The organism is Marinibium conchae (assembly GCF_015595035.1).
Taxonomy (GTDB): Bacteria; Pseudomonadota; Gammaproteobacteria; order Enterobacterales; family Alteromonadaceae; genus Glaciecola.
Map to the genome: position 1 here is coordinate 980418 of NZ_JADNRN010000001.1, position 115343 is coordinate 1095760.

Here is a 115343-nt window from a genome sequence, read left to right on the forward strand (position 1 = left end):
GCAGCAATGCCTTTGGAGTGGTCAAAAGTCACTATTACGCTTGCTGATGAGCGCTGGGTAGATAGCGCCGACTCAGCAAGTAACGAGAAACTTGTTAGAGAAAACTTGTTAACCGGCCATGCCGCTAGTGCGAATTTCATTCCACTTAAGACGCACCATAGTGATGCAAATGAAGCGCTTGAACAACTAAGTGCTACCTTCACTAACCTAGGCTTACCATTTGATATTGTTATTCTTGGCATGGGGGAAGATGGGCACACGGCCTCGCTATTCCCCTGTAGTGAGCAAATTGAAGCAGGGCTGGATGTAAACTCACCAGCGATGTTAATTGCCACTCAACCAACCACAGCGCCACATCAGCGTATGTCGTTTACTCTCAGAGCCCTCGTCAGTGCTACCCATGTATTTCTTCACCTTACTGGTGACAAGAAACGTGCGGTGTTAATGGATGCGCTTGAAAACGCAACTGATATCGAAAAGCCGATCAAGGCTGTGTGCGATAAAAGCTCTGTAGAACTAATGTGGGCGCCATAGGAGAATACAATGAATCCAATTATCCAAGAAGTTACTCAAAGAATTATTGAACGCAGCGCAAAAACTCGCGCTGCCTATCTAGCGAAAATAGAAAAAGCGAGAAAACAAGGGCCACTGCGTGGAGAATTATCCTGTGGTAATTTAGCTCACGGTTTTGCGGCCTGTGGTAAGGAAGACAAAGCTGATCTAAGAAGTATGACGAAGGCAAATATCGCTATAGTTTCGTCTTATAATGACATGCTTTCAGCGCATCAGCCATATGAGAGTTACCCTCAACAAATTAAAGATGCGGTACGTTCTGTCGGCAGCGTCGCTCAGTTCGCCGGTGGTGTGCCAGCCATGTGTGACGGTGTCACTCAAGGCAACGCTGGAATGGAATTGAGCTTGATGAGTAGAGACAATATTGCGATGGGAGCGGCCATTGGCTTGTCGCACAATATGTTTGATGCGACCGTGATGCTTGGTATTTGCGATAAAATCGTACCCGGTTTGTTATTGGGTGGTTTGAGTTTTGGTCATCTACCTACAGTATTCGTACCTGCTGGCCCAATGCCATCGGGTTTGCCAAACAAAGAAAAAGCAAGAGTGCGTCAAGCATACGCTGAAGGCAAAGTGGGTAGGGATGAGCTTTTGGAGGCGGAGTCGCAGTCATATCACTCTGCCGGTACCTGTACTTTCTATGGCACTGCGAATAGTAATCAACTTGTGGTTGAAGTGATGGGCTTGCATTTACCTGGTGCATCCTTTGTTAACCCAGGAACACCGCTACGTGATGCGCTAACAAAAGCGGCAGCGGTTCAAGCGACTCGTTTAACCGACTTAGGCGAGAACTACATGCCAATTGGTCATATCGTCGATGCCAAATCGATGGTCAACGGTATTGTTGCGTTACTTGCTACCGGTGGTTCTACCAACCATACCATGCATCTCGTTGCTGTTGCGCGCGCTGCTGGCTTGATAGTTACTTGGGACGATTTTTCTGATCTCTCTAAAGCGACGCCGCTGCTAACCCGTATTTATCCGAATGGATCAGCCGATATTAATCACTTTACCGCTGCCGGTGGCATGAGCTTATTGTTCAAGCAATTGCTTGACGCGGGATTGTTGCACAACGACGTAAACACTATATGTGGACGTGGTTTAGAACAATATACCAAAGAGCCTGTTATTCGCGATGGTGAACTCATTTGGCAAGATGGACCAACAGCGTCACTTGACCTTGAAGTGTTGGCAACAGTTGAAAAACCATTTAAACCAGATGGCGGCTTAAGCGTCTTGCAGGGCAACATAGGCCGTGCCGTTATTAAAACATCTGCATTGCGTGATCCAGAGTGTCACATAAAAGCGCCAGCAGTGGTATTTGAAGATCAATATGCTTTGGACGAAGCGTTTAATAATGGTGATTTGGATAAAGACTGTATTGTCGTTGTGCGCTTCCAAGGACCGGCTGCCATTGGTATGCCAGAGCTTCATCGTCTCACACCGCCGCTTGGCGTCTTGCAAGATAAAGGCTACAAAGTTGCCTTGGTAACTGATGGTCGAATGTCTGGTGCGTCGGGTAAAGTGCCTGCTGCTATTCACCTTACCCCAGAGGCTTACAAAGGCGGCTTGATTGCAAAAGTGCGAGAAGGCGATCTATTGGAGCTTAACACAGCAACTGGCGAACTTACGCTCCATGTTGATGACGCAGAACTAAGCGCAAGAGAAGCTAAAACCGCTGATCTTAGCGAGAGTCACATAGGCATGGGCCGTGAATTGTTTGCTGGTATGCGAGCTTCTTTATCTGGTGCTGAAGAAGGTGCCTGTTCGTTGTTTTTTGAGCAAGAGTAAGAGTATGACTAATATGTTCGTTGCAGATGTAGGTGGCACAAATATTCGTTTAGCCTTCGTTAAGAATGGGCAAATAGACACCATTAAAAAATATTTGTGCACAGACTTTGAGACCATTTATGACGCAATTGTTGAATTTGGTAATGAAGTAGGGCAAAGCCGGTTTAGTGCAGGATGCATTGCTATCGCTTGCCCGGTAAATAAGGATCAGGTAACAATGACCAACCACTCTTGGTCATTTTCAAAAAGTGCACTTAAAGAACAGTTAGGTCTTGATGACTTATTTGTGATTAATGACTTTTCGGCGGTTGCCTATTCTCTTCCTACTCTGTCTAGCGAGCAACTTATTCAGGTGGGCTCTGGCGAAGCAGATAAAAGAGGCAATATCGTGGTGTTTGGCCCTGGCACAGGCTTGGGTGTCGAACACCTTACTCTTACCAATGAGGGATGGCAAACTCTTGATGGTGAGGGCGGTCATGTTGATTTCGCTCCAAACGATGATAAAGACATCATTATTTGGCGTTATTTAAAAGAAAAACTTGGTCGTGTATCTGGTGAAGAAGTCATGTCTGGTAGAGGTATCGTGAATATTTATACGGCCTTGGCACTGCATGAAAACGCAGAAGTTGCCTATGATGACCCTGCAGATATTACGCGCAGAGCGCTCGATAATAGCGACAGTTTGTGCGTAGAGAGCGTGTCGCAATTTTGTCGAATAATGGGCAGTTTTGCAGGGAATTTGGCATTAAATTTGTGCACCACTGGCGGCGTTTTTATTGGCGGCGGCATAGCTTCTCGTTTGGGTAACTTCTTTGTACACAGCGACTTTAGAAAATGTTTCGAAGCAAAAGGGAATTTTTCTTCTTATGTTTCGCCTATTCCAACTTACTTAATTAATGAGCCCGATCATGGATTGCTTGGCGCATTAGCTTATTTACTACAACAAACTAAAAGAGACTAACGAATGATGAATAACTGGACCTTTTCCTCAGAAGAAATCTTTAAACAAGGACCGGTGGTACCCGTTCTCGTAATTGAAAATGTGGAAGACGCAGTGCCAATTGCTAAAGCGCTAATGGCCGGCGGTATTAACGTTTTAGAAGTTACCTTGAGAACCGAGGCAGCAATGGACGTTATTCGTACGATTGCGAAAGAATTGCCCGATGCTTATATCGGTGCTGGCACTGTTACCAATCGCGAACAACTTAAAGCGGTGACCGAGGCTGGTGCAAAGTTTGCAATTAGTCCGGGCTTAACAGCAGACCTATTAAAAGCGGGTAAAGAAGGCAGTATTCCGCTTATTCCAGGTGTTTCGAATATTTCTGACCTCATGAAAGCAAAAGATGCGGGCTATGATCACCTCAAATTCTTCCCAGCTGAGGCTGCAGGTGGCGTTAAAGCTTTGAAGTCAATTGGTGGTCCATTCCCTGATATTACTTTTTGTCCAACAGGCGGCATTAGCCCTAGTAACTACAAAGAGTATTTGGCATTACCAAATGTGAAATGTTGTGGAGGTTCATGGCTAGCACCTAGCGACGCTATCGAAAATAAACAATGGCACATTATTACTGAGTTAGCTCAGCAAGCCGTCAAATAAACTAAAGTACGCTTTATTTTTTGTTAATACAAAAGGGAACAATGGCTTCCCTTTTGCTTGACTTAGCCTTACTGCTTTTTTGTGCTTCAACTCAAAAAGTACTTGCGCGCTAGCTATTAGCTAATTGTTTGTATCAACTCATGTTTTTCGCCGTAATTCAGCGTTATTGGATTTACAACAGCTGCTTCTACACACAACATTGATTTATACCCATCATGTTGCATATCAGCCATCCCCGACGACTTATCTATCCATGGGTTCCAAACTACTAAGGCGTCATGCCCTTGCTGCTTTAGGGTGGTAGTTTTAGCGTCGTTTACCGACACTGTATGTAACGGTGCGCTCTGCGTCGACATGTGAATACGATCTACTTCTTGATCAAAAATATAAGGGGAGGGTGTTGTTGTGATGCTATCATTCGCGAGTTTATCAATATAATCGGCCTCCACACCCACTAGCTCACATTTGTTAATATCACTCACGGCGAGGTAGCTATGGAGTGCCATGGTAATTGCTAGAGGTGCCTGCGCGCTCGCTACTTTTGCTTGGACATCTTCGTTTTTATCGTATGTCGTGATGAGCTTTACTGTTAACTCGGCTCCAAAAGTGACTTCCAAGCAAACTCTTAGCGAGGCGGAAAAAGCATAAAGACCAAGCTTTTTGGGTTGTAAAACAAGCCTCGTGCTACTGTCATTCTCAGTAGCATCTACCAAAAGCCAATCTTGCGTTCTAACAAAACCATGCGCAGGAAGTTGTTCATTAGGTGTTTGAACGCTTGGGAAGATATTCGCAAACCAAGGCCAACATATCGGAATACCGCCCCTTATAGGCTTTGATTTATCGGTAATAGCAGTATCGCTAAGCCATAATCTCTCGCGTTGGTCGTGTTTAGGCTTGAAACTTAGAATGTGGCCGCCAAAAAGGCTTATAGTGCCAGAGCAAGAGGCGTTATTAATTTCCAACACAGGCAATTCACCGAATTGGCTTTCACTTACTGAATTGAGTCGTGTTAAATCCAAAATCATTATCATTCCATCCACAATTTGCTTTGCACAATAGGGCGCCGAGTTTGTTGTAAAACTAGAGTAGGCTAGCGAGTCTTTTACAACAGATAAAAAAAAGACGACTCATTGTCGTCTTTTATCGGCTTAAAGTCATCAAAAGCCATAGTTGAATGTTGGCTATTTGCTGATATGAGCAACCAAATCAAGCACGCGATTAGAGTAGCCTACTTCGTTATCATACCAAGACACAACTTTAACGAAATTGTCGGTCAGAGAAATACCAGCGTCTGCATCAAAAATACTAGACTGCGTATCACCAATGAAGTCTTGAGAAACGACTGCGTCTTCGGTGTAGCCTAAAATTCCCTTCAAAGGGCCTTCGGCAGCCGTTTTCATTGCTTTACAAATAGTCTCATAACTCGCCGCTGATTTAAGGTTTACTGTTAGGTCAACCACAGAAACGTTAGCCGTTGGTACTCTAAATGCCATGCCGGTTAATTTACCATTTAGCTCAGGGATCACCTTGCCTACCGCTTTTGCTGCACCAGTGGAAGATGGGATGATATTTTGAGAAGCACCGCGGCCACCACGCCAATCTTTGGCAGAAGGTCCATCAACTGTCTTTTGAGTAGCTGTAGTAGCATGAACAGTAGTCATGAGACCATCAACAATACCAAACTCGTCATGCAGTACTTTTGCTAGAGGCGCTAAGCAGTTTGTAGTGCATGAAGCATTCGAAACAATGCTTTGGCCATTGTACTTATCATGGTTAACACCCATTACGAACATCGGTGTATGGTCCTTCGACGGGGCAGACATAACAACTTTCTTAGCTCCAGCAGTAATGTGTTTAGCTGCTGTCTCTTCAGTTAGGAAGAGGCCAGTCGATTCTACTACGACGTCGACATTGACAGCATCCCATGCAAGGTCTTCGGGCTTGCGCTCGGCGCTAACGCGTATTTCTTGACCATCTACAACAAGTTTGTCGCCAACAACTTCAACGCTACCATCGAAGCGGCCATGAGTAGAATCGTATTTGAACATGTATGCAATGTAATCTAAGTCGAGCAAATCGTTAATTGCTACAACATTAATATCGTCTCTTTTGGCAGCTGCACGTAATACTAAACGCCCAATTCTGCCAAACCCGTTAATTCCTACATTAATTGCCATGGAAGTGACCTCTTTGACTGATAAACTAATCATTTGAAATAAAATTACAAAAATTATTGATCAAAAGGACCAGTATTGCAAAGATATATTAACAATTGTTGTTTAATTACAAATTTTCATAACTAAAATACTAATGCAAACGTATTCAATACCCAAGTTCGCTGTTCTGATGAATAATGTCGCGTTAAAATTATGTTGCAAAAACGCTAATGAAAGTTCGCCACGCATCAAATTGTTGAGGTGGGAACAACTAGGATGATAAATATGAATCATATTGTCGAAGATTTAGTCTCCTCACGAGGAATTGAGTCTACTTTTATTGACGCATGGGGAAAACCAGCGGTAGTTAAAGACTGCACTAAATCTAAGCTTCTTAAAGCTATGGGCTATTCAGTTGATGATGAAAGCATTCTAGAGCAGCAAGTCGACGAGCAGCTAAGTAATCAGTGGCTAAACATGCTGAACCCCGTTCAGGTAATCAAGCATGACGAAGTGTTTACTTTTCCACTTAGAGTTGGAATTGAATTTGCTGCAGAAGAGTTTACAGCACAACTTAGCCTCGAGAGTGGCGAAGTAATAAGTCAGTCTTTCGAGCCGGTGGAGCATACTTTGCTAAATGTTGCTCAGCTTGATGATGAGGAGATACAAGAATATGCTATTTCTTTCGAACACGATTTACCCATGGGCTACCATTCACTTTCTATCGAACACAAGCAAGCTGAATTAGCTGTTTCCAAAATAATCAAAACCCCTCAGCGTTGCTATATTCCCAAAGAAATCGAGAAGGGCAGGAAAATATGGGGCTTAAGCGTTCAGTTATATTGTGTACGAAGCCGACGCAACTGGGGTATTGGGGATTTCACTGATTTATCGACTCTGGTCAAACATGCTGCCGATCAAGGTGCTGATTTTGTTGGCTTAAACCCAATTCACGAACTTTACCCATCGAATCCGGACGCTTGTAGTCCTTATGGTCCTAGCTCAAGAAGATGGTTAAATTATCTATATATCGACGTTGAGGCGATTGATCAATTCTCCTCAAAAGGCGTCCAGAAGTGGATGCAAGAAGAAAATGTCGAAGCAACACTTAACGCTCTTAGAGCAGTTGAATATGTTGATTACGAAGGCGTTGCCAGTATAAAGCTCGAAGCATTAAACAGAGTTTTCGAGGCCTATAAGTCTACATATCTCTCCAAAAATACGAAACAAAACAAAGCTTTTAAGGCCTTTGTTGAGAGCGGCGCAGAAAGTTTGCAAACCCTCGCTGTGTTTGAAGCCCTACAAGAGCACCTCAAAAAACAAGGACAAGAATTCTGGGGCTGGCCGGTATTCCCCGACGAATACAAAGCTTACGATATGCCAGCGGTTGCCGAATTTGCAAAAGCGAATAAGGAGCGCGTGAGTTTTTATCTATTTTTACAATGGCAGGCAGCACTTCAATTTGAACAAGCTAGCGAGGTTGCCAATAACGAAGGTATGCTAATCGGCCTTTATCGTGACCTGGCTGTGGGTGTGAGTGAAGGAAGTGCTGAAATATGGGGTAACAAATCGCTCTATTGCACAGACGCTTCAGTGGGTGCTCCTCCTGACATTCTTGGGCCATTAGGGCAAAATTGGGGGCTTCCTCCAATGGATCCGATTAAACTCTATGAACAAGCATATCAGCCTATTATAGAGCTTTTTTCGTCTAACATGCATGCTTCAGGTGCGTTGAGGATTGATCACGTAATGGCTCTGCTACGTCTTTGGTGGGTGTATAAAGGCGATGATGCTTGTGACGGCGGCTACGTGGCTTATCCTGTCGATGATCTGCTAGCTATTTTGGCACTTGAAAGCCAACGAAATAAAAGCTTAGTGATTGGTGAAGATTTAGGAACGGTACCCGAGGAAATTCGCTCAAAGCTTGCCGATAATGGCATGTATTCATACCGAGTATTCTTTTTTGAACAGGCCAAAGATGGTGGATTTTACTCGCCATCCCATTATCCATGTCAGTCTATGGCGACGCTAACAACTCACGATATGCCCACGCTCAGCGGCTACTGGCATTGCGATGATTTAGCGCTAGGGAAGGAAGTTGGCTTGTATCCTGATGATGAGATTCTGGCAACGCTCTATGATAGCCGTCATGAAAACAAGCAGCATATTTTAGATTCATTGCATGGCCATCATTCTGTTTCCAGCAATATCAGTCATGATGTGAATCATGTAGGTATGAATACAGAGCTGAATTACGCTTTGCAAACCCATATGGCAACTGGCACAAGTGCGTTGTTAAGTTTGCAATTAGAAGATTGGCTTGAAATGGACAAACCAGTCAATATTCCTGGCACATTTAAGGAGTATCCGAATTGGAAACGCAAATTATCTCGTAATTTGGAAGACATCTTTACTGATGAAAAAATTACTGCGCTAGCAAAAAACTTGAGCAACAGAAGAAAGGTAGCGAGTAGCGACTAGTATTGCAATAATCGGCACTTAGAGCGCTCTGCGTTTCAGAATTTGCGAGTTAACAATTCATGAGGCTTACATTGTATTGTGTAAGCCTCTGTTGTATAAGCTAATCATCTTGGTGATCAAAGTGGCTAGCTGATAAAGGATAAAAAAATGAATACGGCAAACAATTTGGTGCACGGTAAATGCAGTAGGCCTTTTGAACTTTTGGGGTTGACAGTTGCCCCTGAGGTGAAAGTCAAGACTAAAAAGTCCCTTGCTCAAGCGTTCTACCGAGCTTGGTTGCCTGATGCGGTATCAGCAACGCTAATTGACGCAGCAGATAATCGCGTGCTGTGCGAGTTAACTAAAGACAAGGATTACCAAGGTTATTTTGTTGGGAAGCTTTCGTTAGCGAAGACCAAAAACACCGTATTTAAAATAAAGGCCAATTTTGGTGCAGATAGTCATGAATTTATTGATCCCTACCAATTTAAAGATACCGCGTATCACGCCGAACATTTTGTTGACCACCAACCAGAGAATTTATATCGCCAAATAGGCGCACAATTGTGTGAAGTAGAGGGAGTATCAGGGGTACGTTTTGCAGTATTTGCGCCTAATGCAAGCGCCGTTTCGCTAATTGGTGAGTTTAATTTGTGGAATGATCGCTCTTTTCCTATGCAAAAAACTAATTTCGGTTATTGGGTGCTCTTTATTCCCGGTTTACAGGTTGGCGATACTTATAAATATGCTATTAAAGATGCCAGCGGTCATCGTTTGCCAGACAAAGCCGACCCCCTTGGTTTTCATCATCAACAGTATCCATCACATTGCTCTGTTGTATACGATCAACACGCGTATCAGTGGCGAGACGACAAATGGATGCAACGTGAAAACATCGACCACTACCATAGTGCCATGAGTGTTTATGAAGTGCATTTAGGCTCCTGGAAGAAGCCAGGTGATCCCGAAAGGCGTTATTTAAATTACCGCGAACTTGCGCAAGACTTAGTTACCTATACGAAAAGCATGGGATATACTCACATAGAAGTATTGCCGGTATCAGAGTTTCCCTTTGATGGCTCTTGGGGATATCAACCAGTTGGTTTGTTTGCACCCACGAGTCGTTTTGGTGACCCTGATGACTTCAAGTATTTTGTCGACGTTTGCCATCAAAACTGTATTGGCGTGATTATCGATTGGGTTCCCGCGCACTTTCCGGAAGACGGGCATGGCTTGGCTCGGTTCGATGGCACGCACCTATACGAGTATGAAGATCCGAGAAAAGGCTGGCATCCGGATTGGAACTCTTGCATCTATGACTTTGGTAAAGATACTGTTCGCCAGTTCTTGGTAGCTAACGCTCTGTTTTGGTTCGACAAGTATCACGTTGACGCGATTAGAGTCGATGCAGTCGCGTCTATGCTTTACTTAGACTACTCTCGTAACGAGGGCGAGTGGATCCCTAATATCGATGGTGGCAACCATAACTACGAAGCAATTAGTCTCTTAAAATGGATGAACACCGAGGTGTATGCGAAACATCCGAATGCAATGACAATTGCCGAGGAGTCGACGTCGTTTGCAGGCGTATCAAAGCCTGTCGATATGGGCGGTCTCGGCTTTGGCTTTAAATGGAATATGGGGTGGATGCACGATTCATTGCACTATATTTCAAAAGATCCAGCCTATCGACGCTTTCATCACGGTGAACTCACATTCAGTATGGTGTATGCTTTTGATGAAAACTTTGTATTGCCCATATCTCACGATGAGGTAGTGCATGGAAAGGGCGCAATGCTGCAAAAAATGCCAGGTGACGAATGGCAACAAGCTGCAAACCTTCGTGCCTACTACGGCTTTATGTTTGCTCACCCGGGCAAAAAGCTGCAATTTATGGGCAATGAATTTGCCCAAAACCGTGAATGGAATCACGATATTTCCTTGGATTGGCATTTGCTGGAAGAGGCCAAGCACCAAGGAATCAGTGAGTTATACAAGTCTCTTAATACACTTTATACCTCTCAATCGGCATTATACGAACTTGATCATGACCCCGCAGGATTCCGATGGTTAGACCATAATAATGCAGAGCAGTCTGTGGTATCACTGCTTCGAAGAAACAAGGAAAATGATGAAAATATCGTCGTAGTAGCTAATTTCACCCCAATTCCTCGAGATAATTTTAAGGTGGGTGTTGAAAAAGCTGGCAAATATAATGTGCTGCTTGATACCGACCACCCTAAGTTTGGCGGCAGCGGCTACGCAAGTGACCTCGACTCAATGCCAACATTACAGTCGCAAGCTATCGCTTGGAATGATTGTGAACACTCAATCGAATTGCAATTACCACCATTAAGTGTGATATTCCTTCGCTGGACTAAGTAGCAAAGAACGAGTAATGACAGCGTTAAATAATGCAAATGCCCTCGATGAAGGCCAAACTTTGAATAATGCAGGTTTCGATATCTGTGAAGGATCAGTGGCACCTTTTGGTGCGACCTTGAATGAAAGCGGTTGCAATTTCTCCATCTACTGCCCCGATGCAGAGCAAGTTTTTTTATGTCTGTTCAGCGAGGACGACCAAGAACTCGCTAGATTCAAACTGCATCAGCGTATTCAATCTAAATGGTTCTGTTGTATTAAGGGTGTTAAGGAAGGGCAAAAGTATGCCTATCGTGTTAGACCTAAAGTGCATCGCAGAGTCAATGATGAAATGGATGAGGGTAGACTGCTCATCGATCCATACGCAACACAGATAAGCAAAGCACTTCATTGGGACCGAGAGGCTTATAACGGGAGTGATGCGCTAATCAACAGTAATACGGTGAAGGATAATTCAGCCTTTGTTCCTAAGTCTATTGTTCGTCAAAAAACAGCAACAACAAACTCGATAACTAACTACGCAAAGCGTGTGTTGCAAGCAAGCGATCGCATCATTTACGAAGCTCACGTGAAGGGCATATCTCAATTGCACCCGAGTGTGCCTAGTGAGCAGCGCGGAACTTACTTAGGTGCATCGCATCCGGATATCATCGAACATTTGGTTTCCCTAGGCGTGACCACCGTGCAATTCATGCCAATTTTTGCGTTTATGCCTGAACCTTACATTAGCGAAAAAGGGCTAACGAATTATTGGGGATACAACCCAATTAATTTTTTCAGCCCAGAAGTTCGCTACGCACAAACTGATGCCGTAAATGAGTGTAAGCAGATGATAGAGCGCTATCACGCTGCAGGCTTAGAAGTTGTGCTTGATGTTGTTTATAATCACACTTGTGAGAGTGGTGAGCCCGGCTGTATTCTGTCTTTTAAGGGGCTTTGTCATCAACACGCTTATTTACAAGTAAGCAATGATGAGCTCAGTCATCCTAGCTATTTAAATTACTCGGGCTGTGGCAATACGATCAATACTGCCGACACTTTCATGCAGACTATGATCATCGACTCACTACGCTATTGGGTTGTTGAGATGGGGGTGGATGGCTTTCGTTTTGATTTGGCAGCGTCTCTCGGCAGAGAGCCCGTCGATTTTCACGCTAATGCGGCCTTCTTTAAAATTCTGCGTCAAGATCCTGTTCTCAAAGATGCCATTATGATAGCTGAACCCTGGGATATTGGACCTGGTGGCTATCAATTAGGTCATTTCCCTGATTATTGGTTAGAAGTGAACGACAGGTTTAGAGATGATGTGAGAGGTTTTTGGCGCTCAGACAAGGGTCTTAAAGCTGATTTTGCTACCCGCTTTATGGGCTCGAAGGACTTTTTCCCCAAGGGCGTTAGGCCTATGCAAGCAAGTATCAATAACGTCACCTACCATGACGGTTTTACGTTACATGATTTGGTAAGTTATGCACACAAGCATAACTTTGCAAATTTAGAAGACAACCGAGACGGTCATAATCATAATCTAAGTGCGAATTACGGTGTTGAAGGGGAAACTGACGACATTAAAGTTATTGCGTTGCGAGAACAGCAAAAGCGTAACTTATTTGCCACTCTAGTGTTGTCGCAAGGCACACCTCATATCTTGGGGGGGGACGAGCTCAGTCGCAGTCAAAAAGGTAACAATAATGCCTATTGCCAAGATAATGAGCTAAATTGGTTCAATTGGGAACTCACATCAACGCAACGTCAGTTTTTGGCGTTTACCCGTCACGTGCTAGCGCTGAGAAAACAACACAAAATTCTCAGCCGAATGATGTTTGCTGATGACAAGTTTACCAGTGAAGTCAACATCGCTTCCACTCAATGGTATCGCGTAGACGGCTCACACAAGCGGGATCAAGATTGGACTAACGACAATCATCATTGCTTCGCGCTACACCTTGTTGCGATAGCTAATCAAAGCACAGACGAAACGGAAGACGGGCAAGAGTGGCTTTATTGCGTTAACGGCTCAGCAGATGACGTTGAGTTTAATCTTCCCCTCTTGTTGAATGATGTGGAATGGGAATGCATGCTGCATACGGCGTGTGAGAGAATAGATGATTATCAATCCTTACCTATTAGTCCGCTTTTTAAAATGCCAGCGAGATGTTTGTCGTTATTCAGAAAAAGATAACTTGGTTTATGTTTTTTGGTATTTAGCTATTTATCATCTACTTAGATGAGTGCTATGATCGCGCCACTTCACTATTGACGAGTAAATAATATGAGTGTGCCAACCTCCCCAAGTAGCATCGACAACGCAGAACAATGTGATATCGGCTTTATTGGCTTGGGAGTCATGGGTAAGAACTTAGTACTTAACCTTGCTGATAATGGCTACAAGGTGGCATGTTTCGACCTAGATCAGACGAAAATTGACGCCATACTTGCGCAGGACGAAGAGGAACGCATGGTCGACAAACCGCGGGTGGTAGCTTGTCGGTCATATACTGAGCTTTTAGCCAATCTCAAAGCGCCACATACGATCATTCTTTCGGTGCCTGCTGGTAAGCCTGTCGACCATGTCTGTCATCATTTAATAGATGCTGGCGTGCAAGCTGACGATATCGTTGTCGATACAGGAAATAGCCTTTGGACGGACTCTGTTGCACGCGAGAAAAAATATAGAGGAAAATTCGTGTTCTTCTCGACGGCTGTTTCAGGTGGCGAAGTAGGGGCTCGATTTGGTCCTTCCTTAATGCCCTCTGGAGATCCTTACGCTTGGACTCGCATCGAATCAATATGGCAGGCAATTGCGGCAAAAGTTGACCCTGAGACAGGAAAGCCTATTGAATCTTATGAGCCAGGCAAGCCAGTGACTGAAGGGGAACCTTGCACAACCTACATAGGCCCCGTTGGCGCTGGGCATTACGTGAAGATGGTACATAACGGCATTGAGTATGCGGATATGCAACTCATCTGCGAGGCTTATCACATTATGCGTGTTGGTCTGAAAATGACGCCAGCCGAGATTGCTGCTACCTACAGAGAATGGAATCAGGGTATTTTAAACAGCTATTTGATAGAGATAAGCGCGGAAGTGCTTGACCAACATGATCCCGAGTCTGGTGCAGCCCTCGTTGATGTAATTATGGACAAAGCGGGTCAGAAAGGAACCGGCTTGTGGACAGCAGTGAGCGCACTTGAAGTAGGCAGCCCTGCACAAACTATCACCCAAGCTGTTTTTGCCAGAAGCTTATCGTCGTTTAAAGACGAGCGTGTGATGGCAAGCCAGCATTTATCTGGGCCAGCTATCAATATGACACAATCAGACAGCAAAGAAGATGTCATCAAGCAACTTCATGATGCTCTGTATTGTTCGAAAATATGCGCATATGCCCAAGGCTTCCAATTGATGAGCATTGCCGCGAAAGAGCACGGATGGACTTTGGACTTTGCAGAGATTGCAAAAATTTGGCGAGCAGGCTGTATTATTCGCGCAGTGTTTTTACAATCCATCACAAAAGCCTATGAAAACAATGAGCATCTTGCGAATTTGCTTCTTGACCCTTTCTTCATAGAACAAATCAATCACTATCAGGCTAATTGGAGACGTGCGATTGCGTCAGCGACGATCGCGGGTATCCCGTGCCCGGCAATGTCTAGCGCGTTAAGCTATTATGACTCATATCGTTGCGCAGTATTGCCGGCAAACCTCTTGCAAGGGCAACGAGATTTCTTTGGTGCGCATACTTTTTCACGCACAGATAAACCAGAAGGCAAAAAATTCCATATAGAATGGAACAAGCCTGAACGTCCGCAGGTACAAATTAAGAAATAACTGCTGCGTTTTCTACTGGAGTAAGTAATGAGTGATAAATACAAAGAGCAACTTAGCGAAGAGGAATATCGCGTAACGCGCCTTGCCGGAACGGAACAGCCTTACACAGGCGAATACTTGAATAATAAAGCTACAGGCAATTATTTATGTAAATGCTGTTCGGCACCTCTATTTCACTCTGGCGCCAAATATGATTCAGGTTGTGGCTGGCCCTCTTTTTATGAGCAAAGTGACGAAGCCAATGTGGTCTATCGCGAAGACAACAGCCTTGGCATGAAAAGAGTAGAAATTTTGTGTAAGCACTGCGATGCACATTTGGGCCATGTATTTAATGATGGTCCTCAACCTACTGGCCAGCGTTATTGCGTAAATTCGGTTTCTTTGACGTTTGAGGAAAACGAATAGTAAACGATACCTACATTTTTGAGTAAAACACCAAAATCTGACTGAATACGCAGATAAATTAAACAAATATCAATTTTTTTGATGAAATTAAGTTACAAATGGAAGAACTATGAAAAATGCATCGTATTCTTTGCAAGCTTTTTTAACCTAGGCCACTTCCAAAAATAAGCTAATACAAATCATTGTCTTAGCTTAGTTCCACTCTGCCAGCTGAACATCCATAGCATATCTAAGCGCTATCGAAAATCTTTCTTTCACAGTATTTTTCAGGCTCAGTCTTGAGCCTAGTGCTTGTTTGTTGAAAAATTACACACAAAATCAAAGCCTTTTTAGCTTTAGCCAAAAAAGTGAAAATTATCAACAATTTGGCATCAACTCTCGGATTGCATAGAATGCGCGCGACTTAACATTCACTCACTAGGTTTAGAAGGCACTTTGCATGAATCAACAGTTCGAACAGGAATTACTAAGTAGTTGGCAAGAGCGACAAGAATACGCTGAAAAAATGCTACCACTTATCGGAAGTTTGTATCGTAACCACTGCGTGGAAATAACCGTATATGGACGTACACTTTTAAATGCTACTGCGATTGAAGTGATTAAAGCACATCGCACTGTGCGACGTCATGAAGGCCAAAAACTCCGTCTTCGCGAAAGCTGGCCAATATTGGAAGCTATTAATAATATGCAACTTGCGCCTGTGGAAGTTGATATAGGTAAATTGGCTTTCGATTTCCATTATGGCGCTGGCAAAGATCAGGACGACCTACAAGCCTATTTAAACGACGCGTTGAAAGAAGTGCATGGCGCTGCCGATGAACACAAAGCGACCGACGTTGTATTGTATGGCTTCGGTAGAATTGGACGTTTATTAGCGCGTCTTCTAATTGAGCGACAAGGCAAGAATAACAAATTACGCCTTCGTGCAATTGTGGTGCGTGGTGGTAGAGAAGGAGACTTGGAAAAACGAGCAAGCCTTTTGCGTCGAGATTCGGTCCATGGGCCATTTAATGGCAGCATTACGATCGACGAAGAGCGTAAAGCAATAAAAGCAAACGGCTCGTACATCCAAGTAATTTATGCAAATAGTCCAGATGAAATTGATTACACTCAGTACGGTATTAATGATGCCGTGATTATTGACAACACTGGTATGTGGCGTGACGAAGAAGGGCTTGGATTGCATCTAAAAGCCAAAGGCTCTAAAAAAGTCTTACTTACCGCACCAGGCAAAGGCAATATTAAGAATATTGTTCATGGTGTTAATCACTGTGATATTCTTGACACTGATACAATATTGTCTGCTGCAAGTTGCACAACTAATGCAATTACCCCAGTACTCAAAGCATTGGACGAAGAGTATGGTATTGAGAACGGTCATGTCGAGACAGTGCATTCATTTACTAACGATCAAAACCTAATTGACAACTACCATAAGGCTGACCGCCGCGGTAGAAGTGCTTCACTCAACATGGTCATCACCGAAACCGGTGCGGCACAAGCTGTTGCCAAAGCCTACCCGCAGTTGGCTGGAAAGCTAACAGGCAATGCGATTCGAGTGCCTACACCAAACGTATCAATGGCGATCCTTAGTCTCAACTTGAAATCGTCAACCGATAAAGATGGTATTAATAACTATTTGCAAACGGCGAGTCTGTTCTCCGATTTACAGCACCAGTTGGATTTTACCGCCTCAAAAGAAATTGTTTCCACTGACTTAGTGGGCACAAGAGCTGCCAGTGTGGTTGATTCTCAAGCCACGATTGTTGCGGACAATCGTGCAACACTATATGTGTGGTACGACAATGAATTTGGCTACAGCTGCCAAGTGATGCGTGTTGTGCGCGATATGGCCGGTTTGCACTATCCTGTAGTGCCAAAGCCTAAAGCACTTTAAATCGAGGAACATAAGCCTTTCAAGCGTGTTCGCTTCTTACATGCTAGTCAAAAGCCGCCAAAACACAACGAGTTGAGGCGGTTTTTTTGTGAAAGTATTTTGTGTTTAGCTGGTCTATTATGGCATGCGTTGTGACATTACTGGCGCGTTGTTAATAGCACAGTTAATAGCACAGTTGAAATGTCGGTGTTTTCTTTAACTAGAACACAAGCGTTAGCGCAGCAAAGCGACTAGTGCGACAGTTATTGGAATGAAAACTGAATAGGGTGAAGTGGAATGGCTGAACAACAAGTTCAAACAAAAAAGAGCATCGCAATCTACATACGTAACTTCATTCGTAAGTCTTCTTGGCCTCGTGATATTGTGCTAGGCCTCATTATCGTGTTTGCTGTTATGGCGTGGCAAAACAGAAATCTGCTGGATAGCGATGGTTCAATTCAAATTAACTCGCAAAGCCTTATCAGCTTGAAAGGCGAAATTTATAAATTAGCACCTAGTAATAAAAAAACACTCATCTACTTTTTTGCACCGTGGTGTACTGTGTGTAAACTGAGCATTGGTAACTTAGATGCGGTTGACACTCAGGAATTTAATGTTATTCGCGTGGCTTTGGATTACCAGTCAGTAGAAGAAATTGATTCCTTTGCTGACGATGCTGGAGTATCAGGAACCATACTTCTTGGTGCAGACAAACATAAAGAACGCTTTAACATCAGTGGCTACCCAACCTATTACATTTTGGACGAAAACCTTCGAGTAATAAGGAGTGATATGGGTTATAGCACCTACGTAGGATTAAAATTGCGTACGGCATCATAATTTGCTGTTAGTACGGTGTTAATCTTGTCTGGCGCTTATGTTACAGTACGCAAAAAATGACATAAGGTAAGCGCATGATCATCACCAGTGAATTCGATAGCGGTAACATCAAGGTTCTAGAAGCGACAGATCCACAGAACATTCACTTACGCATTGAAAAAGACAATCAGTCTGACTTCTTTCAATGGTTTCATTTTAAACTTCAAACAACGAAGTTTGTAGAGCATAAGCTGGTGATAGGCGACTTAAAAAACTCAGCCTATCCTGCAGGATGGCCGGGCTATCAAGCCGTAGCGTCCTACGATCGCGAAGAGTGGTTCAGGGTCGATACCGACTTTGATGGCGATAATCTCACCATCGATTTTGTGCCAGAGTATGATTCTGTTTATTTTGCATATTTTACGCCTTACAGTTACGAGCGCCATCAAGATTTTATTTCTTCTGCTCAGATGTCTTTCGACTGTGAATTACGGCACTTAGGCTTCACCCTCGATAAACGAGACTTGTCTTTGCTAGTAATAGGCGAAGAAAACGAAAATAAAAAGAAAATATGGATTACCGCTCGACAGCATCCAGGTGAATCTATGGCCGAATGGCTGGTTGAAGGTTTGGTTCGTCGATTGTTAGATGAAGATGATGGTGTAGCAAAGTCATTGCTTGCGGACAATGTGTTTTATATCATCCCTAATATGAATCCTGATGGCTCTGCTCGTGGACATCTTCGCACAAACGCGGTAGGAACGAACCTAAACCGTGAGTGGCAAACGCCATCCTTAGAGAAGAGCCCTGAGGTTTATTATACCCTTGAAGCCATGGATAAATATGGCGTGGATATGTTTTTAGACATACATGGCGACGAAGCATTACCTTACAACTTTGTTGCTGGGTGTGAAGGCAACCCCGGTTATAACACCAAGCTTGAAGAATTAGAAAATGCTTTTAAAAATGCACTACTCACGGCTACGCCAGAGTTTCAAGATGTGTTTGGCTACGACAAAGATGAAGCTGGCAAAGCCAACTTAACCATTGGTGCCAATGCGGTAGGGCAACGATATCATTGTTTGTCTTATACTCTCGAAATGCCGTTTAAAGACAATCAAAATTTACCAGACCCAGCCTATGGTTGGTCTGCACCCCGCTGCCAACAGTTGGGCGAAGACCTCCTTATCGCTATTCGAGCGGTTGCGCCAAATTTACGTTAGCGCTTTGTTGTCGCATTTTATCATCAGTTTTTTCGTGGATCTTTGGCAAGAAAACGCGACAAGACACCCGATAGAGTGCTACAGTAACGAGTCAATTTAACAAATAATAATAAAAACAAAGAGGACGTTATTTTGGAAGGTGTATTAAACTTTTTTAATTTGCTTGATAGTTTTTTGGGAAGCGCTGATTGGTTCCCGTATGCGCTATTAGGCGTCGGTGCTTTTTTCACGATCTACCTTAAATTTCCGCAAATTCGATTTTTTAAACACGCTTGGTTAGTGGTTACTGGTAAGTATGATAAAGGCGACGAACCCGGCGATACTACTCACTTCAGAGCGTTAACAACCGCGCTCTCTGGCACTGTTGGTACCGGTAACATTAGCGGTGTTGCTTTTGCTATTTTCTTGGGCGGTCCTGCGGCTTTGTTCTGGATGTGGGCGACCGCATTTTTAGGGATGACCACTAAATTTGTTGAAGTCACCCTTTCGCATAAATACAGAGTGAAAACCGAAGACGGCACCATGGCTGGCGGCCCGATGTATTACATGGACAAACGCCTGAATATGAAGTGGTTAGCTGTCGCCTTTGCTATTGCCACAGTAATAAGCTCTTTCGGTACTGGAAATTTACCGCAAAGTAATGGCATCGCGACAAGTATTGAATCTACTTTCGGTTTCTCGCCGATGATCGTAGGTGGTGTATTATCCGTGATCTTGGGCTTGGTTATACTCGGCGGTATAAAGCGAATCGCAGCGGTAACCTCTAAAATTGTGCCCTTTATGGCAGTTATCTATATTATCGGCGCTTTTGCCGTTATTTTTGCCAATGCTGAGAACATCGGTCCAGCTTTTGCGTCGGTAATTTCTGACGCATTCACAGGCTCGGCTGCAGCTGGTGGCTTCCTAGGTGCTACGCTAGCTTATGCGTTCAACCGTGGTGTAAACCGTGGCTTGTTCAGTAATGAAGCTGGTCAAGGTTCGGCGCCTATTGCACATGCTGCCGCTAAGACTAAAGAGCCGGTATCAGAAGGTATGGTGTCGATACTAGAGCCTTTTATTGATACGATCATAATTTGTACGATTACCGGTTTGGTGATTCTTTCTTCAGGTGTGTGGAAGGAAAAGCATCATAATATATTTGACCGCTCCGACATGATGTTTGTTGCTGGAGAATATCAAGAAAGCAATAGCGAAGATATTAACAAGCTGTTCTCTTACTTAAACAAAATAGACGGTGCAAGCTTAGAGAATTTCACTGGTGAGATACAAGTGGTTAATGGGGTTGCCGTTACTGGCGGTTACACCTTACTTAACAGTCGTTCTTTCGCCGAGGACGTTACCTTCAGTGTTGGTTCAACGGAAGATCCTTTCACAGGCAGACTCGCAGTTGAAGATGGTGCCTTGGTGAAACAAAGTATTATTGTTGAAGGAAAATCCTTAGTGCATTCAGCGAACTTAACGGCGATTGCATTTACGCGAGGATTTTTCGGAGAATACGGGAAATACATTGTTTCAATTGGCTTGCTGTTATTCGCCTTCTCGACTGCTATTGCTTGGTCATATTACGGCGACAGAGCAATGACCTATTTATTGGGTCCACGCTCGGTAATGCCCTATAGGGTTATCTACTGTGCAGGCTTCTTTTGGGCCGCGGTATCTGACACCACGTTAGTGTGGGCATTGTCTGCTGTAGCAATAGTCGTTATGACACTTCCTAACTTGTTCGGTATCATGATGCTACGCAAAGAGATGAAAGAGTCAGTAAACGAGTACTGGGAAAAACACAAAAAGTAGCTTTACGTAAATAGAAAAACAAAGGTTAGTCGAGTGGTCGATTAACCTTTTTTTGCGTAAAAAGACTTAAGAAAATTTTTTGGGAGTGATATATGGCAATTACGGCATGCCCATCGTGCAAAAAGCCAATTTCGGATAAAAGCAAAGTATGTAGCCATTGTGGCTTTGATATCGGTAATGCGACTGCCGAAGACCTTGAAAGAAAAGCAAACTTTGCTCGATTTCAAAAAATGCATAACCTACAAAATCAATCACTTATCGCTATTTTTATTTTCTTAGCGGGTATTGGTTTTCTCTATTGGGGTGGTTCTGATCCGGGTGACACACCCTATAATTTATCAATCGCAGCAGCTGTGGTTGGCTTTGCATGGTATGCCATTAATCGCGTTAGAATAGTGTTAGCGAAGAGGAACTAAGTATGAATGTAGATCAGCTAGTGCAAGCGATGACACCTGAGATTTTTGAAAATTTAAGAACCGCCGTTGAAACAGGTAAGTGGCCAGATGGGGCGGTGTTAAGTCCTGAGCAAAAAGAAAACTCTTTGCAAGCCGTATTGCTTTATCAAGCAAGAGTTGAGCAATCTGAAGAGCACATGACAGTGGGTAAAAATGGCGAAGTTGTACAGAAAAGTCGACAAGAGCTTAAGCAAGAGATGCAACAGCAATCAACTAATCAAAGTCCTATAGCGCGGTTTAAACAAGATGATATTTAAGCGACTTTTTCAGGCTAAACACCTCAGTAAAGATCCTGCTGTTCGTCTGACTGCGATTGAGCATTTGTCGGTAAGCAAAGTCAGCGATAAACAAGCGCTTCATGAGCTTGCCTTTAACGACAACGACGTGAGTGTTAGTCTGGCTGCGCTCGATAAGTTAAATTCATTTGCACTGTGGTTAAAAGCGTCAGAAACTGCAGATAATAAAAGAATTAAAAAGCATGCTCATGAATGGGTCGTAGCTGAAATAAACAAAGCGGATTCTGCGCTTATCTCAAATGACGAGTTTGAGCGTTTCATTGCCGAATCTAAGAACACCTCCTTGTTAGAAGAAATATTGTTTTCGAATCGACGTTTACAAACAAATGATGCGCTCGCTCTGGCCACGTTATTAAAAATAAATAAGGTTAATACCGCGCGTTTGTACTTTCGCGAACATGCTAATAACGCCCAGCAATTGGTGCTTGTGTCACGTACAAATGATGCAGCTGAATTATCCAAGCTAGCAAAGTATGCTAGTCATCAATCGGTATCAGATGCTATTGAGTCTAAACTTGCCCTGCTTCATGAAGCATCTCAAAAGCCGACCAAAATACATCAGCTTGCTACACTTAATATTTCCAAGTTACTTGCCTTAAAAGAGCACGGTGACTATGAGTATATTTTTGAAAACAAGCAAAGCTTAAACCAAGAATTTAATGAACTAAAAGCAGAGTTTTCATATTTGGATGCTGAGTCTGCGGCTTTACTGGCGGAAAAGTACCTGCGCACAAATGAGGCGGTTGAAAAGCGCTTGGCTGCGCTGAAGTCCGAATGGCTCAGTGCCAATGAATTAAAGCAAACAACCAACGCATTAAGTGAAATAGAGAGCCGCTTTGCTGATATTCGATTACAAATTAACGCGATATTAGCCTCTATAGATGATCCGAGTTTATTGGCTCAGTCTAAGTTGTTGGCGAATGCACTTAACGATATTCTGGCAGATGTGGAAGACGCACGAGCACGCCCACAAACCATCGCTCATAAGCGAACTATCAAAGCACTCGATAGTGACCTAAAACGTTATCAGGGCTTTTTGAACGATCTTCCTGCTGCAAGAGAAAGTGTGGCTAAAGCTAAAGAAGCAATAGCTGCAATGCTAAAGTTGGATGCTTCACTTAGTCCAAACGACTTACAAGAACAGCTGAAAAGCCTTGAATCAGACTGGAAGCAGTTGAATTCAGACACACAGTTGCCCTTACCAAAAGGCCTTGTTGACGAGTGGAATGTAGCAGTAAAAAAGCATCGAACGGCACTAAGTGAGCATTTTAGCGCCATCAAACAACAAGAAAAAAAGTTACAATCAAAGCTTAAAATGGTGCAACGAATGATAAATCAAGGCAGTTATAAACCTGCCATAGCTACCTTTAAACACTGTGAAGCATTATTTGAAGGGCTAGCTGAAAAGTCACAGCGTAGTCAGCGTAAGCTCTTTGAAGAATTGGCCGAAAAAGTAGCTGAGTTACAAGCATTACAGGCTTTCATAGCTGCGCCGAGGAAACCGGCTCTTCTCGACCAAGTAAAAACTATGCTCGACGGTGGTGATGCGATTGATATACCAGAGCGCGCTGCAGCAGTAAAAAGATTAAGAAAAGAATGGAATGATTTGGGTCGCTTAGGCACCGAAGAAGACGACAAACTTAATGAAGCGTTCGATGAAGCATTGGAAAAAGCTTTCGCTCCTTGCAGAGCGCACTATGCAGAGCAAGACAAGATAAGGGCGGATAATGCAGAGATTGCACGCACGATTATTACAGATTTAGAGCCGCTTGCCTTAGATGATGAGCTTGCGACCTTAGGGCGACGCGTAAATGCTATTGGAAAGCGCTGGCGTGAGCTTGGTATTTTAGAGCACAATGATAAAAAGGCCTTAAATAAACAATACTTTGCAGCTCTGAAACCTATTCAAGCGAAGTTAGAGGCGTTTTATGCAGACAATGCCAGTCAAAAGCAGAGCTTGATTAATAAAGTTATCAAGCTCGCTGCGCTTGAAGATAATGCAGTAGCATCATCACAAGCTAAGAATCTTCAGCAAGAATGGAAGGCTATTGGTTTTGCTGGAAAGCCGCATGACGATAAGCTTTGGAAACAGTTTCGAGAAGCCAATGATGCTGTTTTTGCAAAAGTAAACGAAGAGCGCGACGCTCAGGCAAATGAAATCGCCGACCTCAAAAAACAAATAGCTGAGCTTACAGGCACTTTAGCGAAGGAAATAGAAAGTGCTACCCAAAGTGCTGAGCTGACGTTAATTAGCGATAAGATTGACGAGGCTCGAGCGCTACTAACGCAAATGCCGCCGCGCGAAGGTAAGGCTGTGAGTCGCCAAATCGACGTGTTACAAACGACTCTCGATACGCGCGAAAAAGTGTTAGCTGACCTGCGTGTCTCAGCGCAATGGGATGCTCTTTTTGAGGTCCTGAGTATTTGGCGAAGTGATGAGTTACCTAATGAAGTGGCTGATCTTCCGTCACGTTTTCAAAGTTTCTTCAAAGCCAAAGATGAAACAGAATTGGATCGAAAGTCGCTGACCATTCAATTAGAAATATTAAGTGATGTCGAGAGTAATAAAGCCGATGAAAAACGTCGCAAAGAGCTGCAATTGGCGATGATGGCTGCAAAACTTGAAGGCAACGATGTGCTGACTGCTGAGGCTGTACTGCAAAGTTGGATAGCAAAAGGGTGTTTGGAAAAGCAAGATAGTGCTTTATTGAAAAGGCTTAAAAAAGCGATGGCGATTCACGTAGGTGCTCTTGGTGCGTAAACATATCTACGTTGCATACACTGGCGGTACTATCGGTATGAAACCCTCTGAAAACGGTTTTGTACCAGCGGCCGGATATCTTTCTGAAACACTTGCAAAAATGCCAGAATTTCATCGCTCAGAAATGCCTGCATTCACCATTCATGAATATGACGTCTTGCTAGACTCCAGTGACATGTCTCCATCCGATTGGCAATTGATCGCCGATGATATCGATAAGCACTACGACGACTATGATGGATTCATTATATTGCATGGTACCGATACCATGGCATATACCGCGTCGGCTTTATCTTTTATGTTAGAAAATTTGGCAAAGCCGGTGATTGTCACTGGCTCACAGATCCCCCTTGCGGAACTGCGCTCCGATGGTCAAACAAATCTATTAAACTCCTTATATATTGCGGCGAACTTTCCTATTCCAGAAGTCAGTTTGTTTTTTAATAATAAACTTATTCGTGGTAATCGAAGTCGAAAAGTCGACGCCGATGGTTTTGATGCTTTTGATTCTCCCAACTTTCCAAGTTTGATCAAAGCGGGTATTAACATCGAAGTGAACCATGATGTGGTTAATACCACATCGCTCGAGGGAAAAAAGCGCTTGCAGGTGAGTGCAGTAAGCTCCCAGCCCATTGGTTTAGTCAGTTTGTACCCAGGCATATCAGCCGACGTGGTAAAAAATATTATTCAACAACCGGTAAATGCCCTTATTCTACTTAGTTATGGAGTAGGTAACGCGCCACAAAACAGTGCTTTGTTACTGGAGCTTAAACGTGCACAAGAGCAGGGTATTATTGTGGTCAATTGCACTCAGTGCTTTAGAGGCAAGGTTAATATGGCTGGTTATGCCAATGGTCATTTATTGCAAGACATCGGCCTTGTATCGGGCCAAGATATGACGCCAGAAGCTGCACTTGCAAAACTACATTACTTATTGAGTAAGCCCGAACTCTCCACTGTTGAACGCAAACAGCTCATGACAGTAAGCCTACGTGGCGAGCTGAGTGTTAAGTAAGCTATTGCGACAGCGTAGTATTACCTCCCTGTAAGCATATAATTACATTAGTGCCAAGTTTCGCTGAGACTTCTGCTTGATTTGAATCAACTTTGTATTATACTTTCAGAAAATATTGAAACTTCAGAAGGTTTATTGTGGAATCAACGTTCAAAATGACACCAATGATCGAATCCTTTGTGATGCATTTCGGCGAAATGGGCAGCAGATGGGGCTTTAACAGAACTGTTGGGCAGATATACGCCTTGCTTGTGATGAGTGAAGCCGCACTTTGTGCGAATCAAATTGCAGATACGCTAAGCATATCGCGAGGAAACGTGAGCATGGGGCTTAAGGAACTCAGTTCATGGCAATTGGTTGCTACCACACACAAACCTGGTGATAGAAAAGAATACTATCAAAGCAAAGGCAGTATATGGGACATGGCGAATCGTGTCTTTGAAGAGCGCCGTAAACGAGAAATGGACCCAACTTTGAGTTTGCTTAGAGATATTTTACTTGATGAGCCAGCAAATCGCTCAGAGGAATATGCTCAAGCACAAATAGCTGAAATTCATGACTTGCTAGAAAATATTACTCATTGGACACAAAGCTTACAGGCTTTGAGCCCGGACAAACTGAATACCCTGATGAAACTTGGTTCCGGGGTGGGTAAAGTTCTTGATATGAAAGATAAGCTCATGATGAAAAAAGCAGAATAATAGTTAGCTAACAGAGCAGCATCAACGCACAAATTTTTAGAGGAGTAAGTAAGCGACAAGTAAAACCATAGGTACCCGAATAACTATTTTCCTAGCCAACAAGCATTAAGAGGCTCACATGTTTGACGTACTACTTTTATCGCGTATTCAATTCGCTGCCAATATTAGTTTTCATATTCTTTTTCCAACTATTACCATTGCGTTGGGCTGGTTACTCTTTTACTTCAAACTAAGGTATCAATTTTCAAAACACCCCGTTTGGATGCGTGCATATCGTTTTTGGGTAAAAGTATTTGCACTGAGCTTTGCGATGGGCGTGGTTAGCGGTATAACCATGTCATTTCAGTTTGGTACAAACTGGCCTGGTTTCATGGAGACAATAGGCAATATTGCAGGCCCACTGCTCGCCTATGAGGTGCTTACAGCCTTTTTCTTAGAAGCTACCATGCTCGGCATTATGCTGTTCGGTTTTCATCGAGTACCGGCGTGGGTTCACACGGGAGCAACCTTTCTTGTGGCCTTTGGTACGACGATGTCGGCCTTTTGGATATTGGTGCTTAACTCTTGGATGCAAACCCCCGCGGGCTTTGAAATGATTGACGGTGTGGCGCATGCCAGCGATTGGATGGCGATAATATTCAATCCCTCATTTCCTTATCGTTTCTCACATATGTTGTTAGCATCATCCTTAACGGTGTGTTTCTTAGTCGCGGGCTTGTCGGCCTATAGAATTTATCGTGGCGACAACAAAAAAGCACCGCGGGTAGCGCTTAAAACGGCGATCTTTAGCGCCATGTTAATAGCGCCACTTCAGGCTTTCGTCGGCGATCTTCATGGCCTTAATACACTCGAACATCAGCCTCAAAAGATCGCAGCGATGGAGGGAATATGGGAAACACAAGAGGGCGCCCCCTTAGTGCTATTCGCTGTTCCGGATGAAGAGAGTAAAACAAACAAATATGCTATCGAAATACCTAAATTAGCCAGCTTAATCTTAACTCATTCGCTCGATGGCGAGTTGCAAGGTCTCAATGAATTTGAGGGAGCTCATCCTCCCGTCGCGCCAGTGTTCTATAGCTTCAGAGTCATGGTAGGTATCGGCATGCTGATGATAGCCGTTGCATGGTGGTGCGGCATCACTTTACTTCGCAAAAAGCAACTTAATAAATATCAAATTTGGACATTAATGAGTCTTTCTTTTGCAGGTTGGGTAGCTACCTTAGCTGGTTGGTATGTTACTGAAATAGGTAGGCAACCATATTTGGTCAGCGGAGTGTTAAGAACAGCAGACGCTGTTACCGATATTGCATCTGGTAATGTTCTCCTAACGTTTATCTTATACATGAGTATGTATGTTGTCTTATTAGTAGTTTATGTTCGCACGCTATTTTTAATGGCTAAACGCGCTGTCGACATCGAAGAGTATGATTTGTCGCCTCCTGGATTACCAGAAGGCCCTCGCGTCAAGCAAGCGAGAAATAACTCAACTATAGGGGCCTGATATGGATATATTATTTTCTGATACTGCACTACCCATAGTATTTGCCATGTTAACTGCGCTGTCATTGCTGCTGTATGCGATTCTCGATGGCTTTGACCTGGGGGTTGGTATTTTGTTACCTATGAGCGATGAAGGGCAGAGAGACACCGCAATTGCCTCCATTGGTCCGTTTTGGGATGCCAATGAAACTTGGTTGGTGCTGGCGGTTGGCTTATTGTTAGTTGCTTTTCCAGCCGCACATAGTGCTATTTTAAAAGCTTTTTACTTACCCGCTACGATAATGCTCTTAGCATTGATACTCCGAGGTGTTGCCTTTGATTTTAGAGCTAAGGTAAAACCACGACGTAAACGGATTTGGGATTACACCTTCAAAATTGGCTCCATGCTAACGGCATTCACGCAGGGCTTCATGCTTGGCCTTTATGTGATGGGGCTAGAGTACACCTTAGCTTCTGTTGTCTTTTCTATCTTCAGTGGTTTTTGTGTGCTTGCAGCCTATAGTTTGATAGGCGCAGCATGGTTAGTAATGAAAACAAGTGGAGAATTGCAGCTAAGCGCGATCTCTTGGTCAAAGAAATGCGGCGTACTAACGGCCTTTGGTATTCTGGTTGTTTGTTTGGTAAATCCATACGTGAATGCATCAGTACTTCGAATTTGGACCGAATTGCCCTGGGCTTATTTCTATGCAGCAATACCGCTATTGTGTGCCTTTATGTTTATATTGGGGTTTCTTGTTCTCAAGCGCTTGCCGCTTGCTGACGATGCTGGAGCATCGCTTCCCTTCTATATGGTCGTTATTATATTTGTGTGTTGCTTCTTAGGCTTGAGTTTTAGTTTTTATCCGTATGTGGTGCCTGGGCAACTGACCTTAAACGAAGCCGCCAGTTCACCCGCTTCGCTGAAGATAATACTGATTGGTAGTGTGTTCGTGTTACCGTTTATCGGCGCTTATACTGTATTCTCATACTACACGTTTAGAGGAAAGGCTGAACAGCTAAGATATTATTAAATGATTATTTTTGTCGGTAGTGATAAAGCCATTGTGGAGTAACGGCAATAAAAATCAGTAATAAAAAGGGTAACAAAACTGATGATAAGGTAGTGAATAGGGCATAGTTCATTACGTAGCCTGACTGAGGGTGCTCATCATCATAAGCCACAGTAAGTGTATCTCCCATGTTTATGATGCCAAAAGCTGAATATACGTGGGAGTTTACAGTTAGCCAATAGGTTGAGCCGTCAACGCGGTATTCAACCAGTATTTCATGCAACTTGGGAGGGCGTTGCGTATTATCAATCATGACCTCCTGCGATTTAGTGACGGTATAATCAACTACCGTCGCTTGAGTACTTGTTCCAAATAAATAAGCAGGAAGTGCATGCCGACCAGCTACTAAAAAAACAAGTAACAAGAAAAGTCCAATCAGCATACTGATACTCGCTTCTTTGAACTTATTTCTTTTTTTCATTTTGGCTGCCCTATTATGTCTTTGCTACACTGCCTACTATGTCTTTGGTTAACTGATAGTGCGCTGCTATTGATTTATTTAACTTCAACACCCGCAGCTTGCTTGTCGGCATGGTAGCTCGAGCGTACCATTGGTCCACACGCCGCGTGGGTAAAGCCAATCTTTTTGGCGTAATCACCCAAAGCATCAAACTCTACTGGTGGTACATAGCGTTTCACCGGGAAATGGTGCTTGCTGGGTTGCAAGTACTGTCCAAGAGTGAGCATGTCTACATTGTGGGCGCGTAAATCATCGAGTACTTTTTGCATTTCGTCTGCTTCTTCACCCATGCCCATCATTAAGCCAGATTTGGTTGGTATTTCTGGGTGCTGCTCTTTAAATTTCTTTAGTAGGTCGAGTGACCACTGGTAATTAGCCCCTGGGCGACACTCTCTGTATAGCCTTGGTATAGTTTCAAGATTGTGGTTAAACACGTCAGGAACGCCCTTTTTGAATATCTCCAGAGCGCGATCCATACGACCACGAAAATCAGGCACAAGTACTTCAATTTTGGTTGTAGGGCTATGCTCTCTAATGGCATTAATACAATCAACAAAGTGCTGAGCGCCACCATCACGAAGGTCATCGCGATCAACCGAGGTGATTACCACATAGCTTAGCCCCATTTCGGCAATTGTTTTAGCCAGTTTCTCTGGCTCTTCGGCACTTGGGGGTAAGGGTTTACCATGTGCAACGTCGCAAAATGGGCAACGACGCGTACAAATATCCCCTAAAATCATGAATGTTGCGGTGCCATGATTAAAGCACTCAGCTAGGTTAGGGCAGCTAGCTTCTTCACATACTGAATGCAATTTGTTTTTACGTAAGGTAGCTTTGATGTGATCGATGCGGTCAGTTGTGCGTGGTAGCTTAATTTTTATCCACTCAGGTTTGCGCAGCATCTGTTCTTTTTCAGTGGGTACAATTGTGATGGGGATGTGCTTTACTTTTTCGTCATCTCTTAATTTTACACCAGCTTGTGGACGTGTATTACTCATCAAATTTTTCTCTTAGTTCTTTGTCGTTGATACCTAATAACTTACAAAAGTGATCAACTAATTTTGGACCAGCTTCTTGTAAAGACTCTGGGCCACCTAATACCGCACTGTTTACCATTTCCATCCCAGCATATCCACATGGGTTAATGCGCTGAAAAGGACTTAGGTCCATATTGACGTTCAACGCCAGACCATGGAAAGAACAGCCTTTTCTGATTCGAAGACCAACAGAACATAATTTTTTATCATCTACGTACACACCCGGAGCATCTTTTTTAGCATAGGCAACAAGGCCATAGTCTTTCACCAAATTAACAATGCTATTTTCCAATGCGCTAACCAAATCACGAACGCCCAACTTACTACGGCGAACATCAATAAGAGTATACATCATTTGTTGACCCGGGCCGTGATAAGTCACTTGGCCGCCTCTATCAACTTGCACAACTGGAATATCACCTGCTGCCAGAATATGCTCAGCTTTACCAGCTTGTCCTTGGGTGAATACTGGTGGATGTTCAATCAACCATATTTCATCTGGCGTTTCGCTGGTACGCGAGTCGGTGAAGCTTTGCATTTTTTGCCAAGTAGGGGTGTACTCTTGCTTTCCTAGTTGTCTAACAATGGTAGGTATAGTCAAGCTTACAGCACCACTTTTACGAGCTCTAGGCTCGATAGTTCAGTGTAGATACTTTCCATGTGCTGCTTGCTAGTCACCTTTACTTTTAATGACAAAGCGTGATAATTACCTTTACTCGAAGGTTTCACTTTCGGGCTGTAGTCGCCTGGCGCTAAACTTTGTAATTTGGTAATCACAACATCTGGTAAACGTGGATCGGCTAAGCCCATCACTTTAAAAGTCTGAAAGCATGGAAACTCAAGTAGTTCGTCAAAGTGTGTATCTAAAGCCATGTTAGTCCTCAAAGCCTAATTTAAGAGATACCCAATCCATGGCTTGATCAAAGAATCCACCTTCTTGTACTTCATGCAGAGTGACCAGAGGGTAGGTAGCGATATCTTCGCCATCAAGTTGTAAATAGAGTTTTCCCACCACTTGGCCCTTTTCAATTGGCGCTTCAAGACTTTCGCTTAATTCGAAATGTGCTTTTAGTTTGTCGGTTTGACCTCGAGGAATAGTGATCGGTGTAGACTGATTCAAGCCTAAGTCTACTGTCTCACGATCGCCCATGTAAATACGATGTGCTACAAAGCTGTCGCCAGCCTGATATGGTGTTACTGATTCGTAGAAGCGAAAGCCATAACGCAACAGTTTTTTATTTTCTACTTTACGAGCTCGTTCACTTTCTGTACCCATAACCACGGAAATCAACCGCATATCGCCTTGTGTCGCTGATGTAATAAGGCTGTATCCTGCATCAGATGTGTGACCAGTTTTGATGCCATCAACATTCATGCTTTTGTCCCACAATAGGCTGTTTCGATTGAACTGCTTAATTCCGTTGTAGGTGAACTCTTTGATTTGGTAGAGGCTATAGGCTTCAGGAAGCTCCTTAATCAAGGCTGAAGATAAGATTGCCATATCGCGTGGAGACGTATAGTGTTCTGCATCATGTAATCCATGACTATTGACAAAATTACTTGCGGTCATACCCAAACTTTGCGCATGTGCATTCATCATGCTTGCAAAAGCCTCTTCACTGCCAGCAATATGCTCAGCCATTGCCACGCAGGCATCATTTCCAGATTGTACAACAATGCCTTTCAGTAAATCTCTGACCGACACTTTAGTTCCTACTTCAATGAACATTTTTGACGAATCGGGGAAATTTTTGGCCCATGCGTTTTCAGAGATGGTAACCATGTCATCAAGACTGATATTACCAGCTTTGATTTCTTTACCAATCACATAAAGGGTCATTATTTTAGTTAGGCTCGCTGGTGCCAAACGCATATCGATGTTTTGTTCGGCAATAATATGACCTGTGTTGTGGTCCATTAACATGAAACCGCCAGCTGCAACACTTGGCGGTGGCGGAATCACAACAGCTGCACTTGCTACGAAACAGCTAGCGGCGAGTAGTAGGGTGGAAATAATTTTTAAGCGCATTTAATTAACCATTTTTTGAGGTTTTATTTTTAATAGAGTTGACGTTACTGTGGACCATCTTAAGGCCCTTAGTTCCAGTCTATTTTTATGTTGACACTGACTTTGGAAACTAGCATTCACGTCACTTTTCGTGTGAAACGGATTTTATAACATTCTACCTAGATTCTACCAGCTTTACGGGCTTTTTTTACTATTCAGCAGGCACAATTAACCGAAAAGCAGAATTGAAACCGAGTTCTTTCAGCTCTTCGATTAGTTTTTCTGCTTTTTGTTCATTTTTTAAAGGTCCTAATCGTAATCTGTATATGTCATCAATAAGCGGAGCTTCGGTGGGCACCTGGTAAAGTCGACCCAGGCCGTCCGATAATTCTAACATGGCCTCCTTGTTTGAAAATGCTGCTACTTGCACGAAAACTTTGTCTTCGGCGTCTGAAAACGGTGTGCGCATTTCAATTGTAGGAGTATCAGCGTTATAAACGTCAAGTTCTTTTGAGTGATTTTTAGGTTCATAATTATCGTCGTTTGTTCTCGCAAACTGAGACTCATCAGCTAAGGCTGCTGGTACATCAGGTTGAACGGGGTCGCCGGTACCTACAGTCATGATGCCATCATTATCAATATGAATGACCTCAATCTTAACATTCGCAACACCGGTAGAGATAACGTCGAGTTTTTTTGCTGCCGCGTAAGACAAATCAATTATGCGGCCTGGGTGAAAGGGTCCTCGGTCGTTTACTCTTACCACGGCAGTCTTTTGATTGTCGAGGTTTGTTACCTTCACAAACGAAGGTAAAGGTAAGGTCTTATGTGCCGCTGTCATCCGGAACATATCGTAGACCTCTCCGTTAGATGTTCTGTGCCCATGGAACTTTTGACCATACCACGACGCTTGTCCGCTCTCAGCGAAGCCTTTTCCCGTCAATATAGGTGTATAATATTGTCCAAACACCTCGTAAGGACGCATATTTAAAGGCGCGTAGGGCTCGTAACGAGGGATGGCGTCTTGAAGGTTAATCTCACCATATTCGAACTGAGGTGCGGTGTCTTGTTTAAGCTTGTAACGGCTCTTAGGTTGGTTAGTACACGATATTAGTACTAAACAAATAAGGCTAATGGCAAATACTGTTCTTATTGTGTTCATTCCGTTGTCACTTATTGTTATATATTTTATGAAACTACTTACAGCAACTATATTTATAATCGTAAATGAAGAAAATTCTTAAGCTATCGTGACATGAGACGTTTTTGTGTACTAATTGACATTAATATCCCGAAACCCGCCAGCAAAGTAACCATTGACGTGCCACCATAACTCACCAAGGGCAGTGGTACGCCAACCACCGGTAATAGACCTGATACCATTCCCATGTTTACGAAGACATAAACAAAAAAGGTCAGGGTAATACTGCCTGCTAGTAACTTACTGAAAGCGTCTTGCGCTAAATTGGCGATCATCATACCGCGAACAATAATACACATATATATGAAAAGTAGACCAACCACTCCAATTAAACCGAATTCTTCACTAAACACAGCAAAAATAAAGTCGGTGTGCCGCTCTGGTAAAAATTCTAATTGTGATTGTGTTCCCTGTAACCAACCTTTGCCACTCACACCGCCAGATCCAATTGCTATTTTGGATTGAATGATATGATAGCCTGAGCCAAGCGGGTCGCTTTCCGGATTCAAGAAGGTCAGCACCCGTTGTTTTTGATAAGCCTTCATCAAAAAGAACCACATTATCGGGGTAAATGCGCCAGCCATCCCAGTGATGACAAAAATAAGCCGCCAAGTCATACCCGATAGAAAGAGTGCGAATATGCCAGAACTGGCTACCAGTAAACTCGTGCCTAAATCAGGTTGTTTAGCGATTAAAATAGTTGGAATAAATACCAGTACAAAACCAATAGCAATATTGCGTGTTCGTGGCGGCAAATTAAACTGACTAATGTACCAAGCTATCATTAACGGCACGGCAAGCTTCATCACTTCTGAAGGCTGAAAGCGTATAAAACCTAAGTCTAGCCAGCGCTGAGCGCCTTTACCTATAACGCCAAAAAATAATACAGCGAGCAGCAACAGAAGACCAAACCCGTAGAAATATATCGCGAGCCGGCGATACGCCATAGGTGGAATCTGAGCTAAAACGACCATGACTAAGAGTGCTATACCTAAACGGGTTAGCTGCCGGTTTACTAAGTCCCAGTCCTGGCCTCCGGAGCTATATATCGTGACCAAACCAACACCCATAAGGCAGACGAGTGCGAACAATAGAAAGCCGTCTATGTGCAGGCGCTCTAAAAATGTTGTTTTGGCGGTGTTGAATTTAGTTGCCACTACTTACCTCATTTTCCATCGTAACTGGATTTACAAAGCGTTTAGTATCGGCGTTATTAGCATCATTGTTATTAACATTAGGAGCGGCTGCAATACCTTTTGGTTTTACTTCAGTAAAGTAATAATCCATCACTTCTCTAGCAGCAGGTGCTGCATTTGAACTACCGCCACCCGCATTTTCAATCACCACCGAAATGCTGATTTCAGGAGAATTATAGGGGGCATAACCGACGTACATCGCATTATCACGAAGGCGTTTTTCAACATTTTCTTCATCATACTCTTCGTCTTGAGCAACTGAAAAAAGTTGAGCTGTGCCAGTTTTCCCTGCCGACACATAATCTGTGCCTTTAAACGCAGTATGTGCAGTGCCGTGCGGTCTATTTACCGTGCCATACAGTGAATCAAGTATAACATCCCAGTTTCGCTCATTAACCATAGGGATTGGGCTTAACATTTCGATAGGTAGCATATCTACATTACCTTCTACCATATAACCCCTGATTAAACGAGGTACGTGACGCTTTCCTTTATTCAATAAGAAGTTAAGCGATTGGGCAATCTGTAGAGGTGTTGCATTCCAGAAACTTTGTCCGATACCTACTGGTATCGTATCACCGATATACCATGGCTCGTTAAACCTTGCTCGTTTCCAGCCACGGCTTGGCATATTTGCACCTGACTCTTCATAGAGATCAATACCAGTGCGCTTTCCAAAACCAAAGGCTTGCATACTGTCGCTGATCCTATCAATACCCAGCTTGAAGGCAAGGTCGTAGTAAAAAATATCGCAGGACACTTCGACAGAACGAGTGACATCTACATCGCCATGTCCCCATTTTTTCCAGTCTCGCCAAACATGATTTACATTAGGGAGACGATAGGTACCACGGTCTTTTATCGTCGTATCTTCGTCTATTTCACCTACTTCTAAACCCAACAACGCCAGATGAGGTTTGATAGTCGAGGCAGGTGGATAACGTCCTTGAGTAGCACGATTAAGAAGTGGACTATCTTTTGAATCCAAGAGTTTAGAATATTCTTTCTGACTAATGCCATGTACGAACAAATTTGGATCGTAGCTGGGGCTACTATACAAGGCTAGTACTCCTCCGGTGCTTGGTTCAGTAATTACCACTGAACCACGCCTATCAGCTAACACTTCTTGAGCTTTTTTTTGTAGATTAATATCAATATTTAAAACGATATCTTTACCGGGTATGGGTGGGTCGAAACTTAATACCCTTATGATTCGGCCTTGGTTATTCACCTCAACTTGCTGATAACCCACTTCCCCATGTAAGGTCTCTTCATGAAAGCGCTCGACCCCTTGCTTGCCTATGTCGTGAGTTGCAGCATAATTAGCAAGCTGACCATTTCGCTCTAGCTTTTCGAGATCTTTTTTATTTATTCGAGCAACATAGCCCAGCATATGGGTAAGTGCACTCTTGAAAGGGTAATAGCGCGATAATCTAGCTTCTATGCTAACGCCGGGGAACTGATGTTGCTTAGCTGAAAATAGCGCGACATCATCGTGCGATAATTGTTCACGCAATGAAATCGGTTTAAAACGACGCTGGCGCTTTCTCGCTTTTTGAAACTCAGCAATTTCGTTTTCAGTTAAGTTCATTAGATCTGTTAAGTTTTCTAAAGTCTGATCAAGATCATCGACATCTTCGGGAGTCAGTTCTAAGCTAAATACAGGTCTATTCTCAGCTAAAATAATGCCGTTTCTATCGTAAATAAGCCCTCGATTTGGAGCAACGGGAAGGACTTTAATTCTATTGCCATTGGAGCGGGTTTGATAGTCTTCGTATTGACTGACTTGGAGAGTGTAAAGGTTAGCAATTATCACCAACATTAAAGCCGACACGAACGCAATTGACACTACAGTTCGTCGTGCAAATAAATTTGCCTCTGCAGTATGGTCTCTGATCGTTTGACGCTTTTGTGGCATAAGTAAAGTTTGTCTTATTTTTGTTTTTATTCTCGATGGTACGGATGGTTCTGTGTAAGCGACCACGCTCTATAAAGGCTCTCTGCAACGATCACCCTTACCATAGGATGAGGGAGAGTGAGATTCGATAATGACCATTTCTGCTCAGACGCTTGCTGGCATTCCTTCGATAAGCCTTCGGGCCCCCCAATGAGGAGACTAACGTCGCGCCCATCCATTTTCCATCTTTCTAATTCACCGGCGAGCTGCTCAGTATTTAATGCCTTGCCAAGTACTTCAAGGCTTACAATTCGGTTTCCTTTCGGTATCGCTTGCAAACAACGTTGCCCTTCGTCATACAAAATACGCTGAACATCAGCGTTTTTACCTCGTTTCCCAGGGGGGACTTCAGTAAACGAAAGCTTCATGTCACGCGGAAATCGTCTAAGATACTCATTCGTACCTTCGACCACCCATTTAGGCATTTTGTTCCCGACCGCGATCACTTGTATGTGCATAGTAAACCTAGCTTTATCCGTCTAGCAGATAAAATCTTATTGCCAAAGCTTTTCTAGTTGATAGAAGTCACGTGTTTCATCTTGCATTACATGCACAACAATTTCGCCTAAATCGACCAGCACCCACTCGCCACTCTCTTTTCCTTCAACACTCAGAGGGGGCATATTGGCAGTCTTCATCTCAACAACTAAGTTTTCAGCGATAGACGACACGTGACGCTTCGAATTGCCTGAACAAACAATAAGTAAGTCGGTAATTGTTGACTTGCCTTCTACATTTATTTGAATGATGTCTCTTGCCTTCATATCGTCGAGCTTATCAACGACAAACGCACTTATTTCATTTTGCTTCAAATTCATTCCTATCTATTGTGGTTCGTATAACTTGTTTTCTTGTATGTAGTTTAACACCCTTTGTGGGAGCATTAACGACGGATTTTGCTTTTTTGAGTTTTTGTTTAGCGATAATTGCCTTCTTAACTCGGTCGAAGATACATTTACAATGGGGCAGTGCGCTTTTATCACAACGCCATGCGTTTGTTTTACAGCTTCGATATCAGTCACTGTCTTGTTGCCCATAGTGTTAGTGTCCAGCTCATAGATATGAGTCGCTTCGTCTATCTTTATTAACGGCTGTTGACTGCGCTTCAATACTATTATGTTGCACAAAGAGAAAATGCTTTGCCATTGATGCCAACTTTGAATGCTATTGAACGAGTCTGTTCCCATCACTAACCAAATTGGCCTTGGCGACTTTTGTTTGAGTTCTCTCAGGGTTTGCGCTGTAAAACTTTTCTCAGCTCGTTGCATTTCAATGCTTTCAACATAAAAACGAGTATCTAACTCACATACTATTTCTAACATTGCTAATCGGTGGTGGTTTGCGATACTCAAGGTATTTTTGTGTGGAGGTATATTACACGGCATTAAGCCAATGTGTTCAATGGAAAGGGCATCCATCAACCATTGCAAACCTTGTATATGTCCTAAATGTGGCGGATTAAAAGTACCGCCGAACAATACCTGTGCGGATTGCATTATCGCAGAGCTAGATGTTGAAGTGGGGCGGGTATAAACAAACACGCCAAGTGGCTGATCAACACAAAGGGTTTCGGTGACTGTTCACTTTTCAGTATAAGGTCAGCTTGCTGTAAATGTTCCATCATTAATCTTAGGTCTTTATCATTCAAACGTTGCAGTGCACTTCGATACAGTGTCTGTTTATTTTGCCAAATTCTCAACTTATTGAAGTTCACTGTACCTTCAATTCGTTGCATGCTTTTGCACTCTGCTAGGGTTTGCGCTTCTTTAATTAGACTCCAAAGAATAACATTCGGCTCAACGCCCTCACTTTCCAAGCGATACAGAATTTTAATTGCTTTTTGGATATCGCCAGCAAGCAAATCATCAACAAATTGGAACACAGTAAAACGTGATTGGTCGACCATACTCTTTGCTAAGGCGTCGGCATCAATGGCTTGATTTGAACCACTATACAATAGAGAGAGTTTTTCAATTTCTTGCTTTGCTGCAAGCAGGTTACCTTCGCTAAAATCGCAAATAAGATTAATACTTGCTTGACTGAGGTTGATCTTTTGTTCTTTGCACCTCTGCGTTACCCATTGCAGCAACTGCTTTCCTTCAAGCGGATAACAGAGGCTAAAGATGGCATGGGCGTCGATTGTTTTAAACCATTTCGCTTTCTGTACGTCTTTACCTATTTTAGGACCTTGGATCAGGATAATAGTATCAGGTGATATAGAGTCACAAATTGCACTCAGCACCTTTGCCCCTTCCGCCCCTGGTTTACCTGTTGGTAAGGTGAGTTCTATGTATTGCTTATCAGAGAACAAAGACATCGACTGGGTTGCATCGATCAACTGTGACCACGAAAAATCACTATCGGCAACTAAGGTTTGCCTCTCATCAAAGCCTAAGCCTTTAGCTTTCGCTCTAACGGCATCAATAATGTCTAGTTTTTGTTGAGGTTCATCGCCAAAAACCATGATAAATGGAGGTAATCCATTTTGTGCGATGTGTTGTTCGAAGCGATTGGGGTAAACTTGCATTATGGCTGCTCGCTTGTTTTCGTAGCCTTACTCTTTCGCTCCTCTATAGAGCTCAGGGCTTGTGTGTATTGGCTAGATAACAGGCGAATGATTCGATCAGCTGATTCTTGGCGCATTTGATTTAACACCAAATCGAGCTCCCGAGACTTCGCCAACACTTGGTCAGGATCATCTTGGTACTCGCGGGCAACTGCCATTGTTGCCGATATCGGCTCAGCAAAGGGGAATATTACCTCGTAATCAACCGTGTAAATAAGCTCATATTCGGCAACTTGGCCAGTCGAAAATACTGACAAAAGTCGCCTATCAAGTTGCTCTGGTTGCAGCTTTATAACTACAACAGTAGTAGGCTCAATTCCTTCCGGTATCGTTTTTTCGCCGACAATACTGTTTAATTGATAAACAGGTAAGCGCTCATCTAGTGCCCTCGATAGTGGAAGATAATCAAACTGCGTAATGATAACAACATTATTAAGAAAGCTGGGCAGTGCTTGAGAGCCTCGTAACTTAAATCCACAGCCCTGCATGAGTGCTGCGACGATCACCACAATAACAGCTAATTTACAGCCTTTGATGAGTGCACATAGGGAAGAAGCTATGGCACTCTTTGCTGTGATAAGCACTTCAAAAACGTCTGAGAGTCTATTCATTGACTAGTTCGCTACAATGTTCACGAGTTTGCCAGGAACATAAATCACTTTACGTACGGTTTTACCCTCAATAAACGCTTGCACATTTTCTTGTTGTAGAGCTTGGTCTTGGGCGCTTTGGCTATCGATATCTGCGGCAACTGTCATTTTAGCTCTCAATTTACCGTTTACTTGTATTATGAGTAGTTTCTCGTCCTCGACTAAAGCGCTCTTGTCCACCACAGGCCAGTTTGAGCACTGAAGCTCACCTTCGCCGCCTAGCAAGCTCCAAAGAGCCTCGCAGATATGTGGCGTAATTGGATTAAGTAGCTGCACCATCGCTAACAAACCTTCATGTATGAGCGCTCTGTCGAGTGCGCTTTCATTAGGTGCTTTCTGCAGGCGATTTAATAACTCCATCACTTTTGCTACGGCAGTATTAAAGGTTTGGCGACGCCCGATGTCATCTGTTACCTTATCGATGGTCTGATGAATATCACGTCGCAGGGCTTTTTGCTCTTTATTTAACGATGCGGTGGATAAAGTTGAGACCAGTGAACTTGGCAATTCATCTTGACCTTCACACTGAGCTTTGTGTTCATTCGCTAGGCGCCAGAAACGTTTTAAGAAACGGTTTGAGCCCTCAACGCCAGAATCGATCCATTCAAGCGTTTGCTCTGGTGGCGCGGCAAACATGGTAAACAAACGAATAGTATCTGCTCCGTAAATATCAATTACTGATTGCGGATCGATACCATTGTTTTTCGACTTTGACATTTTTATCATACCAGCATGTTGCACTTCGGTGCCGTCGGCCAATGTTGCTTTGCTTATTCTGCCTTTGTCGTCCTTTTCAATGATAACGTCGCTCGGCGAATGCCATATTTCTTTACCTTTTTCATCTTTTGTGAAAAATGCATCGGCTAATACCATGCCTTGGCATAGCAGCTTTTTGAATGGTTCATCGCTGGTAACCAAGTCTTCGTCACGCAATAATTTGTGAAAAAAGCGTGCATAGAGCAGGTGTAAAATAGCATGCTCGATACCGCCGATATACTGATCAACTGGCAACCAATAATTTGCCTCTGCTGGGTCAAGCATGGCGTCGTTTGGTGCAGATGCATAGCGAGCGTAATACCACGACGACTCCATGAAGGTGTCGAAGGTATCCGTCTCTCTAGTCATGGGAAGACCGTTGTGAGTTGTTTTTGCCCATTCAGGGTCGGCTTTTATGGGAGATATTACACCGTCCATAACGACGTCTTCAGGCAATACAACGGGTAAATCAGATTCATTTACCGCAAAGGAGTTACCAGCATCATCATTTACTACAGGAATGGGGGCTCCCCAATAACGTTGGCGCGATACGCCCCAATCACGTAGTCGATAATTGGTGGTTTTCTTACCCTTTCCAAGCTCAGCAAGCTTGCTGGCAATAGCATTAAAACCATCTTCAAACGACATCCCGGAGTATTCACCAGAGTTGATTAAGGTATTCTTTTCCGGATAAGCAGCTTCGCTAATATTTGCGCTTTGAGCATGCTCTTCTCTGAACTCGACCACTTGCAATATAGGAAGCTGGTATTTGGTAGCAAATTCCCAGTCTCGCTGATCATGAGCTGGCACCGACATCACGGCACCAGAGCCGTAACCCATTAACACAAAGTTCGCAATCCAAACCGGTAATTTTTCACCTGTGAGTGGGTGCAACACTTGAAAGCCCGTGTCGATACCCTTCTTTTCCATTGTTGCCATGTCGGCTTCAGTGGTTTTTGTATTTTTACACTCGTCAATAAAGGCCCGAATTTCCTTGCTTGCCTTAGCTGCTTCTAACGCCAAGGGATGACCTGCGGCAACGGCTAGGTAGGAGGCACCATATAAGGTGTCGGGACGCGTCGTGTACACTTCGATGGTTTTTTCGCCAGCAACTTCATCTGTTAAGTCAAAACTTACGTCGACACCTTCAGAGCGTCCAATCCAATTGCGCTGTGCCGTAACGACTTGCTGTGGCCAGTCTGTTAACTTATCGAGGTCGTTTAGAAGCTGGTCGGCGTAATCGGTAATTTTAATAAACCATTGCGGTATTTCTTTTTGTTCAACCTCAGCCCCTGAGCGCCAGCCTTTACCATCGATAACTTGCTCGTTGGCCAAAACAGTTTGATCAATTGGATCCCAATTAACAGTGGCGTTTTTCTTGTACACCAAGCCTTTATCGAACAAACGAGTGAAAAACCATTGTTCCCAGCGATAGTAGTCTTTCTTGCAGGTCGCGAGCTCTCTGCTCCAGTCATAACCAAACCCTAATGAATTTAGCTGAGTTTTCATGTACTCGATATTTTGATAGGTCCACTTTGCTGGCGCGGTCTTATTGTTTATCGCAGCATTTTCAGCCGGTAGACCAAAAGCATCCCAGCCCATCGGTTGCAAAACGTTTTTTCCCTGCATACGATGAAAACGACTGACTACATCACCGATGGTGTAGTTCCGAACATGGCCCATGTGCAGACGACCGCTTGGATAGGGGAACATCGATAGACAATAGAACTTTTCTTTGTCGTCGTCCTGATTAGCTTCAAAAACCTTAGTATCGTTCCAATGGGCTTGTGCTGCATCTTCAACCTTTTTGGGATCGTAAACGTTTTCGCTTGCGCCTGACTGATTTTGCGCTGAAGTAGAGGTGTTGGTCATGTCGGTTTGTTTCTCAAACTTTGTCGTTGTTTTATTCCCTATAGAATACCTTTTATCATGGCAATTCGACAATAGAAGAAAGCATAAACCCTTGCTAATTGTTCAATTAAGCTCGAGATACGCTCGCTTTCACCATAGTTTGGTATTTTGTATGATGTTTTTGTCGAGTTTCATCTAAAAAACGATGGTTTTTTCTGCCAACGTTCCAGTTTTGATGAAAAATATAAGCAATCACTTTGGACTTCCACTACCATGGGCAAATAATTGTGTTCAACGCATCATATTTTTGAAAGAGATTTAACATTTATCTATGTCAGAACCTCAGACCACGCTAGCAAAACAAAAAAAATCATTAGCAATTCCAGCAAGTGATCTCAAGGCTTCAATAGCTTTTGAGCAACTTGAAGAAGCTATGCAAGCCAAGCATGTGCCTATTGCTTTGATTGGGCAATCAAGAGCTAAAGAGGCATTGAGCTTTGGCTTAGGTGTACATGCCACAGGCTACAATTTGTATGTGATGGGAGAGCAGGCAACAGGTAGATACACCTTGGTGCATAGTCTGATCAATGAACAAGCTCAAAAGCAACAGACTCCAAATGATTGGTGTTACCTAAACAATTTTGATGATGAACGACAGCCCATCGCGTTGCAGCTACCTTGTAATCAGAGTAAATCATTCGTTAAAGATATTGAAAATCTCCTTGATGAGATAATGGATACCTTTCCAGCAGTTTATGAGAATCCTAGTTATCAGCGTAAAAAAGCCGCAATAACCCGTAAAAACGAACTTCGTTACGACAAGGCTATTGATGAAGTGGAAAAAATAGCGCTTAGCAAAGGTGTAGCTTTGGTAGAAGAGGCGGGCTCAATAAGCTTCTCACCTATCGTAGATGGCAAAGCTATTACTGATAACGATTTCGCTCGCCAAAGCGATGAGCAGCGCCAGCACTACTATGATTTAATCGACGATTTAGAGGCTTGTTTAAGTGAGGCCCTGATAGAAGTTCCTTTGTGGCAGCGCGAAAGCGCCGAGCAACAGCGAAAACTTAAGCGAGAAACGGCTGAGCAAGGTATTCGAGGGTTATTAAAAGAACTTGAGCATAAACATGCCGGTGATATCGCGATATTAAAGCATTTACGCCAACTAAAACCCCATCTTATTGACACCGTTACTGAACTTTTAGCACCCACTTCAAAGTCTGAGCGTCATGAAGAGAAACAAGACGACTATGATAAACGCATGATTTTGGTCGACACCTACGTGCCAAATATCTTGGTGAGCCATGCTGATAATGCTGGAGCCCCCATCGTATATGAGCCAAATCCCACACATCAAAACCTATTTGGCAAAATTGAATACACGAGCGTACAAGGCAGTGTGTATACCAACTATAGTATGATTACGCCCGGTGCTCTACACAGGGCAAATGGGGGCTACTTGCTACTTGATGCTGATAAGTTATTAGAGCAACCCTTCGTTTGGGAGGCGCTTAAATTGGCACTAAAATTCGGTCAGCTCAAAATAGAACTTCCGCAGCAAGACGTGGGTATGGTGAACTCGATAACGCAAACCCCACAAGCTATTCCACTGAGTGTGAAAGTAATACTACTTGGCTCTCGCGAGCTATATTATACACTTCAAGACTATGATGATGAATTTAAAGAGCTTTTCAGGGTATTGGTCGATTTTGATCATGAAATCCCTCTCGAACAACAAAATTTGAATGATTTTGTGGGGCGCAGCAAAGAGCACGCGAAGCAGATAGGTTTAAGTGCAATCAGTCAGCAGGCAATGGCGAGATTAGTTGAGTACAGCCTGCGACTGGCTGAGCATCAAACCAAAATGAGTGCCCGCTTTGCTGACGTTATCGAACTTATCAATGAATCGAATTACTTTTGTATGCAAGACCAACTTCATGTGCTTGAGGTTCAGCATATCGAAGCGGCGCTTGAAGCTAAGAAAAGAAGAACAGGGCGAGTGAGTGAAGCACTTTTAGAAGATATCCGCGAAGGGCATGTGCTTATCGGCACTGAAGATAGAACGGTCGGACAGGTGAATGGTCTCACCGTTTTAGAGGTTGGTGATACGGCTTTTGGTACGCCCGCCAGAATTACCGCAACCGTGTATGCAGGCTCTAATGGCGTAGTCGATATTGAAAGGGAAGTTGAATTAGGTCAACCTATTCACTCAAAAGGCGTCATGTTACTAACAGGGTATCTGGGCCACAAATATGCGCAGTACTTTCCCTTGACCTTATCGGCAAATATCGCTCTTGAGCAGTCGTATGGCTACATTGATGGCGATAGCGCATCCCTGGGAGAACTTGTCGCGTTAATTTCGGCATTGACTGATATTGCTGTCGAGCAAGGTGTGGCAGTTACGGGGTCAATAAATCAATACGGTGAGGTACAAGCGGTAGGCGGGATAAACGAAAAAATTGAAGGTTATTTCTCGCTTTGCTCACAACGTGGATTAAATGGAAAACAAGGGGTTATCATACCCAAATCGAATGCGTTAAATTTAATGTTGGACAAAGAAATTGTTCGAGCTGTAGACGATGGCCTATTCAATGTATATGCAGTATCTAGCGTGGATGAAACCCTAGCAATTTTGATGGGCGTTGAGGCTGGGGAACTTAATTCGAAGGGTCGCTATCCTAAGAAGAGTGTGCATTACGCTGCAGTAAACAGGCTCTACAATATCGCCAATCTAGTAAATGGTGGCTCAGAAGAGTGATAATTACTCTGAGCCAGCATCTTAATTTTGTTAACTTATTTAGGTGGCATCCGCAGCGCACCGTCTAAACGCACCGTTTCACCGTTCATATAAGTGTTTTCGCTCATATGAACAACTAAATTAGCAAACTCTTCGGGCAAACCTAAACGTTTGGGGAATTGAACATTTTGTGCCAAGGCCTCTTGCACATTTTCAGGCATGGCAAGTAGCATTGGCGTTCCCATGATGCCAGGTGCAATGGTGTTAACGCGTATCCCCAGCGCGGCAAGGTCGCGTGCCATAGGCAAACACAATCCAATAATCCCCCCTTTACTCGCCGCATACGCTGTTTGACCAATTTGACCCTCATAGCCAGCAACCGAGGCGGTATTAACTATAAGGCCTCGTTCGTTACTCGTCGGGCATACTGTGTTCTTCGCCATTGCACTAGCAACTACTCGTGACACGTTAAACGTACCAACAAGATTAATGTTAATAACAGACTCAAAATTAGCCAATGGCATGGCGTCGCCATCTCTATTGAGGATGCGTTTGGCTGGTGCGACTCCTGCGCAATTAACACACAAGCGAATTTCCCCGCAGTCTTTCATAACCTGATCTACGGCAGTTTCAACACTACTATCATCAGTAACATCGACTTTGTAGAAGCTACAGTCAGCAGCACCAAACTCTGCTACTCTATCGCTTCCCGCATCTGCATTCATATCGAAGATCGCAACATGATAACCCTGTTTTACTAATACTGAAGCAGTAGCGTGCCCCAATCCCGAACAACCGCCTGTAACTATCGCAACTTTTTTATTGTCTGTCGTCATATCTCATTCTCTTGTATCAGCGTTCTATATCTACACGCTTTTATTATATTGAGCTATTAAATTGTCGCTATTTTTTGGGAATACTGATCTTTTTCTCGTCACTTTCTCGATATATCGTTAGCACATGCCCTATCTTTTGAACGAGTATCGCTTTGGTTTCGCCCACAATAGCGTCCATGATCAATTGTTTTTCTTCTCTATCATCCGAAGAAATTTTAATTTTAATTAATTCATGGAACGAAAGGGCATTTTCGATTTCAGCCAAAACGCCCTCGGTTAACCCGTTATTACCTAGTTGCACTACTGGCTTGAGAGGGTGCGCTAAACCTTTTAGATATTGCTTTTGTTTATTAGTTAGTTTCATTTTTTATCTTTTGTTACGATTAGTTTATGGTTTACACCTTGAAAACGCGTATTCTACCTTTATCTATGTAGTATTCCTAATTCATTCCGCATTTAGCAAAAACGAGACCTTCTTCATAGGTTTTGCTTGGTAAATAAGGATTTTGTGAACTAGTCTTCATAAAAGAAGGTCAATACACATTCGTTATAGCGAAGAATTTTGTAATATAGTAGTCTTCGAGTCATCTAATACGCTAATAGCTGCGTATGGATATAAAAACAAATGCAAGTTTCATTTTTACTTTTAGAGGTATGCAGCGTTGAGCGACATGGCAAAGAATCTCATTTTATGGCTCGTCATAGCAGTTGTGCTTATGATGGTGTTTCAAAATATATCAGGTGGCGAGAGTCCAAGCTCGAAGGTGCCATATTCTACTTTCCTTGAGCAAGTTAAGCGCGGTGACATAAAAGAGGTAACCGTTGATCAGGCTAAAAGTGAAATAAAAGGCGTTAGGAATAATAACGATACTTTTACAACGCAAATCCCTTACTACGACAGTAAATTAATGGATGAACTCTTAGCTAACGAAAAGGTAGTGGTAAACGGCAAACCAGCTGAAGAGCAATCATTACTAGCATCTATTTTCATCAACTGGTTCCCGATGCTTTTGTTGATTGGTGTATGGATTTTCTTCATGCGTCAAATGCAAGGTGGGGGCGGTAAAGGTGCGATGTCATTCGGTAAGAGCAAAGCGCGCCTGTTAAGTGAAGATCAAATTAAAACAACCTTTGCCGATGTAGCAGGTTGTGATGAAGCGAAGGAAGACGTAACCGAATTGGTTGATTTCTTACGCGACCCTACTAAATTTCAAAAGCTAGGCGGCAAAATTCCTAAGGGTGTTCTAATGGTAGGACCACCAGGAACGGGTAAAACCTTGCTCGCTAAAGCGATAGCGGGTGAAGCAAAAGTGCCGTTCTTCAGCATCTCAGGTTCGGATTTCGTAGAGATGTTTGTGGGTGTTGGTGCCTCGCGTGTTCGAGACATGTTCGACCAAGCAAAAAAATCTTCACCTTGTATTATATTTATTGACGAGATTGACGCTGTAGGCCGTAAGCGTGGTGCTGGCCATGGTGGTGGGCATGACGAACGTGAACAAACGCTCAATCAGATGTTGGTTGAAATGGACGGCTTTGAAGGTCATGAAGGCATTATTGTTATAGCGGCAACTAACCGACCGGATGTGCTCGATCCTGCGCTATTGCGTCCTGGTCGCTTCGACCGCCAAGTGATGGTTGGCCTTCCAGATATTCGTGGGCGTGAACAAATTCTCAAAGTTCATATGCGCAAAGTGCCATTGGGCGACAATGTTGAAGCATCACTTATCGCTCGCGGTACACCAGGCTTCTCTGGTGCTGATCTCGCTAATCTCGTTAACGAAGCTGCTCTGTTTGCTGCAAGAACGAACAAACGCGTAGTGAGCATGGAAGAGTTCGATAAAGCCAAAGATAAAATCATGATGGGCTCTGAGCGCAAAACCATGGTTATGTCTGAGGAAGAGAAAACCAATACGGCTTATCATGAAGCTGGACACGCAATTGTTGGACGCTTGGTACCGAAACATGATCCGGTGTACAAGGTTTCTATTATTCCTCGCGGCAGAGCGCTCGGTGTGACCATGTATTTGCCAGAACAGGACAAATACAGTAACTCAAGAGAAGAGTTAGAATCGCGCATCGCGAGCTTGTTCGGTGGTCGTATCGCTGAAGAAATTACATTGGGTTCAGCCGGAGTCACAACCGGTGCCTCCAATGATATAGAGCGCGCAACCGACATTGCGAGAAAAATGGTAACGCAGTGGGGCTTGTCTGAAAAGATGGGGCCGATCAATTACAAAGACGATGAGAACGAGATGTTTATGGGCGGTGGCGGCAATCCAATGTCTGCTGAAACTGCTCGTGACATCGACGCTGAAATCAGAGCCCTCATCGACCGTAACTACAGATTAGCAGAATCTATATTGAAAGATAATATGGATATTCTTGAAGCCATGAAAGACGCGCTAATGAAATACGAGACGATTGATGCCAAACAAATCGATGATTTGATGAATAGAACGGAAGTTCGTCCGCCGGCTGATTGGGAGAACGATAAAAAGTCTGATTCAGATAAGCCATCGGGTGGTGCTTCTATAAACGCCGGTGGTGAAAGCAAAGACAATGATGCTGGTGCTGCCGATCCGAGTGATGTAACTCACTAGCTATTTTGTCGTGATGTGATTTAACGCTGGCTATAATGCCAGCGTTTTTGTTGGTGCTGCAAAAGCATTATTTACGACAAATCAAAATTATTTGCATAATATTTGATTAGAAACAATGAAATAAATTTGCTTTTATTGCAATCTGGGGCTTCAGTGAATCTAGCAAGACATAGAACAATGATTTTCAAAACAAGAGAAGTGAGTTTCGATAGCCCTCAAGTCATGGGGATATTAAATGTAACCCCTGATTCGTTTTCCGATGGTGGGAAATTTGCACAAATCGAGCGCGCTATTTCTCAAGCCCATAAAATGGTGAATGCCGGTGCTAGTTTTATTGATATCGGGGGAGAATCTACACGACCAGGCGCTACACCGGTCTCTCTACAAGAAGAGCTAGACCGAGTAATTCCTGTAATAGAGAAAATATCGACCGACGTAGACGCTGTGATTTCGATAGATACATACAAAGCGCAAGTCATGACAGAAGCCGTAAAAGCAGGCGCTACAATGATCAATGATGTAAAAGCGCTTCGCGATCAAGGTGCGCTCGATGCGGCTGTCTGGGCTGCCAAAACACACAGTGTGCCTACTTGTATCATGCACATGCGAGGTTCACCCGAGAGCATGCAAGATTCACCTGAATGTAACGATATTGTCGAAGACGTTATTCATTTTTTCGAGCAGCGCATTAAAGAGTGTGTTAACGCTGGCATCCTTTATTCACAGCTTATTATCGATCCCGGTTTTGGTTTTGGTAAAACACTGGAACAAAATTATCAACTATTGAAGCATATCTCTGATTTCAGCCAGTTCGATTTGCCCGTGCTTTCAGGCACATCAAGAAAATCTATGATTGGCAATTTATTGAATAAAGAGGTGGGTGATCGCTTGGCAGGTAGCATATCTACTGCTACCATTGCCGCATTGTCAGGCGCAAGCATTATCCGCGTGCATGATGTGGAAGAGACTAGCGACGCAGTGAAAATAGTCAACAAACTGCAAATGGTAGAATAGAATTTAAAAGGAAATAAGATGACCAAACGCAAGTATTTTGGTACTGATGGAATTCGTGGGAAGGTAGGAACAAGTGCTATAAACCCAGAATTCGTGACCAAGCTTGGTTATGCAGCAGGGAAGGTTTTAGCAGGACAAGGCACAAATAAAGTATTAATTGGTAAAGACACCAGGATTTCTGGTTATATGCTTGAATCAGCGTTAGAAGCAGGGCTGTCAGCAGCGGGTATTAATATTGGCTTGTTGGGGCCCATGCCAACCCCTGCAATTGCCTATTTAACCAAAACATTTCGTTCGGAAGCGGGCATTGTGATAAGTGCTTCGCACAATCCTTATTATGACAATGGTATTAAATTTTTCTCGTCTACAGGTCACAAACTCGATGACAACATAGAATTGGCGATAGAGGCGCAACTCGAACAGGCTATGACTTGCGTAGAGTCAGATAAATTAGGCAAAGCCAGCAGAATTGAAGATGCAGCAGGCCGATATATTGAATACTGTAAAGGCACATTCCCATCTGACTTGTCCCTTAAAGGCCTCAAAATTGTTGTTGATTGTGCTCATGGTGCCACTTATCACATAGCGCCAAACGTATTATCAGAGCTAGGTGCCGAGGTTATTGAAATAGGCACAAGCCCTAACGGAACGAACATTAATCATCAGGTAGGTGCTACCTCTATGCGTGCTGCGGTTGAAGCAGTTAAAGAGCATAACGCTGATCTTGGTTTTGCACTCGACGGTGACGGCGACCGCATAATGATGGTTGATGAGAAGGGAGCCATTTTAGATGGCGACCAAATCATTTTCATCATCGCACGCGAAGCCATGAAAAATGGTGAGTTGAAAGGCGGTGTTGTGGGTACAAAAATGTCGAATCTCGGAATGGAAGTCGCACTCGAAAAACTAGGTATTCCTTTCGCTAGAGCGGATGTAGGCGACCGTTATGTAATGGAAGAGCTATTGCGCAAGGGGTGGCGCGTTGGTGGCGAAAACTCTGGTCACGTACTCAATTTGAATTACGCGCCAACGGGTGATGGTATTGTTGCTGGGCTTCAAGTTATTGCAGCAATGTTGCGCTCTGACATGTCGATGTCATCATTAAACTCGGGCTTTGAAAAATTCCCCCAGCGATTAATAAACGTTAAATTTGAAGATACTGGAATAAATCCTCTTGAAAACGACTCAGTTGTAGCCATTGTTAAAGAGGCTGAAACGGAAATGGGTGATGCTGGCAGAGTATTGTTGAGAAAAAGCGGTACTGAGCCCCTTATTAGAGTAATGGTTGAAGCTGTTGACAAAGCCTTAAGTGATTTTTGGGCTGAGAAAATTGCCGAAGTGGTTAAAAAGTCATCATAAGTCGATTTGAGTAGAGAATTTCAGCGTCAAATACTTGTATATTGCTGAATGGTTGGGTATTATCGCCGCCGCTTTCATAAAGGTTGTCGAGATATCTAATCACTCTTTGATTAACTGTTGAAACGGAGTTTATGTGAATAACAAAATCAGAAAGCCTCTAGTTGCTGGCAACTGGAAGATGAATGGAAACAACGAGCTAGTTCGAGACTTTGTAAAATGTCTCGAAAAAACAAGCGACGTAGATGTAGTAATATGTCCACCAAGTTGTTATCTAACTGCTTTTGAACAGGCACAATTCTCCTTAGGTGCCCAGAATGTAAGTTCATTTACTTCTGGAGCCCATACAGGGGAACTCTCCACATCAATGCTTAAGGAATGCAAGGTCAGCTACGTAATAGTAGGCCACTCAGAGCGAAGAGAGAATCACGGCGAAGCAAATGATATTGTAGCGTCGAAAGTGAAAGCTGTTATAGAAGCTGGTTTAGTGCCTATATTATGTGTAGGTGAGCCTCTTGAAGTAAGAGAATCAGGCCAAGTGTTTGATTTTGTGAAAGCTCAACTTGATGCTGTTGCTTCAGTCTGTTCAAATACTTATATTGAGCTTGCAGTCATCGCCTACGAGCCAATATGGGCGATAGGTACGGGTAAAACAGCAAGCCCAGAGCAAGCGCAAGAAGTGCATGCTTTTATTAGAAAAGAATTAGCTCAATTGAATGCATCTGCAGCACAAAGCATTCGATTGTTATATGGTGGCAGCGTTAACGCATCGAATGCTAACGAACTGTTCGCTCAAAATGATATAGACGGCGGCCTCATTGGTGGCGCTAGTTTGAAAATAGAAGACTTTACAGCAATTTGCCAAGCGGCAAGTTAACGAGGAATACACTGTGTATCAAATTTTAATGGCAGCTTATTTAATAGTTGCACTAGTACTAATTGGCTTTGTTCTTATCCAACAGGGTAAAGGTGCCGATATGGGTGCATCATTCGGTGCTGGCGGTTCCAACACAGTATTTGGTTCTTCAGGTTCTGGTAACTTTATGACGAAGACGACGGCGATACTTGCCACTCTGTTTTTTGGTATCAGCTTAACACTTGGTACAATTGCGTCGAACAACAATACAGAAGTAGATGAATTTGAAGTGCTTGAAGCGCCAACAGTTGAGCTACCCGCGAGTGCTGACATTCCTGCCGTTTTACCAGCAGCACCTGCATCTAGTGACATTCCTGCGCCGGCTGTGGTAGTAGACGAAGAAGATAAGCCATCTGAAGATGTGCCAAATTAATTAAAAAATACGCGGAGGTGGTGGAATTGGTAGACACGCCAGCTTGAGGGGCTGGTGTCTTAACAGACGTGCGGGTTCAAGTCCCGCTCTCCGCACCAATTAAAAAAAGAGCTAAGTCATCGACTTGGCTCTTTTTTTTACTTAAAGACTTTCAGATATTAACTAAAGTCTTAACTTTGTCGCTCGTCTTCGTCACGGCGTTCTTGCGCTATATTTTGGCTCGCGATTTTCAATGGCTTTCCTTCTGGGCAAAAATCGACCAGAAAGTCATTCATACTTGCGAACAAGTTTTCTTTCACCAAATAGTAGTGCACAAATTGTCCTTTTTTCTCTGAGCCAATCAGCCCTGCATTAGACAGAATCCCCAAATGTTTAGAAAGGGCAGGCTTGCTCATCTCAAATTTATCGGCTATTTCACCCGCAGTTAAACTGGCCTCGGACAAAAAAGCTAATATTTTTCGGCGAACAGGGGAAGATAAAGCTTGAAAAACATTACTCATTGATTATATATTTAACTAAATAGTTAATTAACTAATTTATACGTATGATAACACTAACTCAAAATATCGGAAAACACCATGTCTGAGTCAAGTTCAGAGTTAAATAAAACATTCAATAAGCGCCTCCGCAATATATATATTTTGTTAGTAATTGGCCTCGCATCATTGCTTATTAGACTGCTTATCTCATATGAGTTTGATAAAACAGCATTATTATATGTCGGTATCCCTTTCTTAGTAGCATTGGCGTTGTTGTCGATTGTGGAAAAGCCCGAGAAGCCAAGTTTACACCACTATTACTTGCATATTGTGCTTTGGTCATTGATTGTGATGTTGGGTACTTCCATTGTTCTATTTGAAGGTATTATATGTGTTGTCATGTTTATGCCAATCTACTTCGCCATTATCTTTTTGATGTATCTCTTTGAATTACTCGTGAAATATCTCAATCATACTGATAAAAATAAGCACTATGCGCACGTGCTGCCTGTTTTGATTGTTATGAGTGCATTTGAAGGGGTGATCCCCAGTACCAGTTTCAATCGCGATTACTCCGTAACTAAAGAGTTGATTGTTAACTCCACTACCGCTGAAATAAAGCATAAATTGACACAACCAATGCAACTTGAGGTAGAGCGAAATTGGTTACTTAGCCTTTTTCCAATGCCAAGCCGCATTGACGCAGGAACACTAAAATCAGGCGATATACATACTATCGACTTTGTTTATCACCGCTGGTTTGTTACCAATACCCACAAAGGGAATATGATTTTAGAGTTGTCGAGTGTTGAACAGGATTATATACAAACGACCTTTTTGGAAGACTCCAGTTATATTGGCAATTACCTTCGATTGAGGGGAACTGAAATCAGATTTACACCTATCGAAGATGGGAGCACAAAAGTGATCTTGACTATTCATTATCATCGCTTTCTTGACCCTGTATGGTATTTCGGTCCTCTCCAAGAGTATGCAATTGGTCAAACAGCAAGCTTACTGCTTGAAGAGTTATTTGTACCGGCTAAGGGTTAAGTCAGCAAAAGGAGAACAATTATGTACGCCAATGAAAGAGTTGTTACCACGGCACACAGCAATGCGAAAGAGGGCAAAGTCGTTGTTTCTGTATCCAAAATGCTCTGGATGGGAAGCATGTTTTCAGTTGCTTTTATTGGCGGCTATTATACCTTTTCATTTACTACGCTAATTGTATTTGTATTAACAACAATCATTTCGCTTTGCTTGGGGCATTCTCTTGGTATGCATCGTCGTCTAATACATAAAAGCTACCAATGCCCTTTATGGTTGGAGTATTTGTTTGTGCATTTAGGCGTCATTGTTGGGTTGGCTGGGCCCATAGGCATGATAAAAACACATGACATGCGAGATTGGGCGCAGCGACAGGAATATTGTCATGATTACTTTGGACACAAACAACCAATGTGGATTGACTTCTTTTGGCAAGTATTCTGCGACATTAAACTAAAGCATCCACCTACCTTCAATATCGAAAAGTCTGTTACTAACGATCGTGTATACAAATGGATGGAAATAACTTGGATGCTGCAACAACTTCCGCTAGCTATTTTATTGTTCGTGCTCGGCGGCATAGATTGGTTTATTTGGGGCATTTGTATGCGAGTGTCAGTGTGTGTAGTAGGTCATTGGTTGATAGGTTATTTTGCGCATAACCACGGGCACCGAGATTGGCACGTTGAAAAAGCCCACGTTCAAGGTCATAACGTTCCCTTTGCAGCGTTGCTGACGATGGGAGAAAGCTACCACAATAACCACCACGCCTTTCCTGGCTCTGCCAACTTAGCACTAGAGAAAGGGCAGGTTGATATTGGTTGGTTAGTTTTACAGTACTTGGAAACTATTGGCTTGGTTTGGGATGTGATTTTACCTAAAGATCTGCCTGAGCGAGAGGAATTGAAAAGGCTTTAGTCTAATGCTCAAGTTTCACTAGATTTTCCTGCATCGTAGTCAGCCTTTTACACCGATAGTTTTTTATCTCGCTGTCCCTCCGTCGGATGCAGTTCTTTTTCTTCTCCATTTATTTTTAGACTCATTCTTTCAATTAATGACTCAAGGCCCAAATATTCTTTCACGAGCGCTGCTTTTTAAGTCTAATGATGTAGCTTTAGCGACTACTCTCTAGCGAAGCTTTGACATAATCAAAGCCTAGTCTTCAAACTCAACAGTCACCGAATACTGATAATCTAACCAAGGAATGATGTATTCAGGAAGCGGTGCTTCACCCCAGCTATTGGTGCCACCAACGCCCCTGTGTAGGAAATCGATGTTCACAAATACGCTGTCGCTATGCTGTAAGGAAGTGGGGTGTAAATTGTATTTCTTAACATCTTCTGCATTTTTATGATATTGATCGCTCGCCACAGATGAGGCTGAGAAACTGAATAGACGTTTGGAAGTGAAACGCACGGATGCACCCTCAGGTGAGCGCATTTTCAAGTATCTTACATCACTTCTGAGCCCGATAACTTTCTATCAGGGTAGTTCTCATGTGGTCCGCGGCCATACCATTGAGCACTTCTGTAATCGCTTGTTAATGGAAATCTAAAGCCGATTCTAGGTAATTCAGCCTGTTTTTTATGTGGCGCAGCGTAAAAGTATGCATCTAGTGTGAGTCGAGCTTGACTGTCAAAGATGTAATTTACGAATAAACGACTCTCTATGCTGGGTAAGTAATATTCTGCTTGTATAACAGCACTATGTTTGCTGTTTTCACCTATTTCTAAGCTGACTTTTTCGATATTATTCGCGACATCATAAAACGCTTGCAAGGCATCTCCAAAGCCAGCGACTGGTAAGTCGTTATCGGTCGGCGCGCGCCAGAAGTCGGGGACAATTGCTGCGGTTAAAACATCTTTTTTATTCACGCTAATTTGCGTTAGTAAGCCACTGCTTTTCGAGAATCTAAAGAGGGTATTCCCGCTGTTAACGTTAATATGATTATTATTGGAAGATACCTTCAATTTAACAGGCTTTTTGTCGTTATTGGCTTTCGTGAGGGTTACCCTTGGGCTAGCTTGCGTTATGGCTAATTGTCCTTGGGCAACAACGTGACCAGCACTTAGGCTATGCGTTGCCTTTCGTAAACTCACACTCACATTTACAAAGTACTCTTTGTTGGGGCTTAAATCGTAGTTGAGTGCAAGGGCAATGCGTTGTGATGTTTGTGCTTTTGCCGATAGTTTAATATTACTGCCCTTGCTGACGACTAGGCCGTTTTCAAGCAATTCCCACTGCAGTTCATAGTCTGACAGGCTTTTGAAGTAGTACTTGTTGGATACTATCACTTCATTAGCGTTGTCGTTTGAAAGTGCAAACCCAATGTTTTGTTGTGCTCGTTTTACCTCGTATAAGTAAGGGTAGGGACTGCGATCTGCATACACTAAGCCATTCGCCGAGAAGCTTAATGACGACTCAGTAGCAGGCGGCTCTAAATCACCACCATAGCCCCAGTACTTTTCGCCATTGTCGGTTTCAAGCGCAAAAGTTTGATCGACCCAATCCCAGATAAAACCGCCTTGCAGCTGCGGATATTGCTCAAAATTTTCCCAGTACTGCGCAAAATTGCCCAATGAGTTCCCCATCGCGTGTTGATACTCTATTAAAATAACGGGGCGCTTCGGATCGATCCCCATTTCTGCATAACGCTTTATGTCACGAATGGGGGCATACATTTGACCATAAGCATCGGTGTGTCTTCGCAATTGGGCCTGCTCCGAAATAACCGGCGCGATAGGATCTTGTTGCTTCAACCAATCATAAATTGCTTCCAAGTTTGGCCCGTCACCGGATTCATTGCCTAAGCTTCTCATTACCACCGACGGGTTATTTTTACTTACCTGATACATGTTACTGACGCGGTCAATATATGCACCTTTCCATTCCGCTTTATTAACCAGGTGTGTTTCCGGTCTGTAGGAGCCCCCTTGGTTTGCTGCGCCTATTCCATGTGACTCAATATTCGCTTCATCCATCACATATAAACCATGTAAGTCAGCTAGGTAATACATGTAAGGATCATTGGGATAATGCGCCATGCGTACCGCGTTAATATTAAACTGCTTCATCAGTTTTACATCCCTTTCCATTGAGGCTCGACTGACTACATGGCCTGTTATTGGATCGTGTTCATGTCGATTTACTCCTTTAAACAGCACTGGCTTGCCGTTAATGAGAATATTGCCATGCTTGAGTTCAGTGTGCCTGAAACCTAATAAATGGCCGATATATTCTTGTGGCTTATCACCTTCTTGCAGCAAGGAGATTGAGAGCTCATAAAGTGTTGGGCTTTCAGCGCTCCATAGTTGAGGACTATCGATAAGTTCTTTAATATTGACGCTTACCGATTTACCTTTGGGAACAGATGGAATGTCGATTGTTTTATTAAAGATTACATTACTCTTATCTTTCGGCGAAAGTTGCAGAGCAAGTTTATAGTTAATGGCTCTATTGACAGTATAATTAGCGATAGAAGCCGAGAAATTAAGTATACCATGTTGGTAATTATCGCTTAGGCTAGTATGCGCATGGAAGTCTTTTATATGAACCTTGTCAGTCGCGTAAACATAAACATCTCTCTCGATACCACTTATGCGCCACATGTCTTGGCATTCAAAGTATGAACCTACCGAATAGCGGAATACTTGTAGCGCAATCGTATTTTGTCCTGATTTTACATAAGGACTAATATCGAATTCAGCGGCTGTTTTTGAATCTTCTGAATAACCGACTTTGCTACCATTTATCCACAAATAAAAAGCTGATTTTACTGCACCAAAATGCAAATAGATTTGTTTATCTTGCCAATCACTAGGAAGATTAAAGCTTTTACGATAGCTACCCACTGGATTGTAAGAATTTGGCAGCACTGGCGGTATTGCATTTTTATCAAAACACTGATGAGAGTGATAAAAAGGCGTGCCATAACCGTTTAGCTCCCAGTTTGCCGGAACCTCGATATCGTCCCATCGAGTATCGTCATAGTTGGGCTGCTCAAAATGCTCAGGTCTTTTTTGGGTATTGGCAACCCAGTAGAACTTCCACCTACCGTTAAGCAGTAAATGATTTGCTTCGTTCCAAGGCGTTTTGCTAAAAGCACTATCGAGTTTGTTAACACTATAGAAGTAACTGCGAGCAGGCTCTTTATTAATGCGATACACCTGCGGATCTTGCCAAGGTTCAAGTGCTTCTTTTTGGTTTATCGAAGATGCATCAGCATTGAATGTTATAAAGCTAAGTATGATGAGGCTTGCTACTATAAATAAAGATTGCAGTTTATCAGGCATATCTTTGCTCGCTTGGCTAATCCATTGACTATCAGTGTCAGTGAGCGTGGGTAAAGTGTCAAATTAAATCAAGCAAGGCTGACATATAAGAAAATGTGATAGCGGTATTTTGTCGTTAAGAATTCTCTGAAATCAGCTTCACTTCTCGCATGTCGATACACCACAGATTGGCGAAAGCCATCGCTGATTACGGCGCAAAAGCGGAGGTCGGCATCGCTCAGCTTTCGATTGGTATCCGACTTTTTCAAAGATTGCTGCTGCATTATAAGCCTTTCAGTGTTGTGTTAGCTTTTCGTGGTAGCTTTCTTAAGATCGCTTTCTAGTGATCGTTTCATCATAGTAATTAAATATAGACTTCCAGACGTCTAAAAATCCAATCTATACTCTTCATACTAAAATTGCAAATACTAGTTGGCGTTAACTCGGCCTTAAATGATGAGTGTTGTTCAAAGTGTAAGCTCGGTTTCATGTCAATATTTGAGCTTTGTGAATGCATGTCGAACTGAACCGAAGCCTCAAGTGAGGCTCAGACTTACTATGTTCGCAAAATAGATTACTACTTAGAGATATAAGGTGGGTTGCTTTGTCGGGTGTTCGCTCTGCGTTGACGGTCTAATTGCCTTTTTGCTCGACTCACAGCGTTATATAACGACTTTTCGATAGTTGTCGCGGTGTTGCTGGCGGTCATTTTTTCTTGGCTATAAAAATCTATTTCGATGCCGCAGTGTATAACAGCTTGCCCAAATTGATCCTTATCCTTTTTGAAATTGACCGTAACTAAATCAATCACGGGCGTGTATCTGCCTAGCTGCATGCGTAAGGTCTCATCCAAGTATTGAGCTTGATGATCATCTATTTTCAATTCATATTGCGCAATTTTGAAATGCATTGACTACACTTAGTAAAGATAAACTTGTCTAAGACAAAAGATTATCAATTTAAAGTGAACGTTTATATTCGTATAAATGTATAAGAACAGCTCGGAAAAATCTTACAGAAATTATCGAAGGAAAATATGACCTAATGTCTGACAACTTGAACTATAAGCACCTGCACTACTTTTGGGTCGTTGCAACAGAGGGTAGCATCGCTAGAGCAGCGGAAAAGCTATTTATTACCCCCCAAACTATTAGCGGGCAGTTGAGTATGTTGGAGGAGCGAATAGGGCAACCATTGTTTGATAGGGTTGGGCGTCGCTTGCGCTTGACCGAAACAGGTCGTTTGGTATTACGCTATTCAGATGAAATATTTGAATTGGGTAAAGAATTGAGCGATGTGCTTCGCGGGGCCCCACTCGTCGGAACCTCGGAATTCATAATTAGTGCGGCCTCAGCCTTGCCTAAAACGATAGTTTATAAAATCATAGAGCCCGCTCTAAATCTTTCAAAAGAAGTGAGCTTAGTGTGCCGTGAAGGTCCGGTGGAATCTATTCTTGCTGAATTGGCCATTCATGAAGTTGACATGGTGCTCACTGATACTCCGTTGTCGAGCAATTTTAGCGTGCGTGCTTACAATCATTATTTGGGTCAAAGCGGCTTAACTTTTTTTGCTTCAAAACAGGTAAAAGAACAGCTTCAAGGGGAATTCCCAGCCTGCTTGCATCAAGCCCCTATTTTATTACCAACAAAGCAGTATGCGATTAGGCAACTTTTTGATAAGTGGTCGAACGATAACAATATCTTCCCAGTAATTCGCGGGCAGTACGACGACAGCGCACTGATGAAAAGCTTCGGACAAGCAGGTTTTGGTGTTTTCTTCATGCCTACGATAATTGAAGAAGAGGTCTGTGATACTTTTCATGTTGAAGTGGTTGGTCGCTTAGATGAAATTAAGCAAAAGTTTTATGCGATTTCTGCTGAGCGTAAAGTAACTCATCCTGCGGTTGCGGCGGTTTGTAACAGTGCTCGTGACAAAATTTTTAAATAAATAGATAAAAATCACACGCTTTCACCATATCTTAATAGTAATCATGTGCTTTCATCGTTATACTATGCGGCGCATTAAAAAGCATAAAATACTTATAAACTAAAGGATAGAGTGTGACTCCTATTACTAAAACATTTCAGTATGGTCAGCATACTGTCACCCTAGAAACGGGTGTAATCGCAAGACAAGCAACTGCAGCAGTAATGGCAAGCATGGACGACACGTCCGTATTGGTCTCAGTTGTTGGTAAAAAAGAAGCTAAATCTGATCAAGACTTCTTTCCATTAACAGTTAACTATCAAGAAAAAGCATACGCTGCAGGTAAAATACCTGGTGGTTTTTTCAAACGTGAAGGTCGACCTTCAGAGAGCGAAACGCTTACTGCACGCCTTATCGACCGTCCAATTCGTCCATTGTTTCCGAATGGATTCAAAAACGAAGTTCAAATTATAATCACAGTTGTTTCTGCTAACCCAGAGATCCCAACAGATATCATCTCTCTTATTGGTACATCTGCGGCGCTTGCTATATCGGGTATGCCATTTAATGGTCCGGTTGGTGCAGCTCGCGTAGGCTACAAAGACGGTGGTTACATTCTAAATACGCGTGCTTCAGAGCAAGAAGAAAGTCAGCTAGATCTTGTTGTTGCTGGTACTCAAAGCGCAGTATTAATGGTTGAATCAGAGGCCGATATTTTATCGGAAGATGTGATGCTTGGCGCTGTTGTGTATGGTCATGAGCAATCGCAAACCGTGATCAACGCTATCACTGAATTCGCTGCTGAAGTGGGTACCGAGTCTTGGAACTGGGAAGCAGAAGCTGAAAACACTGAGTTAAAAGCGAAAGTGAAAGAGCTTGCTGAAGCTGGTATGACCGAAGCGTATCAAATATCTGACAAGATGGTTCGTAAAGACGCTATCAATGCAGTCACTGAAGCTGCAATTGCTGCGATACTCGAAGCCAATCCAGAGCAAGATCCGAAAGAAGCGAGTGAGCTTTTACACGACCTAGAAAGTGACGTTGTACGTTCGCGCATCCTAGCGGGCGAAAAGCGTATCGACGGTCGTGATCCTGAAACTATTCGTGCACTAAACGTTGCTACGGGCCTATTACCAAGAACGCACGGTTCTGCTTTATTCACTCGTGGTGAAACGCAAGCAATTGTTGCAGCTACCTTAGGTACAGAGCGTGATGCTCAGATGATTGACGAATTAAGTGGTCGTTCAGATAGCCGCTTTATGTTGCACTACAACTTCCCTCCATACTGTGTAGGTGAAACTGGTTTTGTTGGTTCTCCGAAGCGTCGCGAAATCGGTCATGGCCGTTTAGCGAAGCGCGGTATCCAAGCGGTAATGCCTTCTGCTGAAGAGTTCCCGTATGTTGTTCGCGTAGTGTCAGAAATAACTGAATCTAACGGTTCTTCGTCAATGGCTTCGGTATGTGGTACTTCGTTAGCACTTATGGATGCTGGTGTACCAATTAAAGCTTCTGTTGCTGGTATTGCGATGGGCTTGGTTAAATCTGACGAAAATTTCGTGGTTCTATCTGACATTCTTGGTGATGAAGATCACCTTGGTGATATGGACTTTAAAGTGGCTGGTACTACCGGTGGTATTACTGCGCTTCAAATGGATATCAAAATTGAAGGTATCACTCAAGAAATCATGCAACTTGCTCTTAAACAAGCAAAAGAAGCCCGTTTACACATTCTTGGTGTAATGGACTCTGCTATTTCTGGTCACCGTGAAGAGATGTCTGAATACGCACCTCGTATTTATCAAATGAAAGTTGATCAAGACAAAATTCGCGACGTTATCGGTAAAGGCGGCGCAATGATCCGTGCAATCACTGAAGCTTCTGATACTAACATCGAAATTGAAGACGACGGTACAATTAAGATTTTTGCTACTGAAAAAGCGAAAGCAGACATCGCAATTGAGCGCATTAAGGCTGTTACAGCTGAGATCGAAGTAGGCACAACCTATAACGGTAAAGTTATGCGTATTGTTGACTTTGGTGCTTTTGTTGAAGTGCTACCTGGTAAAGAAGGCTTAGTACATATCAGTCAAATCGCCCATGACCGCGTTAACAAGGTAAGTGATTACCTTGAAGAAGGCCAAATGGTCGACGTAAAAGTGATGGAAATTGATCGTCAAAACCGTGTTCGTTTGAGTATTAAAGAGTTGCTAGAAAAGCCAGCTCCGCAAGAGTCTAGCGATAGCGAGTAACTCTTAATGATGGCTCATCATCTGCTGCGGTAGATGATGAGCATAGATTAAGTAGCGATTGAATAAGGAGCCTAGGCTCCTTTTTTATTTTATAAATCAAATAAGGAATGTATATGAATGAACAACAAAGAACAGAGGTTGAGGCTGCCGCCTTTCGCCGTTTGCTTGAGCATCTCGATGCCAACAAGCAAGTTCAAAATATCGAGTTAATGCTGTTAGCGGATTTTTGTCGCAACTGCTTATCAAAGTGGTATTTAGCCGCTGCTCAAGAGCGAGATATTCCACTCTCTGATGATGAGGCAAGAGAGGCTGTCTATAAAATGCCATATAGCCAATGGAAAAGTGAGCACCAGTTACCTGCAACCGAGGAACAAATGGCCGCTTTTAATGCCAAAAGAGAAGCTAAATCGAAGGCCGAGAGCTAACAAAAAACTGGGTTTTTATCACTTTAGCTTTATATTCTCGCATGAACTTGTTAGCGTAAAGCGAAATTCCTAAAGAAATACAATATAATCACTCAAGGGTAATGCGGAATATTCCACTTTAGTGGCACAAGGAAAAAGTAAATAGTGAAATTAGAGTTTTTAGGGCTAAGCCTTGTCGTTATGCTTTCTTTATCGATGGGCGGCTGCAGCAGTTTAGAGCAAGGAGATAGTGCCACTGGGCCAATGGGGAATCTTTTATTGGCGGAGCCAGAGCCAATTAGTGCGCGCTCTCAAATGGCAATTGCTCGATATAATCATATTCTCACGCAGGCGCCGTTAAAGGAAGAAGAGCGTGCTGAACTGCTTTTTCAGCGCGGAATGTTATATGACAGTGTTGGTTTAGCGGGTCTCGCCCGATTTGATTATTCACAGGCACTTCAATTGAAACCAGATATGGCTGAGGCGCATAACTCTATTGGTATTCATTATATTCAGCAAATGGATTTCATTCAGGCCTACGAATCCTTTGATTCCACTTTAGACATCAACCCAGATTACGACTTTGCTATTCTCAATAGAGGTATTGCACTTTATTACGGTGGGCGCGCTAATTTAGCGATTGATGATCTGAAAGCCTTTTATGAAAAAGACGTGACAGACCCGTATCGTGTGCTTTGGTCATTTATTGTTGAGCAAGAGCTAGATAAAACCAGTGCTTTAACTAATTTAGCTAAGCACAGGCAAATGCTTAGTGATAACAACTGGGCGACCAGTATTGTCGATTTTTATCTTAATAGGGTGGATGAGTCGGCGGTAATTGCTGATTTAGTTGACGATGTTACAAGTCAAAAACAATTAAACGACCGGCTTTGTGAAGCCTACTTTTATTTGGGTAAATACCATAGTGACTTAGGAAACCGAGTAAAAGCCTCAAATTATTTTAAGTTGTCGCTAAGCACAAATGTGTATGAATACGTTGAGCATCGCTATTCTCGCCTGGAGCTTGATCGCCTGCGTGAACAACGCAAAGTGAATGACTCTGCTCAGCAATAGCAGTGTAGACTTATGGTTGCGTTTTAACTTGTAGGCATAGACAAGGTTGGCTCGTGTTTAAACTAATATTATCTATCTCAAAACTTACCTTTATCGCTATATGTTTTGCTTTAGTATTGCAAGCAGATGTATGTCGTGAACCAAAACGTTTGGTTAAACAGGCTCCCGAACTCAATACTATTCCCTCACAACTAGCATTTTTGTACCCCGGCCTTGTTGATGGTGATACCGATGCCTTATCGCTATTTACTAAATATGCGATCGATCTTGAGGACCCGTTTTGGTTGGAGTTAGCAGGGGAGTTCGGTAGCAGTGGTGCTTTGTATTATTCCGCCATGCACTCGGATGATCCAAAAGCAATTATGAGATGGTTGAAGCGCTCTGCAGAACTTGGTCATCCAAAAGGGCAATTTGAATACGCTCTGCTTCAAACTGACATCGATGCTAAGATGCGATGGATGGAAGCATCAGCAATAGCTGACTATCAACCTGCTATCATCGCCATGGCGAAGTATTCCTTTGAGTCTCCAAAACACCTTACTGATGGAAATATAAACTCTGTTGAAAAACAAGCGGCTACGCGCATGTGGCTTGAAAAAGCAGCAAAATTTGATGCGACAAGCGCGTATAAATTGGCTAACCTTTATTGGGGTGACGGTTTAATTGAGGAATCAAAAAGCTTGTTAGACAACGCTGCCGAGCAAGGGTATGCGCCAGCAAAGTCCTTGTTACATGTGCTTAATAACAACGATAGCCATGAACTAAAAGAGTTGCTCAACGTGCCTCCTGAAGGGCCTCATTGCGCCCAGTCAATACAGTTTGTAGCGACTAATCTACGCTCATTCGCTCAAGCAATAGCATTCAAAAATAATTTCGACGATGATGCTCGCTTATCAACACTTCCATTGTGTGTCATGAAGCCAATTTGGCTTAAAAAAGGACAAATTAACTGTGATGCTAATTATCAAGGCCAAGCAAGACTCGGTTGTAATATTAGTAGAATCTCGGCTTGGAAAACCCCTTTAAATTTCACCCATTTGGTCATTTTTGCAGAGCAGGGCAAAGCCAATGTTAACAACGGCATTATGTTTTTAGATCAGAGTGACACCTATTCGGTGTTTGTTCATGAGCTCGCACATTTTGCGGGTTTTGTGGACGAGTACGCCTTACCCACAGACTTGGCTAATTATCATTGTTCAAAGAATACCGCGCCAAACCTCCTGTTGAAAGACGAGTCAGCTGAGACTGACGAGTCGTCTATCAATTATTTACCTGAGTCTAGGGCACTGATGTGGAAAACAGCGTTAGACGCGCATAACACCTTGCAAAAACTTGAGAGCAGGCAGCCAGTACTTCATCGTATTGCGAAATCAGCAACCTGTAAAAACCTTGGCATTAGCTCATTTAAGCCAACGCAGCAGATGACTTTTTTGGAATATCATGACGTCAGGAATATACCGCGTGTCTATAGAACGCTTTGGCGGCAACGACTGCTCGATACCGCCAATTACTCTGCAATAAGTGACAATTTGGCGATAGACGCATTCTCGCGTGATGACGACGAGGCTGGTTTATTTTGGTCAGAACAATAAGGCTATGAAGAAATCACTCTTTTTTGACCAGAATACTCATCGACCCATAAGGAAGTTGCTCCGCAAATAGCTACCGGCATCACTAAAAAATTCATGATAGGGATCAAGGAAAAAATATTCACCATAATGCCGAAACTAAAACACTGACTCTTGCGCTGATTTAACTGTCTTCGCATATCCTTAAAGCCCACTTTGTGGTTATCAAAGGGGTAGTCACAATATTGTACAGCCATCATCCAAGCCGTAAAAAGAAACCAGATTATTTGACCAATCACCGGAAGCATAAAAAACAGAATCAAAAAACCAATAGCGCGAGGGATGAAATACATCATTTTCGACATCTCTCTACCAAGAGTACGAGGTATATCTTTAACTGCGCTTAACAAGCCCTCGTCTCCCATACTCTGCCCAGTAAGATGACGCTCAACCTTTTCACTCAATAAGCCATTAAAGGGAGCTGCTATCCAATTTGCTAAGGTGCCAAATATGAGTGCAAAAACGAGTAAAACTGTGACAACGGCTATTGGCCATAATATATATTCCAAGGCAGTTTTTAACCAAGCCATAAAGTCAGGGATAAGGTCAACAATATAGGTAACGCCAGCCTGTATTTGAGGTATTAGAAAATAAAACGCAGTTCCGAATAGTAATAAATTGATAAATAAAGGAACAAAAACAAAGCGTTTAAGTCCTTTTGTGGTGATTAAACCAAAGCCGTCAAAAAAGTAGCTGGCTCCACTTTTATTATTCATTATCTTGATGTACTCCTGATACTATGTTGATGGTCTCACCAAAACTGTCGAGTGGTGCGCAGGCGATATATTTTCTGCTTTGCCCAGTAGTATACTTAGATGTATTGTCTACTAATAGCCAAAATATACTTTTAGGACATTGATTTATAGCCCCTAATTGTTACCAAGTTTTACTTTTGTTACATTTAGTGCGCTACACTTGAGTGACTGAGGCGAACTGATAGGCTTTCGCTTTTTATAATCAGCAAGAAGGCTAGGATGCGTTTAAAGAAAATTAAACTTGCAGGTTTTAAATCCTTTGTTGACCCTACCACTATTCCATTTCCCGGCGAAATGACTGCGGTTGTGGGGCCAAACGGCTGTGGAAAGTCGAATGTTATCGACGCTGTAAGATGGGTCTTAGGGGAAAGTTCGGCCAAAAATCTGCGTGGTGATGCCATGACGGATGTTATTTTTAATGGCTCAACAGCAAGAAAGGCAGTATCGCAGTGTTCTGTTGAATTAATCTTCGATAACAGTTCTGGCCGAATTGCGGGGGAGTTCGCTGCATATAATGAGCTATCAGTGAAGAGAATAGTGACGAAAGAAGCTGTTTCAAGTTATTTGCTAAATGGTAGCAAATGTCGCAAACGTGATATTACTGACTTGTTCCTCGGTACGGGCTTGGGGCCAAGAAGTTATGCGATTATCGAGCAGGGAATGATATCAAAGCTCATTGAAAGTCGACCTCAAGAACTAAGAGTATTTGTTGAGGAAGCCGCAGGTATCTCAAAATATAAAGAACGTAGACGTGAAACAGAGAATCGAATTCGTCACACTAAGGAGAATCTCGAGCGCTTAGATGACGTTCGAGCAGAGCTTGGTGAGCAGCTTAACAAACTAAAACGGCAAGCTGCGGCAGCCACTCGCTATAAAGAATTGAAAGCCACTGAACGTGAACTTAAAGGTCAACTTGCGGTTTATCGATGGTTGAAACAAAGCGATTTGGTGAAAGATGCTGAAGCAACGATAGTAGCAAAGCAGACAGAATTAGAAGCCGTTATTTCTCGTAAGCGTGGCGATGAGTCAAACATTCTGTTATTCAGAGAGCAGCAGGCTAACTTTAAAACCGCTATATCAGACTGCCAAAAACAGATATTTAATGTGAGTACTAATATCACAAAGCTCGAGCAGTCACAGCTATTTTCAAAAAAGCGAAAGCAACAAATTCAAATCGAATTACAACTACTTGACAGTCAATCACAACAGATAAAAGAGCAGTTTGAGGAAACACAAACAGAACTTGAGCTCGTGCAATTTGACATAGTAGAGCTTGAACCTAATAAGCTCATATTAGAGGAAAGCGTTGAGAATGCTCAAGTGGCTCGTGATGAGGCTGAGCAAAGTTTATCTACATTTAATGAAAAAAACCGAGCAGGAGAAGCTCAGTACCATGCATTAAAACAAAAGCTACAAACAAGTCATGGTCAAATTCAAAATATAATGAGCATGCAACTAAGAACTCAGGCTAGGATCGCCGAGCTATTAAAAGAGCTAGAAGAACTAAAACATAACGACATTGCTCAAAACGAAATCATGTTGCAACAAGAGCTCGAGCTTGTATGTGAGAGCTTGGAAAGTGGGAAGGCCGATTACGAGCATTTAAGCCAACAATATGACAGTGCAAAGGCCGACTGTGAGAGACTTGGTAAAATAGAGGCAACGCACTACCAAGAGTTAGTTGCTATAAAAGCACAAAAACAAGCGTTGGAAGCACTTCAGAACCACGCAAAGACGACTGAAGAAGACTTTCTAGCAAGCGAAAAAACTCGCTCCTTCATTGATTATTTGGACGTGAGTAAAGGCTACGAACATCTAGTGGAAGTGGTTATTGCGCATTATTATAATGCTCAAGTGTTAGAGGGGCGCGACGCATCCAACATTAGCCCGGCATATTTCAAGGAAAAAAATGGTCAGGCTTTGTTTTTTGAGCAAGCTATGACGCAGCAGAAAAAATCTAATACCCTTGCGGCAAAACTAAATAATCCTAAAATTCCTCATTTTTTCAACAGTATAAGGCTAGTGGAAAGCGATGAGGACGCCTTTGTAGCTATAAATAACGACAGTCTTGCTGAGGGGGAGTCTGTGATTAGCCGCGATGGTTTATGGCTTTTTGCTGACTCATTAATTAACGGGTTGAGCGAGCAAAGTGATAATAGTCTAACAAGACGGGCTGAAATTGAAGATTTAAGCCTAGCTCTGCTTGAAAAAGAAAATGCCTTCGACAAAGCGAAAAAAGAAAGCACTTCTTGCGAGCAAAAAAAGACAGATTTGTTGAATTTGTTGGAAATCGCTCAGCGACAAATAGCTGACTACGAGGGGCAGGAATTCAGGCTAAACACGCAATTACACCAAGTGCAACAAAGTATAGGTGAACAAGCCATTCGCTCAGAGCGGCTACAAAGTGAACTAACAAAACACCAACATGCAGCGCAAGAAGAGCAGGAGACTCTCGAGCTATTAAACGAAGAAGTCGAAATGTTAGCTATGGAGCTGGCTGAATACGAGGATGTTATGCTCAACACTCAAGAGCATGCTGAAAAACTCCAAAATGAGTTGCAGGCGAGTCGCTCGCAGGTTGAGCAACTTGTCGCTCAGATGCATGAAACCGCTATGCAATTTCAACATGTGAAAAATCGTTACTCATTATTGAAAGAAAAACAAACAGCTAGAGAAGTTCAACTCAACGACATTGAAGACAAAAAATCGATATTGATGGAGGAGGCTGAAGAGCTGTCGATGCCCATGGAGGATCAACAAGACAAGCTGAATAATCTACTTCAAGAGAAAGAGCAGCTATTACTGAAACAGAAGGACCTCCAAGTACAACTAGGTAACGTAGAGGAACAACTCATTGAGGCTGAGAAAGGTCAATCTGGTATCGAGCAAGCAGCTGAAAGAATAAAGTCAGAAATCGAGAGTGTTCGTTTACAAGCCGAAGGGGCAAAAGTCAGAGCCCAAAGCTATCTTGATAATCTTAATGATATGCAGCAATCGCTCAAACCTATACTAGAGAGTCTACCTGAAGATATCGACGAGCACGCTTGGCAACAAAACGCAGAACGAACAAGTGCATCGATATCACGATTGGGGGCGGTTAATCTTGCTGCGGTAGATGAATATGAAGCGCAGGCAGAGAGAAAAGCACACCTCGATGCGCAAAACGACGATTTAAGTCAAGCGCTTGATACCCTCGAAACAGCCATAAAGAAAATTGACAAAGAAACGCGAACCCGTTTTAAAGCAACTTTTGATCAAATAAACAATGACTTGAAATTGTTGTTTCCAAAAGTGTTTGGAGGGGGAAGCGCGCATTTAGCGTTAACCGAAGATGATATGCTCGATACTGGCGTAACCATCATGGCCAGACCACCAGGGAAGAAAAATAGCACTATTCACCTTCTTTCTGGTGGAGAAAAAGCGCTAACCGCATTATCATTAGTATTTGCGATATTTAGACTCAACCCAGCGCCATTTTGTCTTTTGGATGAGGTTGATGCGCCGCTAGACGATGCCAACGTTGGGCGCTTTTGCAAATTGGTCTCAGAAATGTCGAAGACCGTACAATTTATATACATAACGCATAATAAAGTGGCAATGGAAATGGCCAGTCATCTTACGGGCGTTACAATGGCTGAACCAGGCGTTTCTCGCATGGTTGCTGTAGATGTTGAAGAAGCATTAGCGATTGCAGAATAAGCAAGCGCGTACATAGAATAAAAACAAGAGTAATATAAATGGAAAATTTGCGCTTAACATTTTTAGCTTTCGGTTTTGTCGCCATCGTTGGTGTCCTAATTCATGGTCTGTGGACTATTCGCAAGAACACCAAGTCCGCAGCGAAAACGAAACTAGAGCCTAAAGAATGGCACCAGTCAGAGGATGACTCAGGGAGCGCAGATGATGGCTTCGATGATGTTGGTGTAGGCTCGGTTCGCGTTATTTCGGGGGCAAATCTTAATTCTGATGAGTCGCAGCCAGAAGCAAATTCACATGCTAATCAAGCTTTTTCTTCCGACGCAGTGGGTAGCTCAGTTGGTCTTAACGAAGCCCATGATATAAGCTTGCAAGCTGATGACCCTCTCATTATCGCTGAGCCACTTAACAGTGGTAATATTTCGAATGCCAATGGTATTTCTTCTGAGATGGCACAAGAGCTTACATCAGAGCAAACAGAAGCCATTGCTGCTGATGCTGAGATAGACGATAGCTTGAGTCTCGATAATACAGAAATGGACTTTGGTCAGCTCGCCCAAGAACACGAAGAAGAGCAACCTAAGTTATACGGAAGTGTTGTAACGCAACCAAAACCGGAGTTTAAGGCGAAAAATAGAGCACCGGATTCAGCTGCTCGCCCGACACAAGCTTCAGGTGAGACATCAATTCCTGAGCCGCCACCATTTCTCCTAAAGTCTGAAGCCGCCACGCCCGCCGTAAATCCTGAGGTTAATAGCCCTAATCAAACACATCAGCGCTCTCCAGTTGATTCTCAAGGGCGTGTCGAACCTGATTTTAAACTTCATGCTGAACCGCTGCAAAATGAAGCTGATGAAAAGCCCATTGGATTAGCTGCGCAGGCACGCAAGCTGGTGTCTCGTAAAAAGAAGAGTGTTGCCGACAAAATCAGGAAAGAGCCTGCATTAGGCAGCACAACTAAAGCAAATGAAGAACAAATGCGTATCGACTTCAATCACGATGAGGCGCAGTCACAAGCAGCAGAGAGCGCAGCGTCGGTGAGCTCAGTTGAAAACACCAGTGCATCAAACACAAATGCGTCGGATAAAACAAATACTTCAACAGACGAGCAAGCCACAGATGTTTTAGTACTCAATGTGAGAGCGCCGGCCGATAGAGAAATTCCAGGCGCGGCCTTGTTGCCCATGCTTCTTACTTTGGGCTTTAAGTTTGGTGAGCAGGATATTTTTCATCGTCACGTAAACACAAATGGAAAGGGACCGGTTTTGTTCTCTTTAGCTAATCTTTTCAAGCCAGGTGTGTTCGATATCGACAACATTGAAAATTTCAGCACGCGAGGCTTGTCATTGTTCATGATGTTACCAATAGAGGGTGATGCTCAGCAGGTATTTAATATGATGCACAATGCGGCCCGCAAGTTGGCTGAAGAGTTTGGCTGTCAGACACTTGATGGAAGCAGAGGCGTGCTCACAAAACAGGGTTTACAGAAGTACTCGGAACGAATTCGTGAATTTGAAAGAAAACGTATTAATCGATAGGCACATGACAGAATTATCTCAGATAGAAGAAAGAGCAAGAACACTAAGGGCAGAGTTAGAAAACCATAATTATCAATATTATGTGATGGACGCGCCCAGCATTCCCGATGCTGAATACGATCGTCTTATGAGGGCCTTGATAGCACTTGAGAAAGAATATCCGAGCCTGATTACCGCCGACTCACCAAGCCAAAAAGTGGGCGGCGCTCCGCTGTCTAAGTTTGAGCAAATAACCCACGAAGTACCGATGCTATCGTTAGACAACGGTTTCAATGAAGACGACTTAATTGCCTTTGAAAAGCGTTTGCAAGAGCGCCTTTTGAACGTCAATGATTTGCGCTTTAGCTGTGAGCCAAAATTGGATGGTTTAGCGGTGTCAATCATGTATGAGGACGGTGTACTTACTCAAGCGGCCACGCGAGGTGATGGGCAGGTTGGCGAGAACATTACACAAAATGTAAAAACGATTGCTAATGTTCCGATAAAGCTGAGAGGCGAAAACATTCCTAAAAGGCTTGAGGTTCGGGGTGAAGTGTTTATGCCTAAACAGGGCTTTGAACAGCTCAATCAAACACAAAAAGAGCGGGGCGACAAATTATTTGCGAATCCTCGCAATGCCGCCGCAGGTAGTTTGCGCCAGCTAGATTCAAGAATTACAGCTAAACGTCCTCTACTGTTTTATGCCTATAGTATGGGGGTGATTGAAGGGGAAACATTAAATGCGCTCGATTTTCATACGCAACGCTTGACTGCTTTGGGGGAATGGGGTGTTCCGCTGTGTAAAGAATCTGCTGTGGCCATAGGGGCAAAACAGTGTATCGAATACTTTAACAGCATCGGTGAGCAACGCAATGCGCTATCGTATGATATCGACGGTGTGGTGTTTAAAGTTGATGATATCTCTATGCAGAAGCGCTTGGGCTTTGTCTCCAAAGCTCCTCGCTGGGCGATGGCGCAAAAATTTCCTGCCCAAGAAGAAATTACGGTATTACAAGACGTTGAGTTTCAGGTTGGTCGAACCGGAGCAATAACGCCCGTGGCGCGTTTGGAGCCTGTTTTTGTTGGCGGTGTGACAGTATCGAATGCCACCTTGCATAATCAAGACGAAATATTGCGTTTGGGGGTTAAAATAAATGATACGGTTGTTATTCGACGAGCCGGTGATGTGATACCTCAGATCGTATCGGTTGTAATGGACAAACGCACATCTAGCGCAGTTGATATCGTTTTCCCGACGCATTGTCCAGTGTGTGAGTCACATGTTGAAAGGAGTGAAAGCGAAGCTGTGGCTAGATGCACAGGAGGACTGGTTTGCCCAGCTCAGCGTAAAGAAGCTATTAAACATTTCGCCTCAAGAAAAGCCTTTGATATTGATGGTCTGGGAGACAAAATTGTTGAGCAGTTGGTTGAGGCCAAGCTTATCGAAAATCCAGCAGACCTTTTTCGCTTAAACTTACCGATGCTCACGTCACTGGAGCGAATGGGCGATAAATCAGCAGTCAACTTGCTGAATGCACTTGAAACAGCAAAAAATACTACCTTACCTAAATTTCTTTACTCCTTAGGTATTCGCGAAGTAGGAGAGTCGACTGCACGCAATTTAGCTATGCATTTTTTGAGTCTTGAGAGCATAATGCAAGCAGAAATTGAGTCCTTACTTGAAGTGCCTGATGTTGGTGATATTGTTGCCCAGCACTTATTCCATTTTATGCGAGAACCGTCAAATATTGACATTATAACTTCCTTGCAAGACTTGGGTGTAAATTGGCCTACGATTGAGCAAGCTAGTGCAGAGCAGCAGCCCTTATTAGCCAAAACCGTCGTGCTTACTGGTACGCTATCGCAAATGGGAAGAAGTGAAGCAAAGGCAAAGCTTCAAGATATGGGAGCTAAGGTGTCAGGTAGCGTTTCTGCTAAGACAGATTTACTGATAGCGGGTGAAAAAGCTGGCTCCAAGTTGAGTAAGGCACAGTCATTAAATATTGATATTTGGAATGAAGAGCAAATGCTAGCCTTCTTTGCCGAGTATGATGATAAGTAACATATGGCGAGCGCGCCGCATCACAAGCAGCTATACACCCATTTCGTTTAGGGTTTTTGAGTAGAGCGAGCTTTCCACGCTCGCATTACTGAATAGCGCCAGACCCAATCTAAAGAGAAATAACCCAGCAAACCAAAGAAAACAGAGCATATTGCGCAGCCTAGCAGAAATGCTGGGCCTATTGTCCCAATAGATTCAGCCAACCAAGTCCAGCTTAATTCGAAAGCAAACTGGTCAATTTCAGTCCCAAGTACAGTACTGCCCACTAAATAAGCACCGTAGAATATAGGCGGCATAGTGAAAGGGTTAGTTATCCAAACCGTAGCCACCGACAAAGGCAGGTTCACCCTAAATACAATCGCAATAGCGGTCGAAAATATCATTTGAAAGGGAACTGGCCAAAAGGCAAAAAACAAGCCTACACCAAATGCACCGCTTGCCGAGCGTCGATTTAGATGCCATAAGTTAGGATCATGCAGAAGTTTTCCGAAAACACGTAAATATCGGTTTTCTCTCACTGCATTGTGGTCTGGCATAAAGCGCCTAATCAGTTTTTTCGGCATATATCATCTAATCTCGTCGGGAAGCTCTCATGGCCATTATCGAAAAAAGTCTCGTTGCGTTCATTTTGGTTTATCTAACAAGCCTATTCTGGCCTGTAATGCCTAGCGCACTTACGGTCTTTGGGGTTCTACTCACTGTCGTTTTGTTGACCCTGTTATCTAATAAGACCAAGCAAAAGTGCAAAGCATTTCTTTTTGGTGCCGGCGCAGGTTTTATCTGGGCGTGCAGTGTAGGTCATTGGTATTCGTTTTGGCAACTCCCTAATTCGTTTATCAACCAAAATATTGTTATTGAAGGCGTTGTAGACTCTATACATATTCAACAAAAATGGCGTGAACAGGTCAATGAAAGTAATAATACACAGGTATACGACTCGACATTAGTGACAAGCCATATTTTAAAATCACAGAGCTTAATTGTCTTGATATCAAAACTCGGAAAGAAGTCACTTAGCACGCCTATAAAGGTGATATTGAACTGGTATTCCCCTGAGTTTGAGCTTTATCAGGGGAACAAGGTTCGATTATTGGTGACCTTGCTACCACCACACGGCTTGTTGAATATAGATGGAAATAATCAGCAAAAATATTTGGCCAGTCAGAATATTGTTAGCATTGGAAAGATAAGAACGAGCCCGTCGAATCAAATACTCGACTCGTCGATCAGCCTTCGACAAAAGTTATTGAATCAAATACAGGAGTACAAGCCAAATAATCTAAAATGGCTGATTGCGCTTGCTTTAGGGGAAAGGAGTTTATTAGATAGCGCAGATTGGAGGATGCTACAAGAGAGTGGTACTGCCCACCTATTTGCCATATCGGGCATGCATCTGGGGATCGTAAGCGCCTTTATGTTCATTATTTGTAAGTGCATATTATCTTTGGCGTTGGGCTTCTTTCCTCAGAACTTGCCTTACAAGCAGCTCAACCTGTTGAAGTGGAGTTTGCTATGCACTATTCCATTATGCTATCTCTATGCACTGCTAAGCGGCTTTCAGATCCCCGTGATACGAGCGTTAATTGCTTATACTATTCTTGTTCTGTTATCCAGTTTCGAGCTTCATTGGCGCATATTTTCTTCACTTTTATTGCTTAGCTTCTTATTTATCGTCCTATTTCCGTTGAGTTTGCTGAGTCTCAGCTTTTGGTTCAGCTACCTTGCGGTAATCGCGATACTCTATTGGGTATGGCGATGGCAAATTAGTGCACCTACTTTCACAGCGAAACTGAAACAATTGATTTACCTTCAATTTTATTTGTCGGTGTTTATGTTGCCGATCGTGGCAAGCCAATTCGGCACAATTTCACTTGTTTCACCTTTGATTAATATGTTGCTGCTTCCAATTGTGAGTGTGGTATTAGTCCCCCTAGGATTACTTGTTGTGTTTGCCACGGCTACCTACATGCATGATCTTGCCATACTTTCGATGACTAGCTTTTCTTTTGTTTTTGATTACTTATTGCTGCTATTCAACACTTTCCTAAACACGGAGATTAGTGCCTTCAATAGCCCTGTTTTTAATCATGCTTTGGTCACAAGTTTGACTATTGCTGGCCTTTATTTGCTATTACCTGCTTGGCCAAATAAACGACTGTTCTTGTTTATCAGTGTTGTCATGAGCTTCAACTATATCGTTGATGCAAGCTATGGTTATTTCCCTATAACTCAAGGTCTTAGTAAGGTATTTAACATTAATATGAAAGAAGACAATGAGCGTTGGCATATCGATATCGTTGATATAGGCCAGGGCTTGAGCGTGATTATAGCTAAGAATGAACAACTTATTATATATGATACGGGCCCGCGATATGCATCTTCTCCAGCTGTTGCCTCACGAGTGCTCCCGCAGTATATAGAACAAACAAGTAAGGGGGAGTTCGATGTGGATATGCTAATAAATAGTCACTACGATAGCGATCACGCAGGAGGAAATGAGTTTATTACGTCGCATTTCAATGTACGTGCACTTTTTGGCCCCGATAACGGGTGTAACACAGCTCAGTCGCGACAATTGGGAGAGCAGTGGAATGGCCTCTCGATAAGAGTATTGTGGCCTCTAAGTCAAAAGGAAGGCAAGGTGAACGATGAGTCGTGTGTCATAAGGATTGATCACAAGGAACATTCTTGGTTGCTTACTGGCGATATAGAACAAGAAGCTGAGAGAGCCTTGATCAAGCACTATGAAAGCGCTAATTTGCTAAACGTTGATTTCCTATTGATCGCCCATCATGGAAGCAAAACCTCCTCAACTGCCGGGTTTTTAAAGGAGGTTAAGCCCAAACATGCTTTTATTAGTAGCAAATATTACAATCACTGGGGTTTTCCACATAGCCGTGTTGTAGAAAATCTCAATGCGGTTGGTGCTCGCATATATAACACCGCAGATGATGGCGCCATACGAGTTGAATTTGACTCAGAGGGCTATAATATCGACACGATGCGAAGTGCTACGGCTTCTCCTTGGTATCAAAAGCTACGCAAACGCTGATGTTTGCTAGGATTATGTGTGTTTAGCTTGGGCTTTGATGTAGCTTGCGGTAAACTTAGGGCCCAAGGCTGATATTTAAATGTCGTTGTGTTGAACACCAGAGTTACGCAAAAGCCTAAATTATTTTTATCGGAGAGAATTCGCGCAGAATGACTACCAAAATTGAAGCTGAGCCGAAGGTCGTTAAACGTTTCCTCGGCTATTTATCACCGTTTAAGTTGCCTTTTGTTGTCGCCATTCTCGGTTTGTTAGGATTTTCCACGATTGATGCAGCAGTTATTTCTCAGCTCCAGCCCATGATCGATGTTGGCCTAAAGGACGCCGATTCAAATTTCCTTCGAATCGCTGCTTATGCCATTGTGCCTATATTCATCGTGCGCGGATTATTTAATTTTATGGGTACTTACACCTTACGCTGGATAAGCTCACAGGTAGTCATGAAAATGCGCCAGCAGTTATTTGAAAAGTACATTCACCTGCCAGTTGAGTTTCATGATCATCAATCTGCTGGAGCCCTCATTTCAAAAGTTACCTTCGATACTGAACAAGTAGCGAATGCAGCAGGTAAAGCATTTCTCACCCTAATCAAAGAGGGGGCGTTTGTTATTGGGTTGCTTGTCGTCATGTTTTATAACTCTTGGCAATTGTCAGCTATCTTTCTCATCATTGCGCCTGTGGTGGCGATTATAGTGTCGGTCGTGAGTAAGCGTTTTAGAAAGGTAAGTAAAGCCATACAAAAAGCCATGGGATCGTTAACTACAGGTGTTGAGCAGGCGGTGAAAGGGCACAAAGTCGTGTTGATGTTTGGTGGTCAGAAGCTCGAGGCGGATAAATTCAAAAAGACTAATAATCATAACCGCCAACAAACAATGAAGTTGGCAAACACTCAAATACTCAGTGTTTCGACTATTCAGGTTATTGCTTCTATCGCACTAGCTTTTGTACTATTTTTGGCGAGTACCCCTAGTATGCTGCAGGAATTGAGCGCTGGTGTTTTTACCACGATTGTTTTTTCGATGATAGCCTTACTAAAACCGCTGAAGCAAATCACTACCGTGAATAATGAGTTTCAGAAAGGAATGGCTGCTTGTGCAAGCATCTTTGAGGTACTCGATAAAAGCGAAGAGCAAGATAGCGGTACAAAGACTATAGTCAAAGCGAAGGGTAACTTGATATTCGATGACGTGAGTTTCACGTATCCAACCAAGGATACTCCCGCATTAAAGAATATTTCTTTTGCCGTCGAAACTGGGCAAACGGTTGCTCTTGTTGGTCGGTCGGGAAGTGGAAAGTCTACACTATCAAATTTGTTAACACGTTTTTACGAACCCGATTCCGGCAGCATATTACTCGATGGTTCTCCATTAAGCGACATCAACCTGAAGTCTCTACGTAAGCAGTTTGCTTTGGTATCACAGCAGGTAACCTTGTTTAACGACACTGTTGCGAACAATATTGCATACGGCTGTGATGCAAGCATAAGCCGTGAGGATATTATCAAAGCTGCTGAAATTGCGCACGTATCAGAATTTGTGAGCGAGCAAAAAGACGGGTTTGATACCATTGTTGGCGAAAACGGGGTTACGCTATCAGGAGGGCAAAGACAGCGCATTGCTATTGCCAGAGCAATCCTTGCTGATGCACCTATCCTTATTCTTGATGAAGCAACTTCGGCACTTGACACAGAATCTGAAAAGTTCATTCAACAAGCTCTTGATGAACTCCAAAAAAGTAGAACAAATATTGTTATTGCTCATCGTTTGTCTACTATCGAAAGTGCAGACCTAATTCTTGTTGTAGAGCAAGGCGAAATCATTGAGCGCGGTACGCACGCGGAATTGATCGCTAAAGACGGAATATATGCTCAGTTGCATCAAATGCAATTCTCGCAAAGTTAAGTGATGACACTTCAGAAAGCGTGGTTTTCAAATGCAAAATGGGTATGGGTTCTCCTGCCACTTACGCTTGTGTTTTGCTTATTGAGTTTTTGTCGAAGAGTGTTGTATAGGCTTGGTCTGAAATCAGCTTATCGATGCAGAGCTTTTGTGATTGTTGTAGGTAATATTTCTGTTGGCGGAAATGGTAAAACACCCGCTGTTATTTCTATCGTAAAAAGGCTACATGACCAGGGCTATTCCTGCGGGGTGTTGTCGAGAGGATATGGTGGTTCGCAACGAGAGTTTCCGTGTTTGGTCACAAGCGCATCTAGTGCTCAAGTCGTTGGCGATGAGCCTACATTGATGGCGCATCGTTTGCCTTGCCCTGTGGTAATAGATCCTAAGCGAGCAAGGGGAGCGAAATTTTTGGCAGACGAGCTAGGCTGTGATGTGATTATTTGTGATGACGGTCTGCAACATTATGCTTTACAAAGAGATTTTGAAATTGTTGTTATGGATAATCGCTTGGTAGGAAACAGCTTTTTATTGCCAATGGGACCCCTCCGAGAAAGCACAAAAAGGCTTAAGTCAGTTGATGCAATTGTGTTCAATACTACAAATAATATTGAGAGTTTGTCGGCTAAATTAGGGCTAGATACATCGCTTTCTTGCTCACAAATGTTACTTCAGCCTACTCGATGGATAAATGTAAAAAGTAACGAATTAGGTGATAATCTGATTGCAAAAAATGCAACTGCTTTAGCAGGTATAGGCGACCCTAATCGCTTTTTTTCAACACTCAAAAGCATGAATATACGCGTGGAGAAAGAAATACCGTTTTCAGATCATCACGATTACATGAAGTCGGATTTGCCAAACGGAAAAGTGTTGATGACTGAAAAAGATGCGGTAAAGGTGCGTAATTTTGCGCATGATGATTGTTGGTATTTAGAAGTCGAAGGTCTCATTGATGAAACCTTATTTATTTTGCTTAAAACACGTTTAGATGAGTTTTTTAACGCTTAACATCGCGTAAGAAGTGTTCATCTGTAAAAACAGCGCAGACTGCGCGCTAAAGGAGCCCTCATGGCATTTGACAAACAGTTATTGGATATACTTGCATGCCCAGTATGTAAGGGAAAGTTGGTTTTGGAAAAAGAACAGCAAGTGCTTGTGTGTCGTTTTGATCGCCTCGCTTATCCAATAAAAAACAATATACCCGCTTTGTTAGATTCGGAAGCAATTGAGCTTAGTTTGGATGAGCTTGAAGCGCTGAAAGGAGCATGATGTGGAATTCATAGTTGTTATCCCTGCTAGATATGGTTCAACACGTTTTCCAGGTAAACCGTTAGCATTAATCAAGGATAAGCCAATGATTCAGCACGTAGTTGAACGCGCTGGTGAAGCTGGTGCCCAACAGGTTGTGGTGGCCACTGATGACGATCGTATTGCAAATGCCGTACGCAGTTTTGGTGCAGAAGTGTGTATGACTCGCGAAGATCACGAATCAGGCACCACTCGGATCGCAGAGGTTTTACACAGCTATGGCATCGACGACGATACAATCGTGGTTAACGTGCAGGGCGATGAACCTTTTATACCTAGCGCAAATATTCAGCAGGTTGCTCGTAATTTACATGAAAATTCCGATTTTCCTATGGCAACTTTGGCATATCCTATATCAGACGAACTTGATATTTTTAATCCAAATGTAGTCAAGGTGCTTGCAGACAAAAACAAACGTGCCATGTATTTTTCAAGAGCGCCTATCCCTTTTGACCGTGATGAGTTTATTGCGAAACAAGAAGGCGGTGCTAACCATATTGAGCTGCGTAGCTTAACCTCAATCTATCTTCGCCATATTGGTATTTATGGCTACAGAGCGGGCTTTGTAAAGCAATACGATACTCTGGCAACGACGCAATTAGAAAAGTCTGAATCGCTTGAGCAACTCAGAGTGTTATGGCATGGCTATCCTATTCACATCGACGTAGCCAAACATGCACCGCCTCACGGCGTCGATACACCCGACGACTTAGCTCGTTTTGCGTGATATAGCCAGTAAATCTCGATAACGCCTTAGAACCCCAAATAATAGCCATAAGAAGGTTATTAGTGACGCGTAACCTTTATTTTATTGTTCTTGAGATGGAACAGCCCAAAGATCGTGTTCATCAGCATGTATGATTTCAGCCCAGATACGGTCACCAGCTTTTACATCAAAAGTACCGTTCAAATGCACTACACCATCGATTTCAGGCGCGTCTCCAAAGGTTCTTCCAATCGCACCCTCGGCGTCAACACTATCAATAACGATATTATATTCTTTGCCAATTCTATCTTGTAAACGTTGTTTACTTATTTGCGATTGAACTTCCATGAAGCGTTGTAAGCGACGTTCTTTGGTTTCTTCATCAACGGGGTCTGCTAAGTCGTTTGCCTTCGCACCTTCTACGGGTGAGTATTTGAAGCAACCTACACGGTCGAGTTGTGCTTCTTTTAAAAAGTCCAACAACTCTTCGAATTCTTCTTCTGTTTCGCCGGGGAAACCAACAATAAAGGTTGATCGGATAACCAGTTCAGGGCATATCTCACGCCACTTCTTAATTCGCTCTATCGTTCGGTCAGCCGAGCCTGGTCGCTTCATAAGGCGTAAAATGCGTTTATTGGCATGTTGAAACGGAATATCCAAATAAGGTAATACCTTACCTTCCGTCATTAATGGAATAAGGTCATCAACATGCGGATAGGGATATACATAATGCAGACGGATCCACATGTCCATCTCACCCAGCTTCTCACAGAGCTGTTGCATGTGTGTTTTTACCGGCATGCCATCCCAAAAGTTAGTCTTATATTTTACATCCACACCGTAGGCACTTGTGTCTTGTGAGATAACAAGTAATTCGTTTACTCCAGCAGCCTTGAGCCTTTTAGCTTCACTGAGTACTTCACCGACAGGGCGGCTCACAAGGTCTCCGCGCATTGAGGGAATAATACAAAAAGTACATCTATGATTACATCCTTCAGATATTTTCAAATAGGCAAAATGCTTCGGGGTGAGTTTTATGCCGTGGTCGGGTACGAGGTGGATAAAGGGATTATGTTCGGGCTTTGGCAAATGTTCATGCACTTGACTTACGACTTCCTCATAGGCATGAGGGCCAGTTATCGCAAGTACGTTTGGATGCACTTCTCTTATTTCATCTTCTTTTATGCCTAAACAGCCAGTAACGATAACTTTTCCGTTTTCGGCAAGTGCTTCACCAATGGTATCTAACGACTCTTCAACAGCACTATCAATAAAGCCACAGGTATTCACTATTACCAAAGCTGCGTCGTCGTAGCTAGAAACGACATCGTAGCCTTCGGTACGCAATTGGGTAAGGATACGCTCGGAATCAACAAGGTTTTTAGGACAGCCCAAACTTACAAAGCCAATCTTCGTCGCAGGCGGTTCATCGCTAAGGTTTTTTACCTTGATAGCTTGCGCTTCTATTGCTGTTTTGGCACCCGACATAGTGGTGGTTTGTTTTGGGTTGAAGGTCTTTACAGTCATTTTCGCTACTTTTAGCTTTCTCAAATAATACGCAGATTATAACGGATTTGCAGAGCAAAGCCATTAAAGCGGAGAATCGATTACGAAGCGCACTAGGTGGGAGTCGCTCGCATTCGAGTGTCAGTTTTTGTTATTTAGTGTAAGCCGGCGTAAAGCTATGTAAAGAAGTGTAAAGTTCTAGAACTATTTTCAAAATGAAAAGACCTACCCTGTGAATACAAGCAAGGCATTTCATAAAATGCTATTTAAATCACAGGATGAACAATGAGAAACAAAACGGCCCCACAGCGCTCTCTTACGCTATTTCGAACTACTTTGACGGCATTAGCACTTTTTACCCTCGGTGCATGTAGTTCAGATGATAACGGCGATGGTGAAGACGCCTATTTAAATCTTTATAATGCCTCTGTGAATTCACCGGCAATTTTTCTTACTGTTGATGAAGATCTTGACAGTGATGATGATGATGAAATTGAAACGACATATTCTTCAGTTCGCTTTGGTGAGTCATCAGGCTATAAAACGATACCTTCTGATTCCTATTATATTGAACTCGCGTGGCAAGAGGAGGACAGCGCTGCTCGTTCCGATCTTACTTTAGTTTATCAAGAGCAAACGAAACTTGAAGAAGACACTATCCGACTATTGGTGCTAGCTGGTGACATCCTCGACCCTAGCATTGTCAGTTATGATATTCCTGTAATTGATGATGACGAAGATGACGATTTGGATCTTTTCAATCTTAGAGTGCTTAACATTAGCACCTCTACAAACCCCTATGATATTTACCTATCTGATGCTGATGAAACTTTCAACGAGGCCGAATTAATAGGCTCTTATTCTCCTCAAGAACTTTCAGAGAATCAAAAGTTCGAGCAAGAGCAATATATCTTTTACGTAACGGAGGCAGGCTCGGATGAAGTCGTTTATCAATCAAACGAAGTTACTTTTAGCTTAACCAGCCAATACGTGATTGCATTGCGAGATAACACAGGGGTAGGGAGTGCACCAGTACTGCTAGATTTAATTGCTAGTGGTGGCACAACCAATCTTCCCGATGACGATTCAGAAGCTAGAGTACGTTATTTTAATGGCATGCAAGTGAGTGAGCTAATGCCTGAATACACAGGTGCAATTAATATATCAACAAGCTCTGATGGCAGCGATTTAGATGTAAGCGCACTTGCTACAAATAGCTTTAGTGAGCCGCTAGATAAAGATAATGGCGACTATAGTGTACGTATAAATGATAGCCAAACCGACGAAAGGCTGTTTGCTAATCAATTGTTGAGCTTGCCAGAAAATACTTACAAAACGATCTTTTATTACATCCAAGAGGAAGCGGTTGATGAAGATGATGACGGCAATGTGGATGAAAACGATGATGGTATCGTGGATGCTTATAAGGCTGTGCTGAGAACTCTGGAAACCACTACGCTTGAAGGTAATAGTATTTATGAGCATCAAGTAAAAGTAGTGAACTTAGTGGATAACACAGAATTTTCAAGAATTGCTACGTATTTTGTGAAAAGTGATGAAATTATATCCACCGCTGAGGCAACACGATCAGTGGTTTTTGGTAACCAATCAAGCTTATATTTACGCAACAATACATACCAAGTATTTGCAGTTGCAGAAATTGACGGGACTGAAATCATACTAACGCAAGATGAATTGACGCTAGATCAGGATAGCAACGCAATGTTTATGATTCTGGTTGAAGACGAAAATGCGGAAAATGGAGTCTCGATACAATGGGCAGATCAAGTTAGCGAATAAAGCTTTATGCCGTCCTTAGCAGAGATAATCACGCTAGGACGGCATTTCCCTGCCTTTAGCTTTGCATTTTGATATTGAATTATTCTTATTATTCACTACTATGCCAAGCATGAAAATGTCTCTTCCACTACACTGCTACGACGACAACGGGCGCATAAAGCCACCACTGTTGTTAATGTTTGCCCTTATATTCTTTGCGCGTAGCGTTGTGGTGTTTATTGCATCATTGTCATTTCGTCAGGATGGTAGTTTACTACTTTCTATCTTCTACCCCGACAAATATCAATTTTATCTGACTCTACTTGGTTCGCTTCTAAGCGTAAGTGTTTTGTTTCTTATTGGTTTTAGAGAAAAAATATGGAAGACAGGAAGGGCGAGGGTATTTGTCGCATTGCCTGTCTTGTTAGCCATTATTTGCGCTTTTGATCTTGGGCTACAGCTATATATTATAGCGCAGCAAGGCTATCTGTTTTCTTGGCCGATGGCTACGATATTTCTGATAACACTTCTCATTATCTGGTACTTGCTGCTGAGCAAGCACCTCAGAGAAATATTACGAGACTGGCAAGCGAGTGTCTAAGGTAGACCGATTTACGCCGCTTATCTTCTGCCAAGTTTTACTGGGTTACACTACTTAGTGCTTCATCAAAATAGCGCTTCACACTAGTGTTTCGGTCATTTACCAAACGCTCATAACATATACCAGCAAAAGCATAGGAGCGCTCATTGAATAACAACATTATTGTTGGCGCATCTTCATTTTCTATATTGTATTGCCACTTACCTCCAGCAAGCTTCCTGAAGGTTTCACCGATATATGCGCCGTAAATGTTACACAAGGTAAACACAGCTTTGTCTTCTAAGGCCTGGTCATGATAGCTATCCAAGAAGCGCAATAATGCCTCATCTACAGTAGCAATACTCTGCGCGCTGTAGTCGAGTACAAGACCAAACTGGTCGTTCGATGTTGTTATTGCGTCAGCTGCGCTATCGCGCATAAGTTGATTCAAAGCTTGTTGTTCCATAAATACTCACGGTTGACTGTTCATACTTGACGGTAAATCAATTTGACGGTGTTGTAAAATAAGCTTTTCTAGTAATTGGGTTCCGGGCCCTTTGTTGTCAGGGCTAGGACAAACTAAATAAGCGCTAAAGTGGCGAAAGTGGCTACCTTCCACCGGAAGAGTCACTAATGTCGCCTTCTCGAGCTCTTCTTTTACATAATGCTCGGGTAACCAACAAAAACCTAATTGCTGTTTAAGTAGTTCGATTGCCGTGTGAAAATGGCTTACCGTCCAGCGATTTTCTGATTTTAGCCAACCACTTTTTTCGCTTGGGTTTGTGGCCGAATCCTTAATTACTATTTGCAAATGCTGTGCTAGCTCTTTGGGATCGATAGGTAAAGGCATCGATGCCAGCGAATGTTGAGGGTGGCAGACCAGTATGAAATTAATATTTGCAAGAGGCTCTCCAAGAAAGCCTTTTGGTACGTTTACGTTGATGACCAAATCTGCATCATGATTAATAATCGCATCCTCAGTACCTGTCAGTACATGGTCGATAATGTTCACGCGACTTCCTCTTGAGTGAGGAAGGAAACTACTCAACGCAGGGTAAAGAAGTGCCTTAGGGTAAGCCAAGTCAACGACAAGTTTTATTTCCGGCTCCCAATCTTGGTTGATATTAATAGCTAAGGCTTCAAGCTCCTCAACATTCTGTGTTAGATAACGAGAGCGCCGAAGCATGACTTCACCAGCGGGGGTTAATACTGCCTTCCTACCAATAACCTCAAGCAGTTGCACATTGAGCATGCTTTGCAATTTTGAAACTGCATGATTGAGAGATGATTGAGATTTATTAAGGTGTTGTGCAGCCTGAGCATAGCCGCCATAATCGACAACAGCCTGAAGAATTCGCCACTGTTCTAATGTGCTTTTCGGTCTAAACAACTCAGCCTATCCTCTATGGTAAAAGTGTTAAACATCTATTAAGCTCAACACTTAATTAAGTAATTGTAATGGATGATCTTGCTTTCAAGCATAGCGTAATCCAATCATAACGCACATTTATATTGGATTAGCATGAAGTACGCCTCATTTTTACCCTTGTCTGCGCTAGTAGCATTAGTCAGCATTGCCGCTTTAGTCGAATTTGGCATTATTCCACCAGGTTTGAGCTTATTGGAGAGCATGCAAGATAAGATGAAAGATGGCTTCTTTATCATGATATTTTTAATTATTCTTCTCGAATCCATAATCTATGTCGGTTTCTATTTTCCAGGGCAATTTTTTGCAGTTATCTTAGTAGTAGGTTCTAAACCTAGCAGTACAGACGTGCTTTACCTAACGCTCTGCATGGTTCTCGCTGCCACTATTGGCTCTGCAATCAATTACGGCATCGGTCGGGCTGCCGCTAAAAGGCAAGAGGCTAAGGGAAAGGAGATAACCAAGAAGACGACCAAGTTAAAGCATCTGTTGTTGGCGATGATACACATTAACTCACTCGCCTTTTTTATGTTTTCCCAGGGCAATCAAGACAAGTCAGCAAAAGTGATTGCCACAGCAGGACTACTCAACTTACCTTATTATCTATTGTTGATTGCTGGCACCGCCGTATTGAGTGAACAAGTAATGGCAATGGCGGAAAATACAGCGCTATTGATATCAATTGTGTGCACATGGTTAGCCATTGCCTTGTTCATCGATTTTCGACAGCATCAAAAACAACAAAATGCTTAGCTAAGGTCACTTCGCTATAAATAGTCTTTGACAATATGGCGAATAGCTCTTGATGCGGCTATGAAACCAAAATTGGCGGTGACGCTAACAAAAGCGCCAAAACCGGTACTACAATCCATTTTTCCACTGCCTTGTTGTTGAGATTTTTGAAAGCTAACACTTCCATCCGGTTGTGGATAGCGTAGATGTTCGGTCGAGTAAACGCATTCAACACCAAAGTTTCGTTTTGGGTTTTTGCTAAAATGGTAATAGCGTCGTAGTTCTGAGCGCAGTTTTGCGGCCAAAGGGTCCTGTATTGTTTTCGCTAGATCGTTGCACTTAATTTGCAAAGGGTCGACTTGGCCTCCAGCGCCGCCTACCGTAATAATTTTTATTTTATGGCGCTTGCAGTGAGCAATCATCGCAGCTTTAGCCTTTACGCTATCCACGGCGTCGATTACGACGTCAATGTCAGGAGTAATGTAGTCAGCAATCGTGTCGGTGGTAATGAAGTCTTCAATCGCATGCACATGGCATTGTGGATTTATGTCGTTAATTCGCTCAGCCATAACCTCTACTTTCGAGGCCTCTATTGTTGAATGCAAAGCGTGTAATTGTCTGTTGATATTAGTAGTCGCAATATCATCGAGGTCAACTAATACAATCTCACCAACAGCAGAGCGCGCTAGGCCTTCGGCAGCCCAGGAGCCGACGCCACCAATTCCAGCGACCATCACTTTGGCCTGACTCAATTTTCGTACACCATCTTCTGTGTAAAGACGACTTAGCCCAGAAAATTGGCTTGGGATGGGTGTTGTGGTCATAGTACTGCGTTACCTTCAATGATTAAACCATGATTAAAAAGCAATCCTTTCTAAATAATAGAATGGTTTGTCCGATTTATACTAAGTTACGTTCCATTAATTTAATGCTTTAATAGTTCCTATCAATATCACTTACTATTAAAGGAAATCACTATGGGCTTATTAGTAGACGGCGTTTGGAAAGACCAATGGTACGACACAAAAAAGAGCGAAGGCAAATTTGTTCGCCAAGATTCTAAGTTTAGACAAACAATTTCTTCTGAAAATGGTGCTGAATTCCCAGTAGAGTCAGGTCGTTATCATCTTTATGTAAGCTTAGCCTGCCCGTGGGCACACAGAACACTTATCTTTCGAAAGCTGAAAGGCCTTGAAGAACACATTTCAGTTTCTGTAGTAAGCCCGGATATGCTCGATAAAGGATGGGTGTTTTCTGGCTATGAGGGCGCAACGGAAGATCACCTTTTTGGTTTCGACTACATGCATCAAGTGTATACAAAAGCGAAGCCAGATATCACAACTAGAGTCACTGTTCCGGTTTTGTGGGACAAAAAGAAGAACACAATTGTGAACAATGAATCGGCCGACATTATTCGTATTTTTAACGATGCGTTTAACGAGCTTACCGGCAATTATGACGATTATTACCCAAAAAGCCTGCGATCTGGGATCGATGAAATTAACGACTACGTTTATCATCGCATTAATAACGGAGTCTATAAGTCAGGTTTTGCGACCACTCAAGAAGCATACGAAGAGGCTTTGCATCAACTTTTTGAAGGCTTAGATCATGTTGAAAGCATTCTTGAGAAACAACGTTATTTGATGGGCAATACACTGACAGAAGCAGACTGGCGCCTATTTACCACATTAATTCGCTTCGATCCGGTTTACGTTGGGCATTTTAAGTGTAATTTAAAACGTATTGCAGATTATCCCAACCTATCAGCCTACGTTCGAGAGCTATATCAAATTGACGGGGTTGCAGAAACAACCAGTTTTGATCATATAAAACGACATTATTATTTTAGCCATACCATGATAAATCCAACGCAAGTTGTTCCATCAGGTCCGATAATGGATTTGGAAAGTGAGCATGGTAGAGCACTAATATAGAGAGGCAAACATGACAAATGTTAAGGCAAGTCATTCACCGACATCGAGTGAGAAAAAATACGGAGTGGTAACGCAGATTGTGCAAGGCATGGCGTCATCAGACGGCGCGGGTGTCAAATTAAAACGCGTATTAGGTCAACCTATACTGAAACGTCTAGATCCGTTCTTGATGTTAGATGAATTTGGCTCGGAGCAAGCAGAGGATTATCTAGCTGGTTTTCCACAACATCCGCATAGAGGTTTTCAAACTGTCACTTATATGTTGAATGGTAAGATGGGACATAAAGATAGTGTTGGCAATGAAGGACTTATAGAAGATGGGGGCCTGCAATGGATGAATGCAGGTAAAGGTATCATTCATGAAGAAATGCCGAAACAAACTGAAGGTAAAATGAGAGGGTTTCAGTTATGGGTAAATTTGCCATCAAGTGAAAAAATGTCTGAACCGGGCTATCACGACATCGCGTCGGCTAATGTGCCCGAGTTAATGATTTCCGACACAGCCAAAATCAGAATATTAGCAGGCGAATTTAAGGGAAGTCCGGGTGCGGTAAAAACCCAAGCTGTAAAACCCCAATTTTTCGATTTTCATTTTGATCAAGAGCAGTCGTTTGAGTTGCCTACTATTTCAAGCCATAACGGTTTTGTCTATGTATACGAAGGCGAAATAAATATCGAAGGGAAAAGCGTGAAAAAAGGGCAACTTGCGGTTATCCGTTTCACTGATGCCTTGTTAATTAAAAGCGCCAAGGCGACCAAGTTAATATTTGTAAGTGGAGAACCCATTAACGAACCTGTGGTGCAATATGGTCCTTTCGTTATGAACAGCCAAGATGAAATAAATCAGGCACTTAAAGACTATCAGATGGGAGTTCTTGCCTAAGCTTTGGTCGCTAAACTAAGCGCATCGCTCATTGATTATTTATGGCTCTGGACTGACTAGAGCCATCTTACTGCTTTTATTTTCCTATTAACCACCATAAACATTGAAAAAATGGCCTTTCTTCAATACCATTCAGGCAGATTACAAATTAAAGGACAAGCATGAAACCTGTCGTATTAGCTGGTGGCACTGGAAGCCGCCTTTGGCCAAAGTCACGCGCCGCACTTCCAAAACAGTTCTTGGCATTAACGTCAGATAAAACGATGTTACAAGATACCATACTGCGTCTACCTAAAGACAATATGGAGGAGCCCCTTTTTATCTGCAATGAAGATCATCGCTTCTTGGCTGCTGAGCAACTGCGTATAGCCAACATTGATTACGATAGTATTATACTGGAGCCGATAGGGCGCAATACTGCACCTGCAATAGCGCTAGCGGCTTTTCATGCAATATCCTCTGGTGAAGATCCTACCTTGCTGATACTCGCCGCAGACCACTTGATTTCAAATGAAACTGCTTTTCATGATGCAATCGCAAAAGCTGAAAAAATTGCTCACGAAGGCCATCTCGTAACTTTCGGAATTGTGCCAACAGAAGCTCACACAGGTTATGGTTATATTCAAGCAGGCAGTAGCTTGCACGAAGTCGGTTTTGACGTTGCAAACTTTGTTGAGAAGCCCAATAAAGAAACTGCTCAGGGCTATTTAAGTAGTGGTAATTACTTCTGGAACAGTGGCATGTTCATGTTCAAGGCAAGTGTTTTTCTAAGTGAGTTAAAGCGCTTTGCACCAGAAATCTACGCCGTGTGCGAAAAAGCCATGAGCAAAACCGACGCCGACATGACCTTTTTGCGTGTCGATGCCGATATCTTCGCCACATGCCCCGATGATTCAATAGACTATGCCGTTATGGAGCATACTAAACTTGCCTGTATGCTACCTCTCGATGCAGGGTGGAACGATGTTGGAAGTTGGAGCTCACTCTGGGAAACGGCTGAACATAAAGATAGACAAGGCAATGTCATCATCGGTGACGCACTCTTAGATGATGTTTCAAACAGTTATATTAACGCTGAAGAACGTCTCATTTCGGTTATTGGCTTAGATGACGTGGTTGTTGTTGAGACAAAAGATGCCGTTCTCGTAGCTAACAAGAATAAGGTTCAAGGCATCAAGAATGTTGTGAACGAGCTAAAACGCTCGAAGCGTCCTGAATTTGAGTTCCATCGCGAGGTTTTTCGTCCTTGGGGAAGTTATGATTCAATAGATAACGGACAACGTTATCAAGTGAAACGGATCAGTGTTAAGCCAGGTGAAAAATTGAGTGTACAAATGCATCACCACCGCGCGGAACATTGGATTGTGGTTAGTGGTACCGCCAACGTTACAGTGGGTGAAAAAACATCCTTAGTTACTGAAAATGAGTCGATTTATATTCCCATAGGTGAAGTGCATGCCTTGGAGAACCCTGGGAAAATCCCTTTAGAACTTATTGAAGTTCAATCGGGAAGCTACTTGGGAGAAGATGATATAGTGCGATTTTCTGACCGTTACGGGCGAGTAAAAACCTAAGGGTAATTACTGCTACTGCGCAGTTACACCTGCGCTGTTACCAATGCACTATTATCAACGCGCTATTATCAACGCACTTTAACGAGTGCATTATAATTAACACATAAAAGACAAATTTAATGACTAGTATTACTTGCTTTAAGGCCTACGACATTCGAGGCAAACTGATTGACCAACTGACAGAATCAATTGCTTATCGGATCGGAAGAGCCTTTGCTGAAGAGCTACAAGCACGACAAGTTGTGGTCGGTGCTGATGCCAGAAAAACCTCTCTTCCTCTCAAACTGGCGCTGTCTGCTGGCCTTATCGATGGTGGAGCCAAAGTACTTGATTTGGGCATGTGTGGCACTGAAGAGATCTATTTTGCTACCAAACACTTGGGCGTTGATGGCGGAATTGAGGTAACAGCATCTCATAACCCGATTGACTATAATGGTATGAAGTTCGTAAAAGCAGGTTCGGTTCCTATTTCTGGTGATACTGGCCTATTTGCGATTCGTGATAAAGCGCAAAGTTATGATGAAATGAATATACAAGCTCGCCTAATTGCTTTTAGTGGTGCAGAGATTGTCAGTGATGAAGACTTCCTTGAGGGGCAACATTCGATAAAGCCAATCAAGCTGCTTGAAACTCGACAATATGAACGAGTCAGTTGCGTGAATGATTATGTTCTCCACCTCAGCGAGTATATTGATTATACCAAGTTGAAGCCTTTAAAACTGGTCGTAAATGCTGGGAATGGCAGTGCGGGTCCAGCTTTGGATGCTATTGAGCTTTTTTTCAAGCATCAAAATGTGCCAGTAGAGTTCATTAAAGTACACCATGATGTTGATGGTAATTTTCCTAATGGCATCCCAAACCCATTACTTCCTGAAAACCGCTCAGCAACGGCTGAGGCCGTTAAAGCCAGTAATGCTGATATGGGGATCGCTTGGGACGGGGACTTCGACCGTTGTTTCTTATTTGATGAGAAAGGTGACTTTGTCGAGGGTTACTACATCGTCGGTTTATTGGCTCAAGCCTTCCTAGCAAAGGAGTCGGGTGCTAAAATTATTTATGACCCTCGGGTGTATTGGAATACTGAAGAAATTGTCACTAACAACAATGGTAAGCCAATTAAAAGTAAAACTGGTCATGCATTTATCAAAGAGAGAATGCGCAAGGAAGATGCAGTGTATGGTGGCGAAATGAGCGCACACCATTATTTCCGAGATTTTGCTTACTGTGATTCGGGTATGATCCCGTGGTTGTTGGTTGCTGAGCTTATTAGTTCGACTGGAAAGCCACTGTCGGCATTAGTTCAAGAGCGAATAGCGGCATTTCCGTCTTCTGGGGAAATCAATTCTACGGTTGAAAATGCTGGCTTAACAATTAAGAAAATAGTTGAGCACTATGAGTCTGCAGCAAGCGCTATTGATAAGACTGATGGCATAGGGATGGAGTTTGGGAACTGGCGTTTTAATCTGAGAAAATCAAATACCGAGCCAGTGATTCGCTTAAACGTGGAGTCAAAAGGTGACATTGCGTTAATGGAAGAGAAAACAAATGAGTTAGTTGCCTTAATTCGCTCATAACAAGCTGTGTTTTAAAGTTTAAAGTTTAAAGGGAAGCATCTGCTTCCCTTTTTTATAGCATCGCCATGGCGAGGTGAGAAAACACCACCACTGTTGTAAGGATTATGCGCAATTTTGTATACGCGATGATCTTCTGCTTTTCCAGTACAAGCACGTGTTTGTCATACATCAGAATCGCAATGAAGGCGGATGATAGGCAGGCTAAGAGTATGTTTCCACTTAAAAATACAAGACTTAGCCAAGCGATAATGCTGGGTAGCATTGCGACGTAGAGTTGATGATTCGTTCGGTTGTTTTGTAGGGCGTCGTACCAATGAATGCCACCAAAAAAAGACAGAATAATGGCGGAGTACTGAACAAAATATTGATATGCGTAGATATTATTTAAAAAGTCAGTGTGCGCTAACAGTGGAATCCCTATAAACGGCAAGAGTCCCGCGTAACCTAAGATCCAAAATTGTTTGTTCATATCAGTCTCATCTTAAAGTGTTAAACCGTGTAAGTTTGCGAAGATGCACCCCTCACTTGCTTTTGTGCATGAGTTAGGCAATCGAGGGATACACAAACACTTATTCAAACACGCTTTTCGTCATCCTAACCGCTCACAAAGGCCATCCATGGCCTTCGAAGGTTTGCCTAAGTGTTTATGCACCCCTCACTTGCTTTTGTGCAGCAGTCATGCAATCAAGGGATACACAAACACTTATTCAAACAGGCTTTGTTTTGTTTACAAAAAAAGCGCTCAAATGAGCGCTTTTTTAGTTTGCATGACGCTTATTTGCCAAGTGGCGTATATTTGCGTTGTGCTTCACCAGTGTACAACTGACGAGGACGACCAATCTTTTGACCAGGCTGGCTCAACATTTCATGCCAATGTGAAATCCATCCTACCGTTCTCGATAGGGCGAATATACATGTGAACATGTTGGTTGGAATACCAATCGCTTTTAAGACAATGCCCGAGTAGAAGTCTACATTGGGGAAGAGCTTCTTCTCTGCGAAATAAGGGTCGCTTAGTGCAATGCGTTCAAGTTCCATTGCTACTTCGAGTAGTGGATCGTTTAGCTTCAACTCTTCAAGCACTTCGTGGCAGCTCTCGCGCATGACTGTTGCACGAGGGTCGTGATTTTTGTAGACACGATGGCCGAAACCCATTAAGCGGAACGGGTCTGCTTTGTCTTTCGCCCGTGCGATAAACTCAGGGATGCGATCAACAGTACCGATTTCTTCAAGCATTTGAAGGCAAGCTTCATTTGCGCCGCCATGAGCAGGCCCCCACAAAGATGCTACACCAGCAGCGATACAAGCGTAAGGGTTAGCGCCTGATGAACCAGCAAGTCTAACCGTAGACGTTGAGGCATTTTGTTCGTGATCGGCATGAAGGATAAAGATTCTATCCATGGCACGTTCAACGGCAGGGCTAATCTTATAGTCTTCTGCTGGAACAGAGAACATCATGTTTAAAAAGTTTGCTGCGTAGCTCAAATCATTTCGAGGATAAACGAAGGGCTGGCCAACATTGTACTTGTAACACATGGCTACTAGCGTTGGCATTTTGGCTATCAAGCGATGCGCACTGCGCAGTCGTTGTTCTTCGCTATTAACATCCAAATCACTATGATAGAACGAGGACATCGCGCCAACAGTTCCGCAGAGCATAGCCATTGGGTGAGCGTCGTTTCTAAAACCATGAAAGAACATATTAATTTGTTCGTGCACCATGGTGTGACGAGTAATCGTTTCTTTAAATGTTTGGTACTGAGCTTCATCCGGCGCGTCGCCGTGAAGAAGCATATGACATACTTCCAGATAGTCTGAATCGCGGGCTAACTCATCAATCGGAAAACCACGATGAAGTAACACGCCTTCAGCACCGTCAATAAATGTAATTGACGATTCGCATGAACCTGTAGCCATAAAACCTGGGTCGAAAGTAAAGTAACCTTTTCCGCCAAGTGCTCTAATATCGATAACAGGGTGACCTGCTGTTCCAGTAAGTATTGGAAGTTCTACTTCTACATCACCTGCTTTTAAAATGGCTTTGTCTTGTGCCATGCATTAATCTCCTCATTAATTTCCTAATTTAACGTTGTAAACGGCAAAATTGTTCAAAACATTAAAAAAGTGGCGCTATTTGTACTGCTATTGTAGTAGTAAGTCAATTTAAATGCACATTGGATTAATAAATATTCTATATTTACCGTTAATATACGGGTAGCAACTTTTGTTTACGACTAAAGGCTTAATAAGCAACAAAAAATTGTATTTTCGCAGGTGGATTGGTATATTCAACGGCGCTGGGAACTAGCTGCTGAAAGCGCTTATTTTAAGCAACAATACATTCACAAATAGTTAACAAAAATAAGGGCGTTAAATCGCTCCAATTAGCATTACACATAACTCGGGTAAGGCCTGCACAAAAGTACAACTTACCCAGGAACACTACGGGCATATTATTGTGAAGAAACAAAGACCGGTAAACTTAGAGCTAAATACCATTAGCTTCCCTCCAACAGCGATAGCTTCTATCCTCCACCGTGTAACGGGTGTTGCGATGTTTTTTGCATTGTTATTCGTTATTTATGCGTGGGCGACTTCTGTTGCGTCACTTGAAGGCTACAACTCTGTATTAGGTATGATGGATGCTTGGTACGGCAAAATTATAACCATAGGCACGGTTTCGGCCCTCGCTTACCACATAATCGGTGGCGTGCGTCATGTCATTATGGACATGGGTTTTTGGGAAGAATTAGATTCTGGAAATTCGAGCGCGAAAATAGCCATTGCCCTATGGGTTGTGGTTACAATTGGTTTAGGAGTTGTATTATGGTAACTAATCAAGCATCAATTAAACGAAATGGTGTGCAAGACTACGTGTCACTTCGTGCTACTGCAGCGATTATCACAGCGTTCACACTTTTTATGATTTATTTCTTTATTGCAACACCTGTTGTTAGCTTCGAAGTATGGCAAGGTCTGTTTGCAAATATCTACATGAAAGCTTTTACGCTAGCTACATTGATCTCAATTATGATTCATGTGCGTATAGGACTGTGGCAAGTCTTAACAGACTACATCAAGCCAGCTGGTCTACGCGCCGGTCTTCAATATGTTCTTAATCTAATTGCATTTGCGTATGTTGCAGTAGGTCTATTCGTTTTGTGGGGTGTTTAATATGAGTTTACCCGTTCATGAGTTTGACGCGGTAGTCATCGGTGCAGGCGGCGCAGGTATGCGTGCAGCTTTGCAAATTTCTGAATCTGGAAAGTCTTGCGCTTTATTGTCAAAAGTTTTTCCAACACGTTCTCATACGGTATCTGCTCAAGGTGGTATTACCGTTGCTTTAGGTAATTCCCATGAAGACAATTGGGAATGGCACATGTATGACACCGTAAAAGGGTCTGATTACATTGGCGACCAAGAAGCAATTGAATATATGTGTAAAACTGGCCCTGAAGCCATCATTGAAATGGAAAACATGGGTTTACCTTTTTCGCGTACAGAAGAAGGCAAGGTATATCAGCGTCCATTTGGTGGGCAGTCAAGAAACTTTGGTGGCGAGCAAGCTGCTCGTACAGCTGCTGCAGCAGACCGCACAGGTCATGCGTTGTTGCACCTACTTTACCAACAGAATGTTAAAAACCGCACTAAAGTATTCAGTGAGTGGTACGCATTAGATTTGGTTAAAAACCAGCAGGGCCAAGTTGTAGGGTGTACTGCCATTGATATCGAAACAGGCGAAGTCGTTTATTTCAAGTCGAAGGCTGTCGTGCTAGCAACTGGTGGTGCAGGGCGCATCTATGCGTCAACAACTAACGCTCACATCAATACTGGTGACGGTGTTGGCATGGCGCTACGAGCCGGTGTTCCATTACAAGACATGGAAATGTGGCAGTTCCATCCAACGGGTATCGCTGGAGCGGGAACGCTAGTTACCGAAGGCTGTCGTGGAGAGGGTGGTTATCTTCTTAATAAAGACGGTGAACGTTTCATGGAGCGTTATGCGCCAAATGCTAAAGACTTAGCAGGTCGTGACGTAGTCGCTCGTTCGATGATGACCGAGATCCGCGAGGGTCGTGGTTGTGAAGGTCCATGGGGCACTCATATCAAACTCAAACTAGATCATTTGGGTAAAGATGTGCTTGAGTCAAGACTGCCAGGTATTCTTGAACTATCGAGAACCTTTGCTCACGTTGATCCAGTAAAAGAGCCTATTCCGGTAATACCAACATGTCACTATATGATGGGTGGTATTCCAACTAACGTTGATGGTCAAGTAATTACCGTTGATATCGACGGCAACGAAAGTAAAGTTGATGGCTTGTTTGCTTGTGGTGAGATTGCGTGTGTATCAGTGCACGGAGCTAACCGTTTGGGCGGTAACAGCCTACTAGATTTAGTTGTGTTCGGTCGCGCTACCGGTTTACACCTAGGCAAGAACATCGATGAGATTGAAGTGAAGAGTGATGCTTCGGCGTCTGATTTGGAAGCTACCATGGCGAGATTTAATCGCTGGGAAAGCTCTGAAAAAGGTAAAGGCGAAGATCCAGTACAAATCAAGAAAGATATGCAGCAATGCATGCAACTTAACTTCTCAGTATTCCGTGAAGGCGATGCAATGGCTGAAGGCCTGAAGGAACTGAAAGAAATCCGCGAGCGTCTGCAAAATGCCCGTTTAGATGATAAGAGTTCTGACTTCAATACTCAGCGTATTGAGTGCCTGGAGCTAGACAATCTTATGGAAACTGCTTACAGCACCGCGGTAGCAGCAAACTTTAGAACTGAAAGTCGTGGCGCTCATAGTCGTTTCGATTTTCCAGAGCGTGATGACGAAAACTGGTTGTGCCACAGCGTATATCTTCCAGAAAGTGAATCAATGCGCAAACGTGACGTGAATATGGCACCGAAGCTTCGTGAAGCCTTCCCGCCGAAAGTACGTTCATATTAATAGGAGTTATCATTATGAAGTTAGATTTTTCGATTTATCGATATAACCCAGATGTAGATGATGCACCTAAGATGCAAGACTATCAGTTAGAGGTCGAAGAAGGCCAAGACATGATGGTTCTTGACGCTTTGATTGCATTAAAGGAAGAAGATCCTACTTTATCATTCCGTCGCTCGTGCCGAGAAGGTGTATGCGGCTCAGATGGCATGAACATGAATGGTAAGAACGGACTTGCATGCATAACGCCACTATCTGCACTAGGAAAGGGCAAGGTAGTCGTTCGTCCATTGCCTGGATTGCCAGTAGTGCGTGACTTAGTTGTGGATATGACACAGTTCTACACGCAGTATGAGAAAATTAAACCCTTCTTAATCAATGATAGCAAACAGCCGCCGGCAAGAGAGCATTTACAGTCTCAAGAAGACAGAGCCAAGCTAGATGGTTTGTACGAATGTATACTTTGCGCATGTTGTTCAACATCATGCCCATCGTTCTGGTGGAACCCTGACAAGTTTATTGGCCCAGCTGGCTTACTTCATGCATATCGTTTTTTGATTGATTCAAGAGATACGGCGACAGAAGAGCGTCTTAATGATTTAGACGATGCATTTAGCGTGTTTAGGTGCCATGGCATAATGAACTGCGTAAGTGTTTGCCCGAAAGGCTTGAACCCAACAAAAGCAATTGGACAAATAAAGTCCATGCTATTGCAAAGGGCTGTTTAGTGCCATTCGGTCAAAGTGTTTGATACGTATATAACTAAATAGCTATTCCGGAAGGAATGGCTATTTTTTTATGTGTAAAGATAAAAAAATAGCTTATTAGATAGGTTATTATGACGATATATACCATTATAGTCGAAGGTATTCGTCTAAAGCTGTAAAAGTCAATTTACAAAAAGAATCTACATAGAATACAATATACTTAACTTTTAATATCAAGGCTAAATAATGCAAGATAGCGTGATGAAAGCATGGTGGGAATCGTCCCACATGGCGGGAGGTAATGCCGCTTACATCGAAGAGATGTACGAGGCTTATCTTGAAGATCCACAACGTGTCCCAGAAAACTGGAAAGTCACATTCGACGGTTTACCCAAAGTTGATGGTGTAGAAGTCGAGACCAACCACACGCAAATTAAGGCCGATTTTAAACACATGGCATCGCTTGGGCCTGCTGCGCGCTTCAGTGCGTCAGGTGCTTCTAGCGACGTTCAAAGTGATGAGCGTCAGGTAAAAGTACTTCAACTTATCAATGCCTATCGCTTCAGAGGCCACCAGGCTGCGAATATTGATCCACTCGGATTATGGAAGCAACCTAGAGTACGTGATTTGGAATTGTCTCATCATAATCTGTCTGAGAGCGATTTTGATGCCATGTTTAACTTGGGTTCTTACGCCGTAAACGCAGAGAAAATGGGCTTGGGTGATTTATATAAGTCGCTCAATAGAACTTATTGCGGCTCGATCGGTAGTGAATACATGCACATAACCGACACTGAGCAAAAGCGTTGGTTACAACAACGCATTGAGTCAGTTGAAGCTAAGCCAACAATTACACGCGACGAAAAAGTCAAAATCCTTAAAGGTCTTATCGCTGCTGATGGTATGGAGAAATACCTTGGCTCAAAATTTACAGGTGCAAAACGCTTTTCATTAGAAGGTGGCGATGCACTTATCCCAATGCTGAAAGGCCTGATTCATGAAGCTGGAGCTGCAGGTGCTAAAGAAGTTGTTGTGGGCATGGCTCACCGAGGCCGATTAAATGTACTTGTGAATGTTTTAGGTAAAAACCCGTCAGTACTTTTCGATGAATTTGCTGGTAAGCATGATGATAGTCTCGGTGCTGGTGACGTAAAATATCATGCCGGTTTCTCTTCAGATTTTGCTACTCCGGGCGGCAATGTTCATTTGGCACTTGCCTTCAACCCTTCGCATTTAGAAATTGTTAATCCAGTGGTAATGGGTTCAGTTAGGGCTCGACTTGCGCGTCGCGAATGTGAAGATGGGTCAGCTGTATTACCAATCACTATTCATGGTGACTCTGCTATTGCTGGTCAAGGCGTTGTGCAAGAAACCTTTAATATGTCGCAAACTCGTGGCTTCAAGGTAGGCGGAACAGTCCGCATTGTCATCAACAACCAAGTCGGTTTTACTACCTCTAATACCGAAGATACCCGTTCTACGCAATATTGTACGGATATTGCGAAAATGGTACAGGCACCTATCTTCCACGTAAATGCCGACGACCCAGAAGCGGTGATGTTTGTGACTAAGTTGGCACTTGATTATCGTAACAAGTTCAAACGTGATGTGGTTATTGATTTAGTGTGTTATCGCCGACATGGCCACAATGAAGCTGATGAGCCAAACGCAACGCAGCCCTTAATGTATCAAAAAATTAAGAAGCATCCAGTGCCTCGCCAAATCTATGCGGAGCAACTTATTGCGGAAGGTAGCATAGAAAAGCACGAAATTGACAAGCTTGTTTCTGAGTACAGGGCTGCGCTTGACCATGGTGCATGTGTCGTCGAGGAGTGGAGACCGATGACTGAGCACTCAGTTGATTGGACTCCTTATATCGGTCATGACTGGGACGTCGGATACGATGCTAGCTTGAGCGTAGAGCGCATCAAAGAGTTGGGCGAAGCATTAATCCGCTTCCCTGAGCAGCATCGTCTGCAGTCTCGGGTGAATAAACTCTACCTCGACCGTAAAGCAATGGTTGAGGGCGAGAAAATGCTAGATTGGGGTATGGCAGAAAACCTTGCTTATGCTTCAATACTAGCTGAAAAGACAAATATCAGAATGACTGGGCAAGATTCAGGGCGCGGGACTTTTTTCCATCGTCATGCAGTATTGCACAATCAGGAAGATGGCAGCAGTTATATGCCGCTTCAAAATTTATCCGATGATCAAGGTCGCATAGAAATTTACGATTCTGTATTATCGGAAGAAGCGGTAATGGCCTTCGAATATGGTTTTGCTACCGCAGAGCCTTCTTGCCTTACAATATGGGAAGCACAGTTTGGTGATTTTGCGAACGGCGCCCAAGTGGTTTTTGACCAATTTTTATCGTCGGGTGAAGCAAAGTGGGGCCGTTTATGTGGCCTAACTATGCTATTGCCACATGGATATGAAGGTCAGGGCCCAGAGCACAGCTCTGCGCGCTTAGAACGCTTCTTGCAAATGTGTGCAGATCACAATTGGCAAGTATGTGTGCCTTCCACACCTGCTCAGGTTTATAACATGTTACGTCGACAGTCTGTTCGTCCAATGCGCAGACCGCTTATTGTAATGTCACCGAAATCACTATTACGCCACCCACTGGCGGTGTCTTCGATGGAAGAGCTAGCTGAGGGTGTGTTCCATAATGTAATAGACGAGATAGATGATATAAACCCTGCTGATGTGAAGCGTGTCGTTATGTGCTCAGGTAAGGTTTATTACGATTTGTTAGAACAGCGTCGTAAAAACCAGCAAAGCGATATTGCTATAATTCGTATGGAACAACTTTACCCGTTCCCACAGGCTGAATTTGAATCTATTATGGCAAAATATGAGCACGTAACCGATTGGGTATGGTGTCAAGAAGAGCCACAAAACCAAGGAGCATGGTATTGCAGTCAGCATCATTTCTGGCAGTCGATTCCTAAGGGCTCTAACCTAACATATGCCGGCCGCAAGGCATCAGCATCACCTGCTGTTGGCTACGTATCCGTTCACAATCAACAACAAAAAGCGTTGGTTGAAGACGCACTTACAATTAAATAAGGAACCATGATGACAATTGAAATAAAAGTTCCCGTATTACCTGAATCTGTTGCTGACGCTACTGTAGCGACTTGGCACGTCAAAGCTGGTGAGACCGTAACACGCGATCAAAATCTTGTAGATATCGAGACAGATAAAGTAGTATTGGAAGTAGTAGCACCAGCAGACGGCGTATTAGCTGAAATATTGCATAATGACGGCGACACTGTATTAGGTGAACAAGTCATCGGAAGAGTAGAAGAAGGTGCAAGTGCGTCGGCTCCTACAACAACTGCAGCCCCTGCTGAGAGCGCCTCTAGTGCTTCTCAGGCTAGTGGTAGCAAAACTATGATAAAAGTGCCAGTGTTACCTGAATCTGTTGCTGACGCTACTATTGCCACATGGCATGTTCAGCCTGGCGAAGCTGTTACCCGAGATCAAAATTTAGTCGACATCGAAACTGATAAAGTTGTGCTTGAAGTCGTTGCTCCTGCTGATGGTTCTATCAGTGAGTATCTTGCACAAGAAGGCGAGACAGTATTGGCTGAGGCCGACATCGCTGTTTTTGTAGAAGGTGGGGCTGCTCCAGCCTCTGCGCCACAGGCCGCTGCTCCGGCAAGTGAAGCTGCAGCGAAAGAAGCTGATAACGATGCATTGAGTCCATCAGTTCGTCGTTTGTTAGCCGAAAAAGGTATCGATGCAAACAAAATCGTGGGTACTGGTAAAGGCGGCAGAATCACGAAAGAAGACGTTGAGAAGCACTTGAAAGCACCTGCAGCGGCTCCGGCAGCGAAGAGTGCCAGCGCTGAAACTCCTTCAGTAGCGGCGGGTGAACGCACCGAAAAGCGTGTTCCAATGACTCGCTTGCGCAAAACGATTGCGAACCGCCTACTTGAAGCTAAAAATTCTACGGCGATGTTAACAACCTTTAATGAAGTTAACATGAAGCCAATCATGGATCTGCGCAAACAATATCAAGAGAGCTTTGAAAAGCGTCACGGTATTCGTTTAGGCTTTATGTCATTTTATGTTAAAGCGGTAACAGAGGCACTTAAGCGCTTCCCGGAAGTAAACGCATCAATTGATGGCGACGATATTTGCTATCACAATTATTTCGATATTTCGATTGCTGTTTCTACACCAAGAGGCTTGGTCACGCCAATACTACGTGATACAGATGCTTTGGGCATGGCAGGTGTCGAGAAGGGAATTAAAGAGTTAGCCTTGAAGGGGCGCGACGGTAAGTTGGCTATGTCCGATTTACAAGGCGGTAACTTCACTATAACCAACGGTGGTGTGTTCGGCTCATTAATGTCGACACCTATTATCAATCCACCACAAAGCGCAATTTTGGGCATGCATAAGATTCAAGATCGCCCAATGGCCGTGAATGGTAAAGTTGAAATTTTACCAATGATGTATCTTGCACTGTCTTATGACCACAGAATCATTGATGGTAAAGAGTCAGTAGGGTTTTTGGTAACTGTTAAAGAAATGTTAGAAGACCCTACGCGTTTGTTACTTGATGTGTAAACAACAAGTAAATACATTAGTTTGAAATCAAAAAGACAGGTGATAGGCTTCTTATCAACTGTCAAATTGCTGAGTATGTGATACTATTCGGCGCAGTAAAATCAAGTCGCCTTAGCTGTTCTTTAAGAACATCGACTGGCGGCTTTTCTCTTAAATAAAATCGGATAAATCAACATGAATTTGCATGAATACCAAGGCAAACAATTATTCAAAGAATATGGTTTGCCAGTATCTGAAGGATACGCTGCTGAGACTCCTGAAGAGGCAGTGAAAGCTGCTGACGCCATTGGCGGAGACGAGTGGGTAGTTAAGTGTCAAGTACACGCAGGCGGTCGCGGAAAAGCGGGCGGTGTTAAGTTAGTAAAAGACAAAGCAGACATTAAAGCGTTTGCTGAAAACTGGCTTGGCAAAAACCTTGTAACTTACCAAACAGATGAAAATGGTCAGCCTGTTAGCCGAATTCTTGTTGAATCATGCACTGACATCGACCAGGAACTTTATCTTGGTGCGGTTGTTGATAGAACGTCTCGCAGAATTGTTTTCATGGCATCTACCGAAGGTGGTGTTGAAATCGAAACTGTTGCCGAGGAAACACCTGAAAAGATTTTGAAAGCAGAAGTTGATCCTCTGGTAGGCGCTCAACCTTTCCAAGCTCGCGAAATTGCATTTAAACTTGGCCTCAAAGGTGTTCAAGTTCGTCAGTTCACTAACATCTTCATGGGTTTAGCGAAAATGTTCGAAGACCTCGACTTAGCGCTTATTGAAATCAACCCATTAGTAATCAAAGCGGACGGCGACTTGCACTGTCTTGACGCTAAACTTGGCGTAGATAGCAACGCGCTATATCGTCAAAAGAAAGTCGCTGAGATGAACGATCCTTCACAAGAAGATGCTCGCGAAGCACATGCGGCGAAATTCGAACTGAACTATGTTGCTCTTGATGGCAACGTTGGCTGTATGGTTAACGGTGCTGGCCTTGCAATGGGAACAATGGATATTGTTAACCTACATGGCGGTAGCCCAGCTAACTTCCTTGACGTTGGCGGCGGTGCAACTAAAGAACGTGTTGCTGAAGCATTCAAAATTATCCTATCTGATAGCAATGTTAAAGCGGTTCTCGTTAACATATTTGGTGGTATTGTTCGTTGTGACATGATTGCTGAAGGTATCATTGGTGCGGTTAAAGAAGTGGGCGTGAACGTACCAGTAGTTGTGCGTTTGGAAGGTACAAACGCAGAATTGGGCCGTGAAGTTCTTGCTGGTTCAGACCTGGATATCATTGCTGCTGAGTCGTTAACAGACGCAGCTCAAAAAGTTGTTGCTGCTGCGGAGGGCAAATAATGTCAGTATTAATCAATAAAGACACAAAAGTTATATGCCAAGGTTTCACCGGTGGCCAAGGAACATTCCATTCTGAGCAAGCTATAGCTTACGGTACGCAAATGGTGGGTGGTGTTACACCTGGTAAAGGTGGTACCGAGCATTTGGGTCTTCCAGTCTTCAACACCGTTCGCGAAGCAGTTGAAGCAACGGGCGCAACGGCATCTGTTATCTACGTACCTGCTGCTTTCTGTAAAGATTCAATTGTTGAAGCGGTTGATGCGGGTATCGAACTAGTGGTTTGTATTACAGAGGGTATCCCAACAATCGATATGCTTTACGTAAAAGAATACGTAAATCAGAAGGGTGCTCGTATGATCGGACCTAACTGTCCGGGTGTTATCACTCCGGGAGAGTGTAAGATTGGTATCATGCCTGGCCATATCCACAAACCTGGTAAAGTGGGTATCGTTTCACGCTCTGGTACGCTTACCTACGAAGCAGTTAAACAAACAACTGATGAAGGTTTTGGTCAATCAACCTGTGTTGGTATTGGTGGTGATCCGATCCCTGGTTCTAACTTCATCGACGTTTTGAAGCTTTTCCAAGAAGATCCAGCTACCGAAGCCATTGTTATGATTGGTGAGATTGGTGGTACAGCCGAAGAAGAAGCTGCAGCTTTCATTAAAGACAATGTTACTAAGCCTGTCGTTTCTTATATTGCTGGTGTTACAGCTCCAGCAGGTAAGCGTATGGGGCACGCTGGTGCAATCATCGCTGGCGGTAAAGGTACGGCTGACGAGAAATTTAAAGCATTAGAAGCTGCTGGTGTTAAAACCGTTCGTTCTCTTGCCGATATCGGTAAAGGTCTGCGTGAAATCACAGGCTGGTAATTATACGGCCATTTAGGAGCGCATTTACTACGCTGCTGAACAATACTAAAACTGTCTTTCATATTAGGTGAAAGGCAGTTTTTTTTTGCATGATTGTTATTACATTGTATTCTTTAAGCTGACTTACCTTCATTACGCCTCCTATTTTTAATATTGTCTCATTTATGTTTTATTTCCATATAAAACATGTGTTTACGGTCTATTTGCCCATTTGTTTCTCAGCTCATTTGTTAATTTAATGTTGAATAAATTATGTGAATACGTATGCATAAGTTTGTGTTTTCATTGGCGTAACGCTTACTATCCCGACATCAAATTCAATCATGCTTTCTAAAAGTAGTGATGAAGGCGTAAAGATTATTTGGAACACAACACAAAGGGACCTTCCTAATGAAAACTTTTAAACCTAACCTTATCAAGCTGGCGTTTATATCAAGCGGTTTGGCTTTTGGTATGAATGCTTTGGCTGTACAAGAAGCGTCTAACTCTGACGAAGATGAAGTCGTCGAGATAATTGAAGTCACTGGTATTCGTGCCAGTCTTCAAAAAGCACAATCAATTAAAATGACTGAATCTTCGATTGTCGAAGTGGTTACGGCTGAAGACATCGGTAAGTTGCCCGATTCAAGTATCGCTGAATCTATTGCTCGCTTGCCAGGCATCGCAGCTCAACGTTTAGATGGGCGTGCGAGTTCAATATCCATTCGTGGCTTGGGCGAGAATTTCAGTGCTGCCACTTTTAACGGCCGTGAACAAGTCTCGTTAGGCGATAACCGTGGCGTAGAGTTCGATGTCTATCCTTCGGAAATAATGAATGAAGTGGTTGTTTATAAAACGCCAGAAGCATCACTTATCACCCAAGGAATAGGTGGTACTATCGATATGCGTACTGTTAAGCCTCTGGCTTTCGGTAAAGAAAGTATTTCTTTTACGCTTCGAGGTGAACATAACGATATTGGCGCACTTAACCCAGATGGTGAAGATACCGGTATTCGCGGAAGTGTTTCATACATCAATCAATTTGCTGACGATACTGTGGGTATAGCTTTAGCCTATGCACACATGAGTTCACCCAATAATGAAGAACGTTTCAATACTTGGGGTTATCCGACTAATGATGACGGTGTGAGCGTAGTAGGTGGTTTCAAGCCATTCGTTCGTTCTGCCGAGTTAACGCGTGATACTTTAATGGGCGTGATTGAAATCGCCCCATCTGATGATTTACAAATAAATCTTGATGCGCTTTATATCGACTTTAAAGATGACCAGGTGCTTCGTGGTCCAGAAATTCCAGCAGCATGGGGTGACGCAGGCATTACAGTGACTGACAGTGCAGATGGTTTTGCGAGAACTGGTACTATCGGCTCTGATACTTCACCTGTAGGTGTTGTAATTCGTAACGACGTTACGATTCGTGAAGCCGACCTGATCGCTCTAGGCGCCAATGTTGAGTATTCACTTAATGACAACCTTACACTTGAATTTGATGCCGCTTATTCAAAAGTTGACCGCCAAACATGGTCTTTAGAAGCTTATGCAGGTTCTGGCCGTGGGCCAGATGATCGCCAACCAGAGACTATTGACTTCACGCTAATTGATGGCAACACCGGTGTTGATTTTGATCCTGACCTTAACTATGGTGACGACAGCGTTATTCAACTTGGTAACCCACAGGGATGGGGCTGGGGCAACCTAATCGATCCTAATAGTGATAACGACCAAGATGGTTTCATCAACACACCCACTGTTGAAGATGAACTGACAACACTGAAAGCCGCTGCACAATACGTATTCGATGACGGCATGATATCCAGTGTTGATATGGGTATTAACTTCAGTGATAGAACAAAAACGCGTGATGATACCGGTGTATTCTTAACACTTCCTGGTGCGATAGATGCGCTTGGTAATGTTATTCCTGGCTATCGTATGCCTATTCCGGATGAATACCGTTTACCGAATGTATCTCTTGATTTTATCGGTTTTGGCGAGCAAGTTGCCTTTGATTCTTTCCGTTTTTGGCAAGACGGAAACTACCTAGAGTTTGATTCAGCAATCACTGACCCTGGCCGCGCTCAAAATACTTGGGTTGTGAACGAAGAAGCACTCACGTTTTATGTTAAAGCCAACCTAGATACAGAAATTGGCAACATGCCTGTTCGTGGTAACTTCGGTGTGCAAGTTGTGCAACTTGATCAAAGCTCGACGGGAAGTTCTTCTCGCCGACTAGATGATAGAACCTTAGATATTCAACCTACTTCAGGCGGTGATAAATATACGGAAGTACTTCCTAGTGTTAACTTGATTGCGGAAGTAGCTGATGACCAAATGGTACGTGTAGGTCTTGCTAGAACAATGTCTCGTTCACGTATGGATCGCATGAACGCAAGTTCAGGTGATTTATCCTATAGCGAGCAAACAAATATTTGGTCTGGTAGTGTGGCAAACCCGCAACTTCGCCCGGTAATGGCCGATCAATTTGATATTACCTACGAAAATTACTTCCATGAAGAAGGATACTTTGCCGCGGCATATTTCTACAAGTCTTTGTCTAACTGGCAACAACAGGCAGGACGTTTAGTAGATACGTCAGATTTAACACCACCGTCTGGGCAACCAGTTGCACCATTTGGTGTATTAAACTCTTGGAATAACTTGGGTGAAGGGCAAATTTCAGGCCTTGAATTGAGCTTATCCTTAAACGGTTCATTGTTCTCTGATAGCCTTGAAGGCTTCGGTGGTATCTTCTCCGCTACTTTCTTAGACAGTGAATTAGAGTATTCTGTCGAAGTACCATCTGACCTATCTGGTGGTGTAACGACACTTGATTTTGATGAGCCTGTACCTGGCTTATCCGAAGAAGTGTTTAATGCGACTGTTTACTATGAAAAATCTGGTTTTCAAGCCCGTGTAAGTTGGAGAAGTCGTTCTGATTTCTTAGGTGAAGTAGCAGGTTTGAGCTTAGTTAGACAACCAGTTAATGTTCAGGGTAGCGATTTAGTTGATGCTCAGATTTCTTATGATTTCAGTGAGTCGGGTATTGAAGGTCTTGACGGCCTAACCGTAACGTTACAGGCGCAAAATTTAACTGACGAAGAGTTTGTTACTGAACACAGTGCCACCGACAACACTGCCCTTGACATTCGTGATGTTCAGCGCTTTGGTCGTAACTTCTTGTTCGGTGTAAGTTACAAGTTCTAGCATGTGTAAGGTGCTTAATTAGCACTGAAATACAACATAGCTAATGACTTTATTAAGAGCCACTTCACTTGAAGTGGCTCTTTTATTTGGAGAAGCGTTGCAGTCTCCAGTAAAGTATAGATATCGTAGGGTATTAACTAATTACGTAAAAGAAGACAGATTATGAATGTAGTAATTGTTGGTGGCGGCTCTTCAGGTTGGATGACTGCGAGTATGCTAGCGAGGCTAGTTGGTAAACAACATCAAATCACCTTAATAGAGTCTGACGATGTAGCCACCGTTGGCGTTGGTGAAGCGACTATCCCGCCCATTGCCTACTTTAATAAAGTTTTAGGTATTAACGAAGCTGATTTCATTAAAAAAACCCAAGGTAGCTTTAAATTGGGTATTGAATTTGATGGTTGGAAGCAGGCTGGACATGTCTATATGCATGCTTTTGGCCGCATTGGCAAAGATATGGGAATGGCGGGTTTTCACCATACTTGGCTTCGTGGCAAAGCGGCGGGAATTGATAGTGACCTCTGGGATTACTCCCTAAATTACCAAGCGGCAAAAAATAATAAGTTTGGTTTTTTGCCTACTATTCCGAATACGAAACTACCGGGTTTAGTACACGCTTATCATTTCGATGCTGGCTTGTATGCAAACTATCTGCGAGAGCTCAGCGAAGAAATGGGAGTAGTGAGAATAGAAGGCTTTATTTCTAGTGTAAACACGGCTCCTGTCAGTGGTTTCATCGAGAGTGTTAGCTTGCAATCTGGTGATGTCATCGAAGGTGACTTTTTTATCGACTGTAGTGGTTTTAGAGCGTTACTGATAGAGGGCGCCCTTAAAACCGGTTATGAAGACTGGCGACACTGGTTACCCTGCGACAGTGCAGTCGCGATGCCATGTGAAAGAGTTGATCCAATTATACCCTATACAAAGTCGATTGCGCATAAAGCTGGATGGCAATGGCGCATACCTCTGCAACATCGAACAGGAAATGGCCTTGTCTTCGCCAGTGAGTTCATGACAGATGAAGAGGCGATTGAGTACCTCAAAACAAATGTTGATGGAAAGCCTCTCGGCGAGCCTAGACTTATCAAATTTAAAACCGGACGCAGAACTAAACAGTGGCACAAAAACTGTGTTGCTATTGGTTTATCAAGTGGTTTTCTGGAACCTCTTGAGTCTACCAGCCTGCATTTGGTTCAAAGTGCCATCGTGCGCTTGGTTAAAATGTTCCCACACAAACAAATGAATGAAGTACAAGTTGATGAATATAACCGTCAATCTAAGATTGAATTTGAACGTATTCGCGACTTTATTATTCTTCATTATAAAGTGAATGGTCGCGATGAACCTTTTTGGCAGCGAATGAAAGACATGCCTATTCCAGACAGCCTCGCCTTAAAAATAAGACTATTTGAGCAAACGGGTACTATTTTTCGCGAACAGGACGAGTTATTTACTGAGGCTGGTTGGCAACAAGTATTCATCGGGCAGGGAATAGAGCCTAGTTGCTATCACACTTTAGCAGACTCATTAAGTGAAGGGCAGCTTGAAGAGCTGCTACAAAACCTTAGCACTATTATGCAAGGCACTGCCGCACGACTGCCTGAACATAGTGATATTCTAGCTCAAATGACGAAATAATATTCAATAGATGTAAGTGTTATCTTACGAATCTGTAGTTGAAAGCGTTTACATCTATGAATTAACAAATTGCATACAAAACCCTCAATTAAATCTTTCCCCACGACGATAGTTAACTTATTACTGCAAGCTCCTTTAATCTTATGTTTTTAATGCGGTTTTTTATGGCTCTTGCCCTTTGGTATTTTTATTTTGTTAACATGATGTAATTAATAATGTCAATCTCATTATGAATACGTATGCACAAAATGTTAAATTTAGTAGCAAAAATGTAACATTTGTATCAAGTATAAATAGGCGTCGGTGCGCGTATGCGCATCATCCGAGAAAGTAGACTCAATAATGAGTGTATAACTTTGGTAAACGTCAACTTCAACACTTATGGGACATAACTATGACTAAATTCAAACCCAGCTTGATTACTGCTGCACTTGTTGCAAGCGGAATGATGTTTGGTAGTTTGCCATTGTATGCGCAAGAAGATGCAGCATCTGATTCTGCCGCTCAGGAAGAGGACGTAATTGAAAAGATTGAAGTACGAGGTTTTAGTACCAGTCTTATTCAATCGCTCAACCAAAAGAGATTCAGCGATACGGTATCAGAACAGATATCGGCAGATGATCTTGGCGGCTTGCCCGACGTGTCAATGGCAGACGCGCTGACTAGACTACCGGGTATTTCGGCAGTAAGAACAGGCGGGCAGGCAGCAGAAATAAATATACGCGGTTTGTCTGGCGGGTTTGTGTTCTCAACCTTAAATGGTCGAGAGCAGGTGTCAACTAGCGGTAGTCGCTCAATTGAATTTGATCAATATCCCTCAGAGCTTATTAGCTCTGCCGCAGTGTATAAATCACCAAAAGCATCTCTGATCGAGGGTGGTGTTGCCGGTACGGTCGAATTAACGACGGCTAGCCCATTATCGAATGATAAAGAGCATACATTTAATGCCAATGTGCGAGGAATGTTTAACAACAGAGCATCAGAGGTTGCTGACGCAGACGAGTTTGGCCATCGTTTGAGTTTTTCCTATCAGGGCAAATTCATGGAAGATACCTTGGGCGTTGCACTGGGTTATGCGCGTTTGTTCCAGCCAAGTGTGTCGACACAATTCATAGGCTTAGCTCCCAGTAGAAACTTAGACGTTGATTTCGTTGAGGGTGATACAGAAAATCCCGATGCCGCTTGTCCTGAATGTGAAATCATCAGTGAAGGCTTTGAGTTGCAACACAAAGGCGGTGCGGAAACACGCGATGGTTATTTAGCCGCCCTAGAATGGGCACCAACAGACAATTTCGTATTGAAAGCTGATGCCTTCTTATCAGTATTTGATTCTGAAGCTTTTGCTCGTGGTTTTCGAGTGAAGCTTGAAGCGCCAAACGTTACTGTTGCCAACCCGACTATTCTTAATAATGACGTAATAGGCGGCACTTTCCAGCGTGTTCGAGGGCAAAATACTCGTGTGGAATTGGTCAATGATGATAACCAAGATTTCGATCGTGTTAAAAGTCTTGGCGTGAATGCGGCTTGGGAAATTAATGATGACTGGTCGGTTGCCTTTGATATTTCTCATTCTGCCGCAGAAAACGACTTTCGAAATGGTCTTCTTTGGTCTTTGGTTGCTGAAGACGCAAACGACCCACTTCCTGTATTAGACGAAAATATCTCAATCAGTTACTTATTGAACGGTCTTGATTTACCCGATTTGGGCTTCAATCAAGCAGATGATTTTATTGATTTGAATAAAGTTCTTGTGTCTAAGTACGGTATCTATCCTTTCCAAAACACCGACGAGCTTGATGCTTACAGAATCGATTTCTCTTATCAATTAGATAATGATTGGGTGCGTTCGATTGAATTTGGTGCTCGTCATTCTGAGCGAGAGTACAGCAATGACCGTTCAGTATTTGAGTATGGCTCTGATTCGGGTTTTTCTCGTAGTCAGCCACCACTGCGCTTAACAGAAGATATGGTGACGGTAGTGAATTGGGAAGGTGAATTTTCTTACTTTCCAAGCTATTTAGCCATCGACCTCGATAGCGCATTAAATGCGTGGTTTCCGAATGGTGTACCTCAACCAGTTCAAAGTTGGGGTGGCTTTGCAGGTGTACTTAATCCTCCTGAGGGTGACCCAATCAACGACACATCGTGGTCGGTGCTGCAAAGTGGTCAAGTTTTTGAAGAAGTGACTTCAGCCTATTTAATGGCCAACTTAGATATGGAGCTTGCGGGTATTCCTGTTAGCGGTAACCTTGGTGTGCGCATGGTTGATACAAAACAAGCGTCAACATTCTTACAAGATGTTGGTGGCGATCCTGCTGATGGTGCACAGATTATTGTCGATGACATTGGTTTAGCTGTAGACACCTTCAGACCGGTAATTCTTGAAGATACCTACACTGATTATTTGCCATCATTGAACTTGAACTTCAGCATTACTAGTAATCAGCAAATTCGTTTTGCTGCGGCTAAGGTAATGGGCCGAGCGCCAATTAATGAAATGTTCGCGAACAGTGGTGTGCGAGTTTCACTGCCGCAGGCCATTCAGAATATCGACACCGGTGACATTGAAGTGATTGGTGAGGCTGAGCTATCAGGCGCTAGTGATAATAGCCCTTATTTGCGTCCTTTCTATGCTAATCAGTACGACCTGTCCTACGAGTACTACTTTAGCGACACCGACGGGGCTTTCATAGCAGCGCTTTATTACAAAGACATTCAGTCTTTCGTCGACCGCAGTACAACGGACCCTTATGACTTCGCCGCAAATGGCTTTAACGTACCATCAGAAATTGAGGTGCCGGTTTTCACTGACGAAGAAGACAGCCAGCCTGTGTTGGACGACTTGGGTGAGCAACTTTTTGTTACTGTCCCAACAGTCAACGGTGCTTACACAACAGCGGAGAATAACGCTCGCGGTGGCTATATCCGAGGAGTGGAATTGTCCTACACAGAGATTTACAGCAATCTTCCTGGCTTATGGGCTGGTTTAGGTGTCAGTGCAAGTTACTCGTATACCGAGACCGAAATTACACGCACAGCGAGTGCTAGTGATGGTGTTTACACATCTGAATTACCGGGCCTAAGTAAGCAAGTATTTGCCGGAACGGTATTCTGGGAAAATGAGGGCTTTGAAACTCGAGTCAGTGCTCGCTACCGTGACCCCTTTGTTTCGACTCAAGTAGGTGTAAACGATCAAACGGTGAACTTTGATTCTGAATTAGTCATTGATTACCAAGCGAGCTACGAAGTGAATGAGAACTTAGGGGTGTTGTTCCAAGTGAACAACCTTACCGATGCGCCAACTAAAAGTTACTTCGGAAGCACCGCGCGAACCGGAACCATTCAGTACTTCGGTACTCAAGTATTCTTGGGGTTAACTTACTCATTATGAAAATAGTTAAATTAACGTCGCTGTTGAACTTCAACAGTGGCCGCAACAATAATATGACAGTGGAGCATACATCTATGTTTAGTCGTAAAAGAGTCGTCAGTTTTATCGCTGTGCTTATGTCGGTATTCGTATTGGCAAGCTGCGGTGGTTCTGATGTAGAGTCAGGTGACCTTGCATTAACATGTTCGGTTCCAAATATTCCAAATAGTGACGCGTCGGCTTGTGTGCCTCCGCCACCTATTAGCTGCCCGGCACCGACAGTGCCAAATGAAACTAATGACGCCTGTGTGGTTGGTTTCAATCCTGATTTGGCCCCGCCAGTATTCTTCCCTGCAGAAGACCAAGCCGTTTTGTATTACAACCGCGCTGCGGTAGATGCTGACAATAGTCCCAATGATCCATCCTATGAGGGTTATCGACTACATACGTGGAGCAATGACGCTTGCGACGCTTATGCAGATCCTGATACTGCGTGGGAAAACGGTCGAATTCATGATGGAATAGATCCAACCTACGGTGCCTATTGGATCCTAGATCTTAAGCCTGGTTATGCCGAAACAACTGGCGCTTGTCACAATTTCATTATTCACATTGGTACTGACGATGCGGGTAAAGAGATGGGCGGAGGCGACTTCAAAGGCCCGTTGCAGCAGCCAGATGATGAACGTTTTGAGCGCATGAATTTTACTTTCTCTGGCGTTCCAACGATCTACGAATTTCCGATAGATTCTTTAGGGGAGCAACCAGTATCGATTGATGGAGCGCAAGCGCATTGGTTAGATGCCACTACACTTCTTTGGGATGTGGATTTTGCATTGGTTGATTCAGTGAAGCTACATTATTCAGCGGATGCGAGTTTAGAAGTAACCTTAGAATCAGGCCTAAATGGCACCGTTGCAGACTTAACAGAAGTTGACCTAACAGATGAGCAACGCGCTATTGCCCCTCACTTAGCAGAACTTCCCGCTTTTGCTGGTTCATGGACTGCTGAAGATGCCAAAGCCGTGTTGAAAACTCAAGCGGTATTAGGGGCGTACAACGATGAAGGTAAATTGGTAGCGGCAACACGCATCCAAATTCCAAATGTGCTCGATCAACTGTACACCTCGGGTGAGGCTGATGCTGACGAAGCGGTATTAGGCCCTGTTTATACCGACGCCGGCATAGAGGCTCGCGTTTGGGCACCAACGGCTACAAATGTTGCATTGAAACTTTACGATGAGAACAAACGCCTTACATCTACAAATGCAATGAGTTATGACAATGCAACCGGGATATGGAGCTACGCGGGCTCGATGGATATGGACAGACAGCTTTATCGTTATGAAGTGACTGTTTATCATCCTGCCAACGATCAGATTGAAGTGTTGGATGTTACCGACCCATACTCAGTAAGCCTTGCGATGAATGGAAGATTTTCACAGTTTGTGAACCTTCTAGACGAAGACCTCAAGCCCGACCGTTGGGACGAACATACCATCCCGACAATTGAAGACGTCGAAGACGCAGTCTTGTACGAAGGTCATATTCGAGATTTCAGCGCGCTTGATACCAGTGTATCGGCTGCTAACAGAGGTAAATACCTTGCTTTCACTGAAACTGAGTCAGCGCCAATGCAACATTTAGCAAAACTTGCTGAGAAGGGCGTTACGCACTTCCACATGCTTCCTGCTAACGACATCGCGACGATAAATGAAGACGAAAGTAAAACAGTCGATTTCTCGAGCACAGTTCAGGAAGTTTGTGTAATTAAACCTACTACTCCTATCTGTTTGGATAATACGCCTCGCGACATGACCATTGGCGACCTTTATGATTCTTTCAGTGTGCTAGCGGAGCCTGGTGCAGCGCAAGAGTTGGCTCAAATGTTACGTGACATTGACCGTTTCAATTGGGGTTACGATCCTAAGCACTTCAATGCTCCTGAGGGTAGCTATGCATCTAACCCTGATGGTGTCGCTCGTATTATTGAAATGAGAGCAATGAACCAAGCGCTGCACGAGATAGGTTTGCGCGTAGTACTAGATGTTGTGTATAACCATACCAATGCCTCTGGCCTGTTTGAAAACTCTGTGTTTGATAAGGTCGTTCCTGGCTACTACCACAGATACGAAGTAGATACAGGTGCAATCGTTCGTGAAACTTGCTGTGACGATACCGAGCCACGTAACCGTATGATGGAAAAATTCATGGAAGACTCTCTGCTTCTATGGACTGAGCATTATAAATTTGACGGTTTCCGCTTTGATATTATGAGCCAAGCGACCAAGCAGACAATGGTTGATTTGTATGCAAAAGTGCGCGAAATAGACGCAGACAACTACTTCTATGGTGAGGGTTGGATACGTCAAGATCGCGGTTATGAGCAGGCGAATCAAATCAATATGGCTGGAACACAAATAGGTACTTTCAAC

The 115343-nt window shown here is 43.1% G+C and carries 89 protein-coding genes, 1 tRNA gene and 1 pseudogene (2 of these 91 cut by a window edge); 61 read left to right on the forward strand and 30 right to left on the reverse strand.

All coding sequences use genetic code 11. The features are described from left to right. The 4 genes in view from pgl to ISG33_RS04200 are tightly spaced (at most 9 nt apart) and all read left to right on the forward strand, a layout consistent with a single transcriptional unit that may run on beyond the window. Nucleotides 1-534, forward strand: partial view of a 6-phosphogluconolactonase gene (gene pgl, locus ISG33_RS04185; RefSeq protein ID WP_195732268.1) — the 3' portion only. The gene continues 159 nt to the left of window position 1, outside the view; only the last 534 of its 693 coding nucleotides appear in the window; its start codon lies beyond the left edge, outside the window; the stop codon is at nucleotides 532-534. A 9-nt stretch (nucleotides 535-543) separates the two neighbouring features. After that, nucleotides 544-2364, forward strand: coding sequence for a phosphogluconate dehydratase (gene edd / locus ISG33_RS04190; protein WP_195732269.1), 1821 nt, complete (start codon nucleotides 544-546; stop codon nucleotides 2362-2364). A gap of 4 nt (nucleotides 2365-2368) precedes the next feature. Next, nucleotides 2369-3325 (forward strand): glucokinase, encoded by a 957-nt coding sequence (gene glk / locus ISG33_RS04195; protein WP_195732270.1) that lies wholly within the window; start codon nucleotides 2369-2371, stop codon nucleotides 3323-3325. Between the two features lie 3 nt (nucleotides 3326-3328). Next, entirely contained in the window at nucleotides 3329-3961 is a 633-nt protein-coding gene (locus ISG33_RS04200; protein ID WP_305040885.1) for a bifunctional 4-hydroxy-2-oxoglutarate aldolase/2-dehydro-3-deoxy-phosphogluconate aldolase, read from the forward strand. A gap of 116 nt (nucleotides 3962-4077) precedes the next feature. Here ISG33_RS04200 and ISG33_RS04205 read toward each other — a convergent pair whose 3' ends face one another. Next, nucleotides 4078-4986 (reverse strand): D-hexose-6-phosphate mutarotase, encoded by a 909-nt coding sequence (locus tag ISG33_RS04205; RefSeq protein WP_195732271.1) that lies wholly within the window; start codon nucleotides 4984-4986, stop codon nucleotides 4078-4080. A gap of 156 nt (nucleotides 4987-5142) precedes the next feature. Further along, nucleotides 5143-6138: a type I glyceraldehyde-3-phosphate dehydrogenase gene (gene gap, locus ISG33_RS04210; RefSeq protein ID WP_195732272.1), complete on the reverse strand. Its 996-nt coding sequence runs from the start codon at nucleotides 6136-6138 to the stop codon at nucleotides 5143-5145. Between the two features lie 264 nt (nucleotides 6139-6402). On the opposite strand from gap, the gene malQ reads away from it, so the two are divergent. The 16 genes from malQ (at nucleotide 6403) to cydB (ending at nucleotide 28640) form a co-directional block, all read left to right on the forward strand. Next, nucleotides 6403-8598 (forward strand): 4-alpha-glucanotransferase, encoded by a 2196-nt coding sequence (malQ, locus tag ISG33_RS04215; protein WP_195732273.1) that lies wholly within the window; start codon nucleotides 6403-6405, stop codon nucleotides 8596-8598. 147 nt (nucleotides 8599-8745) lie between these two features. After that, nucleotides 8746-10962, forward strand: coding sequence for a 1,4-alpha-glucan branching protein GlgB (gene glgB, locus ISG33_RS04220; RefSeq protein WP_195732274.1), 2217 nt, complete (start codon nucleotides 8746-8748; stop codon nucleotides 10960-10962). Nucleotides 10963-10975: 13 nt separating this feature from the next. Beyond that, the gene (glgX, locus tag ISG33_RS04225) at nucleotides 10976-13138 is read left to right on the forward strand and encodes a glycogen debranching protein GlgX (protein WP_195732275.1); all 2163 of its coding nucleotides are present in this window, start codon (nucleotides 10976-10978) and stop codon (nucleotides 13136-13138) included. A 90-nt stretch (nucleotides 13139-13228) separates the two neighbouring features. After that, on the forward strand, nucleotides 13229-14785 hold the full coding sequence (gene gnd / locus ISG33_RS04230; RefSeq protein WP_195732276.1) for an NADP-dependent phosphogluconate dehydrogenase: 1557 nt from the start codon (nucleotides 13229-13231) through the stop codon (nucleotides 14783-14785). A 27-nt stretch (nucleotides 14786-14812) separates the two neighbouring features. Then, nucleotides 14813-15190: a peptide-methionine (R)-S-oxide reductase MsrB gene (gene msrB / locus ISG33_RS04235; RefSeq protein WP_195732277.1), complete on the forward strand. Its 378-nt coding sequence runs from the start codon at nucleotides 14813-14815 to the stop codon at nucleotides 15188-15190. 439 nt (nucleotides 15191-15629) lie between these two features. Then, the gene (locus tag ISG33_RS04240; RefSeq protein ID WP_195732278.1) at nucleotides 15630-17087 is read left to right on the forward strand and encodes a glyceraldehyde-3-phosphate dehydrogenase; all 1458 of its coding nucleotides are present in this window, start codon (nucleotides 15630-15632) and stop codon (nucleotides 17085-17087) included. A 276-nt stretch (nucleotides 17088-17363) separates the two neighbouring features. Continuing rightward, on the forward strand, nucleotides 17364-17906 hold the full coding sequence (locus tag ISG33_RS04245; RefSeq protein ID WP_229333449.1) for a TlpA family protein disulfide reductase: 543 nt from the start codon (nucleotides 17364-17366) through the stop codon (nucleotides 17904-17906). Between the two features lie 74 nt (nucleotides 17907-17980). Then, nucleotides 17981-19108: a M14 family metallopeptidase gene (locus tag ISG33_RS04250; protein WP_195732279.1), complete on the forward strand. Its 1128-nt coding sequence runs from the start codon at nucleotides 17981-17983 to the stop codon at nucleotides 19106-19108. A 132-nt stretch (nucleotides 19109-19240) separates the two neighbouring features. Then, nucleotides 19241-20902 carry an alanine/glycine:cation symporter family protein gene (locus ISG33_RS04255; RefSeq protein ID WP_195732280.1) on the forward strand — a complete coding sequence of 554 codons (1662 nt, stop codon included), beginning with the start codon at nucleotides 19241-19243 and terminating at the stop codon, nucleotides 20900-20902. 92 nt (nucleotides 20903-20994) lie between these two features. Further along, a complete protein-coding gene (locus ISG33_RS04260) occupies nucleotides 20995-21318 on the forward strand; it encodes a zinc ribbon domain-containing protein (RefSeq protein WP_195732281.1) in 324 nt (107 codons plus the stop codon). Between the two features lie 2 nt (nucleotides 21319-21320). Continuing rightward, nucleotides 21321-21614, forward strand: a complete 294-nt coding sequence (locus ISG33_RS04265) for a YeaC family protein (RefSeq protein WP_195732282.1) — start codon at nucleotides 21321-21323, stop codon at nucleotides 21612-21614. Further along, nucleotides 21604-24414: a DUF349 domain-containing protein gene (locus ISG33_RS04270; RefSeq protein WP_195732283.1), complete on the forward strand. Its 2811-nt coding sequence runs from the start codon at nucleotides 21604-21606 to the stop codon at nucleotides 24412-24414. Before ISG33_RS04265 ends, ISG33_RS04270 begins: the two co-directional genes overlap by 11 nt. Beyond that, nucleotides 24407-25429, forward strand: coding sequence for an asparaginase (gene ansA / locus ISG33_RS04275; protein WP_195732284.1), 1023 nt, complete (start codon nucleotides 24407-24409; stop codon nucleotides 25427-25429). The genes ISG33_RS04270 and ansA overlap by 8 nt, the downstream gene beginning before the upstream one ends. Nucleotides 25430-25593: 164 nt before the next feature. After that, complete coding sequence (locus ISG33_RS04280; RefSeq protein ID WP_195733030.1) at nucleotides 25594-26130, forward strand: GbsR/MarR family transcriptional regulator; 537 nt, start codon at nucleotides 25594-25596, stop codon at nucleotides 26128-26130. Between the two features lie 118 nt (nucleotides 26131-26248). Next, on the forward strand, nucleotides 26249-27631 hold the full coding sequence (locus ISG33_RS04285) for a cytochrome ubiquinol oxidase subunit I (RefSeq protein ID WP_195732285.1): 1383 nt from the start codon (nucleotides 26249-26251) through the stop codon (nucleotides 27629-27631). A 1-nt stretch (nucleotide 27632) separates the two neighbouring features. Beyond that, nucleotides 27633-28640, forward strand: coding sequence for a cytochrome d ubiquinol oxidase subunit II (gene cydB, locus ISG33_RS04290; RefSeq protein ID WP_195732286.1), 1008 nt, complete (start codon nucleotides 27633-27635; stop codon nucleotides 28638-28640). A 4-nt stretch (nucleotides 28641-28644) separates the two neighbouring features. On the opposite strand, the gene ISG33_RS04295 is transcribed toward cydB, so the two are convergent. From ISG33_RS04295 to leuS, 14 genes are all read right to left on the reverse strand, one after another. Continuing rightward, the gene (locus ISG33_RS04295; RefSeq protein ID WP_195732287.1) at nucleotides 28645-29100 is read right to left on the reverse strand and encodes a DUF3592 domain-containing protein; all 456 of its coding nucleotides are present in this window, start codon (nucleotides 29098-29100) and stop codon (nucleotides 28645-28647) included. A 74-nt stretch (nucleotides 29101-29174) separates the two neighbouring features. Next, nucleotides 29175-30137: a lipoyl synthase gene (lipA, locus tag ISG33_RS04300; protein WP_195732288.1), complete on the reverse strand. Its 963-nt coding sequence runs from the start codon at nucleotides 30135-30137 to the stop codon at nucleotides 29175-29177. Next, nucleotides 30130-30771 (reverse strand): lipoyl(octanoyl) transferase LipB, encoded by a 642-nt coding sequence (lipB, locus tag ISG33_RS04305; protein ID WP_195733031.1) that lies wholly within the window; start codon nucleotides 30769-30771, stop codon nucleotides 30130-30132. Before lipB ends, lipA begins: the two co-directional genes overlap by 8 nt. 8 nt (nucleotides 30772-30779) lie before the next feature. Next, entirely contained in the window at nucleotides 30780-31049 is a 270-nt protein-coding gene (gene ybeD / locus ISG33_RS04310; protein ID WP_195732289.1) for a DUF493 family protein YbeD, read from the reverse strand. Nucleotide 31050: 1 nt separating this feature from the next. Beyond that, entirely contained in the window at nucleotides 31051-32205 is a 1155-nt protein-coding gene (locus ISG33_RS04315; protein WP_195732290.1) for a D-alanyl-D-alanine carboxypeptidase family protein, read from the reverse strand. Between the two features lie 190 nt (nucleotides 32206-32395). Further along, the gene (locus ISG33_RS04320) at nucleotides 32396-33346 is read right to left on the reverse strand and encodes a septal ring lytic transglycosylase RlpA family protein (protein ID WP_195732291.1); all 951 of its coding nucleotides are present in this window, start codon (nucleotides 33344-33346) and stop codon (nucleotides 32396-32398) included. 83 nt (nucleotides 33347-33429) lie between these two features. Beyond that, entirely contained in the window at nucleotides 33430-34542 is a 1113-nt protein-coding gene (gene rodA / locus ISG33_RS04325; protein ID WP_195732292.1) for a rod shape-determining protein RodA, read from the reverse strand. Beyond that, on the reverse strand, nucleotides 34532-36499 hold the full coding sequence (mrdA, locus tag ISG33_RS04330; protein WP_195732293.1) for a penicillin-binding protein 2: 1968 nt from the start codon (nucleotides 36497-36499) through the stop codon (nucleotides 34532-34534). Before mrdA ends, rodA begins: the two co-directional genes overlap by 11 nt. 26 nt (nucleotides 36500-36525) lie before the next feature. Then, the gene (gene rlmH / locus ISG33_RS04335) at nucleotides 36526-36996 is read right to left on the reverse strand and encodes a 23S rRNA (pseudouridine(1915)-N(3))-methyltransferase RlmH (protein ID WP_195732294.1); all 471 of its coding nucleotides are present in this window, start codon (nucleotides 36994-36996) and stop codon (nucleotides 36526-36528) included. A gap of 36 nt (nucleotides 36997-37032) precedes the next feature. Further along, the gene (gene rsfS / locus ISG33_RS04340) at nucleotides 37033-37356 is read right to left on the reverse strand and encodes a ribosome silencing factor (protein ID WP_370545293.1); all 324 of its coding nucleotides are present in this window, start codon (nucleotides 37354-37356) and stop codon (nucleotides 37033-37035) included. Between the two features lie 6 nt (nucleotides 37357-37362). Further along, nucleotides 37363-38034: a nicotinate (nicotinamide) nucleotide adenylyltransferase gene (gene nadD / locus ISG33_RS04345; protein ID WP_195732296.1), complete on the reverse strand. Its 672-nt coding sequence runs from the start codon at nucleotides 38032-38034 to the stop codon at nucleotides 37363-37365. After that, nucleotides 38034-39065 carry a DNA polymerase III subunit delta gene (holA, locus tag ISG33_RS04350; protein WP_195732297.1) on the reverse strand — a complete coding sequence of 344 codons (1032 nt, stop codon included), beginning with the start codon at nucleotides 39063-39065 and terminating at the stop codon, nucleotides 38034-38036. The genes nadD and holA overlap by 1 nt, the downstream gene beginning before the upstream one ends. Then, complete coding sequence (locus tag ISG33_RS04355; RefSeq protein WP_195732298.1) at nucleotides 39065-39715, reverse strand: LPS-assembly lipoprotein LptE; 651 nt, start codon at nucleotides 39713-39715, stop codon at nucleotides 39065-39067. The genes holA and ISG33_RS04355 overlap by 1 nt, the downstream gene beginning before the upstream one ends. Nucleotides 39716-39718: 3 nt before the next feature. Next, nucleotides 39719-42382 (reverse strand): leucine--tRNA ligase, encoded by a 2664-nt coding sequence (gene leuS / locus ISG33_RS04360; protein WP_195732299.1) that lies wholly within the window; start codon nucleotides 42380-42382, stop codon nucleotides 39719-39721. 310 nt (nucleotides 42383-42692) lie between these two features. On the opposite strand from leuS, the gene ISG33_RS04365 reads away from it, so the two are divergent. Then, nucleotides 42693-45119 (forward strand): Lon protease family protein, encoded by a 2427-nt coding sequence (locus ISG33_RS04365; RefSeq protein WP_195732300.1) that lies wholly within the window; start codon nucleotides 42693-42695, stop codon nucleotides 45117-45119. A gap of 35 nt (nucleotides 45120-45154) precedes the next feature. Here ISG33_RS04365 and ISG33_RS04370 read toward each other — a convergent pair whose 3' ends face one another. Together ISG33_RS04370 and yhbY are read right to left on the reverse strand one after the other, a co-directional pair. After that, nucleotides 45155-45934 (reverse strand): SDR family NAD(P)-dependent oxidoreductase, encoded by a 780-nt coding sequence (locus ISG33_RS04370; protein WP_195732301.1) that lies wholly within the window; start codon nucleotides 45932-45934, stop codon nucleotides 45155-45157. A gap of 67 nt (nucleotides 45935-46001) precedes the next feature. Next, nucleotides 46002-46298 carry a ribosome assembly RNA-binding protein YhbY gene (gene yhbY / locus ISG33_RS04375; protein WP_195732302.1) on the reverse strand — a complete coding sequence of 99 codons (297 nt, stop codon included), beginning with the start codon at nucleotides 46296-46298 and terminating at the stop codon, nucleotides 46002-46004. 298 nt (nucleotides 46299-46596) lie between these two features. Here yhbY and ftsH point away from each other — a divergent pair, with 298 nt between their 5' ends. From ftsH to ISG33_RS04405, 6 genes are all read left to right on the forward strand, one after another. Next, entirely contained in the window at nucleotides 46597-48534 is a 1938-nt protein-coding gene (gene ftsH / locus ISG33_RS04380) for an ATP-dependent zinc metalloprotease FtsH (RefSeq protein WP_195732303.1), read from the forward strand. Nucleotides 48535-48711: 177 nt separating this feature from the next. After that, entirely contained in the window at nucleotides 48712-49548 is an 837-nt protein-coding gene (gene folP / locus ISG33_RS04385; protein WP_195732304.1) for a dihydropteroate synthase, read from the forward strand. An 18-nt stretch (nucleotides 49549-49566) separates the two neighbouring features. Continuing rightward, entirely contained in the window at nucleotides 49567-50907 is a 1341-nt protein-coding gene (gene glmM, locus ISG33_RS04390) for a phosphoglucosamine mutase (RefSeq protein WP_195732305.1), read from the forward strand. Between the two features lie 133 nt (nucleotides 50908-51040). Further along, nucleotides 51041-51781, forward strand: coding sequence for a triose-phosphate isomerase (tpiA, locus tag ISG33_RS04395; protein WP_195732306.1), 741 nt, complete (start codon nucleotides 51041-51043; stop codon nucleotides 51779-51781). A gap of 28 nt (nucleotides 51782-51809) precedes the next feature. Next, nucleotides 51810-52193 carry a preprotein translocase subunit SecG gene (secG, locus tag ISG33_RS04400; protein WP_195733032.1) on the forward strand — a complete coding sequence of 128 codons (384 nt, stop codon included), beginning with the start codon at nucleotides 51810-51812 and terminating at the stop codon, nucleotides 52191-52193. An 11-nt stretch (nucleotides 52194-52204) separates the two neighbouring features. After that, a tRNA-Leu gene (locus ISG33_RS04405) sits at nucleotides 52205-52291 on the forward strand. Between the two features lie 72 nt (nucleotides 52292-52363). Here ISG33_RS04405 and ISG33_RS04410 read toward each other — a convergent pair. Beyond that, entirely contained in the window at nucleotides 52364-52693 is a 330-nt protein-coding gene (locus ISG33_RS04410; RefSeq protein WP_195732307.1) for a metalloregulator ArsR/SmtB family transcription factor, read from the reverse strand. A 78-nt stretch (nucleotides 52694-52771) separates the two neighbouring features. On the opposite strand from ISG33_RS04410, the gene ISG33_RS04415 reads away from it, so the two are divergent. Continuing rightward, complete coding sequence (locus ISG33_RS04415) at nucleotides 52772-53725, forward strand: hypothetical protein (RefSeq protein WP_195732308.1); 954 nt, start codon at nucleotides 52772-52774, stop codon at nucleotides 53723-53725. Between the two features lie 21 nt (nucleotides 53726-53746). Beyond that, nucleotides 53747-54637: an acyl-CoA desaturase gene (locus ISG33_RS04420; protein ID WP_195732309.1), complete on the forward strand. Its 891-nt coding sequence runs from the start codon at nucleotides 53747-53749 to the stop codon at nucleotides 54635-54637. A gap of 237 nt (nucleotides 54638-54874) precedes the next feature. Here ISG33_RS04420 and ISG33_RS04425 read toward each other — a convergent pair. The 3 genes and pseudogenes from ISG33_RS04425 to ISG33_RS04435 all read right to left on the reverse strand — a co-directional run bounded on the left by ISG33_RS04425 (nucleotide 54875) and on the right by ISG33_RS04435 (nucleotide 58900). Further along, nucleotides 54875-58011 (reverse strand): annotated as a pseudogene (locus ISG33_RS04425) (glycoside hydrolase family 2 TIM barrel-domain containing protein). A gap of 68 nt (nucleotides 58012-58079) precedes the next feature. Further along, nucleotides 58080-58274 carry a hypothetical protein gene (locus ISG33_RS04430; protein WP_195732310.1) on the reverse strand — a complete coding sequence of 65 codons (195 nt, stop codon included), beginning with the start codon at nucleotides 58272-58274 and terminating at the stop codon, nucleotides 58080-58082. A 293-nt stretch (nucleotides 58275-58567) separates the two neighbouring features. Further along, on the reverse strand, nucleotides 58568-58900 hold the full coding sequence (locus ISG33_RS04435) for an HPF/RaiA family ribosome-associated protein (RefSeq protein WP_195732311.1): 333 nt from the start codon (nucleotides 58898-58900) through the stop codon (nucleotides 58568-58570). Between the two features lie 134 nt (nucleotides 58901-59034). Between ISG33_RS04435 and nhaR the strand changes: the two genes are divergently transcribed. The 5 genes from nhaR (at nucleotide 59035) to ISG33_RS04460 (ending at nucleotide 65235) form a co-directional block, all read left to right on the forward strand. After that, nucleotides 59035-59937 (forward strand): transcriptional activator NhaR, encoded by a 903-nt coding sequence (gene nhaR / locus ISG33_RS04440; RefSeq protein ID WP_195732312.1) that lies wholly within the window; start codon nucleotides 59035-59037, stop codon nucleotides 59935-59937. Between the two features lie 113 nt (nucleotides 59938-60050). Continuing rightward, complete coding sequence (gene pnp, locus ISG33_RS04445; protein ID WP_195732313.1) at nucleotides 60051-62165, forward strand: polyribonucleotide nucleotidyltransferase; 2115 nt, start codon at nucleotides 60051-60053, stop codon at nucleotides 62163-62165. A 113-nt stretch (nucleotides 62166-62278) separates the two neighbouring features. After that, nucleotides 62279-62590 (forward strand): DUF1244 domain-containing protein, encoded by a 312-nt coding sequence (locus ISG33_RS04450; RefSeq protein ID WP_195732314.1) that lies wholly within the window; start codon nucleotides 62279-62281, stop codon nucleotides 62588-62590. A 180-nt stretch (nucleotides 62591-62770) separates the two neighbouring features. Then, entirely contained in the window at nucleotides 62771-63643 is an 873-nt protein-coding gene (nlpI, locus tag ISG33_RS04455) for a lipoprotein NlpI (RefSeq protein ID WP_195733033.1), read from the forward strand. A gap of 53 nt (nucleotides 63644-63696) precedes the next feature. Further along, nucleotides 63697-65235 carry a tetratricopeptide repeat protein gene (locus tag ISG33_RS04460; protein WP_195732315.1) on the forward strand — a complete coding sequence of 513 codons (1539 nt, stop codon included), beginning with the start codon at nucleotides 63697-63699 and terminating at the stop codon, nucleotides 65233-65235. Nucleotides 65236-65237: 2 nt separating this feature from the next. Here the strand turns inward: ISG33_RS04460 and cysZ are convergent, their stop codons facing one another. Further along, complete coding sequence (gene cysZ, locus ISG33_RS04465; protein ID WP_195732316.1) at nucleotides 65238-65987, reverse strand: sulfate transporter CysZ; 750 nt, start codon at nucleotides 65985-65987, stop codon at nucleotides 65238-65240. A 258-nt stretch (nucleotides 65988-66245) separates the two neighbouring features. On the opposite strand from cysZ, the gene smc reads away from it, so the two are divergent. The 3 genes from smc to ligA are packed head-to-tail and all read left to right on the forward strand — an operon-like array spanning nucleotide 66246 to nucleotide 73301. Continuing rightward, nucleotides 66246-69725, forward strand: a complete 3480-nt coding sequence (gene smc, locus ISG33_RS04470) for a chromosome segregation protein SMC (RefSeq protein ID WP_195732317.1) — start codon at nucleotides 66246-66248, stop codon at nucleotides 69723-69725. A gap of 38 nt (nucleotides 69726-69763) precedes the next feature. Next, entirely contained in the window at nucleotides 69764-71260 is a 1497-nt protein-coding gene (gene zipA / locus ISG33_RS04475) for a cell division protein ZipA (protein ID WP_195732318.1), read from the forward strand. Between the two features lie 4 nt (nucleotides 71261-71264). Next, nucleotides 71265-73301: an NAD-dependent DNA ligase LigA gene (gene ligA, locus ISG33_RS04480; protein WP_195733034.1), complete on the forward strand. Its 2037-nt coding sequence runs from the start codon at nucleotides 71265-71267 to the stop codon at nucleotides 73299-73301. Nucleotides 73302-73348: 47 nt separating this feature from the next. Here ligA and ISG33_RS04485 read toward each other — a convergent pair whose 3' ends face one another. Beyond that, nucleotides 73349-73864, reverse strand: a complete 516-nt coding sequence (locus tag ISG33_RS04485; protein ID WP_195732319.1) for a DUF2062 domain-containing protein — start codon at nucleotides 73862-73864, stop codon at nucleotides 73349-73351. 29 nt (nucleotides 73865-73893) lie between these two features. Here ISG33_RS04485 and ISG33_RS04490 point away from each other — a divergent pair, with 29 nt between their 5' ends. The 5 genes from ISG33_RS04490 (at nucleotide 73894) to kdsB (ending at nucleotide 80283) form a co-directional block, all read left to right on the forward strand. Further along, complete coding sequence (locus tag ISG33_RS04490) at nucleotides 73894-76353, forward strand: DNA internalization-related competence protein ComEC/Rec2 (protein WP_195732320.1); 2460 nt, start codon at nucleotides 73894-73896, stop codon at nucleotides 76351-76353. Nucleotides 76354-76502: 149 nt separating this feature from the next. Beyond that, on the forward strand, nucleotides 76503-78251 hold the full coding sequence (gene msbA, locus ISG33_RS04495; protein WP_195732321.1) for a lipid A export permease/ATP-binding protein MsbA: 1749 nt from the start codon (nucleotides 76503-76505) through the stop codon (nucleotides 78249-78251). 3 nt (nucleotides 78252-78254) lie between these two features. After that, nucleotides 78255-79256 carry a tetraacyldisaccharide 4'-kinase gene (gene lpxK / locus ISG33_RS04500; protein ID WP_195732322.1) on the forward strand — a complete coding sequence of 334 codons (1002 nt, stop codon included), beginning with the start codon at nucleotides 78255-78257 and terminating at the stop codon, nucleotides 79254-79256. Nucleotides 79257-79316: 60 nt separating this feature from the next. Then, nucleotides 79317-79517, forward strand: a complete 201-nt coding sequence (locus ISG33_RS04505) for a Trm112 family protein (protein WP_195732323.1) — start codon at nucleotides 79317-79319, stop codon at nucleotides 79515-79517. 1 nt (nucleotide 79518) lies between these two features. Further along, a complete protein-coding gene (kdsB, locus tag ISG33_RS04510; RefSeq protein WP_195732324.1) occupies nucleotides 79519-80283 on the forward strand; it encodes a 3-deoxy-manno-octulosonate cytidylyltransferase in 765 nt (254 codons plus the stop codon). An 81-nt stretch (nucleotides 80284-80364) separates the two neighbouring features. Here the strand turns inward: kdsB and rimO are convergent, their stop codons facing one another. Next, on the reverse strand, nucleotides 80365-81789 hold the full coding sequence (gene rimO, locus ISG33_RS04515) for a 30S ribosomal protein S12 methylthiotransferase RimO (protein WP_195732325.1): 1425 nt from the start codon (nucleotides 81787-81789) through the stop codon (nucleotides 80365-80367). 264 nt (nucleotides 81790-82053) lie between these two features. Here rimO and ISG33_RS04520 point away from each other — a divergent pair, with 264 nt between their 5' ends. Then, on the forward strand, nucleotides 82054-83568 hold the full coding sequence (locus ISG33_RS04520) for a hypothetical protein (RefSeq protein WP_195732326.1): 1515 nt from the start codon (nucleotides 82054-82056) through the stop codon (nucleotides 83566-83568). 115 nt (nucleotides 83569-83683) lie between these two features. Further along, nucleotides 83684-84148: a DUF2919 domain-containing protein gene (locus ISG33_RS04525; RefSeq protein WP_229333450.1), complete on the forward strand. Its 465-nt coding sequence runs from the start codon at nucleotides 83684-83686 to the stop codon at nucleotides 84146-84148. A gap of 37 nt (nucleotides 84149-84185) precedes the next feature. On the opposite strand, the gene ISG33_RS04530 is transcribed toward ISG33_RS04525, so the two are convergent. After that, complete coding sequence (locus ISG33_RS04530; protein WP_195732328.1) at nucleotides 84186-84593, reverse strand: hypothetical protein; 408 nt, start codon at nucleotides 84591-84593, stop codon at nucleotides 84186-84188. A gap of 6 nt (nucleotides 84594-84599) precedes the next feature. Then, the gene (locus ISG33_RS04535) at nucleotides 84600-85517 is read right to left on the reverse strand and encodes a LysR family transcriptional regulator (RefSeq protein WP_195732329.1); all 918 of its coding nucleotides are present in this window, start codon (nucleotides 85515-85517) and stop codon (nucleotides 84600-84602) included. A gap of 132 nt (nucleotides 85518-85649) precedes the next feature. Between ISG33_RS04535 and ISG33_RS04540 the strand changes: the two genes are divergently transcribed. Next, nucleotides 85650-86306, forward strand: a complete 657-nt coding sequence (locus ISG33_RS04540; protein ID WP_195732330.1) for a hypothetical protein — start codon at nucleotides 85650-85652, stop codon at nucleotides 86304-86306. A 14-nt stretch (nucleotides 86307-86320) separates the two neighbouring features. Here the strand turns inward: ISG33_RS04540 and tcdA are convergent, their stop codons facing one another. Continuing rightward, nucleotides 86321-87109, reverse strand: coding sequence for a tRNA cyclic N6-threonylcarbamoyladenosine(37) synthase TcdA (gene tcdA / locus ISG33_RS04545; RefSeq protein ID WP_195732331.1), 789 nt, complete (start codon nucleotides 87107-87109; stop codon nucleotides 86321-86323). A 153-nt stretch (nucleotides 87110-87262) separates the two neighbouring features. On the opposite strand from tcdA, the gene ISG33_RS04550 reads away from it, so the two are divergent. The 4 genes from ISG33_RS04550 (at nucleotide 87263) to ISG33_RS04565 (ending at nucleotide 92253) form a co-directional block, all read left to right on the forward strand. Continuing rightward, a complete protein-coding gene (locus ISG33_RS04550) occupies nucleotides 87263-88222 on the forward strand; it encodes a glutathione S-transferase family protein (protein ID WP_195732332.1) in 960 nt (319 codons plus the stop codon). 10 nt (nucleotides 88223-88232) lie between these two features. After that, nucleotides 88233-89105, forward strand: coding sequence for a pirin family protein (locus tag ISG33_RS04555; protein ID WP_195732333.1), 873 nt, complete (start codon nucleotides 88233-88235; stop codon nucleotides 89103-89105). A 161-nt stretch (nucleotides 89106-89266) separates the two neighbouring features. Further along, nucleotides 89267-90679, forward strand: a complete 1413-nt coding sequence (locus ISG33_RS04560) for a mannose-1-phosphate guanylyltransferase/mannose-6-phosphate isomerase (RefSeq protein ID WP_195732334.1) — start codon at nucleotides 89267-89269, stop codon at nucleotides 90677-90679. Nucleotides 90680-90798: 119 nt separating this feature from the next. Continuing rightward, entirely contained in the window at nucleotides 90799-92253 is a 1455-nt protein-coding gene (locus ISG33_RS04565; RefSeq protein ID WP_195732335.1) for a phosphohexomutase domain-containing protein, read from the forward strand. Between the two features lie 52 nt (nucleotides 92254-92305). Here ISG33_RS04565 and ISG33_RS04570 read toward each other — a convergent pair whose 3' ends face one another. Next, a complete protein-coding gene (locus ISG33_RS04570; RefSeq protein ID WP_195732336.1) occupies nucleotides 92306-92722 on the reverse strand; it encodes a DUF3429 domain-containing protein in 417 nt (138 codons plus the stop codon). Between the two features lie 305 nt (nucleotides 92723-93027). Next, nucleotides 93028-94308, reverse strand: a complete 1281-nt coding sequence (locus ISG33_RS04575) for a citrate synthase (protein WP_195732337.1) — start codon at nucleotides 94306-94308, stop codon at nucleotides 93028-93030. Between the two features lie 403 nt (nucleotides 94309-94711). Between ISG33_RS04575 and sdhC the strand changes: the two genes are divergently transcribed. From sdhC to pulA, 12 genes are all read left to right on the forward strand, one after another. Beyond that, on the forward strand, nucleotides 94712-95086 hold the full coding sequence (sdhC, locus tag ISG33_RS04580; RefSeq protein WP_195732338.1) for a succinate dehydrogenase, cytochrome b556 subunit: 375 nt from the start codon (nucleotides 94712-94714) through the stop codon (nucleotides 95084-95086). Beyond that, complete coding sequence (gene sdhD, locus ISG33_RS04585; RefSeq protein ID WP_195732339.1) at nucleotides 95080-95427, forward strand: succinate dehydrogenase, hydrophobic membrane anchor protein; 348 nt, start codon at nucleotides 95080-95082, stop codon at nucleotides 95425-95427. The genes sdhC and sdhD overlap by 7 nt, the downstream gene beginning before the upstream one ends. Nucleotide 95428: 1 nt before the next feature. Continuing rightward, nucleotides 95429-97201, forward strand: a complete 1773-nt coding sequence (gene sdhA / locus ISG33_RS04590; RefSeq protein ID WP_195732340.1) for a succinate dehydrogenase flavoprotein subunit — start codon at nucleotides 95429-95431, stop codon at nucleotides 97199-97201. A gap of 14 nt (nucleotides 97202-97215) precedes the next feature. Then, complete coding sequence (locus ISG33_RS04595) at nucleotides 97216-97926, forward strand: succinate dehydrogenase iron-sulfur subunit (RefSeq protein ID WP_195732341.1); 711 nt, start codon at nucleotides 97216-97218, stop codon at nucleotides 97924-97926. 225 nt (nucleotides 97927-98151) lie between these two features. Then, entirely contained in the window at nucleotides 98152-100974 is a 2823-nt protein-coding gene (locus tag ISG33_RS04600; RefSeq protein ID WP_195732342.1) for a 2-oxoglutarate dehydrogenase E1 component, read from the forward strand. A gap of 9 nt (nucleotides 100975-100983) precedes the next feature. Next, nucleotides 100984-102486 carry a 2-oxoglutarate dehydrogenase complex dihydrolipoyllysine-residue succinyltransferase gene (gene odhB / locus ISG33_RS04605; protein WP_195733035.1) on the forward strand — a complete coding sequence of 501 codons (1503 nt, stop codon included), beginning with the start codon at nucleotides 100984-100986 and terminating at the stop codon, nucleotides 102484-102486. 174 nt (nucleotides 102487-102660) lie between these two features. After that, a complete protein-coding gene (gene sucC / locus ISG33_RS04610) occupies nucleotides 102661-103827 on the forward strand; it encodes an ADP-forming succinate--CoA ligase subunit beta (RefSeq protein ID WP_195732343.1) in 1167 nt (388 codons plus the stop codon). Further along, entirely contained in the window at nucleotides 103827-104699 is an 873-nt protein-coding gene (sucD, locus tag ISG33_RS04615) for a succinate--CoA ligase subunit alpha (protein ID WP_195732344.1), read from the forward strand. Before sucC ends, sucD begins: the two co-directional genes overlap by 1 nt. 390 nt (nucleotides 104700-105089) lie before the next feature. Further along, nucleotides 105090-107900, forward strand: a complete 2811-nt coding sequence (locus ISG33_RS04620) for a TonB-dependent receptor (RefSeq protein ID WP_195732345.1) — start codon at nucleotides 105090-105092, stop codon at nucleotides 107898-107900. Nucleotides 107901-108062: 162 nt separating this feature from the next. After that, the gene (locus tag ISG33_RS04625; RefSeq protein WP_195732346.1) at nucleotides 108063-109538 is read left to right on the forward strand and encodes a tryptophan halogenase family protein; all 1476 of its coding nucleotides are present in this window, start codon (nucleotides 108063-108065) and stop codon (nucleotides 109536-109538) included. A 394-nt stretch (nucleotides 109539-109932) separates the two neighbouring features. Next, complete coding sequence (locus ISG33_RS04630; protein WP_195732347.1) at nucleotides 109933-112929, forward strand: TonB-dependent receptor; 2997 nt, start codon at nucleotides 109933-109935, stop codon at nucleotides 112927-112929. 74 nt (nucleotides 112930-113003) lie between these two features. After that, nucleotides 113004-115343, forward strand: the 5' portion of a protein-coding gene (gene pulA, locus ISG33_RS04635; protein ID WP_195733036.1) for a pullulanase-type alpha-1,6-glucosidase. It continues 2055 nt past the right edge of the window; only the first 2340 of its 4395 coding nucleotides appear in the window; its start codon is at nucleotides 113004-113006; its stop codon lies beyond the right edge, outside the window.

Bases quoted from the DNA above. Each gene is read 5' to 3' on its own strand.
- edd (WP_195732269.1), top strand. From the start codon at position 544: ATGAATCCAATTATCCAAGAAGTTACTCAAAGAATTATTGAACGCAGC.
- glk (WP_195732270.1), top strand. From the start codon at position 2,369: ATGACTAATATGTTCGTTGCAGATGTAGGTGGCACAAATATTCGTTTA.
- ISG33_RS04200 (WP_305040885.1), top strand. From the start codon at position 3,329: ATGATGAATAACTGGACCTTTTCCTCAGAAGAAATCTTTAAACAAGGA.
- ISG33_RS04205 (WP_195732271.1), bottom strand. From the start codon at position 4,986: ATGATTTTGGATTTAACACGACTCAATTCAGTAAGTGAAAGCCAATTC.
- gap (WP_195732272.1), bottom strand. From the start codon at position 6,138: ATGGCAATTAATGTAGGAATTAACGGGTTTGGCAGAATTGGGCGTTTA.
- malQ (WP_195732273.1), top strand. From the start codon at position 6,403: ATGAATCATATTGTCGAAGATTTAGTCTCCTCACGAGGAATTGAGTCT.
- glgB (WP_195732274.1), top strand. From the start codon at position 8,746: ATGAATACGGCAAACAATTTGGTGCACGGTAAATGCAGTAGGCCTTTT.
- glgX (WP_195732275.1), top strand. From the start codon at position 10,976: ATGACAGCGTTAAATAATGCAAATGCCCTCGATGAAGGCCAAACTTTG.
- gnd (WP_195732276.1), top strand. From the start codon at position 13,229: ATGAGTGTGCCAACCTCCCCAAGTAGCATCGACAACGCAGAACAATGT.
- msrB (WP_195732277.1), top strand. From the start codon at position 14,813: ATGAGTGATAAATACAAAGAGCAACTTAGCGAAGAGGAATATCGCGTA.
- ISG33_RS04240 (WP_195732278.1), top strand. From the start codon at position 15,630: ATGAATCAACAGTTCGAACAGGAATTACTAAGTAGTTGGCAAGAGCGA.
- ISG33_RS04245 (WP_229333449.1), top strand. From the start codon at position 17,364: ATGGCTGAACAACAAGTTCAAACAAAAAAGAGCATCGCAATCTACATA.
- ISG33_RS04250 (WP_195732279.1), top strand. From the start codon at position 17,981: ATGATCATCACCAGTGAATTCGATAGCGGTAACATCAAGGTTCTAGAA.
- ISG33_RS04260 (WP_195732281.1), top strand. From the start codon at position 20,995: ATGGCAATTACGGCATGCCCATCGTGCAAAAAGCCAATTTCGGATAAA.
- ISG33_RS04265 (WP_195732282.1), top strand. From the start codon at position 21,321: ATGAATGTAGATCAGCTAGTGCAAGCGATGACACCTGAGATTTTTGAA.
- ISG33_RS04270 (WP_195732283.1), top strand. From the start codon at position 21,604: ATGATATTTAAGCGACTTTTTCAGGCTAAACACCTCAGTAAAGATCCT.
- ISG33_RS04280 (WP_195733030.1), top strand. From the start codon at position 25,594: ATGATCGAATCCTTTGTGATGCATTTCGGCGAAATGGGCAGCAGATGG.
- ISG33_RS04285 (WP_195732285.1), top strand. From the start codon at position 26,249: ATGTTTGACGTACTACTTTTATCGCGTATTCAATTCGCTGCCAATATT.
- cydB (WP_195732286.1), top strand. From the start codon at position 27,633: ATGGATATATTATTTTCTGATACTGCACTACCCATAGTATTTGCCATG.
- ISG33_RS04295 (WP_195732287.1), bottom strand. From the start codon at position 29,100: ATGAAAAAAAGAAATAAGTTCAAAGAAGCGAGTATCAGTATGCTGATT.
- lipA (WP_195732288.1), bottom strand. From the start codon at position 30,137: ATGAGTAATACACGTCCACAAGCTGGTGTAAAATTAAGAGATGACGAA.
- ybeD (WP_195732289.1), bottom strand. From the start codon at position 31,049: ATGGCTTTAGATACACACTTTGACGAACTACTTGAGTTTCCATGCTTT.
- ISG33_RS04315 (WP_195732290.1), bottom strand. From the start codon at position 32,205: ATGCGCTTAAAAATTATTTCCACCCTACTACTCGCCGCTAGCTGTTTC.
- ISG33_RS04320 (WP_195732291.1), bottom strand. From the start codon at position 33,346: ATGAACACAATAAGAACAGTATTTGCCATTAGCCTTATTTGTTTAGTA.
- mrdA (WP_195732293.1), bottom strand. From the start codon at position 36,499: ATGCCACAAAAGCGTCAAACGATCAGAGACCATACTGCAGAGGCAAAT.
- rlmH (WP_195732294.1), bottom strand. From the start codon at position 36,996: ATGCACATACAAGTGATCGCGGTCGGGAACAAAATGCCTAAATGGGTG.
- rsfS (WP_370545293.1), bottom strand. From the start codon at position 37,356: ATGAATTTGAAGCAAAATGAAATAAGTGCGTTTGTCGTTGATAAGCTC.
- nadD (WP_195732296.1), bottom strand. From the start codon at position 38,034: ATGCAATCCGCACAGGTATTGTTCGGCGGTACTTTTAATCCGCCACAT.
- holA (WP_195732297.1), bottom strand. From the start codon at position 39,065: ATGCAAGTTTACCCCAATCGCTTCGAACAACACATCGCACAAAATGGA.
- ISG33_RS04355 (WP_195732298.1), bottom strand. From the start codon at position 39,715: ATGAATAGACTCTCAGACGTTTTTGAAGTGCTTATCACAGCAAAGAGT.
- leuS (WP_195732299.1), bottom strand. From the start codon at position 42,382: ATGACCAACACCTCTACTTCAGCGCAAAATCAGTCAGGCGCAAGCGAA.
- ISG33_RS04365 (WP_195732300.1), top strand. From the start codon at position 42,693: ATGTCAGAACCTCAGACCACGCTAGCAAAACAAAAAAAATCATTAGCA.
- ISG33_RS04370 (WP_195732301.1), bottom strand. From the start codon at position 45,934: ATGACGACAGACAATAAAAAAGTTGCGATAGTTACAGGCGGTTGTTCG.
- yhbY (WP_195732302.1), bottom strand. From the start codon at position 46,298: ATGAAACTAACTAATAAACAAAAGCAATATCTAAAAGGTTTAGCGCAC.
- folP (WP_195732304.1), top strand. From the start codon at position 48,712: ATGATTTTCAAAACAAGAGAAGTGAGTTTCGATAGCCCTCAAGTCATG.
- glmM (WP_195732305.1), top strand. From the start codon at position 49,567: ATGACCAAACGCAAGTATTTTGGTACTGATGGAATTCGTGGGAAGGTA.
- secG (WP_195733032.1), top strand. From the start codon at position 51,810: ATGGCAGCTTATTTAATAGTTGCACTAGTACTAATTGGCTTTGTTCTT.
- ISG33_RS04410 (WP_195732307.1), bottom strand. From the start codon at position 52,693: ATGAGTAATGTTTTTCAAGCTTTATCTTCCCCTGTTCGCCGAAAAATA.
- ISG33_RS04415 (WP_195732308.1), top strand. From the start codon at position 52,772: ATGTCTGAGTCAAGTTCAGAGTTAAATAAAACATTCAATAAGCGCCTC.
- ISG33_RS04420 (WP_195732309.1), top strand. From the start codon at position 53,747: ATGTACGCCAATGAAAGAGTTGTTACCACGGCACACAGCAATGCGAAA.
- ISG33_RS04430 (WP_195732310.1), bottom strand. From the start codon at position 58,274: ATGCAGCAGCAATCTTTGAAAAAGTCGGATACCAATCGAAAGCTGAGC.
- ISG33_RS04435 (WP_195732311.1), bottom strand. From the start codon at position 58,900: ATGCATTTCAAAATTGCGCAATATGAATTGAAAATAGATGATCATCAA.
- nhaR (WP_195732312.1), top strand. From the start codon at position 59,035: ATGTCTGACAACTTGAACTATAAGCACCTGCACTACTTTTGGGTCGTT.
- ISG33_RS04450 (WP_195732314.1), top strand. From the start codon at position 62,279: ATGAATGAACAACAAAGAACAGAGGTTGAGGCTGCCGCCTTTCGCCGT.
- nlpI (WP_195733033.1), top strand. From the start codon at position 62,771: ATGCTTTCTTTATCGATGGGCGGCTGCAGCAGTTTAGAGCAAGGAGAT.
- cysZ (WP_195732316.1), bottom strand. From the start codon at position 65,987: ATGAATAATAAAAGTGGAGCCAGCTACTTTTTTGACGGCTTTGGTTTA.
- smc (WP_195732317.1), top strand. From the start codon at position 66,246: ATGCGTTTAAAGAAAATTAAACTTGCAGGTTTTAAATCCTTTGTTGAC.
- zipA (WP_195732318.1), top strand. From the start codon at position 69,764: ATGGAAAATTTGCGCTTAACATTTTTAGCTTTCGGTTTTGTCGCCATC.
- ligA (WP_195733034.1), top strand. From the start codon at position 71,265: ATGACAGAATTATCTCAGATAGAAGAAAGAGCAAGAACACTAAGGGCA.
- ISG33_RS04485 (WP_195732319.1), bottom strand. From the start codon at position 73,864: ATGCCGAAAAAACTGATTAGGCGCTTTATGCCAGACCACAATGCAGTG.
- ISG33_RS04490 (WP_195732320.1), top strand. From the start codon at position 73,894: ATGGCCATTATCGAAAAAAGTCTCGTTGCGTTCATTTTGGTTTATCTA.
- msbA (WP_195732321.1), top strand. From the start codon at position 76,503: ATGACTACCAAAATTGAAGCTGAGCCGAAGGTCGTTAAACGTTTCCTC.
- lpxK (WP_195732322.1), top strand. From the start codon at position 78,255: ATGACACTTCAGAAAGCGTGGTTTTCAAATGCAAAATGGGTATGGGTT.
- ISG33_RS04505 (WP_195732323.1), top strand. From the start codon at position 79,317: ATGGCATTTGACAAACAGTTATTGGATATACTTGCATGCCCAGTATGT.
- rimO (WP_195732325.1), bottom strand. From the start codon at position 81,789: ATGACTGTAAAGACCTTCAACCCAAAACAAACCACCACTATGTCGGGT.
- ISG33_RS04520 (WP_195732326.1), top strand. From the start codon at position 82,054: ATGAGAAACAAAACGGCCCCACAGCGCTCTCTTACGCTATTTCGAACT.
- ISG33_RS04525 (WP_229333450.1), top strand. From the start codon at position 83,684: ATGTCTCTTCCACTACACTGCTACGACGACAACGGGCGCATAAAGCCA.
- ISG33_RS04530 (WP_195732328.1), bottom strand. From the start codon at position 84,593: ATGGAACAACAAGCTTTGAATCAACTTATGCGCGATAGCGCAGCTGAC.
- ISG33_RS04540 (WP_195732330.1), top strand. From the start codon at position 85,650: ATGAAGTACGCCTCATTTTTACCCTTGTCTGCGCTAGTAGCATTAGTC.
- tcdA (WP_195732331.1), bottom strand. From the start codon at position 87,109: ATGACCACAACACCCATCCCAAGCCAATTTTCTGGGCTAAGTCGTCTT.
- ISG33_RS04550 (WP_195732332.1), top strand. From the start codon at position 87,263: ATGGGCTTATTAGTAGACGGCGTTTGGAAAGACCAATGGTACGACACA.
- ISG33_RS04555 (WP_195732333.1), top strand. From the start codon at position 88,233: ATGACAAATGTTAAGGCAAGTCATTCACCGACATCGAGTGAGAAAAAA.
- ISG33_RS04560 (WP_195732334.1), top strand. From the start codon at position 89,267: ATGAAACCTGTCGTATTAGCTGGTGGCACTGGAAGCCGCCTTTGGCCA.
- ISG33_RS04565 (WP_195732335.1), top strand. From the start codon at position 90,799: ATGACTAGTATTACTTGCTTTAAGGCCTACGACATTCGAGGCAAACTG.
- ISG33_RS04570 (WP_195732336.1), bottom strand. From the start codon at position 92,722: ATGAACAAACAATTTTGGATCTTAGGTTACGCGGGACTCTTGCCGTTT.
- ISG33_RS04575 (WP_195732337.1), bottom strand. From the start codon at position 94,308: ATGGCACAAGACAAAGCCATTTTAAAAGCAGGTGATGTAGAAGTAGAA.
- sdhD (WP_195732339.1), top strand. From the start codon at position 95,080: ATGGTAACTAATCAAGCATCAATTAAACGAAATGGTGTGCAAGACTAC.
- sdhA (WP_195732340.1), top strand. From the start codon at position 95,429: ATGAGTTTACCCGTTCATGAGTTTGACGCGGTAGTCATCGGTGCAGGC.
- ISG33_RS04595 (WP_195732341.1), top strand. From the start codon at position 97,216: ATGAAGTTAGATTTTTCGATTTATCGATATAACCCAGATGTAGATGAT.
- ISG33_RS04600 (WP_195732342.1), top strand. From the start codon at position 98,152: ATGCAAGATAGCGTGATGAAAGCATGGTGGGAATCGTCCCACATGGCG.
- odhB (WP_195733035.1), top strand. From the start codon at position 100,984: ATGACAATTGAAATAAAAGTTCCCGTATTACCTGAATCTGTTGCTGAC.
- sucC (WP_195732343.1), top strand. From the start codon at position 102,661: ATGAATTTGCATGAATACCAAGGCAAACAATTATTCAAAGAATATGGT.
- sucD (WP_195732344.1), top strand. From the start codon at position 103,827: ATGTCAGTATTAATCAATAAAGACACAAAAGTTATATGCCAAGGTTTC.
- ISG33_RS04620 (WP_195732345.1), top strand. From the start codon at position 105,090: ATGAAAACTTTTAAACCTAACCTTATCAAGCTGGCGTTTATATCAAGC.
- ISG33_RS04625 (WP_195732346.1), top strand. From the start codon at position 108,063: ATGAATGTAGTAATTGTTGGTGGCGGCTCTTCAGGTTGGATGACTGCG.
- ISG33_RS04630 (WP_195732347.1), top strand. From the start codon at position 109,933: ATGACTAAATTCAAACCCAGCTTGATTACTGCTGCACTTGTTGCAAGC.